This is a genomic window from Leeuwenhoekiella sp. NPDC079379 (assembly GCF_044542075.1).
GTDB lineage: Bacteria > Bacteroidota > Bacteroidia > Flavobacteriales > Flavobacteriaceae > Leeuwenhoekiella.
In genome coordinates this window covers 232807-348149 of record NZ_JBITTU010000002.1, presented here as the reverse complement: position 1 = coordinate 348149, position 115343 = coordinate 232807, and the positions used below count along the sequence as shown (strand labels likewise).

Here is a 115343-nt window from a genome sequence, read left to right as displayed (position 1 = left end):
CTCGGTACCGCCATTCATTTGAAACAATCCCGTTTTCATCAATACTGCAAGACTCCCCATAAGCCCTTGATCTTCGTCCCCATTATATCCCCTACTTGGCGATAAATCTGAAAAAACGTTATCTACCACTTTACGCGACCAATACTGAGAGAGTTGTGGAGCACCCAACTTATTAAATACAAATGCGGTTTGTATAGATGGTTGATTGCCATAATTTATAGGAATTCTACTGTATTCGGGATGCAGCTCTGCATCGTGAGAAGTTCCTGAGGTAAAGCCCATTTTTTCGGCTTGTTCAAATTGGGATTCGAGTTTTGCAATAGCTAATTTATCACCCCCAATAAGCTGAGCTAATTCTGGTAAATCGTGGGGTACGAACCAGGTTGCCTGTGCAGCATTGGCCTCAACAAAACCATTCTCATATTGATACGGATCAAAATCTTTATTAAAACTTCCGTCTATATTTCGTGCAGTCATCCAGCCGGTTTTTGTATCAAAAACGTTTTTATAATTTTTTGATCTACCTATAAAATAATCGTATTCATCTTGCTTATTTATCTTTTTGGCAAGTTGTGCTAATGTAAAATCCTGATATGCGTACTCTAAAGTCTGACTAGAACCGTCTTTGTGTATGCCATACTCACCTTCGGGTAATGGTAGTGGATACGGCACAAAACCATTTTTTAAATAATATTCTAGACCACCACCTTTATTAGTATAATGCTCATAACCAGCTTTGCTCATCGTACCGCCGGGCATATGATTTTTCTTAAGTGCTTTATAAATACTATCTAAATTGTCTGTGATGATACCTTTTTGAATCGCACTTACAATAAAAGGAGTTGACGATGCCCCGGTCATAACATAGGTGTAATTTCCTCCAGAAGGTCCCCGTGGAACATAGCCGCCATCTTTATAATATTGTAATAATGAAGAAGTAAACTCATACATTATCTCTGGGTAAACAAGTCCCCAAAGTGTATTTATCGTCCATTGCGCACCCCAAAAGGAATCTGAATTGTAATGATTAAACAAGGGTTTTCCTGCATCATCAAGGGGCAACTGTCCTATTCTAAACTCTGTTCCTGTATTATCTGGATAGTTTCCGTTAAAATCGCTTATAGTACGTCTTCCCTGAAGTGCGTGCCATAAATCTGTATAAAAACGTTTCTGTTGTTTTTCGCTTCCTCCTTCAATTTCTATTCTTCCCAGCATTGCATTCCACTCTGTTCTTGATTCTGAAACCACCTGATCAAAATCCCAGTGTGGCAATTCTTGCTGTATATTGTTTTCGGCATTTGCCAAAGAGGTATAGGAGATCCCTACCTTCATTAAAACTTCATCTGAAGCATGCTCTAATTTCACAAGGAAATTTCCTGTTTCTTCATCTTTAATTAGAGAAGTAACCGGGGTATTTAATTTTATTTTAAAATAAGTTGTAAGTGGTTTTGGTCTGCGTGTAGTAGGGGTCATTATAAAACTCCCAGAAAGTTCTTGATTAGTATCTAGTGTAAGTACACCAGATCTATTTTCGCAAGGTCCTAATAAAGTATTTAGATTGAATAGGATCGCACGCTCTTTATTTTTTGTAAACGTATAGTTATGAAAACCTACCCGCTTCGTACTAGTTAGCTGAACATTAATTTTGTAACGATCCAACTCTAGCTTGTGGTAACCGGGATGAATGGCTTCTTTATCGTGATCAAATTTTGAATAAAAATCTGTAAAAATTGTTTTTTTAGATATTGAATCTAAACTTATAGGCATTACCGAAAGACCTGCCATTTGCCACGCATGTATGTGACTAAAACTTTTTATAGTATCTGTTTTGTAACGGTAACCACTCCCCCACGCTCCATTAGTTTGGGTATCTGGACTAAGATTTACCATACCAAAAGGTCTGCTAGCTGAAGAAAAGAAAAACCATCGCGAATTTTCGGTATCTAATTGTGGGTATACCTTATCCACGAGTTCTTCTGAAGTTGTGACTTTGGGTTCTTCTGCTTTGCAAGCCAGTAATAGCGTTACTAATACGAGAAGTAATGCCTGGTGAAGTTTGAGTTTTTTCACGCTCATATTGATTAGGGCTGAAACGTCATTTTATAGCAATATAGCTTAAAAACGAACTATTTAAGATTGGTTATAAAAATAGAAGCAGGCAATTGCTTGCCTGCAATCTATTTAGATACACACAATTTTTGGCAAATTAATTTTATGATTAGTATCCTGGATTTTGAGTAATTAAACCACCTGTATTATCTATTTCTGATTGTGGGATAGGTCTTAACAAATGCTTTTCCTGAAGTGCTTTATTTAAAGCAGCGTGCGGATTATTTGCAAGTACGCGTTCAATAAGTTTGCCGGTACGTTTAAGATCCATCCAGCGATTTACCTCACCTACTAATTCACGAGCACGCTCGTCAAGTATAAGATCTACTGTAACATCTGAAGCAACAAGAGGTGTTGTAATACCTGCTCTAGAGCGTAAAGTATTGAGTCTGGTAGATGCATCTCCTGCGTTTCCTAATTGAAGATATGCTTCGGCAGCAAATAAATAGGCTTCACCAGAGCGCATAACAACCATATCACGCTCCCCTTGAGAAGGCTGATCTGGTTGCGTAAAGGGTATGCTAGGATCGTCAAACTTTTTAAACATTGGGTAATGAACCGGCGTTGTACCGTCATTTTTAAAATAGGTTCCGGGATTGATAACTGCATAATCTTTAGAATCAATCTCTTCCTGAGTCCATACTGTTTTAGGAAAAAATATTGCGGTATCACCAATAGCGATAGGTGCCTCATTTTCAGTAGCGAAAAGTACGCGTGCATATGTAGCTTGAGCTCGCTCATCTTCTTCAGAAAACAAACTGTAGAAAAATGGTGTAGGCATAGGTCCTAATCCTTTAACAGATCGAGATAAACCTTTGTAATCAAAAAATCTGAATTTATAAAGCATGTGTCTGGAGTTACCCCATCCGCGAGAAACTGAATTGCTTCCGAATAAAAAAGAGAAAACAACTTCAGAATTTCTCTGGTTTGTAATGCTCACTAAATCACTAAACGAAGGTACTAACTGGTGGTTACTGATTACTGTTTCTGCTAAAGCTGCAGCCTGAGTAAAATCTGCATCAGAACCAAAAGATTTATAGCCTTTAGTAAGTAATACTTTAGAAGTAAAATGTCTAACGGCGTCTTTAGTCAGACGCCCATAAGTACTTACCGTTTCAGGCACACCTGCCAGAGCATCTTGCAAATCTACAAGAATCTGTGCATATACATCTGCATCAGAACTGCGTGCATATTCAGTACTTGAAGTACTCACTTGATTAAGCACTAATGGTACGCCTCCGTAGTTTTCTACCAATCTAAAATAGGCGTATGCTCTAAAGAATTTAGCTTCTGCAATACCTCTTGTCTTAACATCATCTGGCACATTTTGAATAATATCTGCGTTATCTATTGCCAGGTTTGACGCTGCAATAATTCGGTATTGATTATCCCAATACACATCGATGGCATAGTTTAAAGAATTGAAGTTAACATAATCATTAAGATCGCTGGTTCCTGTTATAGGAGCATCACGAGTAACGATATCTGTACCTAAATCTTCTAACGCATAATATAGATTAGAAGTATAAAAGGTACTGGTCTCCCGAGAGCGCTCGTAAACTGAAGCGACTAGCTGATTAAAAGTTTCCGGATCATTGTTAGCGTTTTCAATACTTATAGATGTATTATTCTCTTCTTCTAAATAACTGTCACAACTAGAGCTAAGTGCTCCCAGTGCTAAGAACCCAACAATTAGTTTATAATTTATATAGTTCATTTTATAATATTTTAGATTATTTCGTAATTAAAAAGTAAGGTTAAGCCCGGTCATAAATGTACGGGTCATAAAAGCCGCACCGTACTGATCTCTACCTGCACTTTCTGGATCCCAACCATCATATTTTGTAAATACAAAAGGATTTTGAACCGTTGCATATACGCGTAGGTTTCTAATTTTAATCTTATCCAGTATGTTTGACGGCAATGTATAACCCAGTGTCATAAATCCTACTTTCACGTAAGACACATCCATGTAAAGAATAGCATCTCTAAATTGACCAGGGTTACCCGGCTGAAACCAATCATTTGTAGGATTTTCTGGGGTCCAGTAATCTGTTTTATATCCATTAAATAAACGAGAAGGCTCATTATCATATCCCCAGGCGTAGTTACTGTGAAAAACACTTTTATAGGTATTGCCCTGACTAAAGTTTAGCAAGAATGAAAAATCAAAATTCTGATAGTTCATCGTACTGGTGATACCTCCTGTCCATTTTGGAGTTACCTGCCCTATTACTTTACGATCTTCGCCTGGCGTGATTAGACCATCACCATTTACATCTGTAACACGCACCTGACCGGGACGCTGGTTAAATACTGCAGCTTCTTCAACCTCATCTAATTGCCAGATACCAGCATACTCGTAGTCATAAACTGCACCTATAGGCTCTCCTACTCTATGTATAAGATTTGTACCATTAACGTTAAAAATGATTTCATCTAAATCTCCGTATAATTTATCTAAGGTATTTTTATTAGAAGCGAAGTTGAAATTAGTCGTCCATCTAAAATTACCATTATCAATATTAGTAGTGTTTAAAGAAACTTCGATACCTTGATTTGTAGATTCTCCTACGTTATCATAAGTTCCCCCAAAACCGGTTACATTAGGTAATGGAGTGAAGAATATAATATTTGTGTTTTTTCTTCTATACAGATCTACAGAGCCAGAAATTCTATTGTTTAAAAAACCGAAGTCTACTCCCAGGTTTACTTCAGTGGTACGTTCCCACGTTAGATTTTCATTTGCGATACCTGTTAAAAATGCTGTAGAAACTGAAGAGTCTCCTAAATTAGTAGCGCCAGAACCTAATAGAGATTGTGAAGCAAGAGGTCCTAGGCCACCACCCTGACCGTTATTTCCAGTCTGACCGTAACTTAAACGTAATTTTGCGTTAGATAAAACTTCCTGATAAGCTAGGAAATCTTCATCAATAACTTGCCAGGCAAATGCCGCTGATGGAAAAAATGCCCATTTATTTTTATCTGAAAGTATTGAAGAACCATCGTATCTACCCGTCACAGTAAATAAATACTTATCTGCAAGCGTGTAATTTACTCTACCTGTATAAGATTCTAAAGTTTGTTTAGAAAAACCACTTCCTAAGTTTCTAATACTTAAACCCGCTCCTAAATTATAGAATGTAAAAGCATCTGTAGTAAAATTACGTACTTCATTATCGTAATTTTCTCTACGCTCCATAAAACGAGAAACAACACCTGTAAAGTTTAATGCGTGTACTCGTGTCTCTAAGCTATAGTTTAATATATTATCCCAGGAATACGAGAAATAATTTGAGTTTGAAGTCACCGCTCGTCTGTTTGCAGGATTACCACTTGTACTTTTAGTAAGCAAACCTCTATATTCTCCATAACGTTGGTATTTTAAATTAGGAGAAAATTTTGATGTTACTGTTAAGTTTTCTAGAGGTTCTACTTTTAATGCAATATCTCCTATATACTGTAAGAACTTTTGCTCACGTGTAATGTTCTGTAGATCAAATAATGGGTTGGTAATTTGAGTTTCTTTATCTATAGGAGTAAACCGAAGGCTACCATCTTCATTATATGGGCTACCTATAGGCTTCAGACGATATGCACTTCTAAATGCTTCAAGTGTACCTATATTTTGAGTAGCTGTGGTTATATAGTTACTTATATTGATATTTAACCAGTCTTTTAAATCACTGTTTAAACTTCCTCTAATATTATATCGTTTAAAATCTTCACCAGCAAAGTTACCTTTATCAAGCGTGTAAGCCAGACCTGCAGAATAGGTTGTCTTTTCGGTACCACCACTCAAACTTATGGTGTGATTTGTTTGAAAGCCTTTTTCTAAAAGTAAATCAACCCAATCTGTGCTAACCCCATCTGCAATATTTTGCAACTCTTGCTCATCTAGATAATCTGCTATACTAACATCACCACGTCGTGTATTTAAATCTCCATCTGTGCTATTAAACACCTGCCCTAAAGCAACGTCTCTCAATAATTCTACATAGCCAGGACCATCGTAAATATCTGGTAAATTATAAGCCTCCTTATAACCCACATAATTACTATAGTCTATTTTTAATTCACCGGTTTTACCACGTTTAGTTTCAATTAAAACTACACCATTACTACCACGAGATCCATAAACTGCAGTTGCAGAAGCGTCTTTTAAGATGTCCATTCTACTAATATCTGCCGGATTTAAGAAAGAAATATCATCAACGAAAATCCCATCAACAATAAATAAAGGATTTTGCCCGGGATTAAAACCACCATTTGAAGCAGTCTGGTTTGAATTAATCGTACTTGCACCCCGTATACGAATATTAAAACCGCCTCCACCAGGCTTATTATCTGTACGCTGAATAACAACACCCGGCGCCTGACCTTGTAAAGCAGAAATTGCATCTACTTTATTAGCCTGCTCAATATCTTTAGATCCTACTGAAACTACAGAACCTGTTAAATCTTTACGTTTTACAGTACCATAACCAATCACTACTACTTCATCGAGCTCTGCACTATTCTCTTCTAGCTTAACATTTATAGTGGTCTGTCCTGTATACGTGCGCTTTGCTGTGGTATAACCTACATACGTGAACACTAATACATCGTTTGCGTTAACTGTAATTGAATAATTTCCATCAAAATCGGTAACTGCACCATTTGATGTTCCCTCTACTATAATATTTACCCCGGGTACGGGCATATTATTAGCATCTGTGACTACACCTGATACACTTTTCTGTGCCCAGGAACTGGATACAAAGCAAAGTGTAAGGATTATTAATGAAAGTCTAAGTTTCTCCATTATTGATTGTTTGGTTAATAGTTAAATTCTTGTGAAAATATCACAGGATGAAATTACCGAGACAACCAGTTCATTAAATGGATAATTTATCCAAAAACATAGAGAAATCACCTAAAACGAAATCGATGTAAATTTGATTAAATTAGCTATACAAATATTATAAATTACTGATTATTAGTATTTTAACTTTTATATTAAACAAATTATCCTTACAAACGATGTAATTATCTATGTGTTAAGACTACTCTCCTAAAGGCATCTAGAATTAATAGCGTATTAATATGTGCTTAGTAAAGCATAACTTTAATCTTCAACCATTTAAAGATTTCATAAAAATATTTAGTATCTCAAACTCTAACCCATAACAAAGCATAATCACTAACGGGCAGTTCAACATTATAAAGGAGGTCAAAACTTTAAGAAAGTAATTTATGAGATTAGTTTGATAATGAAATTAGCTGAACATAGTGATTTAAATAACTCAATAACTAGAGGTTTTAAACTTAAAAAGGATTGATAATGAATATTGAGGTATACATATGGAATACTTATTATTACTTAAAACAATATACATCTATTAAAATTATAAATTGTCATATTCACACTTATTAGCTTAGATTTTAAGTTATATACAATAGATTAAAAAATACTTTGCAAATTTTTAAAATACTTGTAAAAATATTAAAAGTATTTTATACCTTTATTCCATAATATTTATTTACTAAATCAATTAATCAAATTCTTATGAAGAAAATCTACTCAAGTTTTCATCACCGATTTGTACTTATTGCTGTAATTCTCTTTTCCGGCGCTTTTCTACAGGCACAGACTAAAGTTACAGGAACTGTTACAGATGCTAACAATGCAGAACCTCTGCCCGGGGTTAATGTAATAGCCGGAACCGCAGGAGCTATTACAGATTTTGACGGAAAGTATGAAGTTACTGTCCCTGCCGGTACAACTCAACTTACTTTTTCTACATTGGGCTATGCTACGCAAACGATTTCGATAAACAGCAGAAGCGTAATAGACTTAGCCTTAGCTTCTAAGTCTGAAGACTTAGATGAGGTTATCGTAGTGGGATATGGTACTGTAAAGAAAAGTGATCTTACCGGCTCTGTATCTACTATAGACGGGGATGCTTTTAAAGAATTACCGGTAACTTCTGTAGATCAAGCCATACAGGCAAGAGCTCCGGGTGTACAGGTAACTCAAAGCTCTGGTGCACCAGGTGGGGGTGTATCTGTACGTATACGTGGATCTAACTCTATTAATAGTGGTAGTGAACCTTTATATGTAATAGACGGATTCCCAATTTACCCAGATAACAGTGCATATGGCGCAGGTGGTAATAGACAACCTACAAACGTAATGGCATCTATTAACCCTAATGATATTCAATCTATTGAAGTATTGAAGGATGCCTCTGCAACCTCTATTTACGGTTCTAGAGGATCTAATGGTGTAGTACTTATCACAACAAAACGTGGTAAAGCAGGTAAAACTAAAATTAGCTACGACGGGTCTTTTTCAACCCAGACAATTAGCAACTCTATAGATGTATTAAACGGTACTCAATTCGCGCAGTATATTAATATTTTAGAGCAAAGTGCCGGCGGTAACCCGGTTTATACTCAGGAACAAATAGATTCTTTTGGTGAAGGAACTAATTGGATTGATGAAGTAACGCGCACAGGTATTATTCAGAATCACCAATTAACATTTTCTGGAGGTAGTGAAAATAATAGATTTGCACTTACTGGTAACTACCACGATAACAATGGTATTATTAAAGAAACTAATTATAAACGTTACGGTATACGTATAAACGTTGACAACAAAGCACTTAATGATTTTATTGATGTTTCATCTAGCTGGACTTATAACCGTGCTATTTCAAATAACGCGCCTACAGATGGTGGTGGCCCAGGTGGTATTATAATTACAGCATTAGGCTTAGACCCTACAGTACCGGTACGCAATGAAGATGGTTCATATGCCCTAGCGTCATACGATGGTCGTTTTGCAATAAACCCTTTACAAGAATTAGACTTTGTGACAGATCGTGACATTACTAATCGTGTGTTAGGAACTACCAGTCTTACTTTTAATCTTAGCGATTCCTTTAAGTTTAAAACGAGTTTAGGAGCAGATATATTAAATGTATCCCGAACTACGTTTTATCCTTCTGGCAATTCACGTTTAGGTAGAGAAAATTCTGGTGAATTAACACTGGCAAATCGTGATGTAGGTAACATTTTAAATGAAAATATCTTTACCTATACTAAGAAATTTGGTGACAAACATAATATTGATGCTGTAGCAGGTTACACCTATCAGAAAGAAGTTAATAAGTATATGCAGGCTACTACCCGAGGGATTACTGCATCAAATGTTGATCAGGCAACTTTACAAGGTGGTCCAGATGTTTTAACTCCATTTTCAGGTAGAAGAGAGTGGTTATTAGAATCGCTTTTAGGTCGTGTAAACTATAACTACGATAGTAAATACTTATTTACTTTTACTTTTAGACGTGACGGTTCTTCTCGTTTTGGAAGCGAAAATAAATGGGCTAATTTCCCTTCTGTAGCATTAGGTTGGAATCTTGCAAATGAATCTTTTTACGAAGAATCTAGCATCGCTAACGTGATGAACAAGTTTAAACTTAGAGGTAGTTTAGGTCTTACCGGAAACTCAGAAATTCCTGTATATAACTCTCTTGCAAACCTTAGTGAGTTTAATTACGTATTTAATGGTGGTAACGCTCTTGGTCTTGCAGATGGAAGATTAGGAAATCCAGATTTAAAGTGGGAATCTACAACGATGAGAAACATAGGTCTTGATGCATCATTCTTTAATGATAAATTAAATTTAACACTTGATTACTTCAGCAACACTACCGAAGATTTATTACTGTTTGTATCTATACCAAGTAGTTTAGGTTTTGAATCTATCTTAAAAAATTCAGGCTCTTTAGAAAATAAAGGTTTTGAAATAGGTTTAGATGGTTATGTTATCAACAATGAAGATTTTAAGTGGAACATCGCAGGAAACATATCATTCCTTAGAAATAAACTTACCAGTCTTGGTGACAGCACTCCATTTTTCTCTCAAACTACAAGTGGTCACTTAGGTGTTGATGGTAGCTGGGTAGAAGCAGGAAATCCTATTGGTGTATGGAGAGGTTATGACTATATCGGTATTTTTCAGTCTGAAGAAGAAATCGCTAATAACGCTTCCAGATCTGGTGATAAGCCGGGTTATCCTAGATATCGCGACGCTAATGGAGATGGTGAGATTACACCAGATGATTATGCTATAATAGGTGATCCTAATCCAGATTTCACCTGGGGTCTTAACTCTACTTTAAATTACAAGAGCTTTGATTTAGGTATATTCTTTAGAGGTTCTCAAGGTTTTGATGTACGTAACTTACAAGCATCAGAATTAGGTGATGGTGTACAACGTATAAACCAGTTGAGCACAATCTTAACAGACTCCTGGACACCAACAAATACAGACGCATCTCGCCCTGTAATTGATGCTAGTAGAGATTTTGCAAACTCTTATAGAGATTCAGATTACTTTATTGAAGATGGTTCATTTATACGTTTACAAAACTTATCGTTAGGATACACATTGCCTAACTTTAATGAAAACATTAGCAAACTACGTTTTTATGTAAGTGGTCAAAACTTACTTACCATTACTGATTATAGCGGATTTGATCCTGAAGTAAACAATCGTGGTCAAAACAACCTAAACAGAGGTGATGATTACGATGCATACCCACGCTCAAGTACATTTACAATGGGTGTTAACTTAGAATTTTAATTTAAAATTGCTGAACTATGAAAAACAATTCAAAATTTAAACCTTTAAAATTACTCTACGCTTTTGTAGTGGTGACAGCTATGGTCAGCTGTACAGACCTTGAAGAAAATCCAGATTTTACAACTCAGGAAAACTTTTTTCAAACAGCAGATCAGCTTGAACTTGGTGTTAATGCTGTATATGACGGTATAGGTACCGGTAGAGATTGGGAAAATCACTACTACAATAGATTTGTATTTGAATGTCTAGTAGGATATCAAGTAGGCTATGAAAAAGGCCCACTAGCCTATCAAACTGGAAATGTAGATCCTGCAGATTTCTACATAGGTAGATACTGGAGAATTTCTTACGAAAACATCAATAGAGCAAACACGCTTATTGAAAAAGCAGACGAGCTTAAAGAAGCAGGTGTAGCTGATGTTGCAAAAATAGATCGTGTAAAAGCTGAGGCTTTGTTTTTACGAGCTTTTTACTATTACAATCTTGTACGTTACTTTGATGATATTCCTGTTAAAACATCAAGATCTATTGACGATAAAGATTTACCATCTAATGAAAATGGTAAGCGTTTAGCTTTAGATTTAATCCAATCAGACTTAATGATGGCTGCTGAAATTTTACCAGAATCCTATTCTGGTGGTAATGCAGGTCGTGCGACTAAGTGGGCAGCGATGGCTCTACTAGTAAAAGCTTATCTACAAGACGAGAAATGGGGTCCTGCTTACACAACCGCTCAGACTATTATTGATGAGTCTGGTATAAGTCTATTTACAGACTTCGCAGATAACTTTGCGGTTGCAACAGAAAACAGCGGAGAACGTATTTTTGAAGCACAAGTTTCTGCTAGTGCAAATCCTAATGAATATCAAAATTACCATGCACACTTTGTACCTAGAGATTTACCTAATGATTTAGGTGGTGTGGGCTGGCATTGGCTTAATAGCACACGAGCTTTTCGTGAGCGCTATGATGTAAATGATAAGCGTATAGCTGGTACTTTTATTAGTGAATATCCTTCAACAAGACCTGCTTCAAATGCAGCCGGTGAGCGCCCAGTTGTAAGATGGAGCAAAGATGCACCGTATAATCTAGGAGTAACTGGTGGTCTTGTTCCTGTAGATGCAGATCCTAATAATCCTGACGAATTAATTTTCTCTAGTGGTTTCTCTGCTAAATACACAGAAATAGGTCTAACTAACCCTTATGCAAATGAGAAAAATATCGTTTATTTAAGATTTGCAGATGTACTTTTAGGTCATTCTGAAGCAGCTAACGAAAGCGGTACAGGTGATTCTTATTATGGTATAAATTTAGTACGTGAGCGTGCAGGTCTTCCCTTGTTATCAGGTTTGGGACAAGCAGCGTTGAGAGATGCAATTGTAGATGAGCGTGTTCTTGAGTTTGCTATGGAAAATGAAACCTATCCTGAACTTAAGCGTAAAAGTACCTTTGGTGGTGCTCAGGATTACTTAGGAGATTATATTCAAAGTTTTATTGATCAATACAATGTTGATCGTACCTTAAAAGCTAAAGATTACGTTTTACCACTTCCGTTAAATGAAGTTTTAGGTAATCCTAACGTAACTCAAAATCCTCTATATCAGTAATTATTTTTTTTAATTGTTCTTTAAGAAAACCTGCCAGAAATGGCAGGTTTTTTAATGACCTATTTCTATCTTTAGTTTTCTCATCTAAATCAAATTAATGCATCGTTTTTCTTTTTACTTTAAATCAATACTGCTCATTTTTAGTGTTGCTGCGTGTACTTCACCTAAAACTAATGAAGCCATAACTGAAAGCAGCTTATTCAAATTACACACTTCAAAAGAAACAGGAGTTGACTTTACAAATACCATTGTAGAAAATACCGATTTTAATATGGTCGATTATTTTTATGTTTATAATGGTGGTGGCGTTTCGCTAGGTGATATTAATAATGACGGCTTGACAGATATTTATTTTACAGGCAATTTTGTAGATGATAAATTATATCTGAATTTAGGTGACTTCAAGTTTAAAGACATAACAGTTTCCGCAGGAATAAATAAATCGGGATGGTCTACCGGTGTAACCATGATAGATATTAACCACGATGGTTTACTTGATATATATGTAAGTAGATCTGGGAATTATATCCCAGAAAAACGTGCAAACCTACTCTATATAAATCAGGGAGATACCACTTTTAAAGAACAAGCTGCGACTTATGGTTTAGCCGATACCAGCTACTCTACTCAGGCTGCATTTTTAGATTTTGATCACGACGGGGATCTAGATATGTACTTACTCAATCACAGTAACGAGATACGCGATCCTAATAATGTAAAGGCATTAACAAAGGACGGTAGCGGTCTCGCAAATGACCGGTTCTATAAAAATATGGAGGCAGAAACCGGCAACATCAATTTTACAGATGTTACCCTCGAGGCAGGAATTCTCTACGATGGTATGGGTCTGGGAATAGGTACTGCAGATATAAATAATGACGGCTGGGATGATATTTTTATAACAAACGATTTTATAGCAAATGACTATCTATACATAAATAATCAAGACGGAACTTTCACAGAGCAAGCACATGTATTTCTGGGACATAACAGCCATTTTAGTATGGGTAATGACCTCGCAGATTTCAATAATGATGGCCTGGTTGATATTGTTACTGCAGATATGCTTCCTCCAGATAATATTCAGGAGAAAAAGATGTCTGGCCCATTGAATAACGACTTATTTCAATACACGCTTCAAGAGGGATATTTACCTCAATATATGCGTAACAATTTGCAAATAAATACCGGCGGTACTTCAGCAAACGAACAAAGTTTTTCTGAAGTAGGTCAACTTGTAGGTATAGATGCTACAAGTTGGAGCTGGTCTCCCCTATTTGCAGATTTTGACAATGACGGTCTCAAAGATTTATACATTACAAACGGGTATTTACGTGATATAACCGATCTTGATTTTATAAACTACACCAGCACCCTATCGGGCAATCCTACGCTAAAAACATTAGATTCCATTTTAAAAAATAAAGCCAAAGCGATGCCTGCACTTAGGTTGGCTAATTATATGTTTAAAAATAGAGATTCGCTTCATTTTGAAAACGTTTCTAACCCGTGGGGATTGAGCGAACCGTCGCTATCTAATGGTGCAGCTTACGCAGATCTTGATAATGATGGTGATCTTGATTTAGTTGTAAATAATATTAATGCGAAAGCTTTTATCTATGAAAACCAAACTAAAAACAGTAATTATCTGCGGGTTTCATTAACCGGCGATTCATTAAATACTTTTGCCTTCGGAAGCGAAATAGCTCTTTATCAAGATGGGAAAATTCAGAAAATTAAGCAAAGTGTTACCCGTGGCTATCAATCGTCTGTTGATCCCGTTTTGCATTTTGGCCTAACATCACAAAATATAGACAGCCTAATCATTTCCTGGCCTACCGGGAAGATGGGAATTATAAAAAACGTTAAAGCAAATCAATTACTGAAGCTTTCAGAAAATGATTTAGCCGAATATATTCTAAAAGCTAAAACGAAACCGAAGCAATTTATGGTTGAGGTAAGTAAAAAAAGTACCGTAGAGTATCTGCAGGAAGATCCTTTTTACAATGATTTTAACCGTCAGTTTTTGTTACCGCATAAACACTCATTTCAAGGACCTGGTATAGCTGTAGGAGATATTAATAATGATGGCTATGAAGACTTTTTTATAGGTGGTGCCTACAATCAAAGCGGTCAATTTTTTCTGGGATCTCAAAATGGAACATTTAATCAGACAGCTCTTTTGGCTAACGCAAAAGAAAAATTTGAAGAAGACACCGGAGTTTTGCTTTTTGATGCTGATAATGATGGTGATCTCGATTTGTATATCGCATCAGGAAGTAATGAATTTTATCCAGAATCAGAGTTTTATCAAGATCGTTTGTATATAAACGATGGGCGAGGTAATTTTAAATTGAACCCCTACGCATTACCACAAATTACTGCCAGCGGATCGTGTGTACGTGCAGCTGACTTTGATAAAGACGGTGATCTAGATTTGTTTATAGGTGGCAGACTTTCAGCTCTTAAATATCCATTACCGGGACAAAGTTATTTACTGGTAAATGAAAATGGTGTCTTTAAAGACAAAACAAAAAATCTAGCTCCTTCCCTATCTAAATTAGGAATGGTAACCGATGCTTTATGGAGTGATTACGACAATGATGGCGACACAGATCTGGTGGTTGTAGGTGAGTTTATGGCCATTCAATTTATAGAAAATGAAAATGGTGCTTTTCAGAATAATACAGCAAGCACGGGACTTAATAAAACATCTGGCTGGTGGAACTCAATTAATGCTGGTGATTTTGATAATGATGGCGATATTGATTACGTGGTAGGAAATCTAGGATTAAATACAAAATACCAGGTTTCTTCAGAAGAGCCCATGACCATTTATGCTTTAGATTATGATAATAATGGGAGCATTGATCCTATTATTGCAGCTTATAAAAATGGCGTACAGGTACTTGTTCACTCAAGAGATGATTTGATCAAGCAGATACCTGCTATGAAGAAAAAATTTCCCAATTATGCCAGTTATGCAAATGCAAGCTTAAACGACGTTCTTACCTCACAAGAAAAAAGCCGTGCTTACAGTGCGCGAGCCTTCATGTTTGCATCATCAATATTATTGAATAATGGAGATGGCACTTTTACAATAAACCCCTTACCTAAAGCTGCACAATTAGGCCCCATTTACAGCATACTGGTTGATGATCTAAATAACGACAATATCTTAGATCTAATCGTAAGTGGTAACGATTTTGGGACCAGCGTTGATGCAGGAGGATATGATGCCTTAAAGGGGCTTATATTAACTGGTGATGGTACGGGAGGCTTTCAGCCAATGGGCATTTATGAAGATGGTTTAAATTTAGAGGGACAGGTACGTGGTTCTGCGGTTCTTGCAGGAAATCAAAGTTCACGCTATGTATTTGGTCGAAATTCTGATTCACTTTTAACCTACGAACCTACAAATGCACAATCCTTTAAAACGTTGCAAATTGACGCGGCTGCTGCAAAAGGTCTAATTACGTATAAAAATGGAAAGAAGCGTGCTATAGAATTCTATTACGGCTCCTCCTATTTATCTCAATCTTCCAGATCACTTAAAATTGATACTACAATTGCTAAAGTTGAGGTAGAAAATTTTAAAGGAAAGAAGAGCGTCGTGTTTAAAAATTAAATCTGAAAGATTTAAAGTTTTAGTTCAAAATCTTATAAATAAAAAAAGCCTCAGTAAAACTGAGGCTTTGAAGAAGTGATCGCGACAGGATTCGAACCTGTGACCGTCTGCTTAGAAGGCAGATGCTCTATCCAACTGAGCTACGCGACCCTTTTTGCGGGTGCAAATATAATGCTTTAACTAAAAAGTTAAAGTATAAGTTGAAAAAAAATAAATATTATTTTAAAAATAAAAGCCAGATCACTATGTATCTGACTTTTAACTTCGTAATTAATGTAAAAATTTATGCTGCCATCGGCAAACCAGCGATTTCTGTAAATGCTTCTGCTTCTTCCATTGCATAGAAATCTCCTCCTGTTGATAATATGTTGTAATTAAACCAGATAACTAATAGTCGTAACGGAATTTCTAATGAGTCTTTTAATCCTAATTTAGAGTCATCAACGTGTACCCATCTGTTTAAAGCCTGCTCTTTAATAACCTGCATAACAGCATCTTTTCCACCCATATGTTTTTTTAATCTAATAAACATTTCTACATCAAATAACCACTTGCTTAAAAAGCTTGTTGCATAGATAACCGGTATTAATTCTTTTCTAAAAACTTTAGCTCCACATTGAGTATCTTCTATGGGAAGACCTAAAATTAAAAATACACACATTTTAATAATTTTAGAGAATAATGCTCGTAACGGGTCTTTTTGTATACCATCGCCATCATTGTCTTTTGCTCGTGAACCAAAAACCATTTTTAATGTAGTATTGCGTTTTAACGTATCATCTAATGCAATAAAGTCTTCAAAATCTGTAGAAAGATCTGCATCTATAAATCCTACATTAGCAATATCCTCTCTGTTATATAAATAACGGGCACCTGCTCTAACTGCAGCAGCTTTACCAGAATTACGTTTCATATCAATAACAGTTACTTTACTCTCATCTACTTTTTGTATACTCTTTAAAACTTTAAGAGTTTCATCTTTACTACCATCATTTACAAAACATAAATGGTAATTTTCAGATTTGTTGATAAAGCTTTTAAAAGCAGCTTTGTTGATTCGGTTTGCTTCGTTGTAACAAGGTATTATAATTGCAGTTTTCATAGTGTGTTGTTTTTACTAAATCGATTAATTACACTGCAAACATACCGTGGTTACGAGGGCTACTTTGTTGATTTTCGATAGCTAAACCTTCACTTTAGACGAAAACCGTTCATCGACAGACGAGCCATTCATCGAAAGTCTTATCTTAGCTTTGTAAGAAATAAGAAAACAGTTGCAATCCATATAAATGAAGAGTACTCCAAACAGATATTTAATTATAGCCTTGCTTATAGGGGTTGTATTTCATGGTTTTGGAATTTTTTTCACTTTAGAAGGAACCTACGATGCCTTAATACACCTCTTTTTTGCAGATCATTATGCCACACACTGGTTTGAACCGTGGAATTATAGCTGGTACACCGGCTTTACGGTTATGGGGTATCCGCCGCTGGTGCATCAGGCAATTGCAGTTTTATCGCTTGTAGGCGGACTAAAATTTGGAATGTTTACCGTGGCTTTAATCGGTATTATTCTATTTATAACTGGCGTTTATAGATTTGCTTTACTTATTACGGCAAATGCAAATGCTGCAGGCTATGCTGCAATTCTCGCTGTATTCTCATCTTCTTTTGTTGAAACACTGCATGTTTTTGGACAACTGCCTAGCATAATAGGGGTTTCTATACTTATGCACTGCCTTCCTGAAATCTATTTGTGGCTTATTACCGGTCGAAAAAAGTATTTTGTTACCTCCTTGTCCTTATTAGCTGTTACAGTCTGCTCGCATCATGTAACTCCTATTTTTGGAATGGTCTTTTTTATTTTCCCTCTAATAGGTATGGCTGTTATGGATCAAGCTAGATCGCAGGTATCTACAATGAAAGAGATTACATTTAAAGTGTTTTTAAAAGCATTCTTTAAATTGCTGAAGCGTATGATCGCATTCGGTTTTTCTGCGCTATTTCTTATAATTACATGCATTCTTCCCTATTGGGTAAATACTAAAAATAATCCGATCACCCAGGTCCCCATCCCGCACGGGTCTCGCGATAATTTTTTAGAAATAACCTCCAGCGGTCTTGTTTTCTTTTTAATTCCGTGGGGTATTTTGTTGCTTCTTATGCCCTACTTTTTTTACCGGTATTACAGCAAGCGTTATTTATTTTTCGGGCTTTCGCTTACGATGCTAACCATCTTAGGAACTGGTGGAACCACACCCATTCCAAAAATTATCTTAGGTGATAACGCGTTTAATATTTTAACCTTAGACCGTTTTACCTTATGGGGAAGCATTATGGTTTTACCACTTTTTGGAGAATTTGTTTATCGTTTTGCAGAAGGAGATTATAAAACTTTCTTGAGTACAAAACTAGGAGGTTTGTACCATCGTATTCTTGCCGGGTTTATGGCCGCAATATTCTTAGGAACTACCATTTTTACGATGACCCTAAGTAACTTTAGACCTTCTCAACCTAAACCTATTAAAATGCTACCCATAGTAAACTTCCTTAATCAGGATATGCATTACAAATGGCGCTTTTTACCCTTAGGCTTTGGCGATCAAATTGCCTGGCTTTCTGCTCAAACAGATGCAATGACCGTTGACGGTAATTACCACTCTGCTCGCAGATTGCCAGAATTAACTACACGAGCAATTGAACGTCTCGAAAATTCAAAATTTAGAGGTGTAGAAGGTATTGGTTCGCTTCAGCAGTTTTTAACTGTTCCTGAAAAATACAATCTCAAATATGTATTTTCAAACGATAAGTTTTACGATCCTATTCTATATTTCGCCGGCTGGCAGCGACTGGGACTATTAGAGAATGGTATAATGGTATGGGAAAAACTAGGCGTACCTCCTCTTGCCGAAATTTTACCTAAAGATGATATTCCGCTTTTTCTTATTTTAATGTGGGGAATCATTCCGCTACTTACGGTTTTAATTGCATTTGTTATAAATATCCAATCTATTTGGGTGCGTGCGCTTCGGTCTAAAAAACCTAAAAAACCACCCTATATGCAATGGGAGATTGATTTTTCCGCAACTGCGAAAACCTCTCAAAAACGCTCCCAATTATTATTTAATATTGCCCATTTTTACGGGTTAATCGTTGTTTGTTGCTTTGCCTTTGGGGTTTACACCTTTTATCTAAAGAATGCAGACCAGATTGCCCCTAAAAATGTTCTGGAAGCTTATTTTGACGCATTAGACTTTAAAGAGTTAGAACGGGCATATTCTTATTTTGATCCGCAAAGTGACAAATCGCTTGATCAATTTATGCTCGAGTTTGCCGTTACAGATGGCCTGTTAAACAGTTACGCAAAACTAGATGCGATTGCTATCAAACTAAATAAAGAAACCGATAGCAGCGCGCTGGCGACTGCTAAAGCAAAATGGATTACGCCATTAGAACTTATAAATACTAAAGAAGATTTTGAATTGATAAAACGAAAGGGAAAGTGGTATATAAAACCTAAAAAACCTGAATTAGATCTTCCGCCAGACCAGTTAATCACCGTAAATGAAACTGATTTTTATAACCACGGAAGACGCCGCATCACTTCTGAACAAACCTACCATGAGGATATATTGAAGCAACCAGTACTTGAGGTACTTTCCGCTAGATTATTAAAAGTAGAAAATGACTATATAATTGTAGGCGAAATTCAAAATGTAGATAATGTTCCTGCAGATGTCTCTGTAAAAGGAACGTTATATGATGAGCAAAATCAAGAATTAGCTACCTATAATGCTAAGTATGAGATGAAGCATAAACTAATGCCAAAAGAGATTACTTCATTTAAAATAGAATTTGAAGGTACGGCCTGGATTAATCAGGATGATCACGCCCCGCTTACTTTTAATCCAGATCAATTTACCCCGGTAGAACTTGCGGGAAAACCGGTAAACTTTGACCTTCATGTTTCGGCTAATGTTGCGAATACAGATCTTTATAAAAGACTAACTATTAACAGTCTTGAGATTAATGACACTACCCTTACCACTACGCTGTTTAATACCGGTACACAACAGGCAACAATACCACAACTGCTCTTGTCATATTATACTGCAGATAATCAATTGCAATGGGTATCCCATCATTTTTTACAAGAAGGTGTTCGTCAACAACGTAAACAAAATTTGACTCTTAAGTTAGATATTAAAGAAACCCAACTTATAAATGACTCCATGCAGGCTATTTTTGTAAACGGCCTACCTAACATAGAAATCGCACGTAAGGTGGTTCCTAACCGAAATCGAAAGCAGGAAGATGCTTCAAAAATTGAGTTACCTCAAGGTGGTTTTCTTAAAGTAGAAATCAATAGTTATCTTGGTAATCCGCGATGATGCAAAAATTCTTAACACATATATGGGTAGTTTGCTTCCTTTTTCTATTAGGGTTTACGATTAAACCTCAAGATACGGATGAGTCTTATCACATTACATTACTTACTATTCAAAATCAATTTGAAGTTGGTAAACTAATACAACTTCAGTTTAAAGGAAATGCCAGAAATCTGCACCTTATCGTTTCTACAGCACTCGCTACGGTGATTTTAGAGCCAGGCGCTACGGATAATGGGCAGATTAAATTTTCTATACCAAGCCCTTTAAACAAGTTGAGCGGTGTTGTAAACTGGGTTCTAGTTAAAAAATCGGAAAGAATTACTGATGGCTTTTTTACTATCACGACTAACCCAAAGGCAACAACTAAAATCGAATCCTATCTAGGACCTCAGCGTATTGCTGCCGGAGGCAATGATTTTGCTCAGCTTACACTACTGCCTACAGATCAATTTGATAACCCCTTACCAGATAATACTGTTGTTACCTTAACTACAGCTTTTGAAACTATAGAAAAGCAGGAAGATTTAGAGGTTAAAAACTTTATTAGCTGGAAGAATACCTATTCTACTAAAAAATCTGGTCGCATATTTACCGCAGCAAATAGCAACAGTATCACCTCAAAACTACAGACTATTTATGTAGATGCAAATCTGGCCACGCCTTTTAAGATTACCTATTCACGGTCAAACAAATATGCAGACAGTGACCAGATTACTACTTTTATATCAAGTGATATAAAGGATATCTACGGAAACAGTATTCCCGATGCTACGCAGGTAAATTTTATAGTAAAAACAAATAATGGCGAAGTATTACAAACTTCGGGTAATACTATTAACGGAAGTGCAAAAGCATCACTTTTACACCCATCAAAACCTCAAATCTGGGAAATTACTGCCTTTGTAACCGGGATCACTCAAAGCAATACACTAAGAGTGGAATATGAACCTGCATTGAAAGAAATTAAGACCAACTGGGATTCTAAAAATAACGTATTAAACGTTGGCCCTTTGAGGGGTCGCCTTAATCAAATACTTGCAGAAGGAACTTTAGTTAAAATACATATTTTAAAGCCAGATGGCAGCACACAAACTATAAGTAAGAAAACTGAATCAGGAAGCGTAAATTTTGAGTTCAAAAAAGACTTCTATAAAACAGGCATTTATAATTTTAAGCTTGAAGTTTTAGGAGTTACTCACACGTTAGAAGGTGTAGAACTGTGAAAAACCAAAATAAAAACATCTATAGAGCGCTGCTCATTTTAACCTTTATAGGGTTAAATCTTTTAATTGTTTCTGCGATTAGCCAGGTCATTACCTACTTAAATACAGGAGCAGATAAAAGTAAAATGCTCAACCTATCACTTAAGAGTGAAAGCGTATACAAGCCCCATTTATTATGGAGTGATACACTAAACCCTAGCAGACCTTTAGAAAAACCTACTCAGAAAAGAGTAGCACAAGATTATCTTAATGCGTGGTATGTACGGGAAGTAGCATTTAATAGCGGTGAGCAAAAAGGACTTGAAGATTACTATACAGAGAGTGCCAGAAAAAAAATTGACTCACTCATAACTGTAAATAATTCGGCAAATACGCGTATCGAAGCGACAACATTAAGTCACGACCTCAAATTAGAATTCTACAGCGCAGACGGCCAGTTAATCAGTTTTACAGACAACAATGTAGAGGAGGCAAAACGGGTTTTTAAGGGAGAAGAATTGCTTTTAGAAGAACAATCAAGCTCCACCTATCGCGTGGTCATGCTACTTGAAGATGGTTTTTGGCGCATCCGTCAATTTGTAAAAATCCCATCATTAAAAAAGGATTCTATCGTACAAAAAGGCATCGTTACTAAATTTAAAGACCTCCATCAGGGAGTCAATTACTATCCTAAAAGTAGTGCCTGGGACACCTTTGGAGAAGCCTTTAATCAAGACACACTAAGTACAGACTTTAAAAAGATTAGATCTCTAGGTTTTAATACGATTCGTGTATTTGTAGGATATAAAGATTTTGGGGAGGCCGATGTAAAAGCCGAGAAATTAGTAAAACTAAAAATTTTAATGGATGTTGCTCATAAACAAAAGCTTCAGGTCATTGTTACTTTGTTTGATTTTTACGGAGACTATTCCGTTATTGATTGGTCTAATACCTTTATGCATTCCAGACAAATCGTAAACGCTTTAAAAGGGCATCCGGCACTGGCTTGTTATGATGTCAAAAATGAACCCAATCTTGACTTTGATTCGAGAGGTGAAAAACTGGTGCGCTTCTGGTTAAAAAGTCATTTAGCACACATAAAACAACTTGACCCCAAAACTGCGGTAACTATTGGCTGGTCTAACTTACAATCTGCACAACTATTATTAGAGTCTGTAGATATTGTTTCCTTTCACTCCTATCAAAGTTTTGAAAGTTTTAAAACCGAATTTAAAGAATTAAAATCAAAAACCAGTAAACCTTTAGTACTGCAAGAGTTTGGTCTCTCTACCTATTCCGGAATTTGGAATCCGTTAGGCGCTAGTGAACAAAAGCAAGCCGACTACTATTCAGACTTTTTAGGTTTTGCTGCGCAAAATGAGTTGAACTATACGCTTTGGACATTGTATGATTTTAATGAAATTCCTACTGCGGTAGTGGGCAGATTGCCCTGGCGTAAAGCACAACAAAAACACTTTGGGCTTTATAAAGATAATGGTGAAGCTAAAAAAGCTGTGGAGGTTGTTAAACAATACACAAATGCTCGCTAAAATTTAGGAGGAAAAAAGAACTTTTATTTGAATCTTCAGCTTAAAAAATAGCTGAAAATCGTATATTTTTCAAAAAAGGAATATGAAATTATTCGATATAGAACCAGACGCAACTAAGAATCTACTGCCTCAAGATGGTACGGTAAATTACTTTGGAAAGCTTATAGATGAAAATGCTGCTAACGACTATTTAAATACACTTTTAGCTACAATTGAATGGCGTAATGACGAAGCTGTAATTTTTGGTAAAAAGATAGTTACAAAACGTAAAGTTGCCTGGTATGGTGATAAACCATTTGAGTACACCTACTCTAAAACAACCAAGTCTGCCTTACCCTGGACTACTGCATTACTAGAGTTAAAAGAAAAAACTGAACAAAGAACCGGAGAAACATTTAACTCGTGTTTATTAAATCTTTACCACGATGGTAACGAAGGAATGGGCTGGCATAGTGATGCAGAAAAAGACCTAAAAAAACATGGAGCTATTGCCTCTATAAGTCTTGGAGCTGCTCGCAAGTTTGCTTTTAAACACAAAGAAACTAAGGAGCGAATTGATGTTTTTCTGGAATCTGGCAGCCTGCTTATTATGAAAGATAATACGCAAGACCACTGGGTACACAGACTACCTCCTACTAAGCGAGTTGCTGAGCAACGAGTTAATCTTACATTTAGAACTGTTGAAAATCACTAGAATCAAAGAACTCCCAACGCTCTAGGGAAAGCGAAAGGAGTTCAACCAAATCAAATGGGGGCGAAAGACTAACGAACGATAATTAAATCGTTACTTGTTTTTTGTTCTTTATTGCTGATGATTTGTTTGAAAACTTCAATATATTTTTTTGCAATGGCATCCATAGGTAATGCTGTGGCAGCTTTATAGTTTGCCTGCCCCATTCTCGTTCTATAATTTTGATCAACAAGGACTTCGCTTAACGCTTTTGCAAGATCTTTAATGTTATTTGGTTCAAAAAAGCGAGCTTCATACCCTTCTTCGCGAGAAAGTATTCCTAGGTCTCCTAAATCTGGCATAACAACCGCTTTACCATAACTGCCAGCCTGATGCAATACACCGCTACTTCCTGTCGTAGAAGTATATGGGAAGACCACTACTGCACTCTCTTCAAAAAGTTTTGGCACATCTTCTTCGGCTACATATCCCGTAAATATTAATTGCTTTACGTGCGCATATCGCGCCTGTACACCATCTAAGTAGCCCTTTACATTAGGATTATCTGTACCTGCTACAACTATCTCTATATCAAGATCTACAATCTTGCGAAGATGTTCTACCGCTTCAATAAGCATTTCAACTTTCTTATACGTTCCAAATTTTCCGAAAGTCATTACCCGTAAAGGTCCAGCTGGAAGTTCATAACTAGGCTCTGCAGGTAATTCTAGAGTTCCGTGCGGTATAAGACCTACATTATTTGCCGTATATTTTTCTTGTAGAATGCTAACATATTTACTTATGGTAAGGGCAACAAAATCTGCCTTCAGAATCATTTTAGTGAGCTGGGTACCTATAAAATTATAAGCACGCTGCATAAACTTATTTGCAGTAAAACCAGCTTCATTTAGATCTACCTGCTCCATAATATTGTGTAACAATACCACGGTAGGTAATCCCATAAGCTTGCAAATGCCGGGCAAAGCCAAACCTAAAGCTGCTGGTATTTTCTTATCTCCAAATTTCATAAACTGAAGGTTAAATAGAACCGCGTCTGGCTTTGTCTCTTTTAACGCACGCACCACAGAAACAATATTTGAGTAGCTATTAAAACTCCAGCACGATTTTACAGTCACTTTACAACCGTCAACATCTAAATGCATATTAGCCGTTTCTGTAGATACATCTGTAAGAAGAATAAGTTCTGATACCTCTTGATTTGCTCTAAATGCTTTTACCAGGTAATAAGCGTATTCATTTAAAGTCACTTTACTTGGAGGGAATGCAGTTACGATTGCTAATTTCATTTGATTTGTTTTTTAATTCTGATACAAATTTGCAACTAAGCAGGAAAGTTTCAGACTAAAAAACGTTAGCAAGCAACGCTATGTAGACGAGTGGTATTTTTAAGCCGTCTAATGGAATTTACGTAGTATTTTATATCTAAATATTTGATTTAAAGGTAACCGAGAAGAAGTGAATAGTAAAATAGCTATAAAATGAAAAACCCGTGCTTGCGCAACGGGCCTTTCTCCCAACTTAAATTCTTAAAATCTATTACGATTTGGGGTAATCGCTGTAATTGTTTTTTTAAATCAAAACCACCTGATTTGGGATTCTGTGAGCGGTATTAATTTAAAATAAGGGGTTTGCTGTAATTGTAATAATCAATTATAATTTGGGTTAAGAATTTAAGACGGGTTCACTATGATTTGGGGATCACTGGCTAACTTAAATTTATACTGTTTTAATATGCGATTTTAAAGTTGATAGTTCTAAAGGTGAACGTGTATAAATAATTTCACCTCTAAAATTTACTTTCTTAAGATCGTGTAATCGTAGTACGGCATCAGGTAATTCTGACGCAATATTTTGAGAAACCTGTATGCTTTTTTCTGAAAAATCTACTTGAACACTAGAAGAAACTACTGCTTCTTGTACAAAATATGTTTCTATTAATTGTGATGTAATACCAGACTCAAATGTATTTGCAAAGCTAAAAGAGCACGCAAATAATAATAAACTAGCAGAAATAATTTTAGACATAAGTGGGTTTGTTTTGTATTACAGCGTAAATATAATACCGTTTATCCTTTACAGACAATTATATTCGATGAAATACACGTTAATTTTATTTTTTTAACATTTTCTTACAGAATTAGAGCTTGTTATCTCTTATTTCCTACAACGAACTGAATGCTAATGCGTTTTAGTTCTATTAAATAATAAGAAATAACCTATTTGAGCGCTTACAAGAAATATCATAGCTGCGTTTTGCGCGATCACTACCTCGAGTAAACTGTCGTGAAAAAATACTATAAAAGATATTTGAAAGATTCCTCCTACAAGACCTATAAATACTGGAATATATTTACCAAGTGAAAGAAAATAGTATGCAAACAGATTTGCGATTGCAAATAAACCAGTAGCTAATGCATAAGGGCCTAACAAGGATGCAACCTCTAAATAAGCTTCTCCAAATAGCAGACTTACAATAAGTTTAGGTGCTGCAAAACAGATAAGAATAATCGAAACCGCTAGTAACGTTATATAACCTACATACTTTAAAAGTATTGCTTTAGTGTCTTCACCCTTTTTATGCTTGTCTACCACAACCGGTAAAAGAACCATAACAAACATCCAGGCAACAAAGTAAACTACGCGTCCTATGAGTGCTAATGAAGCATATAAACCAGCTTCATAACTATCAAAATAATGTTTTACCATTAAGATATCACTATTGTTTATGAGAATTTGCGTGCCTTCATAGAAAGCCGTAATTAAGAAAAAACGTACTATTTCAGCTTTTAATTCTGTATCAAGTTTTGTAGTTTCTGCGTTAGATTGTTGTTGTTTGCTTTTAGGAAACTGAGCGATAAATAATGAAAGACCTACTCCTACTGCAACTCCAATGGCGGGATTATCTTTAAATATTAAAATACAAAGCAAGGTTAAAACCAGTCTGCTCCACATCTCAAATTGATATGTTTTTGCAAGTGACAACATATCTTGATTTCCTTGAAAGATACCGCGGTTTATACTCATTATAAAATATAGTGGTACCGCAACTCCAAATACGATAAACATCGCTTTAGATTCCGTTTGAAAAAGCAATTGTAGATTTTCAGCAAAAACAACAAATAAAGCTCCAAGAATAAGACCTACCCTTAACCCCCATTTATTTATGGTCTTTAAGAATGAGATTTTATCTTGATTTTCTAATAAAACCATATACCGTGCTGTACCTAATTGAAAGGTCATCGCAGCAAACGACAATACTAATAGTAGTGTTATTATAATTGCGGCATCTGCGAAGGCTGCAGGTCCTAATATCCTGCCCAGAACTAAATTATAAACGTAGTTTCCTGCGTTTACTATAAGGGCACTCAACATAAAAAGCTGCTGTGGGGTTATTTTCTTCTGGATAAATGGAATTGCGATCATTGCTATGGTTCGTTTTAAATAAGCTGCGGCTTATATAATATGATGCAAATATCGAAAAGGAGGCAATTTGAATTTGGTGAATTTCGGTAGATGGTACGTTGCTGTAGTTGAATGGTTGTTAAACTTCGTTATCACAACTGAACATAGAAAATATTTTAAAGAGACTAAAAACCAACTATTTAGCCAAATAAAGCGATGATTCTGATAAAATAAGAGCGCTGAATCCCGTAAAAACCGTGAGTGGTATATAAGTATAGGTGAATGGTTAAAGCCTATAGATTAAAATTAGCAACTATACCCCTAAATTGCATTATCCAAATCAAAGTTATGAAATCTACAATTGCACTTTTTATTCTTTTTCTTATTACCCTTACTGCAACAGCCCAAAATATGCAAGAAGGTTTTACCTATTTAGAAGAAGGAAAAAATGCTGAAGCTAAAGCTTTTTTTGCTGAAGTATTAAAAGATTACCCTGATAATAAGACCGCACAATTATGTTATGCACGAGCTTTAGGCTTAGGTAGTGATCCTGATGAAGCACTGGATCTTTTTGAAACAATGCTTGTTGACTTTCCTAATGATCTGGAAATAGAATTAAACTATGCCGAAGCTCTACTGTGGAATAAAAAATTTGATGAAGCTGCCCCTTACTATAAAAACTTAGTAGTAAACAACCCAAAAAACTTTGGAGCCTTACTTGGGTATGCAAATACACTTTCTAATTTAAAAAAATATGACCCGGCTTTAGAGTATATTAGGCGGGCACTTGAGGTGAGCCCCGGCAATCCTAACGCATTAGTTTCTCGCAAGTATATACGACTGGGAAAAGCAGGAGAACTAGTTAAACAAGGAGCTATTGAGCCCGCACTTATTATGCTAGATTCTAATCTGGTAGATTTTCCTAAAGATCGCGATACGCAGCTTAATCAGCTAAATATTTATTTGAAAGAAAAGAATTTTGAAGATGCTACTGCTATCTATACTGGTTTTACAGAATCTAAAAAAGATAGTATTACCGGTAAAATAGGAATCTCCCTAGTACAGCATCTTGCCGAAAATGAAAAATTGGCTTTGAGCACAGCTACCGAAGCATTTGAGATGGCTCAGGAATATAAAAATGATTCGCTGGTATTTATCCCTGCGGCAGAACGCTATACGCAAGCTTTAATATGGAATGCAAAATACAAGGAGGCTCAATCTAAAATTGAAGAATTTACAGCTCAATACCCTACTAATAACTCAATACTTGCTTTACAAGCAATGCTTGGTATGTACACAGGAGATTTTAAAAAATCTATTGCAAGCTACGAGAAAATATTAGTCCAAGACACTACTTCTTTTGATGGTAATCTGGGAATAGCGAACGCATACCGTGCTAACGATGAGCCTTTAAAATCCTATGAGTATGCAAATAAAACCATAGCTTTCTATGAAGGTCAGGCAGATGCGATGGGGCTTGTTAAAACCTTAGATCTCACCTATGCCCCTATACTGGGAGCACGTGCTTCAATCACTAAAGATAACGGAGAAAATACAGCATACAGTTATGGTTTTAACGCAGCATTACCGTTGTCAACATCATTTCAAACCGAAGCTAATTATGGCTACCGAATAACAAAAAATGGAATTAGCGGCCAGGAAGCTCAAGCCTACGAAATGGGACTTAAACTTAATTATCAATTTGCTCCAGGTTATGATTTGCAAACCAGCGCGGGTTTGATAAAGGCACTTACATTTGACCGTGATTATACAGACTGGCAAGCTGGAATTAGTCTTAAAACAAAACCCTTTAAACGCCAGAATCTAGAAATAGGCTACAAACGTGAATTACAAAATTTTAACGCTCAGTTAATTGAAGAAAAAATTGCATTAAATAACTATTTACTAAATTATAATTGGGGAATAACAACACGTCTGGGGTGGTACACTTCAATGATCTATACAGCACAATCTGACGAAAACAACCGTAAACTTCTATTTACTTCATTATATTATAACCTTACAAAAAAACCTGCCTTAAAAATGGGTTTTAACTACCAGTATTTAGGTTATAAAGAGCAAATTAATGAATTGTATTTTAGCCCATCTAAATACCAGGCTACAGAGATTTTTGCAGATTTGATGCTTCAGAAAATAAATAAATTTAATATTCACGCTATTGCTGCCGGTGGATATCAATTTGTAGAAGACCTAAAAGGAACGTCACTCTTTAGAGCAGAATTAAACATTACCTACGCGGCATCTTCTCAGTTGCAAATTTCGGCATATGGCAAGTACAGTAATATCGCTTCTGAGCTCGCAAGTGGTTTTGAATTTGGCGAAGTAGGTCTACTCGTTCGCTGGTTACCTTTTGACAAACCCATCTTTAAAAAATAAACTATCTGATATAGCCATTTAAAATGAATTAATATCTAGATTCTAAAAACCTGTTGTTTCCCTTAAAAGGAAACAACAGGTTTTTTATTTGAATTGAAGAAAAATATCAGAGACTAATGTTCAGATTCTCTTATTATAATTTAGCTAAAAGAAACGAAAATTTAGAGAATAGATTGCGTTAGGATAGGAGTGTAAAGCCCATAGTGAGGTACTAGAACGGACTTTAAGCTCCTAGCTCTACCTTATGTCAACGGCTAATCTAATGAACCTTAAGATGGCTACTTAAAGTAATATAAAGTATCCTATCTGTAATGTTTTGACTTTAGTTCGGTTTTTTAAGTAATCTCTATTAGCTTGATAATAAAAACTTAATTGTCAAATTCTTATATTTAAGCTAAAATAAAAATATGGGTTCGATCTGGATTATAATATTGGCTGTAGCTATTTTCTTAGTTGTCACTGCGCTTTATTGGAAAATTATGAGCACCTATAACATATATATTCTAGGAGCTAAAAATCACAAACAATGGGGATCTAGGCTCTATTTTTGGCAGGGTGCATTTTTCGTTAGTACTGCTGTGACATTTCTAATCCTTTACACTTTAAACTGGTTAACCATTATAACTGTTTGATTTTTAAGCATAAAAAAGCAGCGTCTCTCCAAACGCTGCTTTCAAAAAAACAAACCAACTAACTAAACTATCTAATCATTATCGCCAGCTTAATAAACGTTGTGATTTAAACTGATGACTTCTCTTTTAAATATCTGGAAACCAGAAGAAGTTCTGGTTTTAAAATTCCGGTAAGTATTATATTACTTACAGACTTTAAAAATTTACAGCGCTCAAAATGAGAAACATCCTTATAGTAGTATTTATAGGCTTTGACGCCTTGAGTACTCAATAAGAATGTAACAAGAGCTTGCGTTCTCATAATCTGGGATTTAATCCAAAATTAGAGAAGACTTAATGCTGATTTTTAAATATTCGATAGATGGTTTTTAAGTGTAGACCAGTGGTAGGTTTTACGCTTTAAAGTAAATTAAGGCGTTTCATAAGTATAGGTCTGTTAGAACGGCTTATAGGAATCACATCTTTAGCGATTAGAACACTATTATCTTCTATATCAATAATCTTGTGAAAATTTATTACAAACGACCTGTGAATTTTTAAGAACTTACTGTCTGGCAACTTTTCTTCAATTTTCTTGAGTGTAGAATGTACAGTGTAATTTTTTGTTTCTGTTTTAATAAGTATGTAATCACCTTTAGCTTCAATTATTAGAATACTATCAAAGTTGATCTTTATTAACCTACGGTCAATATTTACATACAAATCTGAACCCTCTTCAGTCTTAGGTTCTTTAGCAGTAGGCTGTACTTGATCTACAGTTGCTGCCACAGGACTCTGTACCTGTTTTGCTTTCTCAACTGCTTTTAAAAAACGAGGAAGTTCAACAGGTTTTACTAAATAATCTACAATACACTCATACTCAAAAGCCTCTATCGCGAAGTTTCGGTCTGAAGTAGTCAATATTATTTTTGGCGGATTTTTTAATGTTTGTATAAAATCAAAACCCGTAAAATCTGGCATATGAATGTCTAAAAATATTAAATCTACAGTATGTTGATTAAGATATTTTATTGCTGCAATAGCATTATCAAATTCTGAAACTATATTAAGATCTGCGGCTTTTGAGCAATGACTACTTACGATTGCTCGTGCTAATGCCTCATCATCTATTATAATACAATTCATAAATATGCTTTTAAAATTTTTCTATAAAATGGGTCATTGCCATTAAAACATTCTCAAATATAACAGCAGATTCAGGGTTTCCGGCTCGCAACTCATTCTCATAAATAACCGCCAGCTCATATCCTGAACTAAGATTCAATATACTTATTTTATGTTTCAGTTTATGTACATCTTCGGCAGATTTCAGATAATCCTTATTTTCTAGATGTGTTTTATAGCGTTTTATTTCCTGCGGAAGCTCTTCTTTTATAATCTCCAGTAATTGTTGTACAAGTTCATCGCTATCACCTGCAATTTGCTTTATTTTCTCTAAATCAGGCTTTTCTGTCATAATTTTTTAGGTAATGTAAAATAGAATGTTGTGCCAGTATTTAATTTAGATTCCAGCCAAATGGCTCCTTTGTAAAATTTTATAATCTTTAAAACTATAGATAGTCCTATACCCTTAGATTTAAAGTCATTTTCTAAAGTTTGAAACGGCTGAAATATTTTATCAAAATAATTAGCTTCTATACCCATACCATTATCTGCAATACTAAACTGAAAAAATGCATCTAGTTCTACAAAATCTACGGTAATAGTACCTAATTCTTTATCATTATACTTTATAGCATTCTGAATCAAATTCTGAAACAGCTGCTGAAAGCGGTATGAATTACCGGAAACCACGGGTAGTTTACTAGTGACATTAATTTTAAAATTATCTGGGATATTCATATTTGCGATTAAACGCGACAACATATCGTCTAAATCTACTTTATAAGATTCTCCCTGATTTTTATCTATACTTGAATATTCAAGAACACCTTCAATTAAACTATTCATATGTTCAACGTGCTCTAGAATTAAATTCAGATTAACCCCACAATTATCGTCATAGACACCTTTATAGTCTTCAATAATCCAGCTCGTAAGCGCATTAATACTATTTAAAGGTGATTTTAAATCGTGTGAAACTATGTGTGCATAATCATTAAGCTCCTTATTTTGTCTTTCTAGTTCTGCTAATAATTTATCGCGTTGCTCATTTGAAGATATAATCTCACGAGTTTGATTATCTATGATGCGAGCAAGTTCTAAACCGTCGTGAGCTGCATCTATTTTATCTGTACTGTTTGCAGGTGTATTGTTATTACCATATTGATGAAGTGTAGCTATAGTTTCAGTAAGACTTTTAATAATCTCCTGCTGCTGGCTCATCTCTTTTTTAAGACTGAGATTAGCTGCAGAAAGTTCGTCTGAACTTAAGGACATGGCGCGTTGTACCATTACCAACTGCTCCTCATAATTAGTATAAGAACTGTCTACAGCATTTAAAAATGAATCGAGTTCTGCGTCAACTTCTATACCCTTACTTGATAAGTGCTTGCGTATTTGCCTGTTTAAAAGTGTATTCATCTATTCACTTATTAAGGTTAAGGTCATCGTCTGGTTGTGCAATTCACATTGATTATTATCTGAGAACGGCGCCATCTCCCCATAGCTGTAGAAACCACTTACAACTGCCTGCTTTCCTATAACTTCAATAACTTCTTCTACCTCTTCTTCTACGCGTTGATGCATCACTAGTTTGCGACCTACACAACTAACAAGAATTGCCAATTGTGCACTAGATTTGCGGTTTTTAGTGGCTTCTTTTGCAGCCTCACAGGCACCATCAATTATACCATCTACGGTAGCCATCATTAGCTTAACCTTTGAACCTTCAGGAACATCACCAGCTAAAATCATTGTGTTTTCTGCTTCATCAATAGTTAAGATGGTACGTACTAATGGTCTTTCTTTTAATTGTGATTGTACACTTAAAGGATAAAATAAAGAAGATGTAGGTAGCTCTGCAGCTTTATCGCCTAAATATGATTTGTAAAGATCTAGCGCCGGCTTATGATCTAATTCATAAAGAACATTCCCTTTAGATTTAGTTATAATACGTTCTGGACCAAAGGGAAACCATCCCCCATAATTTGCGAAGCTTATTTCTAGGCTTTCTCCATAAAGTGCGATCCCTATAATTTCTCCTTCTGCAGCAGGCTTGTTATAGCCCGCAAGTGTTTTATTAAATCGTGCATCATCACCACAAAGCCCACCAGTTATAGCGACCTCATCTGGTAAAACACTTTCTATGCCTTTAATAAGCTCACTACCATTTACAAAACTTCCTTCAGAAATTACAAAAATATGTTTAAGATCTTTTTTAACAACATTTTGAAGTAAGGCCTTTCCCGCAACAACCGCATCTTTATTATGATTGAGTATGTTTTCTGAAAGTATTTTGAAAGAAGATTTCTCAAACTCTATAGCCGTATATGCCAGACCACCATCGTTTACTTGAGAACCCAATATTTCGCCAGCTGTAGAGCCAAAAATTAAATGCCCATCAGGAAACAAATCTCGCATTTTATTAAATATTGATTCATCTTCAAGCACATATCTGTTAGCAAAAACGAGTACCAGCGGGTACTTCAAATTTAGATCCCCGTTTAAGTGACTCCAATTACCGGCACTGTCAAGACTTCCTTGTTTAATTCTCATCGCTAACTTTTTTTAAGACTAAAGTAAAAAGTACTCCCAAGCTTTGGTGTACTCTCAACCCATATTCTACCATTATATAAGTTGACTATTTTCTTGACAATAGATAGACCTATTCCTGTTGATTCTTTATGATCTGTAAGAGATTGAAATATATTGAAAATCTTATCGTGATACTTCTCTTCAATACCAATACCATTATCTTTTACTGCAAATATGTAAAATTCTGAATCTTCCTGATACAGTATTTCAATGACCCCTTCTTCTTTATCACTATATCTAATTGCATTTCCTATTAAATTCTGAAAAACCTGCTGAAGTCTTGTTCTATCAACATTTATCGTAGGTAAATTTGCAGTTGTAACTATTTTAATATGCTCTGGTACAAAGATTAATTCTTGTATATCTCTAATAATAGCATTTACATCTGTATTCTCATCTTTAATGCTTTCAATCTGAATACTACTATAATTTAAAATTCCTGAAATTAGGTTTTCCATCTTTTCTAATGTACTTTCCAGGATATCAAAATTTTCTAAACTTTGAGCATCAAGAACAGCTGCATTGTCTTCTTTTATCCAACTTGCTAATGCATTAATACTGCGTAAAGGGCTCTTTAGATCATGTGATACTACGTGTGCATACTCTTCTAATTCCTGATTACTTTTCTCAAGCGTTTTTAAAAGTGCTTCTTTCTGTAGCTCCAGGTTTTTTAAATCGGTAATATCAAGATGTATACCTATACTACCTATGAGTTTACCATTAATATCAAAATTAGGAGCGCCACTTATTAACCAGTTACGGCGTTCTCCATTTTTAATGATAGCTTCAACTTCATAAGAATCAGAAATTCCATTAGAACGCACCGTATTTTTGTCTTTAATTATAGTAGCATTCTTGTCTCTTAGAAATAGATTTGCAGCCTTTTTTCCTAAAAGTTCTTCTTCGCTGTAACCACTAAGCTCGCAAAAACTTTGATTTACCATTAAAATCTGATCTTCAACATCAACCTCGAGTAAGCCCAAATTCATATTTGCGATAATGCTACTGTACTTTTCTTTTTGTTTTTGAAGATTGTCTTTATAACGTCTGTTAAGTGTTACATCTGTATAGCTCCAGAGGTGTCCTTTATATTTGTGATTAGAATAAACCGGAACAAAATCGCGTGAAAATATTCTTCCATCATTGAGAACCAGCTCGTCACCAGTAACTAATTGACGATCTTCTAAAATTTCAGATATGCGATTAATAAATTCTTCGGGATTTTTAAATAAATCTTTTGTTTGCTCTGCCGCATTTTGACAATCTAATCCTATCATAGCCTCAGGAGTCATAGGCACACTAAACATTTCACAAAACATAGGGTTTGTAAGTACTACCTTTCTGTTTTCATCTTCTAATAAAATCCCACTTTGCAACTTCAGAATTAGAGCAGATAGTCTGTTTTCAGATTCAATAAGTTTTTCTTGTGCTAAAAGTTCTTTAGTAACATCTTCTATGGTAACTACTTCCTGCCGTAATCTAAAATCATTGTGATCTTTTACGCTACTTACATTAATCTTTGTGGTTATAATCTCACCTAAGTTTGTAATATATTTGATCGTGGTTGTAAAAGACTCTAGATCACCTTTGTGTAACAATTCGCTCTTTTCTTCGTAATCAGATTGCTCTGCTGCAACAGTTATTGATTTGAGACTTTTTCCTAAAATATTTTCTTCGGTATAACCTAATATACGTGTAAAACTGGCATTGCAATGATCTATGAGACCATTTGTAGTTAATGCAATACCTAGCGGGGAGCTGTTTACAATAAACTCTAACTGACGCTTTTGTTCTTTTATTATTTGAGCTTTTTTCTCTTCTGAAGTGATATCTCTCACGATTCCCTGAGCAGCGACAATATTCCCATTTTCATCACAAATTACACTTGCGTTTATATGTACAAGGCAGTTTTTCTGTTCTTTAGTAACAATGGTGATTTTAAAATCTGTAATGTTACCGGTCTTGAGAAGTATTTTAAAACTTTCTGCAACTTTACTCGTTTCTGTAGGTGGAACCAAATTAGGTAAGAAAACGGTTTCAATAGTAGCATCATAACCCAGAAGTCTTACAGCTGCACTATTCATTTTTAGTACATAGCCTTCTAAGTCTATAACAACGTAGGCATCAACCAGACTTTCAAATAAGCCTTTTAGCTCAGAGTTTTTCTGATAAATAGAAGATTGTAAGCGTTCATTTGATTTTTTAAGTTCTTGAGAAATCAGATACAATTCAGATGATTTTGCTTCAAGAATACCTTCAGCCATTTTGCGAGCTGCACGCTCTCTGTCAATAATACGTTTATAAACCTCTAGATTTGATGTTTCCATTTTTTCTTTCGATAAAAAATCTTACGTGTGTGCCGTCTTCTTTGAGTTTCTCTAATCGAATATTAAAATCTATATTGAAAAAATTAAATGTTTCATGCATTAAACCCAAACCAAAACTATACATGGCACGACTAGATAGATAGTCTAAAGTTAGTGTATTTTCTGACTTTTCTAGGGTTTTAAAGGTAGGTAATTGCGCATCAGGGTAAATTTTGAGTACTTCAACGTGAATGTGATCTTCAATTGAAGCTAACATCTCTATAGGATCTGAATAGCTTTCTAAAAAACCGGGGTAACTGGATTTAATTACAGTAAAAAAATGCTGGGCATAGGTATACAGTAAATCGTCTACAGACAATTGCGTTCGACTACTCAACTCGGTGAGTAAACTAACCATCTCTCCAAATTTATAGGTGCCTACTGCCGTATATGCACCACCAGATTCTAAATTTGAAGCTACAATGATATCATCTACCATTTGTAAACCAAACTTTAATTCGACAAGTTCTAAGAACTCAGTAAATACAACACCTTTCATTATATATGTATAAGCTCGTTAATACTCCAATAGGCTAGTAAACTCTCGATCTTCTCAACATAATCATCGTATTTAAGTGGCTTTAAAACATAACCGGCAATACCTATCTCATAACATTCTTTAACATCGTTATGATTATTTGAAGTTGTAAGAATAACAGTTGGGATATATTTTAAATAAGAATCATCTTTTAAAATTCTTAAAAATTCAATACCATTTATTTTCGGCATATTTAAATCTAAAAGAATAAGATCTGGCAAATTGCTTTTATCTTGTAAAATTGTTAGGGCCTCTTCCCCATTTTTTGCTTCTACCAGATGATGCTTAAGATCACTTTTGCTCAAAACGCGCTTCAGCTTCATAACTTCTATACGATCATCTTCAATAAGAAGAATAGATAAAATACGTTTTTTCATTTGGCAGCGGTATATTAATATCCTGTTATCGAGTAAAGTTGCAAAAAAGTTAACCTTAGAACACCCGAAAAACGTTGACCGTATACTTAACTATAGACGAATAACCTTTAAGTGTAGTTGAATGGTTAATACTTGTATTTTTTAACCATTGCTAAAGTATTGAATTGCTCATTAATGCCCGGGTAAAATCTGCTATTTAATTGAGATTAGGTATTGAGCTTTTTAAAATATTCTCGTGCACGTACCATTACTTTAGGTGCTAAAATTAAAGTGGTTAGCATAGTAGGTATTGCCATTAGCGCAAAAAATGTATCAATTAGATTAATCATTAAACTCAAAGAAGTAGTCGCTCCTAGCAAAATACTCCCAATGTAAAAATAATTATAGATGTGTTTGTACTTCGTTCCAAATAAAAAGGAAAGACATTTTGTACCGTAATAAGAATAGGAAAATAATGAGCTTATACTAAAGACAGCTATGCAAATTAATAATACATATGCTCCAAAACCCGGCATAGCATCAGAAAATGCTTTTGCTGTAAGACTTACGCCATTTGCTTCACTTGTTTTCCAAACACCTGTAACAAGAATACTTAAGGCGGTAAGTGTACATACAATTATAGTATCTATAAAAGGACCCAACATTGCTACCAATCCTTCACGTATAGGTTCATTTGTTTTAGCTGCGCCGTGTGCCATAGGGGCCGTGCCTATACCAGCTTCATTAGAGAAAGCACCTCTGCGAATTCCTAAAACAATTAGCGCCCCTACAACGCCACCAAACATGGGATCTCCTGTGTAGTTATTAGCCGCAAAAGCATCTGTAAAAATGAGCTTAAAGTATATAGGTACTTCCGAAGCATTAATAAAGAGAATTGCAAGAACAGCAATAAAATAAAGACCTACCATAACCGGTACAATACGCGATGCTGTTTTGCTTATTCGGTTTAAACCTCCCAAAATTACCACTCCCGTAATTGCTGCAAGTATAAGACCTATAGTCAAATCTGTAGTAAAACTCTTTGTAATACCATTAGGTACGAGTAGAATATCGTTTATCGCCTGCGTAAGTTGGTTAACATTAAAAACCGGTAACGCGCCTACCAGACCCGCTATACTAAATAATACAGCAAGTGGTTTCCAGGCTTTGCCTAAACCTTCTACAATAAAGTACATAGGACCGCCTTGCACTTCTCCTGCATCGTCTTTACCTCTATATAAGATAGCCAGTGTGCAGGTAAAAAATTTGGTACTCATTCCTACTAATGCACTCACCCACATCCAGAAAACAGCCCCCGGACCTCCTATGGCTATGGCTACTGCTACACCGGCAATATTACCCATGCCTATGGTAGAAGAAAGTGCGGTCATTAGTGCCTGAAAATGGCTTATCTCACCAGGATCATCAGGATTATCATACTTACCACGCAAAACATTAATTGCGTGACCAAAATATTTGAAAGGAAGAAAACGCGAATATATAAGTAAATAGGTACCCCCACCTATTAACAAAATTAAGAGCGGAAGTCCCCATACAAATGATGCCGCTTCAGAAAAAAAATTGTTGAGTCTTTCCATATTTGATATAAAAAAACCGAAAAGAGAAAATAGCCTTTTCGGTTCATTAATTTTTTATTTATCTACTAAAAGAAATCAACTATTAAGATAACTTAAGACATTATCTTCTATACGTTTATCTATATTTGAGAGGTCTGCTTTTACAAATGGTTCTCCTGTAATATTCTCATACAACTCTATATAGCGTTCAGAAACTGTTTCTATATAAGCATCGCTCATCACGGGAAGCTTCTGTCCTTCTAATCCTTGAAAGCCATTGCTAATTAACCACTGGCGTACAAATTCTTTAGAAAGCTGTTTCTGCGCTTCTCCATTTTTTTGACGCTCTTCATAGCCTTCAGCGTAAAAATATCTTGAAGAATCAGGTGTATGTATTTCGTCAATTAAAACAATTTTACCATCTACAGTTTTACCGAATTCATATTTAGTATCTACTAATATAAGACCTCGATCAGCGGCAATTTTGGTACCGCGTTGAAATAATTTAGAGGTATAATCTTCTAGAACTGCATAATCATCTGCTGATACAATACCGCGTTTTATTATATCTTCTTTGGAGATATCTTCATCATGATCCCCCATTTCAGCTTTAGTTGCCGGTGTGATGATAGGAGTAGGAAATTTGTCGTTTTCCTTTAATCCTTCCGGTAGTGCAACACCGCAAAGCATGCGCTTTCCGGCTTTATATTCACGAGCAGCATGACCACTCATATAACCACGAATAACCATTTCAACTTTAAAAGGCTCGCATTTTTTGCCTACAGCCACATTAGGGTCTGGAGTTGCTTCTAACCAATTAGGAACGATATCCTGAGTATCGCGCATCATTTTTGTGGCGATTTGATTTAAAATTTGGCCTTTATACGGGATTCCCTTTGGCATAACTACATCAAAAGCGCTTAATCGATCTGTAGCGACCATTATTAATAAATCATTTTCAAGACTGTAAACTTCCCGTACTTTACCTTTATAGACGTGCGTCTGACCGGGAAAATTATAATTGGTATCGGTAATAGTTTTATTTGACATAAAGTATGAGTAGGCTAAGTTTTAATCTCTGTTTTCTATTGCTTTATATGCTGCTATAACCTCTTTTACAAGACGGTGACGTATTACATCTTTATCATCAAGGTAAATCATACCTACACCGTTAACATCCTTAAGTACGAGCAACGCTTCTTTTAAACCACTAATTACACGTCTTGGTAAGTCTATCTGGCCGGGATCACCGGTAATCATAAACTTTGCGTGTTTTCCCATACGTGTTAAAAACATCTTCATCTGGGCGTGGGTAGTGTTTTGCGCTTCATCTAAGATTACATATGCATTGTCAAGCGTACGACCCCTCATAAATGCCATGGGTGCAATTTGTATCACCCCTTTTTCAATAAAGCTCTCTAGTTTTTCGTGAGGTATCATATCACGAAGTGCATCATATAAAGGTTGCATATAAGGATCTAATTTTTCTTTTAAATCTCCTGGTAAGAAACCTAGATTTTCTCCCGCTTCTACAGCAGGACGTGTAAGAATAATACGCTTTACCTGCTTTTCTTTAAGTGCTTTAACTGCTAATGCAACAGCAGTATAAGTTTTACCTGTACCTGCTGGTCCTATCGCAAAAACCATATCGTTTTTACGTGTAAGGTCTACCATTTTACGCTGGTTAGCAGTTTGTGCTTTAATAAGTTTACCGCCTACACCGTGCACAAGAACCTCACCACTTGCCGGCGATGTCTCATAATCTGCCCTGCTGTCGCTGGTTAAAACCCGTTCAATGGAGTTTTCGTCAAGCTTATTGTATTTAGCAAAATGCTCAAGAAGCATTGTCATGCGTTTATCAAACTCTTCTAAAAGATCTTCATCACCGTAAGCCTTAATATTATTACCTCTTGCGACGATTTTTAATTTTGGAAAGTACCTTTTAAGCAGCTCAATATTTATATTATTTTCACCAAAAAAATCTCTTGGTGTAATCTCTGAAAGTTCAATGATAAGTTCGTTCAAAAGCGGAAGAATTTTATAAAGAAACTAGTTAATTATCTTTAGTTTTGTGTTTAACAAATGTAACTAAAATTAGTAACTCTAGCCTTTAAAAATATCAACAAAACCGCCTATGCCCATTATAACATTAACCACAGACTTCGGCTTAAAAGATCATTTTGCCGGTGCGGTTAAAGGCGCTATTTATACTGAAATGGCCGATGCCAAAATTGTTGATATCTCACATAACATATCACCTTTTCATATAACAGAAGCCGCATATATTATACAAAATGCCTATCGCAATTTTCCTGAAGGCACCATTCATATTATAGGTATAGACTCTGAGCAAACACCAGAGAACAAACATATCGCTGTAAAACTAGACGGCCATTTTTTTATATGTGCAAATAATGGGATTATGTCTATGATAACGCGCACTATTGTTCCTGAAGAACTGGTAGAAATTAATATACACGACCGTATTAAAACAAATTTCACAGAACTTGATGTTTTTGTACAAGTCGCTTGCCATATTGCTCGTGGCGGAACTTTAGGAGTTATAGGTAAGCCCATAAAAGAAATACGCGCTATTACAGGCTTAATGCCGGTTATAAATAATGAACAAAAGCAAATTATAGGTAATGTTATTTATGTAGATAACTACGGAAATGTAATCACAAATATCACACGCCGCTTATTTGACGAAGTTGGCAAAAGCAGAGCTTTTACAATTCAGGCACGCCGTGCCCATTTTAAAAAAATTTATGACAAGTATAGTGATGCCATAAATTTTGACATCGAAAAAACAAAGCGCGAAGAAGACGGTAAAAAAATTGCGCTCTTCAACTCCTCAGGTTATTTGGAGCTTGCGATTTATAAAAGCAACCCCAGCACGGTAGGCAGTGCCTCTACCCTTTTTGGTCTCGATTACAGAGATACCATAACCGTAATTTTTGAATAATTCTAGTTTTATATTATGATTGTACGCCTTGTTAAAATGGAATTTAAACCTGAAGAAATTGAAAATTTTAAAATTCTTTTTGAGGGTGTAAAAGAACACATACGCAGTTTTGAAGGCTGTAAATTCTTAGAGCTTTTAAATGGCACTGATAATAAAACTATATTTTTTACGCACAGTTATTGGGAAAGTGCTGAAGCACTTGAAACGTATCGAAAAAGTGAACTTTTTAAAACTACCTGGGCAAGGACCAAAGTTCTTTTTAACGCTAAACCAGAAGCCTGGAGCGTTGAAAAATTCGTAACTTTACAGTGATACTACTACGGTATTCAACAAAATCTATAAATTATATTAGCTAATTACAGGAATTATGCAATATATAGCTAATTTAAAAAAAATTAATTAATGAAAAATATAGCTGTAATAGGTGCCGGTACAATGGGTAATGGCATAGCTCACACTTTTGCTCAAAACGGATTTAAAGTTAACCTCATTGATATTTCTGAAGATTCTTTAAAAACAGGAATTCAAACCATAACAAAAAACCTAGACAGGCAGGTTTCTAAAGAACTTATTGATGAAGCTAAGAAAAATGAGACGCTTCTAAATATAGTGCCATTAACCCAGCTTGAAGAAGGGGTTAAAGATGCAGATTTAGTTGTTGAAGCAGCAAGCGAAAACCTAAATGTCAAACTTGATATTTTTAAGAAACTCGAAGAATTCTGTAAGCCATCTACAATTCTTGCAAGCAATACTTCTTCAATATCAATTACACAAATCGCCGCAGCAACCAAGCGTCCTTCTCAGGTTATAGGAATGCATTTTATGAACCCTGTGCCCGTTATGAAGTTAGTTGAGATTATTAGTGGCTACAGCACTTCTAAAGAAACTCTGAGTACTATTATAAAATTATCTGAACAGCTAGGTAAAAACCCTGTTGCGGTAAATGATTACCCCGGCTTTGTAGCAAACCGAATTTTGATGCCTATGCTTAATGAAGCTATAGAAACGCTTTATAATGATGTTGCAGGGGTTGCAGAAATCGATACCGTTATGAAACTAGGTATGGCACATCCTATGGGACCGTTACAATTAGCAGATTTTATTGGTCTTGACGTTTGTTTATCTATTCTTGAAGTGATGTATGACGGTTTTAAAAACCCTAAATATGCGCCTTGCCCCTTACTTGTTAATATGGTACGTGCAGGTAAATTAGGTATCAAATCTGGTGAAGGTTTTTATGACTACAGTGAAAGCAGAAAAGCAGAAAAGGTTTCAGCACAGTTTACATAATTTGAGCACTAACAGGTCTTAATAAGCATATTTTGAATTTACTACAGAAGCCTCATAAAATCTTTATGAGGCTTTTGCGATTTAAATGTATTTAAGATTAATTGTCAACTTTATTTTTATTTAAAAAATAAAGTTTCAATAAACTGAAGTACCTTACTTACTATAAATATCATTTTGAATTTATAAATGCCAACAATGCGCTCCCAGTGCAATTGCTTACCTTTACAAAAAATAATCATCTTTTTTTATGCCTTCAATTTCTGAAAATTTAAAGATTATAAAACAAACTTTACCAGAACACGTCACCCTGGTTGCCGTATCTAAGACAAAGCCAAATGAGGATTTACAGGAGGCTTATGATGCAGGACAACGCATTTTTGGAGAAAATAAAATTCAGGAAATGACCGATAAATGGGAGTCGCTTCCTAAAGATATTGACTGGCATATGATAGGTCACGTACAAACCAATAAGGTGAAATATATAGCACCGTATATAGGTCTTATACATAGCGTAGATCGATTGAAATTATTTAAAGAAATAAACAAGGAAGCTGAAAAAAATAATAGAACTATACGTGTTTTACTTCAAATTAAAATAGCAGAAGAAGATAGTAAATTTGGTATGAAACCCTCTGAAGCACAAGAACTATTGACGGGTGATAAACTAAAGACAAATTACCCTAATATTGATGTAGTAGGTCTTATGGGAATGGCATCTTTCGTTGATGATGAAGATCAACTTAACCGTGAATTTTCAGAATTAGAAAAAATCTACACGCAATTTAAAGAACAACATAACTTTACTACATTATCTATGGGAATGAGCGGAGATTATAAGTTAGCAATTAGCCACGGCAGTACGATGATACGTATAGGAAGTGCTATTTTTGGAGAACGTAATTATAATTAAAAATACTGGAATACCGTATTTTAAGATAGATGGCTATTTATGTATGCAATACTCGATTTAGAGACTACAGGAGGAAAATATAATGAAGAAGGGGTTACAGAGGTCGCTATCTATAAATTTGACGGTCATCAGGTTGTAGATCAATTTATAAGTCTTGTAAATCCTGAGCGTCCTATACAATCTTTTGTTGTAGGTCTTACCGGTATTAACAACGAGATGTTGCGTAATGCACCTAAGTTTTTTGAAGTTGCTAAACGCATTATCGAGATTACTCAAGACTGCATTCTAGTTGCCCACAATGCTCAATTTGATTATAGAATCTTACAGCTTGAATTTGATCGTCTGGGATATGATTATCAACGTAAAAGTTTATGTACTGTAGAATTGTCTCAAAGCTTACTTCCCGATCAAGAAAGTTATAGTTTAGGAAAGCTAGTTAGAAACCTGGGCATACCTATTACAGATCGGCACCGTGCTAGTGGTGATGCATTAGCCACGGTAAAACTGTTTAAACTACTTTTAGCAAAAGACAGTAAGAAAACAATAATTCAAGAAGCCATAAAGCTTAATCCAAAAAAGAAAATAGATACTAAACTACGGGATTTAATTGCAGAAACACCCAGCACAACCGGTGTTTATTATATGCATAATACAAATGGTAAAATCATTTTAATAGGCAAAAGCCGAAACATAAAAAAACGCGTTACGCAGCATTTTACAAATGATAATCGCAAATCAAAACAGATTCAGGAAGATGTACAGGCAATTAGTTATGAAGAAACTGGCAGCGAACTTATCGCTCTTTTAAAAGAAAACGAGGAGGTTAAAAAAAACAAACCGCTTCACAATCGCACGTATCGCAGGTTAAAATTTAAAGCCCAATTAGTAAGCTTTATAGATGATCAAGGTTATATAAATCTAAGTATTGAAAAAGCCGATGCACGCAAAGAGAGTATAGCAACATATGCCACTGCGCACGTTGCTAAGACAAATTTGGAGCGTATAATAGAAGAGTTTAATTTATGTGCAGCAAAAACAAATCTCAATACGCAAAAAGATAGATGCACAGATAAAAGCTGCAGCGGCGCCTGTTTTGAAGAAGAAAGACCCGAAGAATATAATATACGTGCAAATGAATTTATAAATTCGATAAGTTTTAAAAACCGTAGCGTTGCACTTATTGATCGCGGTAGAACTTCAGATGAGCGCAGTCTTATATTAATTGAAGATGGTAAGTTTATGGGTATAGGCTTCTATAATTTAAATTTTCAGCTAAATAACCCTGAAATTTTACATCGTATTATTACTCCCATGCACGACAATCTTGATGCTAAACACATTATACAAAGCTACTTGCGCGTTAAAAAAATAATAAAAACAATTGACTTAAATCAATTAGCAAACTAGATGAAAGCAATTAATAGTATTTTATATACCATTAGTTTAGCTGCCTCAATATTGTCTGCTCAGGAAGTGCAGAATACAGAAAAAATTAACTTACTAAAAAGTGAATCTATCACTGAAATATGTTGTGTTTTTGAGAAAAATTCGAACAGACCGTCCTTTATTTTTCTTAATTGCTAATGTCCAAAAATATAATATTACAGAAGCTGATTTTCATCAAATAAAACCAGATTAGATTAAAGCTACCTCAACTTTAGAAAATAAAAAGAAATCTCTAAATTCTATCTTGATAAACTCGATATAATTGAAACTACATATTAAAATTAATACCATTTTTGACACAAGCTGCTAAACATACCTGGAAATCAAAAATACACGAGGTCATCTACGAGGCAGACACGCCTGCAGGGAAAATATTTGATGTAATACTACTTATACTTATTTTATTAAGTGTAGTTCTCGTTATGCTAGAGAGCGTTGCAGATATGCAAATTAAATACGGTACCTATTTCTATATTGGTGAATGGATAATTACAGTCTTTTTTACAATAGAATATATCCTACGGGTAATTTCGATAAGAAAACCCTCTGCTTATGTTTTTAGTTTTTATGGTCTTATAGATTTTATATCAACTATACCTCTTTACCTATCATTCTTCTTTGTAGGTACAAACGCCTTACTTACTATACGTGCACTACGATTGTTACGAGTTTTTAGAATACTCAAAATAACCAGATACATAGGTGAAGGAAATAAATTAACCAAAGCTTTAAAAGACAGTCGTCCTAAAATTTTGGTTTTTCTATTTGCCGTTATGATTTTATCTGTAATCGCAGGCACCTTAATGTATATTGTTGAAGGTCCCGAACACGGTTTTAAGAGTATTCCTGTAAGTGTTTATTGGTGTATAGTCACATTAACCACTGTTGGTTTTGGCGATATAGCACCAGTCACAGCATTAGGACAGTTTATAGCGATGATCATAATGGTTTTAGGTTATGGAATAATAGCAGTACCTACCGGCATAGTAAGTGCAGAGATGGCTAAAAAAGATACTGTAGAACCTGACCAAAAAAGTTTACGCTTGAATACTCAGGTTTGTCACAACTGCGGAGCGCGAAAACATCAGGACGAAGCGCAATATTGCCACAAATGCGGAAGTAGTTTGCATTATGATTAAAACATTAATAGCTGTTGTAGGGCCCACCGCAATAGGCAAAACAGCCTTATCAATTCAACTGGCTCAATATTTTAATACTGAAATATTTTCGGCAGATTCAAGGCAATTTTTTAAAGAAATGACCATTGGTACTGCTGTACCTGATACCCATGAACTCGCAGCAGCTAAGCACCATTTTATTCAGCATATCTCAATACATGAAACTTACAATGTAGGTTTGTTTGAACAGGAATGTATTGAAAAATTAAATACTTTTTATGCATCACACAACGCTGCTATTTTAGTAGGTGGATCTGGCTTATATGTAGATGCTGTGCTAAATGGATTAGACCACTTTCCTGAGGTTGAACCGCAAATTCGACCTAAATTAATACAGCTTTTAAAAGATAAAGGTATTGAAGCTTTACAGGAAGAGCTTTTATTAAGTGACCCCAGGCACTATGCCTCAATAGATTTAAATAACAAGCAACGTCTTATTAGAGCTTTAGAAATTTGTAGAGGCACTTCTAAACCCTACTCTTCGTTTTTGGCAAAAAATACAGTAAGTAGAAGTTTTCAATCTTTAAAAATAGGATTGAATGCAGATCGTGAAATTATATATGATCGAATAAATCAGCGAGTAGATCTAATGATTGTAAATGGTCTTGTGGAAGAGGCTGAAAAGCTATATCCACTCAAACATCTAAATGCCTTGCAAACTGTAGGCTACAGAGAATTATTTAGCTTCTTTGATGGCAACTACGATCTAGCTACAGCCATTGAAGAAATTAAGAAAAATACCAGACGTTTTGCTAAAAGACAGTTAACATGGTATCGCAGAGATAAATCTGTGTTATGGTTTGATTACAAAACACCTCTCGAAGAAATTATTACTGTAATAAAAGATAAAACGCCTCTTCATTAAGAGGCGTTTTACAAATACCACTATTTTTTCTCTTCGTCACTTTTAACAACAAGGCGGAAACCTTCACCATGTATGTTAAGTATTTCTACAGTATCGTCACGCTTTAAATACTTACGTAATTTTGCGATGTAAACATCCATACTTCTAGAAGTAAAGTAGTTATCATCTCTCCAAATTTTTGTAAGTGCTAATTCACGAGGCATTAAATCATTCTCGTGTAAAGCTAAAAGACGTAGCAATTCATTCTCTTTTGGAGAAAGCTTTATTTGCTCATCTTCTTTATATGTAAGGAAACGTAATTTTGAATTTAAGAAGAAACCACCTATCTGGAATTCAAATTGTTTACTGTCTGCTACAGAATCTGTTGCCTTACGCATCATGATTGCCTTAATTTTCATTAAAAGCACTTCACTATCAAAAGGTTTATTTAAATAATCATCTGCGCCTACTTTATAGCCTTTAAGAACATCTTCTTTCATTGCTTTAGCAGTCAAGAAAATAATAGGCACATCTTCATTTTTTTCGCGTATTTCTTTTGCAAGAGTAAAACCATCTTTATATGGCATCATCACATCTAGGATACAAAGATCAAAGTCGTCTTTTTTGAACTTCTCAAATCCTTCCATTCCATTTTTTGCATGAGTTACATCGTAGTCATTCATTGAAAGATAGTCTTTCAATACAGTCCCAAAGTTGGGATCGTCCTCTACGAGTAAGATTTTCTTGTTTTCAGTTTCCATTGTTTAAGATATTAGTGGTAGTTTAATTATAAAGGTACTGCCTTTGCCTTTTTCGCTCTGTACCCAGATTTCACCTGCGTGATCTTCTACCATACGTTTTGCATATGCAAGACCCAGACCGTGCCCTTTTACATTATGTATATCGCCAGTGTGCTCGCGATAAAATTTATCAAATATTTTCTTTTGTACTTGTTTTGTCATCCCGTCACCCTGATCTTTAATTTTAATCAAAATGAAGTTCTTTAAATTTTCTGTATAAATATCTATTTTAGGTACATCTGTAGAATATTTTACAGCATTATCAAGAATATTCACCAGCACATTTGTAAAATGTGACTCATTAGCCAAAACAGAACTTTTTAAAGCGCCCAGATGGGTCTTTATATAACCCTGACGGTCTTCAACTATTAGCTCGATATGCATTATTGCATCTTCGATTAAATCGTGAAGCTTTAAACGTTCTTTTTTAATGTCAAGCTCGTTTTTCTCCAGTTTTGAGATACGTAATACATTTTCAACCTGAGCATGCATTCTTTTATTCTCTTCCCTAATCATACCCATATATCGGGTTAATGCTTCAGGATTTCCATTTATTTTTGGATTCTTAATCGCGTCAAGTGCAAGGTTTATTGTAGCTATTGGCGTTTTAAACTCGTGCGTCATGTTATTGATGAAATCGGTTTTGATTTCAGAAATTTGGCGCTGTTTCACTAATTGCTGAAGTGCGCTGCTATAGGCGATTACAATAATTAATGTAAATAAGATACTCAAACCGCCCATACCTATTACAGAAGATACTACATACTTTTTCTCTCCCGGAAAATTAGCAACTAACTGGTAATCACTATTTCCTTCATCATCTGCAAAAAGGGGAACACTAAAGTTCTGATCTGGTGATTGAATATCAAATTCTTCAGAACGCACATTAGTAACTAGATTGTTACTGTAGATGGCGTATTCAAAATTTGTCTCCATATCCCGTTCAGCAAGCTCCATAGTAAGTAGACGTTCTAATTCTTTAGTATCTACACGCTTGTGAATAGGTATTTTGCGAGTTATATACATAACCGCCTGCTCAATATTATAACGTTCAATATCACTCAAATCAGACATTCTGGTAAAAATCGTAGTACGGTCTACCTCTGCCTTATCTAAATCATTTTTATCTATAATCTCTGTGTACTGTCTTTGAAGATACTTTTTAAACTTAATGCTATCTACTTCGTAATCAAGAATAGGTGCACTTAGTTTATAATCCTGCTCTACTATACTATTTCTAAATACATAAGACTCGTTAGTGATAGAATCTTCTTCTTTATAAATTAGATCGTATAAACTAACATCGTCTGGAATTCCCAGACTGTCACGCATTTTTAAAACAGGATTATACCACGTGTTAACTTCCTTAATCTGTATGTCACGGGCCACAGTATTAAGCACTTGCTTCGCATTAAAACCAAATTGACCACGTTTTGCTTCTATGCTATTTGAAATCCAGTAACCCTGTACAAATATAATGCCTATGAGGGATAAGCTCATCAACACAACAAGTAGCACAAAGAGTTTTTTATTCATATGCCCAAATGTATGATTTTAACATTTAGGGGTTAATTGGTTTAACCAAATGTTAACAAGAATAACCTATGTATTTATAGGTGCTGCCAAGAGTTGAAGGTGTATTTCTGAAACCCTTTTTTTACTAATCTCGAGATCTATGTTCTCAATTACGAAATCTGCTAATGGAATTTTTTTAAAGTCATCCCACTGTTTATCTATTCTATTCTTAATTTCTTCTATACTCGTTTGATCTCTTTCTAAAATACGTTGAATACGTATATCTTCTGGAGCCGTAACTAAAATGACGAAATCACACAACGACTGTGTGCCATTTTCAAAAAGAATAGCCGCTTCTTTTAGAACATAAGGTGCTTCTTGTGCGTCACACCATTTTTCAAAATGCGCCCCTACTGCAGGGTGTACAATTTTATTAAGTTGCTCTAGTAATTTTGAATCTTTAAAAACCTTTGATGCTATATATTTACGGTCGAGCGTATTATTTATATAAGCTTTATCACCTAGAAGATTAATGATTTGACCTCTTAATGCGTCAGTATTCATTAGTGTTTTCGCTTCTTTGTCTGCATAATAAACCGGAACATAATAACGCTCATTAAAATAACGAGCTATGGTACTTTTACCACTTCCAATACCTCCGGTAATTCCTACGATTTTCATTTAACTAATAAATATTGAACTGTGCTTTCACTTATACGAACGTCTCTAACGAACGCCGGTATCTCTATAACCTGCGGAGTTAAGGAGGTAGAGAGACTATCTGCCTCATCAAAATCTACAACCACTTTAAAATCTGAAGATTTCACCCGATCGTAATTTGTAACATTCACATTAAAAATTACATTTATACGCTTTGGAAAAACTTTTGCAGAAACCTGGGGCGGTACATTTATTAACTGAAGCGGTACAGACACAGAACCTTCAGTAAATTTATCTACATATAAATTATAGCTGATTGCGTTAGGTAGTAATTCTACATTGGGTGTTTTTTTAAATAAATGCAAAGAAACACTGCCTTCTTTAGATGCTCTTACATCTTCAAAAACTTCAGCACTCGTAAACACCTTCGTTATTGTATCTACTTCAGACTCGGGTCCTCTCACCGTAATACTGTCTGGTTTAATTTCCATTCCCTGAAAACTACCATAACCCGGTGCATAGCTAATTTCAAATTTAGATACTACAGGTACACGTTTGTCGTAATTTCTATCTAAACTAAAAAAAACTGTATCCGGTTCAAATTCTGTTATTTCGCTACCGCTAAGACTTCCTTTTAAAGCATCACTTTCCGCGGTGAAAACATAGTAAGATTTATCACCTTTTTTTGGTAAGTCTGATAAGTCAATAGGAAAAGCCTGTGAAAAAAATCGGTATTTAAAATAATCATAACCACTTGCTGTACCAGTTACTTTAACTGATGTTGTCGAGCTTTTTTTGAGAATGTAATCTTCAGAAAGATTCTGAAACGTTAATGGTATTTTAACCGTAAAACTAAAATTACGATTCAATTTTATCATTATCGAAATAGCAGCAACCACTAGAAATATGGTCAAAAAAACCCGAAGGTTTGAATTTCTATTGTGCTTTTTTTTATCTGACATATGATTACTTATTAATACTAAAATTACTCAAAAAATAAGTGAGGATACTTTTTGCGAGGGTCCTTTTTAAGAAATCGAATATGATAAGTTGACTCTGCAAAAGCAAAACCATATCCCATAAACTGAACTAAAACAGCCCATACTGAAAGTAACCCCACCATAAGACTTTTGTTTTTTATCGTAGAATCTAAGGCTATAAAAACAAAATATATAGCAACAAGACAAATAGGAATATAAAAACGCGTTAGTGCGAGAATAAAAGCTACTAGTAATCCCAGCGTAAATAGACTGGGAAACCAGAAGGTAAATTTAGAACTTTGTGGATGCCAGGTTGTGAGAATAGGTCTTACCAAGCCAAATTTACGTACTTGATTGTAAAACTTAGCCCACGATATACGGCGTTTGTGATATACAAAAGCCTCGGGCATTAATTGAGATTTAAAACCAAGACCCCACAACCTTATAGTTAAATCAGGGTCTTCACCGGGATGTATTTTACCAAAACCACCCGAAGCCTCAAATGCTATTTTTGAAATACCCATATTGAAACTACGTGGTTCAAAACTGGAAGAAGCTTCTTTTCTACCTCTTATACCTCCAGTAGTTAGTAATGAAGTCATTACATAATTAATAGCTTTTTGAAGTGCTGTAAAACCTTCTTCAGCTGCATCTGGACCTCCAAAAAAGTCTGAAAACTTTTTAATTAGATTGTCTTCCACGCGCTTCAAATACCTTTCTGGTAATACGCAATCACTATCTAAAATAAGAAAGTAATTGCCTGTGGCACGTTGCATCGCGTAATTACGTGAATCACCAGGACCTGTATTCTCTTTTATAAAATAGGCTATGTTTAAATCTGAATATTCCTCAATAACATCTTCAGAGGTTTCTATAGAACCATCTTCAACTATAACAATCTCAAACGGTTTTGTGAAAGTTTGTGTTCGTAAACTCTGCAACAACTCCTGTACCTCCTGAGGTCTGTTGTAAACCGGTACTATTATTGAAAAACTTAAATTCATCAAACTAGGTGTTTATTCTAAAAAGGTATCATCAAAAACAGAGGATATAAAAAATGCCCGAAAGTTTTACTTCGGGCATTTTTTATATAATATTCAGAATTTACTTTTGCTCGTTGACAAAGGCTTCCATTACTTCATTACTCACACCCATATTGCTAAATCCACCATCGTGGAATAAGTTTTGAAGGGTAACTTTTTTAGTAAGATCAGAAAATAAAGTGATTGTATAATCTGCACATTCCTGAGCTGTAGCATTACCTAACGGACTCATTTTTTCTGCATATGCAATAAAACCGTCAAAACCTTTAACTCCCTGTCCTGCTGTCGTAGGAGTAGGTGATTGTGAAATTGTATTTACACGTACTTTCTTATCGCGACCAAAGAAATAACCAAAGCTACGTGCAATACTTTCTAAATATGCTTTGTTATCTGCCATATCGTTGTAGTCTGGGAAAACGCGTTGCGCGGCCATATAGGTCAATGCAACAATACTTCCCCATTCACTCATAGCATCTTGCTTATAAAGAACCTGCATAGTTTTGTGAAAAGACATCGCGCTTACATCTGTTCCTTTTTGAGTCCAATCATAATTCTGATCTGTATAATGACGACCTTTACGCACGTTTATAGACATTCCTATACTGTGTAGAACAAAATCAAGTTTCCCACCTAATTCTTCAACGGCTCCTGCCACTAATTTTTCAAGATCTTCAACAGATGTTGCATCTGCAGGTATAATTTTAGAACCTGTTTTTTCTGCTAATTTGTTAATGCTACCCATACGCATAGCGATAGGAGCATTTGTTAAAACAAAAGTTCCCCCTTCTTCGTGAACGCGCTCAGCTGTCTTCCAAGCAATTGAATTCTCATCAAGCGCTCCAAATATGATACCTCGTTTTCCTTTTAATAAATTATAGGACATAATCGTTGTTTAATTTAAGTGGTCAAATATACTATTTAATTAATTGAGTAGTTGTCTTGCGTGGTCAAAAGCAGCATCAGAAGATGCTTTTCCGCCCAGCATTTCTGCCAACTCTGCAATACGTTGATCCTGATCTAAAACCCTGATCCCCGTTGTTGTTTTATGTTGTTTATCTTCTTTAAATACTTTTAAATGATGCGCTCCCTGCCCTGCTATCTGTGGTAAATGGGTGATGCTTATAAGCTGCATGCGATTACCCATAGCTTTCATAATATGTCCCATTTTTAAAGCAACTTCACCACTTACACCGGTATCTATCTCGTCAAAAATTAATGTAGGTAAATGTGCATAATCACTAAGAACAGACTTTATAGCAAGCATAATACGTGATAATTCTCCTCCAGAAGCGGCTTTTTTAAGCTCTTGCGCCCGCATTCCTTTGTTTGCCGTAAATAGAAAATGAAGCTGATCTTTCCCATTGTCTAAAAATGACGGACTATTTGTTAGACTTACCTCAAAACGGGCATTAGGCATTCCCAAATTAAAAAGTATCGTTTGAAGCTTTTCTGTTAATGGCTTTATAGTTTTAGTACGTTTACTTGTAAGTTGTACCGCTAGTTTTTCTAACACTAATTGAGCCTGAGCAATTTCTCGTTTTAGTTTAGCAATATCTTGATCCAGGTTATTTAGAGACTGCACTTCATCATCAAGCGTATCTCTTATCTCAATAAGCCCTTCAACACTATCAACCTGATGTTTTTTCTGAAGATCAAAAAACAACTTCAACCTGCTTTCAAGTCGGGCTAATTCTGTAGGATCTCCTTCTGTATCTGCAGCAAGGTCATTTATACTTTCTGAAACGTCATCAAGTTCTATAGTCACTGCCTCAAGACGCTCACTTAATTCTTTAAGTTTAGGACTAAAACCAGACAACTTAGACAAACGTACTTTAGCAGAAAGCAACATCTCATTTACGCCAACCTCTTCCCTACTCAAAATTTGATAAGCCTCTGCAAGGCCATCCGTAATTTGCTCAACATTATTCAACGTATCGTGGGCTGATTCAATGATTTCCTGCTCCCCTGGTTTAAGATTTGCAGCAAGTAATTCTTCAAGTAAAAATGATTTATATTCTTCTTCTTTTTGAGCTTCCTCTTTCTGCTTAGTAAGCTTTTTTAACTGACCTTCCTTTTTTCTAAAACCAGAATAAAGCTCTGTATATGCACTCAAAGTTTCTCCATTTTCGGCAAATGCATCTAAAACTTGAAATTGAAAGTCAACATCTGTTACTTCTCTCGTCTGATGCTGACTGTGAATATCTACAAGACTCAAGCCCAAAGCAGATAATTGATTTAACGTGACTGGCGTATCATTTACAAATGCCCGGCTTTTACCACTCGCTAAAATTTCTCTGCGGATAATGGTTTGAGGCTCAAAGTCGAGGTCTTCGGCAGCAAAGAGAGTTTCTAAATTATAAGTAGTAATGTCAAAATGCGCTTCAATGACACATTTTTCATCAGGATTACCTATACTACTTATATCTGCTCGCTTACCTAAAATAAGACCCAGAGCTCCCAGAAGTATAGATTTACCGGCCCCCGTCTCACCGGTAATTACCGTAAACCCATCATTAAATTTGAGATTTACCTCTTCAATTAATGCGTAGTTTTTTATGTGTAGTGAATTGAGCAATTAAAGTATTATTTAGTTTTTTTTAACTGAAAATAGATAGGTAAATATAGGAGAGAAAATTACGACAATCAAAGAATTTAAGGTGTCTCTTATAATTTGATTTGTTGCCAGTAAGACGACTTAGTTGGAGCTACTTTATTTAAAACTGTCACAAGATTACTCACATTAACTTGCGGCCCACCAGAAAACATACTCGCAATCTCTTCTGCCTTCGTATCAAAGAAAACACGTGATAAAAAGTTGTTAGGTCTGTTTGCGTAAAGTTGATTAAAAAGCTGTAAGGTAACGGCTATAGATTGCTTCGCTTCTTTTGTATTATCTGCCATATAGTCAAGACCATTTTTATGATACGCATAAAGCGCATCTGAAAACTCTCTAAAATTAGGAGACAATAAATCTTGATTTAGTCTGTATCTTGATTGCGTGCCACTTTGAGCAGACCAGCCATCACTAACCTGTTGTTGTGCGGTATTTACAATACGCTTTGCCTCTTCAAAATAAGGCTCCCCACCACCTAACTCGTAAGTACTCGCGTCAAGACCTATAATGGTGTAGGCATAAAAAGAAAGCACTGAAATAAGGTTTGAATCAAAGTTGTTAGGATTATAGTTTAAAGGCTGAAACTCTGTATATCTAAAATTAAACTGCTTGTCATTAAAATTAAAAACCGGCGTATTATATGTTGAATTATAAACCGGTCTTGAGGATTGTATTTGAACCGAAGCTGAGAATGAGTCTGAATTTATATTAGAAACGATTATTACAAGACTACAATCTATACGCTCCTGCTGCTTTACATTAAGATCTGTCCACGTGGTGTTATTCATAAACTCGGTAAGCTCACTTTTTAAAGTTCTAAAAACCTGAAGATTGCTTTGCCCCGTTTGTTCTGCATTAATTGTAACCGAACAATTAAGCTCCTGTGCATGTAAACCAATGCCGCAAAAGAGAAAAATAACAATCAGTTTATACATGAATTTCTTTTAGAATTAAATTAAGTAAGTCTTCTGCAACCTCGGTTTTTGTCTTTAAATTCTGAGGCAAAACAGTACCATCCTGTTTTATGAAAGTTACTTTATTTGTTTCGGTTTTAAACCCTGCTCCGGTATCATTTAACGAATTCAAAACAATTAAGTTTAAATTTTTTCTTTGCAGTTTCCCTTTAGCATTATCAACTTCATTTTCGGTCTCTAATGCAAACCCAACCAGAAATTGATTTTTTTTAACCGAACCCATATATGCTAAAATATCTTGAGTAGGTTCCAGATTAATTACCAGCGCACTTTCTTTTTTCTTAATTTTTTGATCTGCAACACGTGAAGGTCTATAATCTGCCACTGCAGCTGCCGCAATAGCAATATCAACCTGATCAAATTTATTAGTCACAGCATCAAACATTTCACCTGCTGAAGTAACCCGAATAGTAGTAATCAACTTGCTTTTTGTTTGCAGGTGTGTGGGACCGGTAATCAAAAAAACTTCTGCACCTTGTCGTGCTGAAGCTTCTGCTATCTCAAAGCCCATTTTACCACTACTATGATTTCCAATAAATCGAACAGGATCTATAGCTTCATAAGTAGGACCGGCAGTAATAAGCAGTTTTTTTCCTTTTAAAGGTAATTTACTTAAGATATCATCTTCAATAAATCGCACGATATCTTCAGGCTCAGCCATTCTACCCTGTCCCTCCAATCCACTGGCAAGTTCACCACTAGTCGCAGGAATCATAATATTTCCGTAGCTTGTTAAGGCTTCAAAAGAGTGATGCGTACTGGGATGTTTGTACATGTCAAGATCCATTGCCGGGGCAAAATATACAGGACACTTAGCAGATAAATACGTAGCAAGTAAAAGATTGTCACTTGCTCCTGAAGTCATTTTAGAAAGGGTATTTGCTGTGGCCGGGGCTATAACAAAGAAATCGGCCCAAAGGCCGAGTTCTACGTGATTATTCCATACCGCATTCTCGTTGTCATCGCTGACAAACGTTGAATACACCTCATTTTTTGATAGCGTAGAAAGCGTTAAGGGTGTTACAAAATCTTTAGCCTCGGGAGTCATAATGACCCGTACCTCTGCCCCAGCTTTGATAAAACCTCTAACCAAAATAGCTGCTTTATAGGCAGCTATTCCGGCGGTTACACCAAGTAAAACCTTTTTTCCGCTTAATACAGACATGACTACTCTGTTGGTGCAGTCGTATCGCGGAAGTATATCTTATCATCTAACCATTCTTGAACCGCCATCGCATGAGCTTTAGGCAAACGCTCGTAGAATTTAGATACTTCTATTTGTTCTTTATTTTCAAATATCTCTTCTAAGCTATCGCTATAGGTAGCAAACTCATCAAGCTTTTCTAATAATTCTTTTTTAATCTCCGTGTTGATTTGAGTAGCACGTTTTGCTATAATCGAGATTGCTTCGTAAATATTTCCTGTAGGAGCGTCAATTTCACTTCTATTTAGAGTTATTGTATTTACTGGTGCTTCCATATTTTTAACGTCCATAATAATTTATTAATTTAATTAGGAATAATTTTCTAATATTTTATCAATATCCATTTTGATCTCATCTGCCTGAGCTCTGTATTCTCCTTCCGGAAAATAACGTATTAATGTCTCATACATTGCAATCGCTTCTTCTAAACGCGGTTTTACAAGAACATTTATACTATTTGAGCCATACTGGTATTGAGAATCTAACTTGTAAAAGAATGCCGCTTCACGAAATGGTGAACCGGGATAATCTGAAATAAAATCATCTAAAGATGAAATAGCGGTAGGATAGTCCATAATTTTATGCCAACCTTTTGCAATTTCGTAAGCCTTTTTCTGCATCTTAACACTTAAGTCTTTAATACGCTCGCCAGCCTCTTCAGCATATTCAGATTCTGGGTAGTTTGCAATAAATTGCTGTAACTGGTCAAGACCTTTTTGAGTTTCAGATTGATCTAATTGATAGTTAGGTGATAATTCAGCGTAACTTAAAGCTGCTTTGTATTGTGCCTCTTCTGCTTTTTCTGAATCTGGGTAAGCAGAAACAAAACGATCAAATTGATAACCTGCGAGATAGTAATCTGCTACTTGATAATGCGCATCTGCATACAAATACATAATACGCTCTGCCTGTGGCTTACCTCTGTAACTCGGAACTATTTGCTCCCAAAGTTTTAAAGATTTGCGATATTTACCAGAGTCATACAATGAGTCTGCCATGGCATATTTCTTACCCATATCTTCAGACTTCAATACCTGTTGATATTCACTACAAGAAGCCAGACTTACTGCTGCAACTGCTACTATAATTATTTTCTTACTTATACTTGAAAACATCGTGCAAAAATAGGTTTTTTCTATAGATTAAAAAACTTAAAGACCTGAGTCATTTAAGTATGTTGCAATATTGTTTTTCAAAGTATCGCTAGCAGCTACTAATGGTAGGCGCACCGTATCTAAACACAGGCTTTTGTGAGCCAATAATGCTTTTATTCCTGCAGGATTTCCTTCAGCAAAAATTAAATCTGTAGCTAGCATAAGGTCATAATGCGTTGCGTAAGCCTCCTTAAACTCTCCTGCCAGACCTTGATTTATCATTATTGAAAAGGGTTTGGGAAGACCCTGACCTAATACAGAAATAACGCCGTCACCTCCCGCACTTATTGTAGGAAGCGCAAGCATATCATCTCCAGAAATGACTAAAAAATTTTCTGGACGATCTTTTATGATTCGCATCATTTGTGTTATATCTCCTGCTGCTTCTTTAACGCCAATAATGTTAGAAAAATCGTTAGCAAGTTTTATAATGGTTTCCGGAAGAACATTACTGCCTGTACGTCCCGGTACATTATAAAGAATAATAGGAAGTTTTGTAGCTTCCGCAATTGCTTTATAATGTGCATAAATACCTGTCTGACTGGGTCTGTTATAATAAGGAGATACAGATAAGATTGCGGTAAACGCACTTAAATCTTTGGTTTGAAGCTCTTCAACAATTTGAGCTGTATTATTACCTCCTACACCTAAAACAAGTGGTAATCTACCTGCATTCACTGCTATTGACTTAGCTATAACTTCTTTCTTTTCAGCCTCTGTTAGCGTAGCATTTTCTGCGGTAGTACCCATAATTACGAGGTAATCTACCCCGCCAGAAATACAATGCTCAATTACACGACTTAGACCATCAAAGTCTACACTAAAATCTTTATTAAAAGGAGTAACCAGCGCTACTCCTGTTCCTTTTAATTCTTGCATGCTATTCTATGCGGTTTAATATTTTCAAATACTTAACTAACTCTTGTTCAAACAATTTAACATTAACTAAATCTGTTTTAATGATTAAATCATTTACAGTACTGTTTTTAACAGGTAATCCTGCCTTAAAATCGGCTTTAGACTGAGATGTAACAAACTCCAAAAATACATTTTCTCTGTGGTAATAACTTATTAAGATCTTAAAAGGTTTATCTATAAAAGCATTTAATTTTTCGTTTTTAATTGCTCCCAAGACTGTAAAATCTTTTTTAGAAAAAACTTCACTAACACTAAAATTACTTTGATTTTGATTCTCTAAATACACAAATAAAGAGATTTCTGAAGTTGCAGAAACACATTTTGCTAACGCTTCTAACTGTTTTTCATCCTGAAAATCTCGTGAATCAAACAAAACACCCACTCCTTCCCCAATTTTATTTTGAGAATTTTGGATGGGTTTTAGACTTTTTTGAAGTTTACTTTTAAGCGAATATTGTTTCCAACCGTCCAAAAACATTTACCTTTGTTTTGCGGCAAATGTAGACAATTATACCTCAATGCACACCGCTAATTTTTATACCAAATGATTAGATTATATTCTCTTGCGCTTTTAGGCTTTCTTCTAGTCGCCTGCAAGCAATCACAAGCTACGCTTACTAGTATTCAAGGAAAACAAATAAACATTACAGACAGTATCGCTTCAGATCTTTCGGTTATAGAGTATATAGCTCCTTATAAAAAGCGCATAGATGAAGAGATGAATGCAATACTCGCCTATGCTCCTGAAAGTCTTTCTAAGTCAGACGGACCATACAATACTGCTATAGGAAATATGATGGCAGACGCTGTTTTAGAATTTTGTGATCCTGTATTTTTTAAACGATCTGGCAAACACATTGACGGTGTTGTTTTAAATCACGGCGGTATTCGCTCTGTTTTACGTGCAGGCAATGTTACAATGGGCACAGCTTATGAAATTATGCCTTTTGAAAATAGTATAGTGGTTGTTGAAATATCAAGTGATGAGGCTCGTGCTATGTTTCAATATTTAAAATCTGGCAAAGCACATCCTATTGCTAATATGCAACTCATTCTTAATGCTAACGATGATATTGATTCTGCTTTGATAAATGGGAAACCTATAGAAAATGGCAAAACTTACTTTATAGCTACAAACGATTATTTACAACAAGGTGGTGACGGGATGGTTTTCTTTACTAATCCTAAAACTATTGAGATTTTAGATTATAAAATGAGAACTATATTAATTGATCATTTTAAAAAACAAGATACTATTGCACCAAAGCGTGACACCCGTTTCATTAAAAAATAAGTCCTATGGAAAGAAGAAAGTTTTTAATTCAGACAGGAGCTGCTACCGCTTTACTAAGTGCTACACCTGGCCTCAACCTTTTTGCTGGTACAAAAAAATCGCGCAAGATCACAATTTTACATACTAATGATGTGCACAGTCATATAGAACCTTTTCCTGCAGAAGATCCTTCTTTTGCAAATCAAGGTGGAGTAGCAAGACGTCTTACGCTTATTCAAAACATACGTAAAGAAAACCCAAATACGCTCGTTCTTGATGCCGGTGACATCTTTCAAGGGACGCCCTATTTTAACTTTTATGGCGGTGAGCTTGAGTTTAAACTTATGAGTATGATGGGTTATGACGCCGCTACTATAGGCAATCATGACTTTGACAACGGCGTAGGTGGTCTGGCTGCTCAAATGCCTAATGCTTCTTTTAAAATGATAAGCTCTAATTACGATTTTACAAATACGGTGATGGAAGGACTTACAAAACCGTATGAGATTTTTATTAAAGACGGAATAAAAATTGGTGTTTTTGGATTAGGTATACAACTACAAGGTTTAGTAACCGAAGCATTATCAAAAGAGACTAAATATTTAGATCCGCTTGAAATCACCCAGGATATGACGCGCATCTTAAAAGAAGAGCACAAATGCGACTTAATTATCTGTCTGTCTCATCTAGGATATGAATACAAATTTGATAAAATATCAGATCTATCGCTTGCTGCAAAAAGCAGAAATATAGACTTAATAATAGGTGGTCATACACACACGTTTCTTCCGAAGCCTGAAATTGTTACTAATCTAGATCAAAAAAATGTTTTAGTCAATCAGGTAGGTTGGGCCGGTATAAATGTAGGTAGGATTGACTTTGAGTTTGACGCTACCGGAAATAAATCAAGTACAGCTACTGTTATTCAAGTTTAAAAATTATATATAATCTTTCTCGTCATTTAGTGCATTATGCACATCTACAAAATAAGATGTTGCGGCCGTTTTATGAAAGCATATGGCGATGTTGAGTAATGATAAAATTATAGGTATACTCAAACTATAATAATAAATAAAACCTGTGATACACTCTATCAATAGTGCTGCAGCTATGATATAGGTTTTATAATTATGAGGACTTCTGTGCCTTAAAGGTATTAATGAGCAAATTGCGGTAAAAATAAATAATAAAATTCCGCCGATTAGAAAGAGCGGTTTATTAGGTACGCTCTCATAAAAAACCGCTAAAAGATGTATTATTAAATAGGCAGCAAACAGAACGCCGAGCACCGGCTCAAGCAACATTTCTTTAGTTATTTTTTGAGATCTTATTTTTAAAATAGGCGCAAAAAATAAAAACATTGCAAAAACTGCAATCATATAGAAATAAAGAACCTCATCAAAAAATAGATTAAGATCTAATAGAAAAAATATTTCGGCAATTAAGGAGGAAAGGTGAAACACTATTAGGATAATATTATGCTTCTTAGTGGAAGAATAGTAATAAGCATAAAAAAAAATAAAATAGACCGGCTTTAAATAAAATCCCCATTCGATTTTTAATTCTGAAACCAAAATATAGCACAAACAACTAACAATTGCCAAATACCAATATTTTATTGGCTTTAAAGAAAGGCTAATTGTTTTATTCACAGCTAAGGGAAATTGGTTATTATATTTAATAATTTATCTGTAAAATAACAAAAAATACAGATATCATATTAATAAAAAAATACCGAAGCTCATTTTATGAATGAATTTTCTTTCAGAAATAAGATTCCTTTGAGTTGAGAATGCCATCTAGTTTAATTAAATACCATACCATACTAAGTTTTAATAACATCATAGAAAGAAGACTTAAGATTAATACAGGCATATAACTCCATAAAAACGTATATATAAACATGGTAGGTGCCATAACTGCCATAGAGCCTCCCATTATATATAATAAAAAATTATCTGGGTGCCTGTTTCTTATAGGTATTATAGAGCAAAAGAAAATCCAGGATAAGAGCGCTACCAATGCCGGAAAGAAAATAATATTGTTTGGTAAATTATCAAAAACCAGTAACGTTAACTCCCAAAATGCATACAGAATCCCTAAAAGCCCTAAGATAGTTTTAAATAAAGCATCTCTATCTAACGTGAAACCTACTTTCTTGAAAACAGGCCATAAATGATAAATCATCGTAAATGTAGCTAATACATAACCGCCTAGCACTAATGAAAAATAGCGTTCAAAGTTAATTAAGAAAAAAGTCTCGTTAATTAACTCACAACTTAAATAGATTATAAAATATAAATTATGTCTATGTGAGTTGAAATAATAAAACGCGTAAATTAATATCGCACATAGGGGTCGTAAAATTATAGAATTATCAATTTCTAATGAAACCAATATTATTTCGGTAAAACCTAGAATTAAGAATAAGAATAATAAAATTTTTAATCTCATTTATGAGTTCTTAAAAATTGAGTGGTACTAAATAAAATATTGATGTATAACTACGCAAATTTCTTAGTTTAAGTTTTTAAGTTATTGAATATAAACCTATATCATAGCTAGAAATTCACTTTCAGTAATGATAGGCACATTCAATTTTTCCGCTTTTTCACGTTTACTTGGCCCCATATTCTCACCAGCCACCAGATAATTTGTTTTTGAAGAAATACTTCCCGAAGCTTTACCTCCGTTATCTTCAATCATTTTTTTGAGCTCGGTGCGTGAGACCTGTGTAAACACTCCAGAAATTACAAAAATACTTCCTTTCAACTTTTCGGTTTGATTCTCAAGTACTGCAGCATCAAGCTCTAATTGTATACCGTGATTTTTAAGTTTATCTATTAAAACTTTATTTTCTTCGGAAGCAAAAAACTCAACAACACTTTGCGCAATACGCTCCCCAATCTCATCTACGGCTATCAACTCGTCAAAAGTGGCCTGAGCTAAAACTTCGATGCTTTTAAATTGTTTGGCAAGTTTACGAGCAACAGTCTCGCCCACAAATCGAATTCCTAGCCCAAAAAGCACGCGCTCAAAAGGAATATTTTTAGAAGACTCAACGCCTTTTACTAAATTAACAGCAGATTTCTCTGCCATTCTATCTAAGGGTAAAATATCTTCCTTTCTTAAATCATAAAGGTCTGCATAGTTTTTTATTAGTCCATTATTTACAAGCAATGCTACCGTCTCGCCTCCAAGACCTTCTATATCCAAGGCTTTTCTAGAAATGTAATGTTGTATTCTTCCTATAATTTGAGGAGGGCAACCACTTGCGTTAGGGCAATAATGCTGTGCTTCACCAGGCTGTCTCACAAGGGTAGTATCACACTCAGGACAACTCGTAATATATTGCGTGGGAGTTGAGTCTGAACTTCGTTTTTCAAAATCTACACCTACAATTTTCGGTATTATTTCACCACCCTTTTCTACATAAACCGTGTCACCTTCCCGGATATCTAATTTTTCAATTTGATCTGCATTGTGTAGAGAAGCGCGTTTAACTATTGTTCCTGCAAGTTGTACTGCATTTAAATTTGCCACGGGTGTAATTGCACCGGTACGTCCTACCTGGTAAGTTATTTTTTCTAATACGGTTTCAGCTTGCTCGGTTTTAAATTTGTAGGCCATAGCCCATCGTGGTGCTTTTGCAGTAAAACCAAGTTCTTCCTGTTGCTGAAAATTATTTACTTTAATAACCACACCATCAGTCTCGTAGGGTAACTCGTGGCGATGTACATCCCAATAATCTAAAAATTTAAAAGTCTCATCTGTTGAAGCGGTGAGTTTTGCAACTTCAGGCACTTTAAAACCCCAGGAACGGGCTTTTTCTAAACTTTCAAATTGCGATTTTATATTTAAATTTTCACCTACAATACTATACAACAAACACTCTAAAGGTCTTTTGGCCACCTCTGCACTATCTTGCAATTTAAGACTCCCGGATGCCGTATTCCGCGGATTGCTATAAGGCTCTTCACCGGCTTCAACACGCTCTGCATTCATAGCAGCAAAACCAGCTAAAGGAAGTACAATCTCTCCCCGAATATCAAATTTTTCAGGAAAATCGCCTTTTAATTTTAAGGGTACTGTGCGTATGGTTTTAATATTATTTGTGACATCATCACCTTGTACCCCATCGCCACGGGTAACCGCACGTATTAATTCACCTTTCTCATAAGTCAAGCTTATAGAAGCACCATCGTATTTAAGTTCGCAGACATACTCAACCTCCCCATCTACCATCTTCTTTATACGCTTTTCCCAATCTTCTAAATCTTCAAGGGAATAACTATTATCTAAAGAATACATACGCGTTTCATGTTTAACGGTATTAAAATTCTTAGTGATTTGCCCACCTACCCGAAGCGATGGAGAATTTGCATCAAAATATTCTGGATGAGCCTGCTCTAAGGCTTGTAATTCTTTTAGTTTTTGATCAAATGTAAAATCATCTATTTCCGGCTTATCAAGCACATAATAATTATAATTATGCTGGCGCAATTCTTCGCGTAGTGTTTGTATTTTTTGCTGAGTATCCATTAAAACTAGATAGAAGTAGTGTAATTATTTTTAAACGAAAATTTTGATACGTATTAGGTATTTTCGGGCTTTAGCCATTTTGAAGTTAAATCAGGTACAAAGTGCTCCATCTTATTCAACAGACTATCAACATCTGTATCTTCTATGAGTAAAGCTCTGTTTTCAGCTTTAAGAAAACCTCTATTAACCATCTCGTCTAGCATAGCTATTAAATGATCGTAAAAGCCATTTGTATTTAAAATACCTATAGGTTTATGATGTAATCCTAACTGACTCCAGGTAATAATTTCAAAAAGCTCTTCAAACGTCCCAAAACCTCCAGGAAGTGTTATAAAACCATCACTCATTTCTTGCATTTTGAGCTTACGCTCGTGCATGTTTTCTGTAGTAACAAGCTCATCAAGACCTTCGTGTACAATTTCTTTTGTTTTTAAAAAACCAGGGATAATGCCTACAGCTTTTCCTTTATTACCAAGGCAGGCTATAGCTACCCTGCCCATTATGCCCATTTTAGAACCACCATAAATTAGCGTGATATCGCGCTCTGCCAATTTAGTGCCAAGCAATTCTGACTCTATTATGATTGCCGAATCTGTTCCTTCACTGCTTCCGCAAAAAACACAGATAGATTTTAAATTATTCATTAGCGTTTTGCTTTTATCATTCTAGATTTTCCTGCAAAATCATTTCGCAATTCTACAGTTTTAAAACCTGCTTCTTTTACAAGGTTTACCGTCTCATCCCCAAGATACTGATTGATTTCGAAATACAAAACTCCATCAACTTCTAAACTTTTATAAGCCAATTCACTTATTTTTTTATAAAATATAAGCGGGTTATCATCATCTACAAATAAAGCTAAATCCGGTTCATGACGCAGCACATTCTGATGCATTTCAGCTTTTTCGAAATTACGCACGTAAGGCGGATTTGATACAATTACAGTATACTTTAGAGGCAATTCTGCCATCTCTAATATGTTAGACTTAACAAATTGTACAGTAACCTTATTTAATTCGGCATTATGCTCAGCAAGTTGCAATGCTTTATCAGAAACATCAAGAGCTGTTATTTTTGCATCTGTATTTTTAGCCAAACTAACAGCTATGCACCCAGAGCCGGTTCCTATATCTAAAATTTTTAATTGAGAAGTATCATTGTCTTTTAAATCTAATAGAATCCATTCTACTAGTTCTTCTGTTTCGGGCCTGGGAATAAGTACATCTGGTGTAACTGTAAAGTTATAGCCGTAAAATTCTGTTTCACCTATAATATATTGCAGCGGTTCATTATTAAACAGACGTTCTCTAGCTGCTAAAAGATGCTCTAACTCTTTAATCTTAATGTTTTTGTCAGGATTTAAAACAAGGTCTACAGGCTGAATTCCCAGGTATTTCTGAATTAATATTTTAAAAAAAGCAGTGATTTCGCTCTGCGGAAAATTAGGCGTTAATCGCTTAAAAAACTGCGCTTTAAACTTTACTAATTTCATCTACAGATCTTTTAACATGTAAACCGGACAGGCACTATGTCCCGTATTGCCCAAAGGAGCATCTATATAATAAAAACCTGCTTTCACATACAATTTTTGAGCATCTTTCATATACGGCATAGTCTCCAAATAAACCTGTTTAAAACCTGCCTCTTTTGCAAAGTCAAGACACCTTTGCATCATTTGCAAACCAAAACCCTTTCCCCGTATTTCTGAAAGAAAATACATTTTTTGTAACTCACAAACAGGACCTTCATAATTGGCTAACGGTGCGATTCCTGCCCCGCCCAGAAGCCTATTTTGATCCTCAATGACAAAATATTCCTTATTTGCAGCATTATACGTCTCATACATACAATCTAGAGCTTCATCTGCATATGCAGTCCCTACCTTAGGAACTCCCATTTCAATTAAAACCGCTCGTATGGTTTTTGCTAAAGCTAAATTATCGTTGAGTTCTACAGGTCTTATAAGAGGCATTCGTATCTTAGTTTTAATTGGTATTTTTGAGCTTGTGAAGATACACGAAAAATACATGGTTCGCTGCGTGCAACTGGCTAAAAACGGACTGGGCACCACCTACCCTAACCCAATGGTAGGAAGTGTAATTGTGCATAACAATAAAATTATAGGTGAAGGCTGGCATAAGAAATCTGGTGAACCACATGCCGAGGTAAACGCTATTAATAGTGTGATAAATAAGGAACTTCTGGCAGAATCAACTATTTATGTAAGCTTAGAACCGTGCAGTCACTACGGGAAAACTCCTCCATGCAGCGATTTAATTATAGCTAAGGGAATTAAAAAAGTAATTATAGGCACCGTAGATCCTTTTAACGAAGTTTCCGGAAGAGGTATTAAAAAATTACTCGAGGCAGGTTGCGAAGTACAGGTGGGAGTCTTAGAAAATTTGTGCCAGGACCTAAACAAACGCTTTTTTACATTCCATAATAAGAAACGACCTTATATAATCTTGAAATGGGCAGAAAGCGCTGATGGTTTTATCGCTCCAGATAGCAGCAAAAGAGACAAAAAAAAACCTTTCTGGATTACTAACTCTGCAAGCAAACAGCTTGTACACAAATGGCGATCAGAAGAGCAGAGTATCCTTGTAGGATCTACCACTGCAAAGACAGACAACCCCAGTCTAACGACACGTGAATGGTATGGCAACTCTCCTACCCGTATTGTAATTGATAAAAACTTAAGCATTAATAAAGACAATTACTTGTATGACGCAAGCGTAACTACTTTAATTATAACTGAAGCTGAGTCAACCCATTCAAAAAATTTAAAATATTATGAGGCAGATTTTAATTCTGATTTACCTATGCAAATTTGCGATATCTTACATACTGAAGGTTTACAGTCTGTTATTATAGAGGGTGGTGCTCAAACATTACAGCATTTTATAGATGCTGGCTTATGGGATGAGGCCAGAGTATTTAAAGGAGCAGTATATTTTAAAAGCGGCATCAAGTCTCCCCTATTAAATACAGCTAAAGAAGCAGGAAGCACAGGATATACCGGTGACTTTTTAACCTATTATTTAAATAAAAATGATTAAAAATTTACTCTTTGACTTTGGTGATGTCTTCATAAACCTTGATAAAAAAGCACCGGAACAAGCCTTAGCCAAAATGGGTATTCGTGAGATTGACAGTGATATGGTTAACTGGCACAATAATTATGAGAAGGGTTTAATCACTACCGATGAGCTAACTAAAAACTACCTTAACAAATTTCCATCTCTAACAAAAATCTCTTTTACAAATGCGTGGAATAGTATAATTCTAGACTTTCCGCAGCAGCGATTAGACTGGATATTAAAACTTAAAGAAGAAAATCGTTACAGATTATTTCTGTTGAGCAATACAAATGATTTACACATTGAGCAAGTAATTAAAAATATGGGAGCATTTAGATACTCACAGTTTCAAAACTGTTTTGAACGCTTTTACTTGTCACAACAAATTAATCTGCGTAAACCCGATCTTGAGATTTACGACTATGTACTTACGAACGATAATTTGATTGCTGAAGAAACGCTGTTTGTAGACGACACTGTTTTAAATACCGCAGCAGCAGCTTCTATGAATATTAGAACCTGGCACCTTGAACCGGGTATTGAAGATGTAACGCAATTGTTTAAAATAAAACAGGAGCTCTTTTGATCTATTTATTGCTTAGCATACTTGCTTCAAGTATTATCTTTCTTGTATTTAAACTTTTTGACCGGTTTAAAATAAACACATTTCAGGCTATTGTAGTCAATTATTTCATTGCCTGCGTTTCTGGTCTTGTTGCTTATGGGCAGCCTATAAATTTAATAAACATTCCGCAATACGCCTGGTTTCCCGGCACTATCTTCTTAGGGTTTTTATTTATTGTTATTTTCAATTTTATGGCAATAACCACGCAACGCAGTGGACTCTCGGTAGTATCTGTTTCTACTAAAATGAGTGTTGTTATACCTATATGCTTTGGTCTCTTTTATTATCAGGAAGCTGCAGGATTTTTAAAACTTACAGGAATAGGTCTGGCTCTTATAGCAGTATATCTGGTTTCTCTTAAAAAAACAACGGCTAAATCTATATCAAAAAACGATTTATTGTTTCCTATTTTGGTTTTCGTTGGAAGCGGTATCATTGATACAACTATCAAGTTTTTAGAAGCAAGTTTTGTAGCAAAAGAAGATGTCCCCTTATTCTCTGCTGTAATATTTGCGACCGCCTTTACCTTAGGCATTCTAGTGTTTATTTTTCAGTTATATAATAGACAACAAAAACTTAAGTTTAAAAATATATTAGGAGGAATCGCGTTAGGTGTTCCCAATTACTTCTCGATTTATTTTCTGGTTCAAGCGCTCAGAAATCCTAATTTAGAAAGTTCGGTAGTATTTACACTAAACAATGTGGGTATATTGATGCTTGCGACACTTTTAGGAATTGTGTTCTTTAAAGAAAAACTTTCAACAAAAAACTGGATCGGGTTTGGCCTTGCTGTTTTTAGCATCATTCTAATAGCAATTGTTAAAGCCTAGTTATGAGTATGACTTCAGACATCTATAAAACAATTGCAAAAAAAAGTCCCGAAAGTTTATTTAAAGATCGCGGAAGCAAATTTATTGGTCAGGCACATCCCGTCAAAGAAGAAGCTGAAATTGAACGCATTTTAACTGAATTAAAAAATAAACACAGTAAAGCATCACACATATGTTATGCCTGGCAACTGGGTAAAAATTATGAGCACTATAGGGCAAATGATGATGGTGAACCCAATAATTCTGCAGGTTTACCTATTTACGGCCAGCTACAATCTTTTGAAGTTACCCAAATATTAGTTACCGTGATACGCTACTATGGCGGGACAAATCTTGGTGTAGGCGGTCTTATACAAGCCTATAAAACAGCGGCGCAATTAGCCTTAGAATCAGCAAATATTAAGACTAAAGTCATTACCGAGGCTTTACAAATAGACTTTGAGTATGCCTTACTTCATACTGTTATGCGCATAATTAAAGAAGAACAGATAAGCGTCACGTCACAAAAAATGGAATTGAGTTGCTCAATCACCTTAGCCATAAGAAAGAAAGATTTAAATAGCATAAAGAAACGTTTTGATGCTGTTTTTGGGTTAACTGTAATTACAGAAAACTTTTAATCTTTTAAAAGCTCTAAAATATAATTTGGACAGCGTGTAGGTCTTTTTGTTTTCATATCTACAAAGACCAGAGTGGTTTGTGCTTTTATAATCAATTTTTGATCTTGATTTGTTATTTCATAATCAAAAACGATGCTTGCACGCGGCATCTTTTTAAGACTGGTTTTTATCGTTAAAGTATCGTCAAAAAAGGCCGGACTCAGAAAAGAAAACTGCATATCATAAACAGGTAGCATAACGCCTCCTTTTTCCATTTCTTTGTAAGAAATTCCGATATCGTTTAACCACTCTATACGAGCAAGTTCTAAGTAAACAGGGTAGTTAGCGTGATGTACGACACCCATTTGATCGGTTTCTGCGTATCTTACCTTAACATTAGTTGAGCTTGTTTTCATAGACTTATTAACATATAAAAAAGACCACTTCTTAATATGCAGAGTATGCGATAAAAATTCTACAAAACCAATGTAATTTTCTTTTTTTATTACATATTTTGTTCACATATTTGCCCCGCACTGAAAGAAACGAAGATCTCTACATTTTCTCACTTTTCAAGTGATCTAAATTAGAAATAACTTAAAATTTAATCATTAGAATGAGTATGACTGCGCAAACAGTTTGGGATAATTGCCTCTTGTTTATTCAAGACAACATAACCCCGCAGGCTTACAAAACCTGGTTCGAACCTATTAAAGCGGTTAAACTTACAGATAATGCTTTAAGTATACAGGTACCGAGTAAATTTTTCTACGAGTGGCTAGAAGAACATTATGTTAAACTTCTTAAAGTGTCACTTACAAAAGAGCTGGGGGAAAGTGCTAAACTGGTTTATGTTATACGTATGGAAAACACCTACGGAAACAGACAGCCTTTTACCGAAAAAATACCCAGTACTAATAGACCTTCTACAATGAAGTCTCAAGAGGTTGATGCGCCTTTTAAAAACAAAAATCCAGAGCTTAAGAATCCGTTTATAATTCCTGGAATACGCAACCTACAAATAGAGTCTCAATTAAACCCAAATTACAATTTTGATAATTTTCTTGAAGGTGACTCTAACCGTCTAGCGCGATCTGCTGGTATGGCCGTTGCAAATAAACCGGGTGGTACCTCTTTTAACCCTTTATTAATATTTGGAGGAGTTGGTCTTGGTAAAACTCACTTAGCCCACGCTATAGGTATTCAAATTAAAGATAGATATCCAGAAAAAACGGTTCTCTATATTTCTGCGGAAAAATTTACGCAACAATACATTGAATCTGTAAAGAAGAATAATCGCAATGATTTTATTCACTTTTATCAGGTTATAGATGTTCTAATTGTTGATGATATTCAATTATTATCAGGGAAGGCAGGTACTCAGGATGTATTTTTCCACATATTTAATCACTTGCACCAGAATGGAAAACAGGTCGTTCTAACAAGTGATAAAGCTCCTGTAGATATGCAGGATATTGAGCAACGCTTACTTTCACGTTTTAAATGGGGGCTTTCTGCAGAATTGCAACAACCCGGTTTTGAAACACGTGTATCAATCATAAAAAACAAACTCTATCAGGATGGTGTAGAAATGCCTGAAGATATTGTAGAGTTTTTAGCAAACAACATCAAAACTAACATTAGAGAACTTGAGGGTGCTATTATTTCGTTAATTGCGCATTCTTCTTTTAATAGAAAAGAGATTAACCTTGATCTCGCTAAAAAGATTGTAGATAATTACGTGAAACACACTAAACGTGAGGTTTCTATAGAATACATTCAGAAGGTTGTAAGTGATTATTTTCAGATGGATGTAGATACACTTCAGTCTAAAACACGTAAAAGACATATTGTACAAGCACGCCAATTAGCTATGTTTTTTGCTAAAAAACTTACTAAGGCTTCTTTAGCCAGTATAGGTTCTCAAATAGGAAAACGCGATCACGCAACAGTGCTGCACGCTTGTAAAACGGTAGATAACCTTTCTGCAACAGACAAGCAGTTTAGAAAATACGTAGAAGATTTAAACAAAAAACTTACGATGTAAGTTTTTTGTTTAAAATCTGAAACGCTATTCCGTATTTTCAAGAATAAAATATACACTTTCATAAAAAATACGTGAGATGAAGACACGCATTCTAATGGTCTGTTTAGGTAATATTTGCAGATCTCCACTTGCCGAAGGTTTACTAAAATCTAAGCTAGACCCTAATAAATTTGAAGTTGACTCTGCCGGTACAGGTTCCTGGCATATAGGAAGCTTGCCAGACTCCAGAAGCATCTCTGTAGCACAAAAAAACGGTATAGATATTACAGATCAACGCGGTATGCAGTTCAAACCTGCATTTTTTGATGTATATGACCACATTTTTGTAATGGACACTTACAACTATGAGGATGTAATAGATCAAGCACGTACTGAAGAAGATAAAGCAAAAGTTAGTCTTATTTTAGATGAGCTTTTCCCAGGAGAGAAAGTTGATGTCCCAGATCCTTATAATGATAGTTTAAGAGGCTTTGATAATGTCTACGAAATGCTTGATGAAGCTATTACTAAACTAGCAGAACGTCTTAAGTAAACACTATAATCTACAGCTATGCATATTAATTCTCAATTAGGCAAACTCTACTTAATACCTACTACATTGGGTGATACCGCACCGCTAGAGGTTATGCCTGGTATGGTTCAGAGAATTGTATATGATCTTGATGAATTTATAGTTGAAAATGAAAAAACTGCTCGTAGATTTATAAAACAACTGTGCCGTGATAAATCGCAGCCCAGTCTTATTTTACACCCTTTAAATAAACATATAGATAATAGCGAGATTCCTGCATATCTAGATTCATGTTTATCAGGTAGATCTGTTGGCCTCATGTCTGAAGCAGGAGTACCGGGTATTGCAGATCCCGGTGCAGAAGTAGTACGCTTAGCACACGAAAAAGGGATACAGGTTGTTCCTTTAGTTGGCCCCTCCTCTATTTTGATGGCAATGATGAGCAGTGGTATGAATGGTCAAAACTTTGCATTTAATGGCTATTTACCAATAGATCAAAAAGAGAAGCGTCAAGAATTAAAACGTTTAGAAAATATATCTAGAGACCACGGGCAATCTCAACTTTTTATAGAAACGCCCTATAGAAACAATAAACTTATAGAAGAGCTCTGCAACACTTTAAATCCTGCCACCCGGCTTTGTATTGCTTGTGACATTACATTAGCTTCAGAATTTATTGTGACCAAGCCTATTTCTATTTGGAAAACTAAGCAACCCGATATACACAAGAGACCGGCATTATTTATAATTCAAGCATAAAAAAAACGACCCTAACAGGTCGTTTTTAATTTTTAATCATTTGTAAATTTAACTCTGCAAATTTACCTTAGAATTTTTATCAGCTTCAATAAAAGAGACATCGTAGCCTCCAAATTTTTTAAGGTAACTGTGAACAGAAGTTCCGAAAGCATCTCTAAAACCCTCTACTCCACCAGAGCGAAGATAGTTTTTAACACTACCAGGTCCTGCTAAATGCGCAGCAGCCAAAATACCCGATTCAGTAATAGTAATACCATTCATAGTTTTGCCTGTAAAACGCTTAATATCTTTCCGAAGCACCCATTTGTTTCGAGAGGCATTGGCAACAAAAGCTTTTTCTTGTAAAACAGGATTTTCTAAAAACTCTTCGGTATCAGAAATACCTAATAAAAGTAACGTACTTCTACCAAATTGATATTTTCCTAAATATCCAAACTGATTTATACGTTTGTAATCATTTTGTGACTCTTTAAACCCTAAGGCTTCTTTAAAACCGGTGAATGACTTACCGGTGGTCGCTAAACTTGAATTTTTTGTCTCATCAAAAATAGTAGAAGAATCTAACTCGTCTGCCTGAGGAACAGTATAAAAAAGTTCTAATCCATCAGTTGAGTTGTCGAGAGGCATTTCTGTATCTTTTATAGACATACTTAGTGCTACAAGACCAAATACAGAAGGGAGCGCTGCTAATTTTACTATGTTTCTTGTCATAAATAATTTTTCAGACCGGTAGTCAAACGCTACTAATATACCTGTCTATATTACTCGGCAAATATACAACTTGTAATTAAGTTACTGATAATGAATTGGTTAAGGTTTTTATAAATTTAAAGTTTTCGTGATTATTCGTTGCTTTCCCTTAATTTCAAATGATAATCTTGGTATTTTTAACAAATTAATGCTAATCTATTGCACAAACGTCAAACATTTAACGTTTTTCAATTATCTGTTAATTCCTTGATTATTAATCCAGTCTATATATTGCTTTCTATTTGCATTATGCTGAGCTATCGTTTTTGCAAACAAATGATAGCCAGGTTTAGAAACGTTCGCAACAAAGAAATAGTATTCGTGATTTTCAGGATTTAAAACTGCATTAATTGCAGAAAGGTCTGGCATAAATATAGGTCCCGGAGGTAAACCTGAATATTTATAAGTATTGTAAGGGGATACTGTTTCTAAATCTTTATATAAAACACGCTTAATTACTTGATCAAAATTCTTTGATTGTTTCTTTACTGCATAAATAACTGTAGGGTCTGCATCTAGCGTCCAGTTATTGTGCAAGCGGTTTAAATACACGCCTGCAACGCGAGGTCGCTCATCGTTCTTTGCAGTTTCTTTTTGAACTATTGAGGCTAATGTATATACCTCAACCGGAGTCAACCCTTGTTCTTCTGCTTTTTTAAGACGTTCTTCTGTCCAGAATCGTGTGTATTCTTTTAACATTCTATCGCGATACTCCTCGGCACTAGTATTCCAGTAAAACTCATATGTATTAGGTAAATACATACTTAAAGCCGTCTCCTCAGTAAACTTATTGTTTTCAAGAAATTGAGTTTCTGTAAATGATTCAATTAAAGAAGTGCTATCTGCCTCTAATTGCTGGGAAATACGGCCCGCTAAATTTTCTAATCGTTCTTGATTATTAAATGAAATTTTTATGGGGATGTTTCCGCTACGAATAGCGTTAACAATTTCATTATTATTACTTCCTCGCTTTATAATAAAATGCCCTGCCTTAATATTACCTATATATCCCTTACGCTGCGCCACTTCATCAAAAGAAACTTTGTCTTTTAAAAGAGGCTCTAATTCTGCTCTCACATCCTGATAAGTTGCATTTGTAGGAATATACACATGTGCTTCTTCATTATTAAAAGAAGTGTTTGGTGTTAAGAATTTCCCATAAATAGTATAGGCAAAGAAACCTGCGATTATAAGGCCTATTACTGCTGTTGCAGCTACAATACGTTTTATATACATTACTCTTTTATTAATTGATATAAATATTCATTTTCAAAATTACCGGCAATACGTATCCAGTCCTTTTTAAGACCTACTTCTTCAAATCCCTGGTTTTTAAATAAACTTATACTACCGGTATTAGTCTCTAAAATATTTGCATATAACTGATGCAACTCAAGTCTTTTAAAACTGTATTGAATTATTAATTGTAAAGCTTCTGCGCCAAAACCTTTTCTTCGCTCTTTGTCTTCAAAAATTAATATTCCGAGTCCTGCCCGATGGTGCTTAGGCTCATACTCAAACAAATCTATTAGCCCCAAGGGCTCATCAGTTTCATTTTTACAAATTACCAGGCGTAGTTGCTTGACTTCAAAAATATCGCGATGTGAATTTTTAAGATATTGTTTAAGTAAAAAACGGGAGAAGGGAGTTATTGTAGAAGTTAGCTCCCACATATTCTCATCATTTTCGATCTTAAAAATAAGATCGAGATCTTCTGGCTCTAGAGCCCTTAAATAAACAACACTTCCTTTTAATGTTAAACCGGCCATAACCCTTCAAAAACTTGTTGAGCAGGGCCTATTAAAAATATATCTGTATATCCCTCTGCTGTAGGTTTAAAATCTACCTGTAGCTCACCTCCTTCTACCTGCAATGGCACGCTCGTTGAAATGGTCTTACCTAGCTTGTGTATTGCAAGAGCTACTGCAGTAGCTCCTGTACCACAGCTTAATGTCTCATCCTCAACACCTCGCTCATAGGTGCGCATTCTAAAACCAGTTTCTGTCTGTTCAACAAAATTAATATTACTTCCTTCCCTACCATATAAATCGCTATAGCGTAATGCTGCTCCCTCTTTTTTTACATCATAAGATGCTATATCAGAAACCCAAGCTACATGATGTGGAGACCCTGTGTCTAAAAAAAAATGAGAATCAAATTTTTGAATAGCATCTACATCCTGCATTTTGAGATGTACTAATTCATCTTTAATAAATGCCTCGTGTACACCATCTACAGCTTCAAATGTGGTGGTTTTATCTATTACACCCATCGCTTTAGCAAATGCTACAAGACATCGCCCCCCATTACCACACATAGTACTGGGATTACCATCTGCATTATAATAAACCATTGTAAAATCTAGCGTGTCATGTTTTTCAAGCAGCATCAAACCGTCTGCACCTATGCCAAATTTTCGGTCACACATCTCCTTAACAAGTTTGGTATTGTTTTTGGAAAATACATTTTGACGATTGTCAATAATTACAAAATCGTTGCCAGTACCCTGGTATTTATAAAATGATAAAGCCATTACTTGTATTTTAATAAGCTCCGCAAAAATACACAAAGCAAGAATTCTAGAGCTTGTTAAAGACTAGTTAAATACTGCAACATCAAATACACACAATCGTACTTATAATGTTATATAAAAAAGAAAACTTATTATGAAAAAATTTGCAAGCTTACTGTTTGTGGCCATCTTAGGTGGTGGCATTACTTTAGGGGCATATAAACTCCTTGAAGACAATATTCAAAATGACGTTAATAGCGTTACAACTACTTCAAAATTTAGTCCTGTTACTTATAATGGGACACCGTTAACTAGTACTAACGCAGATTTTACAGAAGCTGCAGATCGTACCGTACATGCCGTCGTACATGTCAAAAATGTGCAAATATCTAGACAGCCTCGTAGTCTTCAGGATTTATTTTATGGTGGTGGCGAGATGAAAAAAGGGCTTGTAGGTGCCGGTAGTGGTGTCATTATATCTGCAGATGGCTATATCGTCACTAATAATCACGTGATTGATGGCGCCACAGAACTTGAGGTTTCTCTTAATGATAACCGTACTTATAAGGCTGAAGTTATAGGTGTAGATCCTAAAGCTGATATCGCCTTAATAAAAATAGATGCAGATGGTGAGTTGCCCTATCTTCCTTTTGGGAATTCTGACAATGTGCGCATAGGTGAATGGGCGCTTGCAGTAGGTAACCCTTTTAATTTGACAAGTACAGTAACTGCTGGTATTATTTCAGCAAAAGCTCGAGATTTTAATCAACAAGATGGTAATCCACAATCATTTTTACAGACTGATGCTGCAATTAATCCAGGTAACAGTGGAGGCGCTTTGGTTAATATAAACGGTGAATTAATTGGTATTAACACCGCTATTACCTCACAAACAGGAAGCTATGTAGGTTATGCTTTTGCTGTACCTTCAAATAATGCCCGTAAGATTGTTGAAGACATTTTGGAGTATGGTGATGTGCAACGCGGGATTCTTGGAATTAAACCTATAGGTATTAATGCAAATTTCGCAAACCAGTATGACCTTAAAACTTCTGAAGGAGTCTACGTAGGAGCTGTTGATCCTGATACCGGAGCTGCTGAGTCAGGGTTACAGGAAGGCGATATAATTATTAAAGTAGATAATACTAAAATTTCTAAAACTTCTGACCTGACCGGCTATTTAGGAGCAAAACGCCCTGATGATGTGGTCGAGGTTTCCTATACACGAGATGGTGAGCTTTTCACAACATCGGTAAAACTTACTAAATACGTAACCTATGTTATTCAAAAACCAGGGCTTGAAATTCGTGAAGCTTCCACAGAATTACTTAAAGAATATGGCGTTAAAAATGGGGTCGTAATTACGCAAGCTACTAATGAGCAATTAAAGCGCTATGATTTAAGCGGTATTGTTATTACCGCCATTGATGACAAAGTTGTTAAAACAATTGATGATGTGAAACGTGCAGTATCAAATAAGGCACCTAACGAGGCTATAAGTATTAGTTTTGTTAGTAAAGGTGGTGAGAGAAAACAAATTATATTTCAATAATAGCGTTAGTTGATTTCAGTTTTAAAAAAGCTCTTCTTAATAAGAAGAGCTTTTTTTTGATTCTTTCTTCTAAAAAACCATTGATTATACCTTATATATGATGAATATTTTAAAACTGAAAATATATCTTTTCTTTAAAATAAAATAGCTCCTATCCATATCCTTCTAAAATTTCATTTTTTAATTAGTTCATTTATTTTACTCAAATAGGTCTTTACACAGGTAATTGATTATTTTTGCGCTTTAAACATACTAAGAAGGAAAGCATCTCGTTTTCCCAGAAACAGAAAAACGATTAGCCAAAAATGAATACATTAAGACTTAGTCTAGTACTTGCATTAGTTGCATTCTCAGGTCTAACTGCTCAAGAAGTTGAAAACACTGAAGTTCAAGGACCTAAAATAAATACAATAAATCAACAATTTGAAGATTTGTACAATGATTCAAACAGTTGGGAAGACTATAAAAACATCAAAAAAGGTGATTTTATAAAATTGCAAAAAAATGCCGTAGATAGTATTTCAAATTTAAAAACTGAAATTGCAAGCCTTCAGGCAAACATAGATTCTCAAAAATCTGATGTTAGTCAATTAAATGATTCTTTAGTTGAGACAAAAAGTACATTAGCTTCCACTATAGAAGAAAAAGACTCTATTTTCTTCTTTGGTATTCCTATGAGTAAAGTAGGTTATATGACAATGATGTGGGCTATTGTAGGAGTACTTGCATTAGGTTTAATACTATTTATATATAAATATAAAGGAAGTAATGCGCATACTCAGGAAGCACGCAAGAAGTTAGACGAAACAGAATTAGAGTATGATGAGTATCGTAAAAAGGCATTAGAAAAAGAACAAAAGATGGGTAGAATGCTACAAGATGAACGCAACAAAGCATTAAAAAATACTAAAAACAACTAGTACTTCTTCAATCCTATTTATTTTTAATTTAAAAGTTTAGACCTACCGTAAATTATGCGCATAGATATTATTACCGTAGTACCAGATCTTTTAAAGAGTCCTTTTGAAGCTTCTATAATGCAACGCTCAATTGCAAAAGGCCTTGTAGAAGTTCATTTTCATAATTTACGTGATTATACAGACAGTTCCTATAAACAGATAGATGATTATCAATTTGGTGGTGGTGCCGGTATGGTTATGATGATAGAACCTATAGATAAATGCATAAGTACGTTAAAAGAGGCCCGCAATTATGATGAGATCATATATATGACTCCAGATGGTGAAACGCTAAATCAGGGTATTGCCAATCAAGTCTCACTGCTTAATAATGTAATTATACTTTGTGGTCATTATAAGGGCGTAGATCAGCGTGTACGAGATCAGTTTATAACCCGTGAAATTTCAATAGGCGATTATGTATTGAGTGGTGGTGAGCTAGGCGCTTTAATTCTTTGCGATGCAGTAATACGGTTAATACCCGGAGTATTGGGCAATGAGACTTCAGCCTTAACAGACTCTTTTCAAGATGATTTATTAGCTCCACCAGTTTATACGCGACCGGCCGAATATAAAGGATGGAAGGTTCCAGATATTTTAACCTCTGGGAATACCCCTAAAATAGAAGAATGGAGAGAAGAACAAGCTTATAAACATACTCTTGAGCGCAGACCAGACCTTTTGAAAGACTAATAGTTTTACTTTCAAAAAAATACACCTATAAGATTGTGAGATTTAAAATTAATCTTAAATTTGCAGCCTGTTAAGAATAACCTCTGGCGATATACGTGAATGTTGCTTTTATAAAATTTAAAAAATCTTAAAAATGGAAGATTTAATCAGTTTTGTACAAAACGAATTTGTAGAGAAAAAAGAATTCCCAGAATTTGGAGCTGGAGACACCATCACTGTGTATTATGAAATACGTGAAGGAGAAAAGAAACGTACACAGTTCTTTAGAGGAGTTGTTATTCAAGTACGTGGTACAGGTGTAACCCGTACTTTTACTATTAGAAAAATGTCTGGTACTGTAGGTGTTGAGCGTATATTCCCAATCAATTTACCTGCACTTCAAAAAATCGAAATCAATAAGCAAGGTAAAGTACGTAGATCTCGTATTTATTACTTTAGAGGTCTTACTGGTAAGAAAGCTAGAATTAAAGAAGTTAGAAAATAAACCTAACTCCTGTATATTTTTAAAAAATGCCTCTATTTATAGAGGCATTTTTAGTTTCTACAAAAATCAGAGAAATTAACAAAAGTTAAAAACTTTTGTTAATAATATGTTGATTATATAAACATTAAAAACTATATCGATTTCGAAATATTTTAGTATCTTAGTATAAGTTTAAAAGTTAGTAATACTTTTATTTATTCTGAAAAGTATTATTTGTTGCCCATACAGTTATGAAATACTTAAAACGTGTTCAGAATTTAAAAATCATAAATGTATAGGATCGGGATTTAAAGATTAATCCCTATGTATTGATTTACGGTGCAAGTACTAATATTCTTGCTAAAGAACTTAAAGGGTTCACCGGTAAAAAGTCAAGCCATTTGAAGCTCTATTAAGATTATTTAATCTTAATAGAGCTTTTTTATTAAAAACCACTCAATCAAGATTACAATCTTTATTCCCTATATCAGTGGCATTAAGAACAAATTAGGTGTTAAAATCTGCTATAAAATTCTATATTTGCAGACCGAAAAAATTATTAAAATCTATTTGAGATTTTTAACTATTATATAGAGGATTAATTCTTAATTAGTGATGTAATCCTAAAACCAAGATTTATAAAAAGAAAATTTCTATGTCAACCAAAACGTCTACAATAGCATACACAAAAACAGACGAAGCACCGGCTTTAGCTACACATTCTCTATTACCTATTATTAGAAAATTTGCCAAAGCTGCAAATATCGAATTAGAAGTTAAAGATATCTCTTTAGCTGCTAGACTATTAGCTACATTTCCTGATTATCTTAAAGATGACCAAAAAGTAGAAGACGCTCTAGCCATATTAGGAGAACTTGCTAAAAGTGCAGACGCTAACATAATTAAGCTTCCTAACATTAGCGCTTCTATACCACAGTTAACTGAGGTTATTAAAGAATTACAAGCAAAGGGATTTGCAGTACCTAGCTACCCGGAAGAAGCAAAAACTGAAGAGCAAAAGGCTTTAAGACAGCGTTTTGCGAAAGTCTTAGGTAGTGCAGTGAATCCTGTTTTACGAGAAGGTAATTCAGATAGACGTGCTCCTAAACCAGTTAAAGAATATGCTAAGAAAAACCCACATAGCATGGGTGCTTGGGGCAGCGACAGTAAATCGCATGTTGCTATAATGTCTGAGGGTGATTTTAAATCTAATGAAAAGTCACTTACTATAGAAGACGCTACAGAGGTTAATATCATACATACTGACGCAAGCGGAACAAAAACAAATTTAAAAGCAAATTTATCACTCAAGGCAGGCGAAGTTATTGATGCTACTGTAATGAGCAAAAGGTCACTTTTAGCTTTTTTAAGTGAACAAATAAATGACGCAAAGGCAAAAAATATTTTGCTTTCTATACATCTTAAAGCAACCATGATGAAGGTTTCAGACCCTATCATTTTTGGTCACGCTCTTCGTGTTTATTTCAAAGATGTTTTTGAAAAATACGGTGAAGATTTAAAATCTATAGGTGTAGATGCTAAAAATGGATTAGCTGTCTTATTAAATGACATTAAAAAATTACCTGCAGATAAGCAACAAGAAATAGAACAAGCAATTGCTGAAACACTTAAAAATCGTGCAGATCTTGCAATGGTTAATTCTGATAAAGGAATTACAAATCTTCACGTTCCTAGTGATATTATCATTGACGCCTCAATGCCTGCGATGATACGTAACAGTGGCCAAATGTGGAATGCGGCTGGTAAATCTCAGGATACAAAGGCGGTTATACCAGATAGCAGCTACGCAGGTATCTATCAGGAAACTATAGATTTTTGTAAAGAGAACGGTGCTTTTGATCCTAAAACTATGGGTACAGTACCTAACATAGGTTTGATGGCTCAAAAGGCAGAAGAATATGGTTCTCACGATAAAACTTTTGAAATCCCATTAGATGGAAATGTTCAGGTTATCAACGCCTCAGGTACTGTACTTTTAGAACATAATGTAGAAGCAGGAGATATCTGGAGAATGTGTCAAACTAAAGATGCACCTATTCAAGACTGGGTTAAATTAGCCGTGAACAGAGCCCGCGCAACAGGTACCCCTACTTTATTCTGGCTAGATGAGAATCGTGCACATGATGCAGAATTAATAACTAAGGTAAACCTGTACTTAAAAGATCACGATACAGAAGGTTTAGATATACAAATAATGTCTCCTGAGCTTGCTACACGCTTTACACTTAAAAGAATGAAAGCAGGCGAAGACACAATTTCTGTGACAGGAAATGTTTTACGTGACTATAATACAGACCTTTTCCCAATTCTTGAAGTAGGTACCAGTGCAAAAATGCTGTCTATCGTTCCTTTAATGAATGGTGGTGGGCTTTTTGAAACCGGTGCAGGTGGTTCTGCTCCTAAACACGTACAGCAGTTTGTTGAAGAAGGTCATCTACGCTGGGATTCTTTGGGAGAATTTCTTGCATTAGCTGTTTCGTTAGAACACGAGGCTGAAGCTAATGGAAATACAAAAGCATTAGTTTTAGCAGAAGCATTAGACGATGCTACCATTAAATTCTTAGACAATAACAGATCCCCTTCTCGTAACGTTAACGAGCTTGACAATCGCGGTAGCCACTTTTATTTAGCTCTTTACTGGGCGCAAGCTCTGGCAGCTCAAGATAAAGATACTGAGTTAAAGGTTCATTTTGCAGAAATTGCTAGTGAACTAGAAACTAATGAAGCTAAGATTCTTTCAGAATTATTAGAAGCACAAGGATCTCCTGTAGACTTAGGTGGCTATTATTTTCCTGATGAAGAAAAGTCAGAAAATGCAATGCGACCAAGTGCTACTTTAAATGCTATTATAAATTCATAATCGCACCTTATAAATTAATTTAACGGGTTTTGAAGCTACTTCAAAACCCGTATTTTATTGATCCCTTTTTATTTTTAATCATCATTTTACGCCTATTTCAATTAAAATACTCCTTCTCTCAAAAAACGTGTGATTTAATGCCCTAAGTCTCTTATTTTTGAAAAAAAAACTTGATCAAGAATTCTTTTATTTTATTCCTGTTATTAGGAGTAATTTCCGCCGGCTGGAGCCAAAAAAACCACACACTTAGTGGTATTATTTCTGCAGCTTCCTCAAATGAAACATTAATAGGTGTAAATGTTTTAGTACCTCAATTAAATGCAGGTGCTGTTACTAATGAATATGGCTTTTACTCGATCACCTTACCCGAAGGTGAGCACAACATTCAAATAAGTTTTATTGGTTTTAATTCAGTTTCAAATACAATTAATCTTACTGAAAATACAAAGTTAAACTTCAGCTTAGAAGAAGCTACTGAAACTTTAGATGAGATAATAATTGAAGAAAACATTGAAAAACTAAGCATTAGAAAGCCTCAAATGAGTGTAAATGCTCTAACCGCATCTACCATTAAACAAATTCCAGTTGTTTTTGGTGAGGCAGATGTAATAAAATCTATTCTACTATTACCAGGTGTCACTAGTGCTGGCGAGGGCGCAAGTGGTTTTAATGTGAGAGGTGGTGCTGTAGATCAAAATCTCATACTTTTAGACGAAGCTATAATCTTTAACTCCTCTCATTTGTTTGGTTTCTTTTCCGTATTCAATCCTGATGCGATTAAAGATTTAAAACTTTACAAAGGAGGTATTCCTGCTCGTTATGGTGGTAGAGTATCATCTGTACTTGATATTTACCAGAAAGAAGGAAACAGTAAAGAGTTTCACGCTAATGGCGGTATTGGCGCTATTGCTAGTAGATTACTGGTTGAAGGTCCTATCGTAAAAGACAAATCTGCTTTTCTAATAGGTGGTAGAGCCTCCTATGCTCATCTTTTTTTACCACTATTTGATTTAGACAATAAAGCTTATTTCTACGACTTAAATGCAAAACTGAATTACAAATTAAATGAAAACAACAATTTTTACCTATCGGGCTATTTTGGAAGAGACCTTTTTAGCGTCAATGAAAGTTTTGTAAATGTTTATGGTAATGCTACTATAAACCTAAGATGGAATCATATTTTCTCAGACAAGTTATTTTCTAATCTTTCACTTATTTACTCTGACTATTATTACGGTCTTGAGCTCGATTTTGTAGGCTTCCAATATGACTCGGGTATTCGTAATTTTAATTTAAAGTATGATTTTCAACATTATTTAAATAATGATTTAAAATTAAGCTACGGGATTAATAATATTTATTACCGCTTTAATCCGGCTACAATTGAGCCCAACAGACCAGACTCTGGCATAGTACCATCACAACTCACACATAAATTTGCTAATGAATTTGCGGCATATATTGAGGCAGAGCAAGATATTACCAGCAATTTAACCTTGCGATATGGATTACGATTAAGTCATTTTACAAGACTGGGACAGGATTCTTTTTCTAGATATGCAGATGACAATCCGCTTATTTACAATGATAACTTAAAAATTTATCAACCAGCAACTCCTTCAGAAATAGATATAAATACTGGCACTTTAGCCACATATACAAATTTAGAACCCCGGGCTTCATTATCGTACACTCTAAATAACTCGAGTTCTATAAAAGCGAGTTATAATAGAATGGCTCAGTATTTACATTTAATTTCAAACACAAACTCTCCAACTCCGCTTGATGTCTACGCTCCAAGTGGTCCTTACTTAAAGCCTCAGCTTCTTGATCAATATGCATTAGGTTATTTTAAAGAACTTGCAGATGGCGACTATTCTATAGAAAGTGAGGTGTTTTATAAAGATGTACAAAACAGGCTTGATTATAGAAATGGTGCCCAGCTCATCGCTAACGATGCTATTGAAGGCGAAGTACTTGTAGGTAAGGCCCGTGCCTATGGTTTAGAGTTTTTAGCTCGAAAGAATGAAGGTGATTTCACCGGTTGGTTAGCATACACATTGTCTCGCAGTGAGCAGCAAACTCCCGGTCGTTTACCCGGCGAATTAGGAATTAATGATGGAAACTGGTATGCTTCGGCTTACGATAAAACTCATGATATAAGTGCTTATTTAAATTATAAGGCGAGTAAAAAATGGAATTTCAATGCTAATTTTGTATTTCAAACCGGGCAACCTACAAATTATCCGGTAAGTCAATCTAGCTTTCAAGGCTTGATTACTTCAAATTATGGTATGCGTAATCAAGAACGGCTCCCTTCTTATAATAGATTAGATATCTCAGCAACCCTTACACCTTCTAAAAACATAGATCGAAGGGTAAAAGGAGAATGGGTATTTAGTATTTATAACGTGTATAACCGTATGAATGCTGCTTCAATTAATTTTAGACAAAATGAAGATACCGGAGTTAATGAAGCTGTCAAAACTTCAATCTTCGGAATCTTGCCTTCTGTAACTTATAATTTTAAATTCTAATGTGCACCTTCATAAAATACACAGCAATTGCAGTTTTCACAGTGCTTATAATCGGTTGCCAGGAGACTATAGATGTAGATTTACCAACAACGGAAGAGCGACTGGTGGTAGATGCGTTAATGCGTATTCCGCAATCCAACTCTAATTTTGTAAGAGCCTATTTGAGACTTACCTTAACTACCGGATTTTTTGAGGATACAATCCCCACAGTTAATGACGCCGTTATTAATTTAAGAAGCAACTCAGAAACCTTTAGACTCAACCTCGAAGGGAATGGCTTTTATAGTGCTATGGTTCCCCGAGATCAAATCACAAATGATGAGATGATACTTACAATTTTCTATAACGATGAGATTTATAGATCTACAGCGCGCTTTGTCGCTTCAGTACCTTTAGATTCGCTAACACAAGGAGATGGCAGTTTATTTACCGGCGATGAGACTGAAGTTGTCGTAACCTACACAGATACTCCTAATCAAGATAATTATTATCTTTTTGACCTTGATCAAGGGCAGTATTTAACTAGTGAAGATACTTTTTATAAAAATCAGCAGTTTTCTTTTTCTTATTTTTACGATGAAGTAAAACCGCAAGATACACTTGATATTGAGCTTATAGGCATTACTAAACCCTTTTTTGATTATATGAGTATTGTAATCAATCAATCTGGTTCTGCATCAGGAAATCCTTTTGCTGCACCACCTTCAGAAATAAGAGGGAATATAATTAATGATACAGACGAAACTCATTATCCTCTAGGTTATTTTGCTATTGGTGAAAGCTTCAGCGATCAGATAATTATAGAATAGCTTTTGATGTTTTCGACTTCAAACTAAAATTAAATCATAGCACTTTAAATGAGTTTCACTAAAGTTACAGAACAAGACTCTGAGTATACTAATTTAGAAAAAATGAGTATTTCTGAAGTATTAACCTCCATTAATACCGAAGATAAAACCGTACCTCTTGCCGTTGAAAAGGCTATGCCTCAAATTGAAAAATTAGTTAGCAAAGTAGTTGATCAACTTAAAGCAGGTGGGAGACTTTTTTATATGGGAGCAGGCACCAGCGGAAGATTAGGAGTTGTGGACGCCTCAGAATGCCCGCCTACATTTGGAGTTCCTCACGAGTTAGTTGTGGGATTAATTGCAGGAGGAGAAGCCGCTATTCGCAAAGCCGTTGAATTTGCCGAAGACAGTACTACCCAAGGTTGGTCAGATTTACAAAACCACGATATAACATCTAAAGATTTTGTTATAGGCATTGCAGCTTCAGGCACAACGCCTTATGTATTGCACGCATTAAAAGCGTGTAATGAACGTAATATACCCACAGGTAGTATAACGTGTAATGCAAAATGTCCTATTTCGTTAGAAGCAGAATACCCTATTGAAGTAATTGTAGGTCCAGAATTTGTTACCGGAAGTAGTAGAATGAAAGCTGGTACTGCTCAAAAACTAGTACTTAATATGATTTCTACGACCTCTATGATACAGTTAGGTAAAGTGAAGGGCAACAAAATGGTAGATATGCAATTGAGTAATGATAAGCTTGTAGATCGTGGTGTACGTATGATACAAGCTGAGCTAGACATAGACACCAATGAAGCCGCTCATTTATTAAAAAAATATGGCTCTGTACGTGCAGCAGTAACTAATTATATAAAGTAATGGGAACAGACAAAGAAGCTTTAGCAAAAGGAGTACAAACTATGGCAATGTCGCTGTTGTTCATGTTTTTAGGACCAGGCCTTATTTATCAGGCATTTAAAAATCAGGAGCACCCACTCTATATTCCTGTTTTGATTTTAGGTGGTGTAGCAGCTATACTTGCTATCTACTTTGGGTTTAAGGGTATAAACCGAATTATGGATTCTATGTTCGGTAAGAAATAAATAACCGTAGATTCATAAGAACTTTTAAGCTTTTAAAATTCAGATATACAACTTTCGAGCATTTTAAAATGAGGTAACGAGTTAGCTCATTATAGCTATAGACATTTAATTTTAAGAAAAAAACGCTCACTTTTAAACAATAAAAAAAGCCTTTGCTATTAGCAAAGGCTTTTTTATATATACTCTTGAAGTCGCTTATTTAGCGAATTTCTTGTATTTGTTCTTGAACTTATCAATACGACCTGCTGTATCTACTAACTTAGATTTACCGGTGTAGAATGGGTGTGATGATCTTGAAATCTCCAGTTTTACCAATGGGTAAACTTCACCTTCTACTTCTATCGTTTCTTTTGTATTGGCAGTAGATTTAGTTAAAAACACATCATCGTTAGACATGTCTTTAAATGCTACTACTCTAAAATTTTCTGGATGTATCTCTTTTTTCATCGTAAAATGCTTTAAAATCTGCTGAATTTTGAGGTGCAAATTTAGAAATAAAATATAATCTAACAAGGCTAAATGCAATTATATTTAACTTTTATTCAAAAAAGAAAATAAATGTAACATAATAGCCCTTATCTCTACTTATGTATTACTAAAAATATAGGTGTATTTATACCTAAAACGTACTTTTACAAACTAAATCTTAACTAAGATGAAAGAACAACCACAGACTACAGGAAAAGTTGCATTAACCTACGGTACTCTACTAGGAGTACTCTCTATTACACAAGCCGTAATACTCTATATCACGAATAGTTTATTAGACCAAAACTGGGTTACTGCAGTTGTAGGATTTGCCATTATGATTGGGATGATTGTATATGGTCAAATGGTTTTTAAAAAGGGTAATGGCGGTTATATGAACTTTAAAGAAGCACTTAAAGTAGGTGTAGGTATTGCTATTACCGGTGCTCTTATTGCTGCTTTGTATAACTTTATATTTCTAACGTTTATTGAGCCGGGATTTGTAGATCTTATTGTAGAAAAGCAACGTGAAGCGATGATTGAGCAATCTCCTAATATGACCGAAGCTCAAATCGAGCAAGGCTTAGCTATGGCTGGTCAATTTGCGCGACCTTGGGTACAATCTTCTTTTCAAATCGTTGGCGGAATCTTTTTTGGTTTTATCATATCACTTATAAGCGGTCTTATTCTTAAAACAGAAAACCCATATCAAGATTAATACAGTATGCAACTATCGGTAGTTATACCTCTTCTTAACGAAAAAGAATCTATACAAGAGCTTTATAACTGGCTTTTAAAAGTTATTACTTCAGAGCAATTAACGTATGAGCTTCTATTTATAGATGATGGTAGTACAGATGGTTCCTGGCAACTTATAGAGCATCTAGCAGAAAGTAATCCTAACATTAAAGGACTACGATTTAATAGAAACTATGGCAAAAGCCAGGCATTAAATGCCGGCTTTCTTGCTGTAGAGGGCGATGTGGTTATTACTATGGATGCCGATCTGCAAGATAGCCCAGACGAGATACCAGAACTTTACAGACTCGTTACCGAAGAAGGTTATGATCTGGTTTCAGGATGGAAAAAGAAACGATACGATTCAGTCTTATCAAAAAACCTTCCGTCTAAATTATTTAATGCAGCGGCTCGTAAAACCAGCGGACTCAAGTTACACGATTTTAATTGTGGCTTAAAAGCCTACCGAAATGAAGTTGTAAAAAACATAGACGTGTATGGTGATATGCATCGCTATATTCCCCTACTCGCCAAAAATGCAGGCTTCACTAATATCAGCGAAAAAACAGTACAACACCAAGCCCGTAAATATGGCCAGACAAAATTTGGTGCAGACCGGTTTATAAAAGGCTTTTTAGATTTACTAACTATTTGGTTTGTTACCCATTTTGCAAAGAGACCTATGCACTTGTTTGGGACACTAGGGGCAATTATGTTTATAATAGGTTTTGGTCTCGCAGCATATTTAGGTATAGACAAATTGTTTATAAATCCTACAGCACGTTTATTAACACAACGTCCTCAGTTTTATATTGCCCTAACCAGTATGATTATAGGAATGCAACTTTTTATAGCTGGTTTTCTTGGCGAACTCTTGCAGCGTACAAAACATGAGAGACCCCGGTATCTTATTAAAGATAAAAAGGGTTTTTAAGTAAAGTGTACGTTAACCGAAATGACTATTTTTGAATTTAAACTAATATAATTGCGCACTATGAATCCTGAAATTACTGCAAAAGCGGAGGCTTGGTTGTCTCCTACCTTTGATACAACCACACAAGAGGAAGTAAAAAAGTTACTTGCAAACAATACAGAAGATCTAAACGAGAGTTTCTATAAAAACCTGGAGTTTGGTACTGGTGGAATGCGCGGTATAATGGGCGTAGGCACAAACCGAATAAACAAATACACTTTAGGAAAAAACACTCAGGGATTATCTGATTATCTAAAAAAATCATTTCCGGGAGAGACCGTGAAAATTGCTATCGCTTACGATTGCCGTAACAACAGTAAAGAACTGGCTCAGGTTGTTGCAGATGTTTTTTCTGCAAATGATATAAAAGTATTTTTATTTAGTGATCTAAGACCTACACCAGAACTCAGTTTTGCTGTAAAGCACCTAGATTGCCATTGTGGTATCGTACTTACTGCAAGTCATAATCCACCAGAATATAATGGCTACAAAGTATACTGGCAAGATGGTGGTCAACTCGTACCACCACAAGATTCTGAAATAGTATCTCTTATAGAACAGCTTGACTATAGTGCTATAAATTTTGATGCTAAAAAAGAGCACATAACCTTTATAGATACTGAAGTTGATGCCGCATTCATAGAAGCTTCCTTAGAAAACGGAAGCTTTAAGGAACTAGCAAAACATCGCGATGATGTAACAATCGTTTTTACACCACTTCACGGAACATCAGTAACTGTAATTCCTGATGTTTTAAAACAAGCAGGTTACAAAAATGTACATATTGTTGAAGAGCAACGCAAACCAGATGGTAATTTCCCAACGGTAAAATCCCCCAATCCAGAAGAGCCTGAGGCTCTTAAAATGGCTATGGCTCTTGCTGAAGAAAAAAATGCAGATATTGTTATAGGTACAGATCCTGACTGTGATCGCCTGGGTATCGCTGTGCGTGATAACTCTGGTAAATTAGTGCTTCTAAATGGTAACCAGACTATGGTTGTTATGACAGATTTCTTACTGGATAATTATTTTGAAAACAATAAAGCAGATGGGACTGAATTTATAGGATCTACTATTGTGTCTACTCCTATGATGGAGGTTTTAGCGAAATCCTATGATGTAGAATGTAAATTAGGCCTTACCGGTTTTAAATGGATTGCTAAGATGATTAAAGATCATCCTAGTCAATATTTTATAGGTGGTGGTGAAGAGAGTTTTGGTTATATGGTAGGTGATTTTGTACGTGACAAAGATGCGGTAACCGCTACCCTACTCGCCTGCGAGATTGTAACTAAAGCAAAAAGCGAAGGTTCTTCATTTTATAAAAAATTACAAGACCTTTATGTAAAACATGGTTTTTTTAAAGAAGATCTAACCTCATTAGTGAAAAAAGGAATTTCTGGAGCTGAAGAGATTAAACAAACAATGATTAATTTGCGCGAAAACCCAATGACCTCTATTATAGGTGAACGTATTGTTCAAATAGATGACTACGCAAGTTCAAAATCATTAAAGGTAAATACAGGAAGCTCTAGTGATATAGAAATTCCAAAATCTAATGTTCTTATTTACCATACAGACAAAGGCTCTCGTATTGCCGCACGACCAAGCGGCACAGAACCTAAAATAAAGTTTTACATAAGTGTTAATGATACGGTAGATAGTCTTGCAGATCTTGATAGCACAGAGAAAAAACTTGATGAGAAAATAGCAGGTATTCGCAAAGAATTAGGTCTGTAATTAGAAATAACTCATTTAGTAATAATATCTATAAATCCACCAGTATTTTAAACACTGGTGGATTTATACTTAAGTAGAGTACTCTATTATAATTTTACAAGCGTTTAGGCTTTATGAATTACTTTAAACAAATATTACAGTTTGCAATCCCCTACAAAAAGTACGCGATTCTTAATATTGTATGTAATATTCTATACGCTGTTTTCAGCACATTATCTTTTCTGGCATTAATCCCGGTTATCGAGATTTTATTTGATAAGAGTAAACGTATTTCAGTATTGCCAGTATGGGAAGGATGGCAGAATGTTAAGCAATATTCTGTAGATTATTTTTATTATAATGTAAGCCAGCGCGTGGCAGAGGATGAACTTTCAGCACTTGTTTTTATCTGCATAATCGTTGTTATTCTATTTTTTCTTAAAAATATATTTGGGTACTTAGCTACCTATTTTATTACCTTTTTACGTAACGGGGTGATGCGTGATGTACGTGATGCGATTTATGATAAATTAATCGAATTGCCTATTTCTTATTTTTCAGAAAAACGAAAAGGTGATACCATTTCCCGAATTACAGCAGATGTTAACGAAGTAGAACGCTCCTTCCTATCTATATTAGAAATGGTAGTACGTGAGCCGTTAACTATCATTTTTACTATCATCGCGATGGTTCTTATGAGTGCCAAACTTACCTTATTTGTTTTTGTATTTTTACCTATTTCAGGATTTGTGATTTCAAGAATAGGAAAATCACTAAAAAAGCAATCAAGTCAGGCTCAGGAAGAAAACAGTACGTTTTTATCTATTGTAGAAGAGACCTTATCAAGTCTTAAAATAATTAAAGGATTTAATGGAGAAGAGCAGTTTAGAACTAAATTCAGATCCAGTACAAATCGATTGAATACCGTGTTAAACAGCTTACTTAACCGTCAAAACCTGGCATCTCCGGCAAGTGAATTCTTAGGGATTTTTGTGATTGTAATCATCTTGTGGTTTGGTGGTCAAATGGTACTTGTAGATGGTACACTCTCTGCAGCAACATTTATTGCCTTTCTAGGTTTATCGTATAATATTTTAACGCCGGCAAAACAAATTAGTAAAGCCTCATACAGTGTAAAAAAAGGAGATGCCGCTGCAGAACGTATTCTTTCGGTTTTAAATACGGAAACCACAATAAAAGACAAACCAGATGCTAAAGTTGCATCAACTTTCTCAGATTCGGTACGTATTGAAAATATCACTTTTAGTTATGAAGACGAGCAGGTGCTCACAAATTTTAGTGCGGTAATTCCTAAGGGCAAAACTGTTGCCCTAGTAGGACAAAGCGGAAGTGGTAAAAGTACCATAGCAAATCTGGTTACCCGTTTTTATGACGTTAATGAGGGTGCCATAAAACTTGATGGGATAGATTTAAAAGACCTTACAAAAAATTCAGTACGGGCACAAATGGGATTAGTTACCCAAGATTCGATTCTTTTTAACGATACGGTACGCAATAACATTTTACTAGGCAAGCCAGATGCTAATAACGATGAAGTAATAGAAGCGCTTAAAATTGCTAATGCGTGGGAGTTTGTATCAGACTTACCTTTGAAACTTGATACAAACATAGGAGACAGCGGAAACAAATTAAGTGGCGGTCAAAAGCAACGTCTTTCTATTGCGCGGGCAGTTTTAAAAAACCCGCCAATTATGATCTTAGATGAGGCTACTTCTGCACTAGATACAGAAAGTGAACGCCTGGTTCAAAAAGCTTTAGAAAATATGATGATGAATCGTACTTCTATTGTAATTGCACACCGCTTATCTACCATTCAAAATGCAGATCAAATTATTGTAATGCACAAAGGAAAAATTGTTGAGCAGGGCAAGCATCAAGAACTCTTAGGTTTAAATGGGACCTATAAGAAATTAGTAGATATGCAGTCTTTTGACTAACTAAAAGTTCTTCTTTATTTTAAAAATAGCCTCACAGTAGATAATATGTTGAGGCTATTTATTTTTACAGTTTTATAATAATCACTATCTGATTAATTAATATTTGCAAAAGAAACAAAAAAGATACTTGTGCAGTTAAGTATTAATCGTAATATTGCAATGAATTAATAATAAAATATTATGGGATTAGCTAAAACCGAAATGTTTACTGACCAGCAAAATGAAATAGCTCTTTTTGCAAAGGTATTTGGTCATCCTGCACGCGTTGCTATTCTACAGCACCTATTTAAAATTAATTCTTGTGTTTGCGGTGATTTGGTAAATGAAATTGGATTAGCCCAGCCTACCATTTCTCAACATCTTAAAGAACTCAAATACTTAGGCTTAATAAAAGGTAGTGTTGAAGGTACTAGCGTATGCTATTGTATTCACAAAGAAAATTGGACTGTAATGAAAACTGTAATGACACAATTTCTTGATCAAGATATCTCGCAAAATAAAGATTGCTGTTAAAAATTTATACTAATTAATCGCATTATTGCAATAAACAAATATATCTATGAAACTATCCGAAGTAAAATCAGTACTGAAAGATTTAAGAACTATAAGCTTTCAGTTACCAAATGGGGATTTAGTCCCAAACCATTTTCACGTTACAGAAGTTGGTAAAATAACAAAGCATTTTATTGATTGTGGAGGAACGGAGCGCAAAGAAGAAATTGTCAATTTTCAGCTTTGGGATGCAAACGATTACGATCATAGACTACATCCCGAAAAACTATTCAATATAATTGAACTATCTATAAAAGCGTTAGAAATAGAAGATCTAGAAATTGAAGTTGAATATCAATCAGATACTATTGGAAAATTTGGACTTGATTTTAATGGAGAATCTTTTCTATTAACTAATAAACAAACAGATTGTCTTGCAAAAGATAAGTGCGGTATTTCAACAGAAAAAACCAAGGTACAATTATCTCGTTTATCTGATGAACCGTGTTGTTCTCCAGAAGGAAACTGTTGCTAATTATTCTATTTAAAATTTAAAAAAATGTCTACAAAAAAATCAAACCTATTCTTAGAATTAGAGAATGTAATTAAGCAGTTAACACCAGAATCTATTTCAAAGGAGCGCAAGAAAGTATTACAACCACTCACAGAATATATAAAGTCTAAGGCTTCATTAAATAAAGAAATTAGAATCAATTTTATTTGTACTCATAACTCACGTAGAAGTCATTTATCTCAGGTTTGGGCACAAACAATGGCCACTTATTTTGAGGTTAAAAATGTGTTTTGTTATTCTGGTGGTACAGAAGCTACGGCCTTATTTCCTATGGTTGCAGAAACTTTAAGAAATAGTGGGTTTCAAGTCTACAAGATTGCAGGAGAACAAAACCCTGTTTACAGTATCAACTACTCACAGAACGCACATCCTATTATTGGTTTTTCAAAAAAATTAGATGATGATTTTAACCCAAAGTCAGAGTTTGCAGCTATTATGACCTGTTCACAAGCAGATGGCGGCTGTCCTTTTATTGCTGGTGCAGAAAAGCGTATTCCTATCACTTATGAAGATCCTAAAATTTTTGATAATACAACTCATCAAGCTGAAAAATACAATGAAAGAAGCTTGCAGATAGCAACTGAAATGTTCTACGTTTTTTCACAAATAAATTCTTAGAATGGCTTCAAAAAAATTAAGTTTTCTCGACAAAAATCTAACGCTTTGGATATTTGTTGCGATGGCATTAGGTGTAGGTCTTGGCTATTTTATACCTACCTTACCTAAAATCATCAATTCATTTAATAGCGGAACTACAAATATTCCCATTGCAATAGGTTTAATCTTAATGATGTACCCTCCTTTAGCAAAAGTTAACTATGCTTTACTACCCAAGGTTTTTAGAAACACAAAAATTCTTTCTGTTTCGCTTCTATTAAATTGGGTAATTGGCCCCGTTTTGATGTTTGTATTAGCCATTACATTTTTACGCGATTATCCTGAATATATGGTTGGGCTCATCTTAATAGGTCTGGCTCGCTGTATAGCAATGGTATTGGTTTGGAATGATCTCGCAGAAGGAAATAGTGAATATGGAGCAGGTTTAGTAGCTTTAAATAGTATTTTTCAAATATTCGCTTACAGCTTTTATGCTTGGATTTTTATAACTGTGCTTCCTCCCTATTTTGGGTTTGAAGGTGCTATTGTAGATATTTCTATAGGTACAATTGCAGAAAGCGTAGCTATTTATCTAGGTATTCCATTTGCAATGGGGATAATTAGCAGACTGTTTCTAGCCAAATTTAAAGGCGAAAATTGGTACACAAACAAATTTATTCCTGCAATATCACCCATAACACTAATTGCACTTTTATTTACGATTGTTGTCATGTTTTCTTTAAAGGGCGAATTAATTGTAGAAATCCCTACAGATGTTTTAATTATAGCTGTACCATTATTAATCTATTTTACACTTATGTTTATTATAGGCTTTTTTGTAACTAAAGCAACAGGCGCTAATTATGATAAAACCACATCTGTAGCATTTACAGCCGCCGGAAATAATTTTGAATTGGCAATCGCAGTTGCAATTGCTGTATTTGGACTCAATTCTGGTCAAGCTTTTGCAGGTGTAATTGGTCCATTAGTTGAAGTCCCTGCACTAATTCTATTAGTTAAGGTTTCCTTCTGGTTACGCAAAAAGTATTTCAAAATAACTAATTAGAAATTAAATAAATTTTAAAATTGATTCCGTTTTATCTAAATTATTTTTATTTGCGGCTTCTATATAATTTGAAATAATCATAAAAGCATTGCCTTTAAATCATAATAAAGACAAGACGCACACAAAGTCCAATGCTAAAAGTATCGGTTATTTAGGACGAGACAAATTCAAAACATAAAAAAACCCGATGCAATTGCATCGGGTTTTTGAGTATTAATAACCAGATAAAACTCTGGAGTTATTCAATATTAAGGTTCTGTATTACTTAACCTCTTCAAAATCTACATCTTCTACATCACTTGCAGAAGTATCAGGGCTGTCACCAGCTGGCTGACCTGCATCAGGACCTGGTTGTGCACCGCCTTCAGCCTGAGCTTTGTAAATCTCTTCAGAAGCAGACTTCCAGATCTCATTTAGGTTATCTAAAGCAGGAGTTACTTGCTCTAATTCACCAGTTGCGTGAGCTTTTTTCAAGTCTTCTAAAGCACCTTCAATTTTGGTTTTATTATCTGCAGATAATTTATCACCAGAATCTTTCAACAATTTCTCAGTTTGGAAAACCATCTGGTCTGCCTCATTAAGTTTATCTACTTTTTCTTTAGCTTTCTTATCAGACTCCGCATTTGCTTCAGCATCTGCCTTCATCTTTTTAATTTCCTCTTCAGTAAGACCAGAAGAAGCTTCGATACGAATATCTTGTTTCTTACCAGTTGCTTTATCTTCAGCACTTACTTTAATGATACCATTAGCATCAATATCAAAAATAACTTCGATTTGAGGAGTACCTCTTTGTGCTGGTGGAATACCATCTAAGTGAAAACGACCTATAGTCTTATTATCATTTGCCATTGGGCGCTCTCCTTGCAATACGTGGATCTCAACACTTGGTTGATTGTCTGCAGCAGTAGAGAATACCTGTGACTTCTTAGTAGGGATAGTTGTATTAGACTCAATTAATTTTGTCAAAACACCACCCATAGTTTCAATACCTAAAGAAAGTGGGGTTACATCTAATAAAAGAACATCCTTAACGTCACCAGTTAATACACCACCTTGTATAGCAGCACCTACAGCAACAACCTCATCAGGGTTTACACCTTTACTTGGTTTCTTTCCGAAGAACTTCTCAACAGCTTCCTGTACAGCAGGAATACGTGTAGAACCACCTACTAAAATAATCTCATCGATGTCACTCTTAGAAAGACCTGCAGCTTTAAGAGCAGTCTCACAAGGAGCAATAGTTCTTTTTACTAAATCGTCTATTAACTGCTCATACTTAGAACGTGTTAATGTGCGTACTAAATGCTTAGGTCCACTAGCAGTAGCCGTTACATATGGCAGGTTAATTTCTGTTTGGTTTGAAGAAGAAAGCTCAATTTTTGCTTTCTCAGCAGCTTCTTTTAAACGCTGAAGTGCCATTGGGTCTTTACGAAGATCCATATCTTCTTCAGACTTAAACTCTTCTGCTAACCAGTTGATGATTTTGCTATCAACATCATCACCACCTAAATGCGTATCACCATCTGTTGCAAGTACTTCAAATACACCGTCACCTAACTCTAAGATAGAAACGTCATGCGTACCACCACCAAAGTCAAATACAACGATCTTTTGATCTGTACTTTTCTTGTCAAGACCGTAAGCTAGTGCAGCAGCAGTAGGCTCGTTAATTATACGCTCTACTTTAAGACCAGCGATCTCACCAGCTTCTTTGGTAGCCTGGCGCTGAGAGTCATTAAAGTAAGCAGGCACTGTAATAACAGCTCCAGTCACTTCGTGACCTAAATAGTCTTCTGCAGTTTTCTTCATTTTTTGAAGAATCATTGCAGATAATTCTTGTGGAGTATAAAGACGACCGTCAATATCAACACGCGGAGTATCGTTATCACCTTTCTTTACGCCATAAGCAACATTTTCTAATTCTCTATTAGACTCAGAAAATTTGTTTCCCATAAAACGCTTAATAGAAGATATCGTTTTGGTTGGGTTAGTAACAGCTTGCCTTTTTGCAGGGTCACCTACTTTGATTTCACCGCCTTCAACAAATGCTATCACAGAAGGAGTTGTTCTTTTACCTTCTGCATTAGGTATAACAACAGGCTCGTTACCTTCCATCACGGCAACACAGGAGTTTGTTGTACCTAAATCAATTCCTATGATCTTACTCATTATATATAATTTTAAGTGTTATTAATTTTTTGTTCGGTCTGTTTAAGACAATCTTTATGCCACCAGAATAACACTGCCAACCTGTCATAAATTTCTTATAGCAAGACAGTAACTTTGCCAAAGCATGTGTTACTGTCGGCTATACATTGCAATCTGTCGCAAAAACGCGACAGGATTTTTACTGCTATCCCTCTTGCGAAATACAATACCTAATAAAACCGTAGCTTTATTAAAAATTATGTGCTGCTGTTGAGTCCTAAACAAAAAACCTTTTTTAAAAGCCTTCATATCCTTTTTAGCTGCTATCTGGTTTTGGCTTTGCTAAAAATTGCCATTGCAAAAATCTTTTCGGGAAACACGGCATCTAATTACGTGCAAAGTAATCTGCGCGAAATTCTGGTATCAGAACCGCTAAGCGCCAGTTTAAAAATATTAATTATAGCTCCCATATTTGAAGAGCTTATGTTTAGAACACTTATAAAACCCACCCACACAGAACTAATATTATTCTTTGTATCGTGGCCAGCTTTTATGGCGCTTTTTATAATTCCAGCAGAAGTACACTTCATTTTTAAATATGCAGTTTTGGCAATTTTTATAAGTTGCTTTACATATATAGGTGCACAACTTCTCGATCCTTATAAAGCAAGGCACCTGCGCGCCTGGCTTTACAAACACTATAAATGGATCTGGATTCTAAGTTCTATTGTTTTTGGTCTCATACACATTAATAACTATGTAGATGCTTTTATCATTAACCTGCCGCTTTTATTGCATATCACACCGCGTATTCTCTCTGGTTTTATTTTTGGCTATGTAAAGATTAAAAACAAACATCTGGGCTGGTCAATGGCGTTGCACAGTATTAATAATGCAATCCCGCTCTCGATTTTACTTTTAGCGCATTAGCTTCTATTTAAGTCCAGGTTGAATCTAAAGTAAGCAACTCGCTCCATTGTGTAGTGTATCGCGGGCTTCGGTCTTTTTTAATTAATTCCCATTGATTCTGACGGTTACCTACCAGACCCGAATTTACTGTTGATTTACCATACTTCTCATTCAGCTTATCTACCGTGCGCATTAATGCGGAGCGGCTTTCAGAATTTACAGATTCAAACATATTCATTTGTACAAATTCCTGAGGAATAAGCCCACTTAAATTCACACCCACTTTTTTATAACGATAACCCGGTTTGTAAATCGATTTTAGAGCTTTTGTAGCTTCACGAGTTAAAATAAACGTGTCGTTAGTAGCAGTTGATAGTGTGACGGTTATGCTATTAGAATATTGTGCATCACGATCACTATGATAATTAGTCTGCAAAAAAACCTGAATAAATTGAGCACAGGAGTTTTGTTTACGTAGTACCTCACTCACTTCACTAATGTAAAAAGCACAGGCTTCTTCAATCAATCCTAAATCTGTAAGTTTTGATCCAAATGACTTTGCGGTACCTATTGCTTTTTTAGCCTTTGGCATCATCTCAAGACTCAAACAGGATTCTCCGCGAAGTTCTCGCCAAATGCGCTCTCCTACTACAGTCATATGCTTACGCACCCAATCTAGTGGTACTTCATAAGCAAATTGGTATGCGGTAAAAACACCTCTATTGTTCAGCCTCTGGCAATGCTTCTTTCCTATTCCCCATACATCTTTTATAACCGCATCTTTAAGCGCTTGCCTGCACCGCTCTTCGGTATCTAATACACAAACGTGATTGTAGCCAACTATTTTTTTTGACATTCGGTTTGCTAATTTAGCAAGTACCTTTGTTGGCGCGACCCCAACTCCTACGGGTAAACCTGTATTTCTTAATATCGTATTTTTTATAAGATGACCGTGTGCATTTAAGTCTACAAACTTCATATTAGCGAGATCTATAAAAGACTCATCAATACTGTAAATTTCTACATTAGGTGAAAATTGCTTGAGTGTATTCATAACACGCTGAGACATTTCTCCATAGAGTGTGTAATTAGAAGAGAAGAATTCTACACGGTGATCTACCAGAAGTTTTTTTATTTTAAAAACCGGCTCAAACATAGGTATCTGGGTTAATGCCTTTGCTTCTTTATTTGCAGCGATAATACAACCATCATTGTTACTTAAAACCACAACCGGTTTTCCCCACAAATCGGGCCTGAATACTTGCTCACACGAAGCATAAAAACTGTTGCAGTCTACCAGTGCGATCATTATAACGCGTGAATTATATAGGTTATAACTCCCCACAAAACCACCTCGTTATCTGCTTCAGTCAATTTTGAAATACGCTCTACTTTAAAATCACCATCACGCACTACCACAGCAAGTTTGCCCACAGTCGCATTGATCGAACGGTCAATAATAAGTACATCCTGATCACGTATCGTATGCTCTACCCAACCATCACCTTTTACACGAATAAAAAAAGTAGCATCTCTGTTTTTAGTGAGAATTAAGTTAAGGTCAAGGGTACTTTCAAGATAATGTGTAGCCGGACTCGGGAAACCGGTTTGTTCAGAACTACCTGCTTTGTGGGTATGTTCGGGTCGTTTTATCTTCTGTATTTCTTCAAATTCCATAGCTGTAAAATTATGGAATATTTCCAATAAATAGGATATTATCCTGTTAAAACCATCGGCATATTGAAATTTTGAAGCTGTTTTAAAAATTATATATTTAGCCCAAAATAGAGTTATGCGTAAAATTGAGAGTATCAGTGTTTTTGACATGCTAAAAGTTGGAGTTGGTCCGTCAAGCTCGCATACTTTAGGTCCCTGGCGTGCTGCAGTACGATGGATTCAAAAATTGAAAGCCAATAATAAATTTGATAGTGTAACTCAAATTACTGTAGAATTATATGGCTCCTTAACGCTAACCGGAAAGGGCCATGCTACCGATATTGCGGTGCTTTTAGGCTTAGAGGGTTTAGACCCCACAACATTTCCTATTGCTGAAATCACAACAGTAATAGATCGTATTACCACTCAAGGTCAACTGCAATTTAACAGTGAACGTACAATTTCTTTTACTCCAAAAACAGATATAATATTTAATAGAAAATTTAAAGAATTTCACCCTAACGGTATCACATTTAGAGCTCAATTGGCTTCGGGTAAAAAAACTTCAGACACCTATTATTCTATAGGTGGTGGTTTTGTTGTTCAGGAAGAGCGTAAACGATCAAAAATTAAGCAACAACAATTAAAAGCTTTTCCCTTTCCTGTAGAATCAGGCTTAGAACTTCTCGCCTATTGTAACGCCGAAAATAAAAAAATATCAGAAATCGTTTGGGAAAATGAGAAATCACTAGCTTCTGAGGAAGTCATCAATCACGGTCTAAGTCAAATTTGGGAAGTAATGCTTGACTCAATGTACACAGGATGTCATACCGAAGGTATTTTACCGGGAGGTCTTAATGTACGACGAAGAGCTTTTGATACACACAAAACCCTTATAGGAGAAAGCAAATACACCAATGCACACGAGTGGATTGAGTGCATACGTGGCACAGAGGTAAAATTTAGACAAATCCTAAAATGGGTATCTTGTTTTGCACTAGCAGTAAATGAAGTGAATGCTTCATTAGGACGCGTGGTTACAGCTCCCACAAATGGAAGTGCCGGTGTGATTCCTGCAGTAATGATGTATTATCTGGTGATCGAAAATCACGATGCAAATTTTGAAGATGTCAAAAAGTTTATGCTGGTTGCTGCTGAAATAGGTAGTCTATTTAAAAAAGGCGCAACTATCTCTGCCGCGATGGGCGGTTGCCAGGCAGAAATAGGAGTCTCAAGCGCAATGGCTGCGGGAGCCCTTACTGAACTTATGGGAGGTTCTCCTGAGCAGGTACTAATGGCTAGCGAGATTGCAATGGAACATCATCTGGGCTTAACTTGTGATCCTATTGGCGGCTTAGTACAAATACCGTGTATAGAGCGCAATGCAATGGGCGCGATTAAAGCAATAAATGCGTGTGAGATGGCTCTGGATACCGATGCTAAAAATGCCAAAGTCCCGCTAGATAAGGTTATTGAAACAATGTGGCAAACGGCTAAAGACATGAACTCAAAGTACAAAGAGACCAGCGAAGGCGGTCTCGCCGTTAATGTTGCTTTAAGCGACTGCTAACGCAGTTCTAACCGCTTTAATAACTGCCGTGTTTCTTTAGATGCTGCGTAATCTGTTACAGATTTATTTGCAATGGTTTCTGCTTCGGGTAATGCACCATTACGAATTAATTTTGTTATAATAATTTCATTAGCAATACCTCCTTTAACAGCCCAATGCAAAGGGGTTTCTCCTATTTTATTTTTAGCATTGATATTTACTTTAGATTCAAACAGAATATCCAATAAATTTTCATCACCTGCATCATAGTGATAAGCGATAAAATGTAGCAATGTATTCCCTTCTTTATCTACAGTTTCGGCGTTTAATTGTTCTTTTAATAAAATGGGTATAGCCTCATTAAAGCGATCTTTTACAGCTCGTATTAAATAATCATCTGTAATATGAGCACCTCTGCGCAAAGCAAGAATTAGAGCTGCTTCATTTTTGAAGCGAAAAGAAGCCTCAAGAGCAATATCAGATTTATCAAGTTTGCCCATTAAATAATCTGCAGCTACATTTTTTCCACTTTCTATTGTCTTTAAAAGAAAAGACATTTCTAAAATATCAGGATTTGCTTGCTCTAGTAAATGCATTACTACACGTTCATTTTCCAAAGAAATTGCGAACTCAAGCACATCTTTTGTAATCTCTGCATCTTGCTCAATTGCCGTTGCAATCACCTCAGGATTTTGAAGTTTTATCAAATCAATTAAGACTGAATTTATATCGGCTTGTTTGGTTTCTAGTAAAATTGTTACCAGCTCTACATTATTTAGTCTTACGGCTTCTTGAATAAGACTAGCTTCTTGCGTGATGGCCCCGGCATCAACCAAATATTGAGTTAGCGGTATATTCTCTAAACTTACAGCCTCCAAAAGCGCTGTTTGCGGTTTTCCTCCTTTAGAAATCAATAATTCTAGAAGCTCTTGATTGTCATTTTTAACAGCTTGTATCATCTGAGAATCAGCATCAAGTACAAACCCTTTTTTATTGAAAGTATAGCGTGCAAATTCAAGTTCATTTAAAGCTACCGCAGTATTCAAACCCGTTTGAGCGTCTCCTTCGTACGTGTCTAATACATCTTTAAATAACTCAAAATCTTTTTCCCGCACAGCATATTCAAAAACGGAATCTGCACGTACCCCTTTAGTTAAACTTAACCGCACCGCATCTGTGTTTTTTGAGTTTAGGGCTTGTGACAGGGCAAATTCTGCAGATCCACCAGAATTTAAGGCCTTAGTTAAAATATCAAGATTATTGTTTGCAATGGCGGTACTTAAAACCTCATCAGTTATTTCTACGGCTCCCTGAGTTATAAAATAATCAAATAATTGCGTATTATCAGAAGCGGCTACAACCTCAAAAACCTCAGCCGAATTTTTTGATACTGCTTTTACTAGATCAAGAACTTCCTGATTTTCGGCATCAATAGCAAGTTTTAAAATTTCAGGGTTTGATACCGCACCGTAACCAATAAATTTTTCGGTTAACTCAATATCTACATTTTTAACAGCTAGTGCCAGCATATTTTCTTCAGCTATAAAGCCATCATAATCTAGTGACATCAGAGCCTTAATAACCTCATAATTTTGAATTTTTGCAGCAAAAGCAACATCATTATTTACCGAGGTTGCTCCTTCTCTCAACAAAGCATAAATGACTTCGGGTTGTTGATAGGCTACCGCTTTATAAATCATATTATTTTTAGGTTTAGCACCTCGTTCTAAAAGAGCTATCGCTTTTTCTTTTGTGAAATAATCAGGATCAAAAGCCAGGTCAAGATCCTCTGTGGTAGGTTTTACTCCAAAATCAAACACTTGATTCATTAAATAGGCATCGTCAAAATTTTGAATTAACGCCTTAACTACACCATTTGTACGCCGCGAAGCTCCTTCAAAATAAAGCTGCTCCAGATTCTGAATATCTCCACTTGCCGCTGCAGCTATAACTTCAGAATCTAATGAGTAATCGTAACCAGAGCCGAAAGACTGTAGGGCTTTTTTAGTTTTTACGAGTTCGAGACTATACGCCACTTTAAATACATCATTATCAATTGTCGTGATCGTCACCTCTTTATACACCGGTTTAACGAGTGCCTCTTTAAAATATGTGCGAGCGTCTGCTGTGCCAGATACAAATAGCGTGGTACGTTTCTCCCCCTTTACTAGTTTTTGAGTATCATCCCAAACGCTAACAAATGCATGTTTCAATTCTTCCGGAGAAATTATAAAATCAAGCATTTTATTTACATCTATTTCCTCATCTGTTAACAGGGTATTTAAATCTATACCATTATAATCTATGAGGGCGGTGGTTTTCATAGGTTCACCATGCTCATTAAAACTGCCAAAAAACAAATCGCCTACATAGCTTTTTTTGTCTTGCTCTTCTGTGCCTACGCTCTGTTTAATTAGCTTACCTATCTTTTGTGTAAACTGTAGTGAATATTTTTTATAGAATTCTGAAGTACGTTCTTCTGCCTGCCATAAAACCGATTTTTCTATTGCGGCATCAATCGCTTCCTGAAGCATAAAACGTTTATCCTGCAGGTCTTCTATATCAGGAAAATTCTTAGTTGATAGTAAATTTGTAAGCCCCACTAAATTGGCATCAATTACTACAGCATTAGCTGCAGTAACGGTTTGCTCCCAACGCTCATCCCAAGGTTCTGCAGGGTCGCCTCCTCTAGTGTAATATTGCGCAGGTGCGAGATGTATATAGACATCTATAATAGGTTGCTTCTGTTGTTGCTGAGCAATAGATTTTAAAACTGCTGTTCTAAATTCGATTTCAGAATAAGGCGATTCTATAAAATCTTGTCTGCGTATTGCATTTTTACTAATAAAATTACCTCCGTACGTTAGGCGTTCTGCGTAGTGGGTTCCAAATTTTGATATAAAACCTTGCGGAGTTAAATCTCTTCCCAGTCTAAAGACCGCATCTCTAAAATCTTCAGAAATTGGGGTTTCCGCTAGACGGCGCTCATAAAGGGGATACTGTCGTAAACAAAAAACGACTAAAAATTCGTCTGATTTATCTAGAGCATCATTAGCATTATAAACTGAAGAAAATCGTGAGGAATAGGCTCTTGCAGATGTATCTGCTTTTAATATATACTTTTCAAATTCATAAGCTGAATTAACAAACTCGTAGCTAAGTTGTGATTTCTGGGAGGTTTTCAATTTTGAAGCACCCTTTAAACTTTCAGTACTAAAAATCAAATTGATATTGCCAGAAACAACCGAATTTTTATCAAAATTCAACGGATCTACAAACCGAATATCAACAGAAAAACCGGGATTTAAGGTAGTTTTCTCAGCTGTTTCCTGCTGCGCAGATACACGTATAAGACCAAGAGTTATGATGAGATAAACAAACCTGAATTTAATCAAAACCTTAACTTTTTTATTTTAGTTAATAAAATTTAGATCAAGGGGATAATTACAGGAATAAGGGATTGAAAAGATAGGCAATTACTTGTAATCTACTAAATAAACTAGTTACAATCTTCTGTTTTTCGGGTATCTACGATATAAAAAATCTTCCACTGCCCTTCTAAATAAATAAGCTGAAAGTTATTTACACCGCAATGACTGCGCGTGTAGTCTACATAAAACTCGTATGGCGTCCACACGTTTGCCATTAAACCATCTGACGTTACTTTATAATCTAAAATGCGCTCCTGAAAAACTGTAGTATCTGGTATGGAAGCTATTGATTTTAAAAATTCATTAAAATTTGAAGTTGTTAAGTTTAGCGCTCCTGTTTTTCCCTTAGCTATAGACTGCATTCTAACCTTAGGGTGTACTAAATCTTTAAGAGCAACGGTATCCTGCTGATGAAAGGCATTAAAGAATGCAATAATCGTTTCTTCAGGTTTAGGCTGATCCTGAGCATTTAAGCAGCAGCTTACACAAAAGAAAGTAAAAAGAAACAGAGTTTTCATAAGCCTAAATAAGCATAGGTAGTTAATGCATTAGTAATTTACTACTTTTACGCGCACTAAAAACTGTTACGATGTCTGCAATTAAAAAAGAATATAAACGTATAACCGTAAAATCACTTACCGAGATGAAATCTCAAGGTGAAAAAATTGCAATGCTTACGGCGTACGATTACACTATGGGGACTATTGTTGATCGCGCTGGTATAGATGTGATACTCGTGGGGGATTCCGCATCTAATGTGATGGCAGGTCACGAGACTACATTGCCTATTACGTTAGACCAGATGATCTATCACGCGTCTTCTGTAGTACGCGCAATTAAACGTGCACTGGTTGTTGTAGACTTACCTTTTGGGAGTTATCAAAGTGACCCTAAAGAGGCGCTTCGCTCTGCTATACGTATTATGAAAGAGAGCGGCGGACACGCAGTTAAATTAGAAGGTGGTACCGAAATAAAAGAATCTGTAAAGCGTATTCTTCACGCAGGAATTCCGGTAATGGGACACTTGGGATTAACACCACAATCTATCTATAAGTTTGGGACCTATACCGTACGAGCTAAAGAAGAGGAAGAAGCTCAAAAGTTGAAAGAAGATGCATTACTTCTAGAGCGATTGGGATGTTTTGCCGTTGTTCTGGAGAAAGTACCTAACCAGCTTGCTCGTGAAGTTGCAGAGAGCCTTACCATACCAGTTATAGGTATAGGTGCAGGTAATGGGGTTGACGGTCAGGTTTTAGTAATGCACGATATGCTGGGAATGAGCCAGGAGTTTAGCCCACGATTTTTGAGAAGATATCTTGATATGCACACGCAAATGACGGGTGCTTTTGAGCAATATATTACCGATGTAAAGTCGCTAGACTTCCCTAACGACGACGAGCAGTATTAAAAACGCGGCGAGTAAACATCTAAAATATATAAATAGCCTTATCTATTGAATTCAGAATCTACGCATAGCACAAAAGATAATCTTCAGGTACTTTTTGAAGACAATCACATCATTGTAGTTAACAAACGTCCCGGTGATATCGTACAAGGTGATAAAACTGGTGATAAACCCTTAAGCGAAGTTGTAAAAAGTTATATCGCAGAAAAATATAACAAGCCTGGCGCGGTATATCTGGGAGTTGTGCATCGCCTGGACAGACCTACGAGCGGTATTGTCATATTTTCAAGAACCTCTAAAGCTTTGCCCCGATTAAATAAATTATTTGCAGAAAAGGAGGCTAAAAAAACCTATTGGGCTATAGTAAAAAATCTACCACCTAAACCCGAAGATACGCTAGTGCATTACCTAAAGCGTAATCCTAAACAAAATAAATCATATAGCAATATAAAAGAGGTCCCTGATAGTAAAAAGGGGATTTTAGACTACCGTATTATTCAAGAATTAAACAATTATTATCTTTTAGAAATAGATATGCATACCGGGCGGCACCATCAAATACGCTCTCAATTAGCAGCCATAGGCTGTCCTATAAAAGGAGACTTAAAATATGGTTTTGACCGAAGCAATTCTGACGGAAGTATTCACCTGCACTCTAGAAAATTAAGCCTCACGCACCCGGTGACTAAAGAAGAACTAACATTTATAGCACCGCCTCCGGCTGAAGATGCGATCTGGAAAGCATGTATTTAGTTAGAACTTAGAGGAAATTCTAGTTGCCCTAAAACTATTTAAAACCTTAGGTACTACTTTTTGTTTCGGGCAGTTCTTAAACTCTCAATTACTACCGCACTTAAGATCAAAAGCCCGCCAAAAATGGTTGTTAACTTAGGCACTTCTCCCAGAAGTAACACACCTAGCAAAATACCATACACCGGTTGCACACTGCTAATGATACTGGCCGTTGTTATTGAAAAATAACGAAATGTAAGTAAAAACAGGGTATGCCCAATAGCGGTAGTTAACAGTGCCAGTGCCAGAATAAAAAATAGATTATCCTGTAATGCTTCCGCAGAAGTTTGAAAACTAAGCGGAATAAGTATAATACCAACGATTACCACCTGATACCACATTAATAAACTTCCGTGGTATTTAGACACTTGTTTTTTCATTAAAATATTACGTAACGCATACGCTAAAGCAGACCCTATACCAAAAGCAACAGCCTGTGTGTATTCATTTTCAAAATCTAAATCGGGTATTAAAAAAGCGATTCCTGCCAAGACGAGAAGGCCCAGGAAAAAGTGGATTTTTTGAAAAGGTAAGCGTAGAATTAAGGGCTCTAAAATACTGGTTAAAGCCGGATAGGTAAAAATCGTAAGCATACCTATTGCAACGTTGCTTAGCTGTAAGGCTTTGAAATAAGCAACCCAGTGAATGCCCATTAAAATACCACCTAATAAAACCTGAACGCGATCTTCCTTATAAATTTTAAGCTCTATCTTTTTCCATCTTAAAAACAGAAATAAAAAACCCGCAGCCAATAATGCGCGCCAACCTATGGTAACTACAGGAGACATTGTCACTGCTCTGCCTAAAACACCACTGGTGCTTACTAAGAGCATTGCAAGATTGAGTTGTAATATGTTTTTAATAAACGTATTGGGTACTGTTGACAAACTACTAGATTTGGGCATTTGTTATTTGATGTTTGTAATGTATCAATTCATTTTCTTTACAAACATCTTTTTTCTTTTATAGCAATTCTTAGATTTCTTGTCTTCTGTCTAAAATCTTCCGTCTAAATGCTATCGATTTAAAACCTGAGCTTTTTCTTTAATGATTTCGGCTACAGGACGATTTTGAATTCTACTGTCTAACCAACTTAAAATATCAAGGTATAAAAAGGCGCGACGCTCATACGGGTCTTCTTCATAAACCTCGAGACGTTCTCTCAGTTTTTTGAATTCGTTTTTAATTTCGCCGGGAAATACTTCTCCCAGATTTCTTAAAAATTTAATCATTTCTTTCTGTACTTCGTGTAAATCATCCATCTTAATTAAAAACTTAAACGTGCTTTTTAATAAGGTTTCCAGATGATAATCCATACCGGCCTCATAGTGAGCCACCAAATTTAGAATTCGGGCAAAACACATCAAATCTTCTCGCATCTTTAGCGATTTATTGTTGATGATGCGTCCCAGATACTCAATACACTTTTTATTTTGGCCAGAGCCAAAATATAAACTTGCAATTTTATAATAGAACACCATAATATGATGCTCATCCATACGCTGGCGTGATTGTTTCAGGTATTTTTCAATAGTATTAATTAAGCCATCGTCTGTTGTAAAATCGCCCACCATAAACTTTAAGTTGAGCTTATGAGAATACACATATAAGAACTCCAAAATTTCTAAATTATCGCTACGCGGAAAATCTTCAGTCTCTAATCTATTTTCAAGACCATCAAGGACTTCCTTAAACTTAGTATGATGTTTTAAGTAAAATAAAGACTCCAATAAGTAATGGTTTCCTTTTAAAAAGAAAACCGGGTTTCTGCTTATCATTGAAGGGTTTTCTTCAAAAAGCTCGACAAATCGTGTCGCATATTTAAAACATGAAACAAAATCCTGAATAAGAAAACTGTACCACAAATAAGCTTTGTATAACCAAAGCTTCTCTCTAAAACCTAATGTGCTTAAATTATAATTAGGCATTGCATCATTAAAGTAAGTTGTGATTTCTCGTTTTTCATCATCACTGCGCACATATCCTGTTTTGAGCATAATACCGTATAGCTGCAATGATAAATTTGACAATTTACTGGTCATTAAATTTTGTACACTCAGATCTTCTGCCTCTTTTGCCAGTTCTTCTGCCCTGGTACTCATACTTCGCGTAATGTACTGGGTTTCTATAACTTTTTCTAATTCTACAATCTCGTATGCAACATTCTTCTCTTCATTGTCTATCGCCATATGCTTAGCTTTCTCTAGTAGTTTTAGCGATTGTTGATATAAGCCTTTTTGATACAGAACGGTTGCAAAGTCTAGCTGTTCGCGTATTTGTACACGTATATTTTGATGTGCAGGACTTAACCTTAGTGAAATAAGGATTTGCTTATATAAATGTGCTTTGAGGTTTGAAAGCTGCTGTTTCTTTACAATGTTATTCTTAAAAATTTCAGTTTCTTCATATGCGTTCATCTTATCGAGAAGATTAAATAATTGCAAATATTTAGAATCTGCATTTCCGTCAAGACGGCCTACATAAAGTTTAAATTGTCTCTTTTCAGACTTAGACAATGACTTTATAAGCACATAAAGAGAATCTTTTGAATCATTTGCTGTTGTAATGATTTTACGCATAATTACTTGATTTTCAATAATTTAAATAACCCAAAAATTACTTAAACATCGTAGGGTGTTCACCAAAGAGAATATCAAAAGTACCACCATTCTCTATATTCACAATTAAATTGAGAAAAAATCCACTTATGAGTGATAACAAAGTCCAAATTTTTGACACCACCTTGAGAGACGGGGAACAAGTTCCCGGATGCAAATTAGATACCAATCAGAAATTGATTATAGCTGAGCGTCTCGATCTTCTGGGGGTTGATGTTATTGAAGCCGGCTTTCCTATATCGAGTCCCGGAGATTTTATATCTGTTGAGGAAATCTCAAAACTGGTTAAGAACGCCACAGTTTGTGGTCTTACCCGTGCTGTTAAAAAAGATATTGAGGTTGCCGCTCAAGCGCTTAAATATGCTGTAAAACCACGTATACATACGGGTATAGGTACCAGTGATTCACACATTTTACATAAATTTAAATCCACTCGTGAAGAGATATTAAAGCGTGCTTATGAGGCTGTCGCGTATGCTAAAACTTTTGTTGAGGATGTTGAGTTTTATGCAGAAGATGCAGGCCGTACCGATAATGAATATTTAGCTCGTGTTTGCGAAGCTGCGATAAAAGCGGGTGCAACTGTTTTAAATATACCTGACACTACAGGATATTGTCTTCCTGAAGAGTACGGAGCAAAAATTAAATACCTTAAAGAAAATGTAAAAGGTATTGAAAAGGCAATACTTTCCTGTCACTGCCACAACGACCTTGGGCTTGCAACAGCAAACTCTATTGCTGGTGTAATTAATGGTGCACGACAAATAGAATGCACCATTAATGGTATAGGTGAGCGTGCAGGAAACACCTCTCTTGAAGAGGTTGTAATGATCTTGCGTCAACATCCTACTCTAGGTTTAGACACAGGCATTAATTCCCGTTTATTATACGATACCAGTAGAATGGTAAGTGAAAAAATGGGTATGCCGGTGCAACCAAATAAAGCTATTGTAGGATCTAACGCATTTGCTCACAGCAGCGGTATTCACCAGGATGGCGTTATTAAAAACCGGGAGACCTATGAGATTATGGATCCTGAAGAGGTAGGCGTTACCGAAAGTGCTATAGTACTTACCGCGCGCAGTGGTCGTGCTGCTTTAGCTTACCGTTCTAAAAAGGTGGGTTATGAATTAACTAAACTTCAGTTAGACGAAGTCTATGATGTCTTTCTTACCTTTGCAGACAAGAAAAAAGAAATCGTAGATGAAGATATTCATGAGATTATGAAAGTTGTGAAAATTGAAATTCCCGCGGAAGTTTAATTCACTATAAATAAATACATTAAATAAGGATTCTGCTTTTAGAATCCTTATTTTTTACAATTTACTCCCATAACAAAAATTCAATCCACGCAAATAAGCAATTGCTTGATTAAGAATAAATTATAAATAAATTAAGTTCTTATTGAACTAATTAAAATAACAATGGCAGGAAAAACATTATTTGACAAAGTTTGGGATGCACACGTAGTAGATACGGTGCCTAACGGACCGCAAGTACTTTATATAGACAAGCACCTTATTCACGAGGTTACCAGTCCGCAGGCATTTTCAGAATTAGAAGAGCGCGGCATACCTGTAGCACGACCAGACCAGATTGTTGCAACAGCAGATCACAATACTCCTACCGTAGATCAACATTTACCAGTGCGAGATTTGTTATCCCGTAACCAGTTGAAACAGCTCACAGACAATTGTGAGAAACACGGAATTACACTTTATGGTTTAGGGCACGAGTACAATGGTATTGTGCACGTAATGGCTCCAGAACTTGGAATTACCCAACCGGGTATGACGATGGTTTGTGGGGATAGCCATACCTCTACACACGGTGCATTTGGTACAATCGCATTTGGTATAGGAACCAGCCAGGTAGCTCAGGTTTTTGCCAGCCAGTGTTTATTATTAACAAAACCGAAAAGTTTACGGGTCAATGTAACCGGTAAATTAAAACCGAATGTTTTACCTAAAGATGTTATTTTATACGTTATTTCCCAACTAGGAACTAATGCGGGAACTGGTTATTTCTGTGAATATGCCGGAAACATTTTTGAAGAAATGTCTATGGAAGGTCGTATGACCGTTTGCAACATGAGTATTGAAATGGGCGCTCGTGGCGGAATGATCGCTCCAGACCAGACAACTTTTGATTATGTGCAAGGTCGCAAGTTTGCACCTCAAAGCGCAGAATGGGATAAAAAATTAGCCTACTGGAAAACTCTTCCTACAGATGCTGATGCTGTTTTTGACAAAGAATATTCTTTTGACGCAGCAGATATTGAGCCTATGGTAACTTATGGCACAAATCCCGGAATGGGAATCAAAGTAACCGGAAACATCCCAGATAAGGATGACGTGAATCTGGAAAAGGCTTTGGCATATATGAACTTCAAAAAGGGAGAAAGCCTAATTGATAAGCCTATTAACTATGTGTTTATAGGAAGCTGTACCAATTCTCGAATAGAAGATTTTCGCATCGCGGCAGATTTTGTAAAAGGCAAGCAAAAAGCGCCTAATGTAAACGCCTGGTTAGTTCCCGGCTCACAGCAAGTTGCAAAACAACTGGTAGAAGAAGGTCTCGACAAAGTATTTACAGAAGCTGGTTTTGCATTGAGACAACCGGGTTGCTCGGCATGTTTAGCGATGAATGACGATAAAATTCCAGAAGGAGAGTATTGCGTTTCTACTTCTAACCGAAATTTTGAAGGAAGACAGGGACAAGGTGCTCGTACCATTTTAGCGAGTCCGCTTATGGCAGCAGCTACTGCGGTCGCAGGAAAAATTACAGACATTACCAAACAATTAAATTAAGATGGAAAAGTTTATCAAGCTTACCGATACAGCAGTTCCTTTGCCTATAGAGAACATAGATACAGATCAGATTATACCTGCTCGCTTTTTAAAGTCTACAGACAAACAGGGCTTTGGAGATAATGTTTTCAGAGATTGGCGTTACGATCACGAAGGAAATAAAAACAAAGACTTTGTATTAAATGATCCTACCTATAGCGGTTCTATTCTCGTTGCAGGTGACAACTTTGGCTGTGGCTCTAGTAGAGAACACGCTGCCTGGGCAATTGCAGGATATGGTTTTAAAGTAGTTATAAGTAGTTTTTTTGCAGATATCTTTAGAGGTAACGCATTAAATAACGGAATTTTACCCATTCAGGTAACTCCAGAATATTTAAAAGAATTGCTTCAAACTATAAAAGACAAACCAGAAACCCAACTTACCATTAATCTGGAAGATCAGGTTTTAAGTTCGCCTGTAGGAGAATTAGAATTTGATATAGATCCTTACAAAAAAGTGTGTATGATTAATGGGTATGATGATATTGATTTTTTAATTAGTAAAAAAGATACTATAGAAACTTTTGAGCGTGAACAAACGTATTAATCTAGTTTATTCAATAAATTGTGCGTTAATTAAATTACAACACTTTTAAAAAATCAATCAATATTTAAATTAGCGATAAACCGCTGGTTACTATAACCTTAATTACCAATTAAAAGTAATACATTTATAATTAATACATTGATTTACAATAAATAACAGAACAATAAAATACTATTTTTGTTACTGTAAATAATTTAAAAAAATTCAAACCTCACTTGTTAATCATACTTGTGAGGTTTTGAAATAAAATATAAACTATGAAATTTAACATCGCAGTTTTAGCTGGAGACGGCATCGGACCAGAAGTAACAGAACAGGCAATCAAAGCATTAGATGCAATTGCAGATGTATATGATCACTCTTTTAATTATAAAAATGCATTAGTGGGCGCCTGCGCGATAGATGAAACTGGCAATCCATTACCCGATGAAACCATCGCAATTTGTAAAGAAAGTGATGCTGTTCTTTTCGGTGCTATAGGTCATCCTAAATACGACAATGATCCTACGGCTCAAGTACGACCAGAACAAGGCTTATTAAAACTTAGAAAATCGCTTGGTTTGTTTTGTAACATCAGACCCGTAAAAGCATTTGAGCGTTTAATTGATAATTCTCCGCTTAAAAGAGAAATTATTTCAGGTACAGATATTTCCATATATCGTGAATTAACAGGTGGTATTTACTTTGGTGATAAACATCTTAGTGATGACGGTCAGGTTGCTACAGATGGTTGTTCATATTCGGTAGAAGAGATTAGTAGGATTACACATCTTGCATTTAAGGAAGCTCAGAACCGCAGAAAAAAATTAACCCTTGTTGATAAAGCCAACGTTTTAGAAACATCTCGACTTTGGCGTAAAACGGTAACCGAGATTGCAAAAAACTATGCAGATGTTGAGTTAGATTTCTTATTTGTCGATAACGCGGCGATGCAAATGATTTTAAACCCAAGTCAGTTTGATGTAATTCTTACTGAAAATCTATTTGGAGATATCATTTCTGACGAAGCATCAGTAATAGGAGGTTCTATTGGTCTTTTAGCTTCTGCTTCAGTAGGAAGCACCGTAGGGAT

99 protein-coding genes and 1 tRNA gene (2 of these 100 only partly in view) are annotated in these 115343 nt (G+C 35.4%); 49 read left to right on the top strand and 51 right to left on the bottom strand.

Translation table 11 applies throughout. The features are described 5' to 3' along the window. From ACIGAM_RS04985 to ACIGAM_RS04975, 3 genes are all read right to left on the bottom strand, one after another. Nucleotides 1-2076, bottom strand: partial view of a GH92 family glycosyl hydrolase gene (locus tag ACIGAM_RS04985; RefSeq protein WP_396510356.1) — the 5' portion only. The gene continues 282 nt to the left of window position 1, outside the view; only the first 2076 of its 2358 coding nucleotides appear in the window; the start codon lies at nucleotides 2074-2076; the stop codon falls past the left edge of the window. Between the two features lie 142 nt (nucleotides 2077-2218). After that, entirely contained in the window at nucleotides 2219-3826 is a 1608-nt protein-coding gene (locus tag ACIGAM_RS04980) for a RagB/SusD family nutrient uptake outer membrane protein (RefSeq protein WP_396510355.1), read from the bottom strand. Nucleotides 3827-3853: 27 nt separating this feature from the next. After that, entirely contained in the window at nucleotides 3854-6913 is a 3060-nt protein-coding gene (locus ACIGAM_RS04975; RefSeq protein WP_396510354.1) for a SusC/RagA family TonB-linked outer membrane protein, read from the bottom strand. 744 nt (nucleotides 6914-7657) lie between these two features. Here ACIGAM_RS04975 and ACIGAM_RS04970 point away from each other — a divergent pair. The 3 genes from ACIGAM_RS04970 (at nucleotide 7658) to ACIGAM_RS04960 (ending at nucleotide 15982) form a co-directional block, all read left to right on the top strand. Further along, complete coding sequence (locus ACIGAM_RS04970; RefSeq protein ID WP_396510353.1) at nucleotides 7658-10747, top strand: SusC/RagA family TonB-linked outer membrane protein; 3090 nt, start codon at nucleotides 7658-7660, stop codon at nucleotides 10745-10747. Nucleotides 10748-10764: 17 nt separating this feature from the next. Then, on the top strand, nucleotides 10765-12354 hold the full coding sequence (locus ACIGAM_RS04965) for a RagB/SusD family nutrient uptake outer membrane protein (RefSeq protein ID WP_396510352.1): 1590 nt from the start codon (nucleotides 10765-10767) through the stop codon (nucleotides 12352-12354). A 97-nt stretch (nucleotides 12355-12451) separates the two neighbouring features. Continuing rightward, nucleotides 12452-15982: a VCBS repeat-containing protein gene (locus ACIGAM_RS04960; RefSeq protein WP_396510351.1), complete on the top strand. Its 3531-nt coding sequence runs from the start codon at nucleotides 12452-12454 to the stop codon at nucleotides 15980-15982. A gap of 76 nt (nucleotides 15983-16058) precedes the next feature. Here the strand turns inward: ACIGAM_RS04960 and ACIGAM_RS04955 are convergent. Both ACIGAM_RS04955 and ACIGAM_RS04950 read right to left on the bottom strand, forming a co-directional pair. Beyond that, nucleotides 16059-16132 (bottom strand) — tRNA-Arg (locus ACIGAM_RS04955). Between the two features lie 133 nt (nucleotides 16133-16265). Beyond that, nucleotides 16266-17084 carry a dolichyl-phosphate beta-glucosyltransferase gene (locus ACIGAM_RS04950; RefSeq protein WP_396510350.1) on the bottom strand — a complete coding sequence of 273 codons (819 nt, stop codon included), beginning with the start codon at nucleotides 17082-17084 and terminating at the stop codon, nucleotides 16266-16268. Between the two features lie 187 nt (nucleotides 17085-17271). On the opposite strand from ACIGAM_RS04950, the gene ACIGAM_RS04945 reads away from it, so the two are divergent. The 4 genes from ACIGAM_RS04945 to ACIGAM_RS04930 all read left to right on the top strand — a co-directional run bounded on the left by ACIGAM_RS04945 (nucleotide 17272) and on the right by ACIGAM_RS04930 (nucleotide 23819). Then, nucleotides 17272-20373 (top strand): hypothetical protein, encoded by a 3102-nt coding sequence (locus ACIGAM_RS04945; protein WP_396510349.1) that lies wholly within the window; start codon nucleotides 17272-17274, stop codon nucleotides 20371-20373. Then, nucleotides 20370-21596 carry a hypothetical protein gene (locus ACIGAM_RS04940; RefSeq protein ID WP_396510348.1) on the top strand — a complete coding sequence of 409 codons (1227 nt, stop codon included), beginning with the start codon at nucleotides 20370-20372 and terminating at the stop codon, nucleotides 21594-21596. The genes ACIGAM_RS04945 and ACIGAM_RS04940 overlap by 4 nt, the downstream gene beginning before the upstream one ends. Continuing rightward, nucleotides 21593-23125 carry a cellulase family glycosylhydrolase gene (locus ACIGAM_RS04935; protein WP_396510347.1) on the top strand — a complete coding sequence of 511 codons (1533 nt, stop codon included), beginning with the start codon at nucleotides 21593-21595 and terminating at the stop codon, nucleotides 23123-23125. Before ACIGAM_RS04940 ends, ACIGAM_RS04935 begins: the two co-directional genes overlap by 4 nt. 82 nt (nucleotides 23126-23207) lie before the next feature. Continuing rightward, nucleotides 23208-23819 carry an alpha-ketoglutarate-dependent dioxygenase AlkB family protein gene (locus ACIGAM_RS04930; RefSeq protein WP_396510346.1) on the top strand — a complete coding sequence of 204 codons (612 nt, stop codon included), beginning with the start codon at nucleotides 23208-23210 and terminating at the stop codon, nucleotides 23817-23819. A 68-nt stretch (nucleotides 23820-23887) separates the two neighbouring features. Here the strand turns inward: ACIGAM_RS04930 and ACIGAM_RS04925 are convergent, their stop codons facing one another. From ACIGAM_RS04925 to ACIGAM_RS04915, 3 genes are all read right to left on the bottom strand, one after another. Then, nucleotides 23888-25102 carry a glycosyltransferase gene (locus ACIGAM_RS04925; protein WP_396510345.1) on the bottom strand — a complete coding sequence of 405 codons (1215 nt, stop codon included), beginning with the start codon at nucleotides 25100-25102 and terminating at the stop codon, nucleotides 23888-23890. A 430-nt stretch (nucleotides 25103-25532) separates the two neighbouring features. Continuing rightward, nucleotides 25533-25841 (bottom strand): hypothetical protein, encoded by a 309-nt coding sequence (locus tag ACIGAM_RS04920; protein ID WP_396510344.1) that lies wholly within the window; start codon nucleotides 25839-25841, stop codon nucleotides 25533-25535. A gap of 153 nt (nucleotides 25842-25994) precedes the next feature. After that, complete coding sequence (locus tag ACIGAM_RS04915; RefSeq protein WP_396510343.1) at nucleotides 25995-27239, bottom strand: sugar isomerase; 1245 nt, start codon at nucleotides 27237-27239, stop codon at nucleotides 25995-25997. 327 nt (nucleotides 27240-27566) lie between these two features. On the opposite strand from ACIGAM_RS04915, the gene ACIGAM_RS04910 reads away from it, so the two are divergent. Continuing rightward, nucleotides 27567-29615 carry a tetratricopeptide repeat protein gene (locus ACIGAM_RS04910; protein WP_396510342.1) on the top strand — a complete coding sequence of 683 codons (2049 nt, stop codon included), beginning with the start codon at nucleotides 27567-27569 and terminating at the stop codon, nucleotides 29613-29615. Nucleotides 29616-30353: 738 nt separating this feature from the next. Here ACIGAM_RS04910 and ACIGAM_RS04905 read toward each other — a convergent pair. From ACIGAM_RS04905 to ACIGAM_RS04855, 11 genes are all read right to left on the bottom strand, one after another. Continuing rightward, complete coding sequence (locus ACIGAM_RS04905) at nucleotides 30354-30548, bottom strand: hypothetical protein (protein WP_396510341.1); 195 nt, start codon at nucleotides 30546-30548, stop codon at nucleotides 30354-30356. Nucleotides 30549-30646: 98 nt separating this feature from the next. Continuing rightward, complete coding sequence (locus ACIGAM_RS04900; protein WP_396510340.1) at nucleotides 30647-31372, bottom strand: LytR/AlgR family response regulator transcription factor; 726 nt, start codon at nucleotides 31370-31372, stop codon at nucleotides 30647-30649. Between the two features lie 10 nt (nucleotides 31373-31382). Continuing rightward, nucleotides 31383-31703 carry an Hpt domain-containing protein gene (locus tag ACIGAM_RS04895; RefSeq protein ID WP_396510339.1) on the bottom strand — a complete coding sequence of 107 codons (321 nt, stop codon included), beginning with the start codon at nucleotides 31701-31703 and terminating at the stop codon, nucleotides 31383-31385. Next, nucleotides 31700-32770 (bottom strand): ATP-binding protein, encoded by a 1071-nt coding sequence (locus tag ACIGAM_RS04890; RefSeq protein ID WP_396510338.1) that lies wholly within the window; start codon nucleotides 32768-32770, stop codon nucleotides 31700-31702. The genes ACIGAM_RS04895 and ACIGAM_RS04890 overlap by 4 nt, the downstream gene beginning before the upstream one ends. After that, a complete protein-coding gene (locus ACIGAM_RS04885; protein WP_396510337.1) occupies nucleotides 32771-33904 on the bottom strand; it encodes an FIST signal transduction protein in 1134 nt (377 codons plus the stop codon). A gap of 2 nt (nucleotides 33905-33906) precedes the next feature. After that, a complete protein-coding gene (locus tag ACIGAM_RS04880; protein WP_396510336.1) occupies nucleotides 33907-36270 on the bottom strand; it encodes a PAS domain S-box protein in 2364 nt (787 codons plus the stop codon). Then, nucleotides 36242-36808 carry a heme NO-binding domain-containing protein gene (locus tag ACIGAM_RS04875; protein WP_396510335.1) on the bottom strand — a complete coding sequence of 189 codons (567 nt, stop codon included), beginning with the start codon at nucleotides 36806-36808 and terminating at the stop codon, nucleotides 36242-36244. The genes ACIGAM_RS04880 and ACIGAM_RS04875 overlap by 29 nt, the downstream gene beginning before the upstream one ends. Continuing rightward, nucleotides 36808-37224: a response regulator gene (locus ACIGAM_RS04870; RefSeq protein ID WP_396510334.1), complete on the bottom strand. Its 417-nt coding sequence runs from the start codon at nucleotides 37222-37224 to the stop codon at nucleotides 36808-36810. Before ACIGAM_RS04870 ends, ACIGAM_RS04875 begins: the two co-directional genes overlap by 1 nt. Before the next feature lie 206 nt (nucleotides 37225-37430). Then, complete coding sequence (locus ACIGAM_RS04865; RefSeq protein WP_396510333.1) at nucleotides 37431-38801, bottom strand: alanine/glycine:cation symporter family protein; 1371 nt, start codon at nucleotides 38799-38801, stop codon at nucleotides 37431-37433. A 75-nt stretch (nucleotides 38802-38876) separates the two neighbouring features. Continuing rightward, nucleotides 38877-39830, bottom strand: coding sequence for a phosphoribosylaminoimidazolesuccinocarboxamide synthase (locus tag ACIGAM_RS04860; protein WP_396510332.1), 954 nt, complete (start codon nucleotides 39828-39830; stop codon nucleotides 38877-38879). Nucleotides 39831-39851: 21 nt separating this feature from the next. Beyond that, on the bottom strand, nucleotides 39852-40805 hold the full coding sequence (locus ACIGAM_RS04855; protein WP_396510331.1) for a PhoH family protein: 954 nt from the start codon (nucleotides 40803-40805) through the stop codon (nucleotides 39852-39854). Nucleotides 40806-40914: 109 nt separating this feature from the next. Between ACIGAM_RS04855 and ACIGAM_RS04850 the strand changes: the two genes are divergently transcribed. The 7 genes from ACIGAM_RS04850 to miaA all read left to right on the top strand — a co-directional run bounded on the left by ACIGAM_RS04850 (nucleotide 40915) and on the right by miaA (nucleotide 47434). Beyond that, nucleotides 40915-41745 (top strand): S-adenosyl-l-methionine hydroxide adenosyltransferase family protein, encoded by an 831-nt coding sequence (locus ACIGAM_RS04850; RefSeq protein ID WP_396510330.1) that lies wholly within the window; start codon nucleotides 40915-40917, stop codon nucleotides 41743-41745. Nucleotides 41746-41760: 15 nt separating this feature from the next. Beyond that, the gene (locus tag ACIGAM_RS04845) at nucleotides 41761-42057 is read left to right on the top strand and encodes a putative quinol monooxygenase (RefSeq protein ID WP_396510329.1); all 297 of its coding nucleotides are present in this window, start codon (nucleotides 41761-41763) and stop codon (nucleotides 42055-42057) included. Between the two features lie 90 nt (nucleotides 42058-42147). Then, nucleotides 42148-43035, top strand: a complete 888-nt coding sequence (locus ACIGAM_RS04840) for a 3-hydroxyacyl-CoA dehydrogenase family protein (protein WP_396510328.1) — start codon at nucleotides 42148-42150, stop codon at nucleotides 43033-43035. Nucleotides 43036-43282: 247 nt separating this feature from the next. Next, nucleotides 43283-43945, top strand: a complete 663-nt coding sequence (locus tag ACIGAM_RS04835) for a YggS family pyridoxal phosphate-dependent enzyme (RefSeq protein ID WP_396510327.1) — start codon at nucleotides 43283-43285, stop codon at nucleotides 43943-43945. A gap of 39 nt (nucleotides 43946-43984) precedes the next feature. Further along, on the top strand, nucleotides 43985-45352 hold the full coding sequence (locus ACIGAM_RS04830; RefSeq protein WP_396510326.1) for an exonuclease domain-containing protein: 1368 nt from the start codon (nucleotides 43985-43987) through the stop codon (nucleotides 45350-45352). Nucleotides 45353-45684: 332 nt separating this feature from the next. Next, on the top strand, nucleotides 45685-46530 hold the full coding sequence (locus ACIGAM_RS04825) for an ion transporter (protein ID WP_396510325.1): 846 nt from the start codon (nucleotides 45685-45687) through the stop codon (nucleotides 46528-46530). After that, on the top strand, nucleotides 46523-47434 hold the full coding sequence (miaA, locus tag ACIGAM_RS04820) for a tRNA (adenosine(37)-N6)-dimethylallyltransferase MiaA (RefSeq protein WP_396510324.1): 912 nt from the start codon (nucleotides 46523-46525) through the stop codon (nucleotides 47432-47434). Before ACIGAM_RS04825 ends, miaA begins: the two co-directional genes overlap by 8 nt. Nucleotides 47435-47454: 20 nt before the next feature. On the opposite strand, the gene ACIGAM_RS04815 is transcribed toward miaA, so the two are convergent. The 13 genes from ACIGAM_RS04815 to ACIGAM_RS04755 form a co-directional block, all read right to left on the bottom strand. Then, nucleotides 47455-48174, bottom strand: coding sequence for a response regulator transcription factor (locus ACIGAM_RS04815; protein ID WP_028375682.1), 720 nt, complete (start codon nucleotides 48172-48174; stop codon nucleotides 47455-47457). Between the two features lie 3 nt (nucleotides 48175-48177). After that, nucleotides 48178-49749: a sensor histidine kinase gene (locus ACIGAM_RS04810; RefSeq protein WP_396510323.1), complete on the bottom strand. Its 1572-nt coding sequence runs from the start codon at nucleotides 49747-49749 to the stop codon at nucleotides 48178-48180. Between the two features lie 66 nt (nucleotides 49750-49815). After that, nucleotides 49816-50409, bottom strand: coding sequence for a dephospho-CoA kinase (gene coaE / locus ACIGAM_RS04805; RefSeq protein ID WP_396510322.1), 594 nt, complete (start codon nucleotides 50407-50409; stop codon nucleotides 49816-49818). After that, entirely contained in the window at nucleotides 50406-51350 is a 945-nt protein-coding gene (locus ACIGAM_RS04800) for a CdaR family protein (protein ID WP_396510321.1), read from the bottom strand. The genes coaE and ACIGAM_RS04800 overlap by 4 nt, the downstream gene beginning before the upstream one ends. A gap of 23 nt (nucleotides 51351-51373) precedes the next feature. Beyond that, complete coding sequence (locus ACIGAM_RS04795) at nucleotides 51374-52372, bottom strand: glycosyltransferase (RefSeq protein WP_396510319.1); 999 nt, start codon at nucleotides 52370-52372, stop codon at nucleotides 51374-51376. 100 nt (nucleotides 52373-52472) lie between these two features. Continuing rightward, nucleotides 52473-53294 (bottom strand): enoyl-ACP reductase, encoded by an 822-nt coding sequence (locus ACIGAM_RS04790; RefSeq protein WP_396510318.1) that lies wholly within the window; start codon nucleotides 53292-53294, stop codon nucleotides 52473-52475. Nucleotides 53295-53333: 39 nt separating this feature from the next. Beyond that, entirely contained in the window at nucleotides 53334-54986 is a 1653-nt protein-coding gene (gene recN / locus ACIGAM_RS04785) for a DNA repair protein RecN (protein WP_396510317.1), read from the bottom strand. 89 nt (nucleotides 54987-55075) lie between these two features. Beyond that, nucleotides 55076-55960 (bottom strand): DUF4835 family protein, encoded by an 885-nt coding sequence (locus tag ACIGAM_RS04780; RefSeq protein ID WP_396510316.1) that lies wholly within the window; start codon nucleotides 55958-55960, stop codon nucleotides 55076-55078. Beyond that, the gene (gene coaBC / locus ACIGAM_RS04775) at nucleotides 55953-57164 is read right to left on the bottom strand and encodes a bifunctional phosphopantothenoylcysteine decarboxylase/phosphopantothenate--cysteine ligase CoaBC (protein WP_396510315.1); all 1212 of its coding nucleotides are present in this window, start codon (nucleotides 57162-57164) and stop codon (nucleotides 55953-55955) included. Before coaBC ends, ACIGAM_RS04780 begins: the two co-directional genes overlap by 8 nt. Before the next feature lie 2 nt (nucleotides 57165-57166). After that, on the bottom strand, nucleotides 57167-57493 hold the full coding sequence (locus tag ACIGAM_RS04770) for a DNA-directed RNA polymerase subunit omega (RefSeq protein ID WP_028375691.1): 327 nt from the start codon (nucleotides 57491-57493) through the stop codon (nucleotides 57167-57169). An 18-nt stretch (nucleotides 57494-57511) separates the two neighbouring features. Beyond that, the gene (locus ACIGAM_RS04765) at nucleotides 57512-58318 is read right to left on the bottom strand and encodes an outer membrane protein assembly factor BamD (protein ID WP_028375692.1); all 807 of its coding nucleotides are present in this window, start codon (nucleotides 58316-58318) and stop codon (nucleotides 57512-57514) included. Between the two features lie 36 nt (nucleotides 58319-58354). Next, nucleotides 58355-59236, bottom strand: coding sequence for a 4-hydroxy-tetrahydrodipicolinate synthase (dapA, locus tag ACIGAM_RS04760; protein ID WP_028375693.1), 882 nt, complete (start codon nucleotides 59234-59236; stop codon nucleotides 58355-58357). Nucleotide 59237: 1 nt separating this feature from the next. Then, nucleotides 59238-59753, bottom strand: a complete 516-nt coding sequence (locus ACIGAM_RS04755; protein WP_396510314.1) for a DUF6913 domain-containing protein — start codon at nucleotides 59751-59753, stop codon at nucleotides 59238-59240. A gap of 66 nt (nucleotides 59754-59819) precedes the next feature. On the opposite strand from ACIGAM_RS04755, the gene ACIGAM_RS04750 reads away from it, so the two are divergent. Together ACIGAM_RS04750 and ACIGAM_RS04745 are read left to right on the top strand one after the other, a co-directional pair. Continuing rightward, entirely contained in the window at nucleotides 59820-60569 is a 750-nt protein-coding gene (locus ACIGAM_RS04750; protein ID WP_028375694.1) for a 5'-nucleotidase C-terminal domain-containing protein, read from the top strand. A 5-nt stretch (nucleotides 60570-60574) separates the two neighbouring features. Further along, on the top strand, nucleotides 60575-61483 hold the full coding sequence (locus ACIGAM_RS04745) for a metallophosphatase (protein WP_396510313.1): 909 nt from the start codon (nucleotides 60575-60577) through the stop codon (nucleotides 61481-61483). A 3-nt stretch (nucleotides 61484-61486) separates the two neighbouring features. Here ACIGAM_RS04745 and ACIGAM_RS04740 read toward each other — a convergent pair whose 3' ends face one another. From ACIGAM_RS04740 to ACIGAM_RS04715, 6 genes are all read right to left on the bottom strand, one after another. After that, nucleotides 61487-62011 carry a hypothetical protein gene (locus tag ACIGAM_RS04740; RefSeq protein WP_396510312.1) on the bottom strand — a complete coding sequence of 175 codons (525 nt, stop codon included), beginning with the start codon at nucleotides 62009-62011 and terminating at the stop codon, nucleotides 61487-61489. Between the two features lie 301 nt (nucleotides 62012-62312). Continuing rightward, nucleotides 62313-63002 (bottom strand): hypothetical protein, encoded by a 690-nt coding sequence (locus ACIGAM_RS04735; RefSeq protein WP_396510311.1) that lies wholly within the window; start codon nucleotides 63000-63002, stop codon nucleotides 62313-62315. Nucleotides 63003-63098: 96 nt separating this feature from the next. Further along, entirely contained in the window at nucleotides 63099-65090 is a 1992-nt protein-coding gene (gene ligA, locus ACIGAM_RS04730) for an NAD-dependent DNA ligase LigA (protein ID WP_396510310.1), read from the bottom strand. Between the two features lie 53 nt (nucleotides 65091-65143). Further along, nucleotides 65144-65734 (bottom strand): TIGR00730 family Rossman fold protein, encoded by a 591-nt coding sequence (locus ACIGAM_RS04725; RefSeq protein WP_396510309.1) that lies wholly within the window; start codon nucleotides 65732-65734, stop codon nucleotides 65144-65146. Continuing rightward, nucleotides 65734-66582, bottom strand: coding sequence for a peptide chain release factor N(5)-glutamine methyltransferase (prmC, locus tag ACIGAM_RS04720; protein ID WP_396510308.1), 849 nt, complete (start codon nucleotides 66580-66582; stop codon nucleotides 65734-65736). Before prmC ends, ACIGAM_RS04725 begins: the two co-directional genes overlap by 1 nt. Then, nucleotides 66583-67062 (bottom strand): GNAT family N-acetyltransferase, encoded by a 480-nt coding sequence (locus ACIGAM_RS04715; protein ID WP_396510307.1) that lies wholly within the window; start codon nucleotides 67060-67062, stop codon nucleotides 66583-66585. 34 nt (nucleotides 67063-67096) lie between these two features. Between ACIGAM_RS04715 and ribD the strand changes: the two genes are divergently transcribed. The 4 genes from ribD to ACIGAM_RS04695 are packed head-to-tail and all read left to right on the top strand — an operon-like array spanning nucleotide 67097 to nucleotide 70245. Beyond that, a complete protein-coding gene (ribD, locus tag ACIGAM_RS04710) occupies nucleotides 67097-68149 on the top strand; it encodes a bifunctional diaminohydroxyphosphoribosylaminopyrimidine deaminase/5-amino-6-(5-phosphoribosylamino)uracil reductase RibD (RefSeq protein ID WP_396510306.1) in 1053 nt (350 codons plus the stop codon). Continuing rightward, nucleotides 68142-68756: an HAD hydrolase-like protein gene (locus ACIGAM_RS04705; RefSeq protein ID WP_396510305.1), complete on the top strand. Its 615-nt coding sequence runs from the start codon at nucleotides 68142-68144 to the stop codon at nucleotides 68754-68756. Before ribD ends, ACIGAM_RS04705 begins: the two co-directional genes overlap by 8 nt. Continuing rightward, nucleotides 68753-69625 carry an EamA/RhaT family transporter gene (locus ACIGAM_RS04700; RefSeq protein WP_396510304.1) on the top strand — a complete coding sequence of 291 codons (873 nt, stop codon included), beginning with the start codon at nucleotides 68753-68755 and terminating at the stop codon, nucleotides 69623-69625. The genes ACIGAM_RS04705 and ACIGAM_RS04700 overlap by 4 nt, the downstream gene beginning before the upstream one ends. 2 nt (nucleotides 69626-69627) lie before the next feature. Then, nucleotides 69628-70245 (top strand): IMPACT family protein, encoded by a 618-nt coding sequence (locus ACIGAM_RS04695; RefSeq protein WP_396510303.1) that lies wholly within the window; start codon nucleotides 69628-69630, stop codon nucleotides 70243-70245. Here ACIGAM_RS04695 and ACIGAM_RS04690 read toward each other — a convergent pair. Further along, a complete protein-coding gene (locus ACIGAM_RS04690) occupies nucleotides 70242-70640 on the bottom strand; it encodes an acyl-CoA thioesterase (protein ID WP_396510302.1) in 399 nt (132 codons plus the stop codon). The two genes, ACIGAM_RS04695 and ACIGAM_RS04690, sit on opposite strands and share 4 nt — an antisense overlap. A gap of 200 nt (nucleotides 70641-70840) precedes the next feature. Between ACIGAM_RS04690 and dnaA the strand changes: the two genes are divergently transcribed. The 3 genes from dnaA (at nucleotide 70841) to ACIGAM_RS04675 (ending at nucleotide 73541) form a co-directional block, all read left to right on the top strand. Further along, nucleotides 70841-72271 (top strand): chromosomal replication initiator protein DnaA, encoded by a 1431-nt coding sequence (gene dnaA / locus ACIGAM_RS04685; protein ID WP_028375707.1) that lies wholly within the window; start codon nucleotides 70841-70843, stop codon nucleotides 72269-72271. 76 nt (nucleotides 72272-72347) lie between these two features. Beyond that, nucleotides 72348-72803: a low molecular weight protein-tyrosine-phosphatase gene (locus ACIGAM_RS04680; protein ID WP_396510301.1), complete on the top strand. Its 456-nt coding sequence runs from the start codon at nucleotides 72348-72350 to the stop codon at nucleotides 72801-72803. Between the two features lie 18 nt (nucleotides 72804-72821). Beyond that, on the top strand, nucleotides 72822-73541 hold the full coding sequence (locus ACIGAM_RS04675; protein ID WP_396510300.1) for an SAM-dependent methyltransferase: 720 nt from the start codon (nucleotides 72822-72824) through the stop codon (nucleotides 73539-73541). A gap of 48 nt (nucleotides 73542-73589) precedes the next feature. Here the strand turns inward: ACIGAM_RS04675 and ACIGAM_RS04670 are convergent, their stop codons facing one another. The 4 genes from ACIGAM_RS04670 to dapF form a co-directional block, all read right to left on the bottom strand. Then, nucleotides 73590-74252, bottom strand: coding sequence for a peptidoglycan-binding protein LysM (locus tag ACIGAM_RS04670; RefSeq protein WP_396510299.1), 663 nt, complete (start codon nucleotides 74250-74252; stop codon nucleotides 73590-73592). Nucleotides 74253-74483: 231 nt separating this feature from the next. Continuing rightward, complete coding sequence (gene mltG, locus ACIGAM_RS04665; protein WP_396510298.1) at nucleotides 74484-75527, bottom strand: endolytic transglycosylase MltG; 1044 nt, start codon at nucleotides 75525-75527, stop codon at nucleotides 74484-74486. Next, complete coding sequence (locus ACIGAM_RS04660; protein ID WP_396510296.1) at nucleotides 75527-76060, bottom strand: GNAT family N-acetyltransferase; 534 nt, start codon at nucleotides 76058-76060, stop codon at nucleotides 75527-75529. Before ACIGAM_RS04660 ends, mltG begins: the two co-directional genes overlap by 1 nt. After that, on the bottom strand, nucleotides 76048-76824 hold the full coding sequence (gene dapF, locus ACIGAM_RS04655; RefSeq protein ID WP_396510295.1) for a diaminopimelate epimerase: 777 nt from the start codon (nucleotides 76822-76824) through the stop codon (nucleotides 76048-76050). Before dapF ends, ACIGAM_RS04660 begins: the two co-directional genes overlap by 13 nt. Before the next feature lie 133 nt (nucleotides 76825-76957). On the opposite strand from dapF, the gene ACIGAM_RS04650 reads away from it, so the two are divergent. The 9 genes from ACIGAM_RS04650 (at nucleotide 76958) to ACIGAM_RS04610 (ending at nucleotide 87782) form a co-directional block, all read left to right on the top strand. After that, nucleotides 76958-78355 carry a trypsin-like peptidase domain-containing protein gene (locus ACIGAM_RS04650; RefSeq protein WP_396510294.1) on the top strand — a complete coding sequence of 466 codons (1398 nt, stop codon included), beginning with the start codon at nucleotides 76958-76960 and terminating at the stop codon, nucleotides 78353-78355. Nucleotides 78356-78660: 305 nt separating this feature from the next. Beyond that, complete coding sequence (locus ACIGAM_RS04645) at nucleotides 78661-79275, top strand: hypothetical protein (protein WP_396510293.1); 615 nt, start codon at nucleotides 78661-78663, stop codon at nucleotides 79273-79275. A 54-nt stretch (nucleotides 79276-79329) separates the two neighbouring features. Continuing rightward, nucleotides 79330-80007 carry a tRNA (guanosine(37)-N1)-methyltransferase TrmD gene (gene trmD, locus ACIGAM_RS04640; protein WP_396510292.1) on the top strand — a complete coding sequence of 226 codons (678 nt, stop codon included), beginning with the start codon at nucleotides 79330-79332 and terminating at the stop codon, nucleotides 80005-80007. A gap of 133 nt (nucleotides 80008-80140) precedes the next feature. Beyond that, on the top strand, nucleotides 80141-80491 hold the full coding sequence (rplS, locus tag ACIGAM_RS04635) for a 50S ribosomal protein L19 (protein WP_028375717.1): 351 nt from the start codon (nucleotides 80141-80143) through the stop codon (nucleotides 80489-80491). A gap of 634 nt (nucleotides 80492-81125) precedes the next feature. Beyond that, the gene (locus tag ACIGAM_RS04630; protein ID WP_396510291.1) at nucleotides 81126-83351 is read left to right on the top strand and encodes an NADP-dependent isocitrate dehydrogenase; all 2226 of its coding nucleotides are present in this window, start codon (nucleotides 81126-81128) and stop codon (nucleotides 83349-83351) included. A gap of 170 nt (nucleotides 83352-83521) precedes the next feature. After that, on the top strand, nucleotides 83522-85888 hold the full coding sequence (locus tag ACIGAM_RS04625; RefSeq protein WP_396510290.1) for a carboxypeptidase-like regulatory domain-containing protein: 2367 nt from the start codon (nucleotides 83522-83524) through the stop codon (nucleotides 85886-85888). Beyond that, complete coding sequence (locus tag ACIGAM_RS04620) at nucleotides 85888-86697, top strand: DUF4249 family protein (RefSeq protein ID WP_396510289.1); 810 nt, start codon at nucleotides 85888-85890, stop codon at nucleotides 86695-86697. The genes ACIGAM_RS04625 and ACIGAM_RS04620 overlap by 1 nt, the downstream gene beginning before the upstream one ends. A 48-nt stretch (nucleotides 86698-86745) precedes the next feature. After that, nucleotides 86746-87558, top strand: a complete 813-nt coding sequence (murQ, locus tag ACIGAM_RS04615; RefSeq protein WP_396510288.1) for an N-acetylmuramic acid 6-phosphate etherase — start codon at nucleotides 86746-86748, stop codon at nucleotides 87556-87558. Then, nucleotides 87558-87782, top strand: coding sequence for a DUF6095 family protein (locus ACIGAM_RS04610; protein WP_396510287.1), 225 nt, complete (start codon nucleotides 87558-87560; stop codon nucleotides 87780-87782). Before murQ ends, ACIGAM_RS04610 begins: the two co-directional genes overlap by 1 nt. A gap of 195 nt (nucleotides 87783-87977) precedes the next feature. Here ACIGAM_RS04610 and ACIGAM_RS04605 read toward each other — a convergent pair whose 3' ends face one another. Next, complete coding sequence (locus ACIGAM_RS04605) at nucleotides 87978-88229, bottom strand: type B 50S ribosomal protein L31 (RefSeq protein WP_028375723.1); 252 nt, start codon at nucleotides 88227-88229, stop codon at nucleotides 87978-87980. 208 nt (nucleotides 88230-88437) lie between these two features. On the opposite strand from ACIGAM_RS04605, the gene ACIGAM_RS04600 reads away from it, so the two are divergent. The 8 genes from ACIGAM_RS04600 (at nucleotide 88438) to arsB (ending at nucleotide 96367) form a co-directional block, all read left to right on the top strand. Beyond that, nucleotides 88438-88968 (top strand): DUF4199 domain-containing protein, encoded by a 531-nt coding sequence (locus ACIGAM_RS04600; RefSeq protein WP_396510286.1) that lies wholly within the window; start codon nucleotides 88438-88440, stop codon nucleotides 88966-88968. Between the two features lie 6 nt (nucleotides 88969-88974). Then, entirely contained in the window at nucleotides 88975-89922 is a 948-nt protein-coding gene (locus tag ACIGAM_RS04595) for a glycosyltransferase family 2 protein (RefSeq protein ID WP_396510285.1), read from the top strand. 60 nt (nucleotides 89923-89982) lie between these two features. Continuing rightward, the gene (locus ACIGAM_RS04590; protein WP_396510284.1) at nucleotides 89983-91701 is read left to right on the top strand and encodes a phospho-sugar mutase; all 1719 of its coding nucleotides are present in this window, start codon (nucleotides 89983-89985) and stop codon (nucleotides 91699-91701) included. A 113-nt stretch (nucleotides 91702-91814) separates the two neighbouring features. Further along, nucleotides 91815-93638 (top strand): ABC transporter ATP-binding protein, encoded by a 1824-nt coding sequence (locus tag ACIGAM_RS04585; protein ID WP_396510283.1) that lies wholly within the window; start codon nucleotides 91815-91817, stop codon nucleotides 93636-93638. A gap of 180 nt (nucleotides 93639-93818) precedes the next feature. Then, entirely contained in the window at nucleotides 93819-94151 is a 333-nt protein-coding gene (locus ACIGAM_RS04580; RefSeq protein WP_396510282.1) for an ArsR/SmtB family transcription factor, read from the top strand. Between the two features lie 46 nt (nucleotides 94152-94197). Beyond that, nucleotides 94198-94665 (top strand): DUF6428 family protein, encoded by a 468-nt coding sequence (locus ACIGAM_RS04575; protein WP_396510281.1) that lies wholly within the window; start codon nucleotides 94198-94200, stop codon nucleotides 94663-94665. Nucleotides 94666-94689: 24 nt separating this feature from the next. Next, nucleotides 94690-95322, top strand: coding sequence for a low molecular weight phosphatase family protein (locus ACIGAM_RS04570; protein ID WP_396510280.1), 633 nt, complete (start codon nucleotides 94690-94692; stop codon nucleotides 95320-95322). Nucleotide 95323: 1 nt separating this feature from the next. Then, the gene (gene arsB / locus ACIGAM_RS04565; RefSeq protein ID WP_396510279.1) at nucleotides 95324-96367 is read left to right on the top strand and encodes an ACR3 family arsenite efflux transporter; all 1044 of its coding nucleotides are present in this window, start codon (nucleotides 95324-95326) and stop codon (nucleotides 96365-96367) included. A gap of 261 nt (nucleotides 96368-96628) precedes the next feature. Here arsB and dnaK read toward each other — a convergent pair whose 3' ends face one another. Continuing rightward, complete coding sequence (gene dnaK, locus ACIGAM_RS04560) at nucleotides 96629-98536, bottom strand: molecular chaperone DnaK (protein ID WP_396510278.1); 1908 nt, start codon at nucleotides 98534-98536, stop codon at nucleotides 96629-96631. Between the two features lie 249 nt (nucleotides 98537-98785). Here dnaK and ACIGAM_RS04555 point away from each other — a divergent pair, with 249 nt between their 5' ends. Next, nucleotides 98786-99445: a type II CAAX prenyl endopeptidase Rce1 family protein gene (locus ACIGAM_RS04555; RefSeq protein ID WP_396510277.1), complete on the top strand. Its 660-nt coding sequence runs from the start codon at nucleotides 98786-98788 to the stop codon at nucleotides 99443-99445. A 7-nt stretch (nucleotides 99446-99452) separates the two neighbouring features. Here ACIGAM_RS04555 and ACIGAM_RS04550 read toward each other — a convergent pair whose 3' ends face one another. Together ACIGAM_RS04550 and ACIGAM_RS04545 are read right to left on the bottom strand one after the other, a co-directional pair. Continuing rightward, nucleotides 99453-100733: a Y-family DNA polymerase gene (locus ACIGAM_RS04550; protein ID WP_396510276.1), complete on the bottom strand. Its 1281-nt coding sequence runs from the start codon at nucleotides 100731-100733 to the stop codon at nucleotides 99453-99455. Next, complete coding sequence (locus ACIGAM_RS04545) at nucleotides 100733-101101, bottom strand: S24 family peptidase (RefSeq protein ID WP_396510275.1); 369 nt, start codon at nucleotides 101099-101101, stop codon at nucleotides 100733-100735. Before ACIGAM_RS04545 ends, ACIGAM_RS04550 begins: the two co-directional genes overlap by 1 nt. 115 nt (nucleotides 101102-101216) lie before the next feature. On the opposite strand from ACIGAM_RS04545, the gene ACIGAM_RS04540 reads away from it, so the two are divergent. Beyond that, complete coding sequence (locus ACIGAM_RS04540; RefSeq protein ID WP_396510274.1) at nucleotides 101217-102650, top strand: L-serine ammonia-lyase; 1434 nt, start codon at nucleotides 101217-101219, stop codon at nucleotides 102648-102650. Here ACIGAM_RS04540 and ACIGAM_RS04535 read toward each other — a convergent pair. Beyond that, on the bottom strand, nucleotides 102647-106024 hold the full coding sequence (locus tag ACIGAM_RS04535; protein WP_396510273.1) for an ankyrin repeat domain-containing protein: 3378 nt from the start codon (nucleotides 106022-106024) through the stop codon (nucleotides 102647-102649). The genes ACIGAM_RS04540 and ACIGAM_RS04535 overlap by 4 nt on opposite strands. Before the next feature lie 104 nt (nucleotides 106025-106128). After that, entirely contained in the window at nucleotides 106129-106578 is a 450-nt protein-coding gene (locus ACIGAM_RS04530; protein WP_396510272.1) for a nuclear transport factor 2 family protein, read from the bottom strand. Nucleotides 106579-106649: 71 nt separating this feature from the next. On the opposite strand from ACIGAM_RS04530, the gene panB reads away from it, so the two are divergent. Together panB and ACIGAM_RS04520 are read left to right on the top strand one after the other, a co-directional pair. Further along, nucleotides 106650-107468: a 3-methyl-2-oxobutanoate hydroxymethyltransferase gene (gene panB / locus ACIGAM_RS04525; RefSeq protein WP_396510271.1), complete on the top strand. Its 819-nt coding sequence runs from the start codon at nucleotides 106650-106652 to the stop codon at nucleotides 107466-107468. A 45-nt stretch (nucleotides 107469-107513) separates the two neighbouring features. Next, a complete protein-coding gene (locus ACIGAM_RS04520; protein WP_396510270.1) occupies nucleotides 107514-108218 on the top strand; it encodes an RluA family pseudouridine synthase in 705 nt (234 codons plus the stop codon). 53 nt (nucleotides 108219-108271) lie between these two features. Here ACIGAM_RS04520 and ACIGAM_RS04515 read toward each other — a convergent pair whose 3' ends face one another. Further along, complete coding sequence (locus ACIGAM_RS04515) at nucleotides 108272-109162, bottom strand: DMT family transporter (protein ID WP_396510269.1); 891 nt, start codon at nucleotides 109160-109162, stop codon at nucleotides 108272-108274. Nucleotides 109163-109273: 111 nt separating this feature from the next. Next, on the bottom strand, nucleotides 109274-110836 hold the full coding sequence (locus ACIGAM_RS04510; protein WP_396510268.1) for a hypothetical protein: 1563 nt from the start codon (nucleotides 110834-110836) through the stop codon (nucleotides 109274-109276). Between the two features lie 128 nt (nucleotides 110837-110964). On the opposite strand from ACIGAM_RS04510, the gene ACIGAM_RS04505 reads away from it, so the two are divergent. The 4 genes from ACIGAM_RS04505 to leuB all read left to right on the top strand — a co-directional run. Next, nucleotides 110965-112137 carry a 2-isopropylmalate synthase gene (locus ACIGAM_RS04505; protein WP_081817335.1) on the top strand — a complete coding sequence of 391 codons (1173 nt, stop codon included), beginning with the start codon at nucleotides 110965-110967 and terminating at the stop codon, nucleotides 112135-112137. A 162-nt stretch (nucleotides 112138-112299) separates the two neighbouring features. Further along, nucleotides 112300-113685 carry a 3-isopropylmalate dehydratase large subunit gene (gene leuC, locus ACIGAM_RS04500; RefSeq protein ID WP_396510267.1) on the top strand — a complete coding sequence of 462 codons (1386 nt, stop codon included), beginning with the start codon at nucleotides 112300-112302 and terminating at the stop codon, nucleotides 113683-113685. Between the two features lies 1 nt (nucleotide 113686). Then, entirely contained in the window at nucleotides 113687-114271 is a 585-nt protein-coding gene (leuD, locus tag ACIGAM_RS04495; RefSeq protein ID WP_396510266.1) for a 3-isopropylmalate dehydratase small subunit, read from the top strand. Between the two features lie 257 nt (nucleotides 114272-114528). Beyond that, nucleotides 114529-115343, top strand: partial view of a 3-isopropylmalate dehydrogenase gene (leuB, locus tag ACIGAM_RS04490; RefSeq protein ID WP_396510265.1) — the 5' portion only. Its footprint extends 301 nt past the window's final position; only the first 815 of its 1116 coding nucleotides appear in the window; its start codon is at nucleotides 114529-114531; the stop codon falls past the right edge of the window.

What these genes read in the sequence shown, in the direction of transcription:
- ACIGAM_RS04980 (WP_396510355.1), bottom strand. Translation starts at nt 3,826, where the DNA reads ATGAACTATATAAATTATAAACTAATTGTTGGGTTCTTAGCACTGGGA.
- ACIGAM_RS04975 (WP_396510354.1), bottom strand. Translation starts at nt 6,913, where the DNA reads ATGGAGAAACTTAGACTTTCATTAATAATCCTTACACTTTGCTTTGTA.
- ACIGAM_RS04970 (WP_396510353.1), top strand. Translation starts at nt 7,658, where the DNA reads ATGAAGAAAATCTACTCAAGTTTTCATCACCGATTTGTACTTATTGCT.
- ACIGAM_RS04965 (WP_396510352.1), top strand. Translation starts at nt 10,765, where the DNA reads ATGAAAAACAATTCAAAATTTAAACCTTTAAAATTACTCTACGCTTTT.
- ACIGAM_RS04960 (WP_396510351.1), top strand. Translation starts at nt 12,452, where the DNA reads ATGCATCGTTTTTCTTTTTACTTTAAATCAATACTGCTCATTTTTAGT.
- ACIGAM_RS04950 (WP_396510350.1), bottom strand. Translation starts at nt 17,084, where the DNA reads ATGAAAACTGCAATTATAATACCTTGTTACAACGAAGCAAACCGAATC.
- ACIGAM_RS04945 (WP_396510349.1), top strand. Translation starts at nt 17,272, where the DNA reads ATGAAGAGTACTCCAAACAGATATTTAATTATAGCCTTGCTTATAGGG.
- ACIGAM_RS04940 (WP_396510348.1), top strand. Translation starts at nt 20,370, where the DNA reads ATGATGCAAAAATTCTTAACACATATATGGGTAGTTTGCTTCCTTTTT.
- ACIGAM_RS04930 (WP_396510346.1), top strand. Translation starts at nt 23,208, where the DNA reads ATGAAATTATTCGATATAGAACCAGACGCAACTAAGAATCTACTGCCT.
- ACIGAM_RS04925 (WP_396510345.1), bottom strand. Translation starts at nt 25,102, where the DNA reads ATGAAATTAGCAATCGTAACTGCATTCCCTCCAAGTAAAGTGACTTTA.
- ACIGAM_RS04920 (WP_396510344.1), bottom strand. Translation starts at nt 25,841, where the DNA reads ATGTCTAAAATTATTTCTGCTAGTTTATTATTATTTGCGTGCTCTTTT.
- ACIGAM_RS04915 (WP_396510343.1), bottom strand. Translation starts at nt 27,239, where the DNA reads ATGATCGCAATTCCATTTATCCAGAAGAAAATAACCCCACAGCAGCTT.
- ACIGAM_RS04910 (WP_396510342.1), top strand. Translation starts at nt 27,567, where the DNA reads ATGAAATCTACAATTGCACTTTTTATTCTTTTTCTTATTACCCTTACT.
- ACIGAM_RS04905 (WP_396510341.1), bottom strand. Translation starts at nt 30,548, where the DNA reads ATGAGAACGCAAGCTCTTGTTACATTCTTATTGAGTACTCAAGGCGTC.
- ACIGAM_RS04900 (WP_396510340.1), bottom strand. Translation starts at nt 31,372, where the DNA reads ATGAATTGTATTATAATAGATGATGAGGCATTAGCACGAGCAATCGTA.
- ACIGAM_RS04895 (WP_396510339.1), bottom strand. Translation starts at nt 31,703, where the DNA reads ATGACAGAAAAGCCTGATTTAGAGAAAATAAAGCAAATTGCAGGTGAT.
- ACIGAM_RS04890 (WP_396510338.1), bottom strand. Translation starts at nt 32,770, where the DNA reads ATGAATACACTTTTAAACAGGCAAATACGCAAGCACTTATCAAGTAAG.
- ACIGAM_RS04885 (WP_396510337.1), bottom strand. Translation starts at nt 33,904, where the DNA reads ATGAGAATTAAACAAGGAAGTCTTGACAGTGCCGGTAATTGGAGTCAC.
- ACIGAM_RS04880 (WP_396510336.1), bottom strand. Translation starts at nt 36,270, where the DNA reads ATGGAAACATCAAATCTAGAGGTTTATAAACGTATTATTGACAGAGAG.
- ACIGAM_RS04875 (WP_396510335.1), bottom strand. Translation starts at nt 36,808, where the DNA reads ATGAAAGGTGTTGTATTTACTGAGTTCTTAGAACTTGTCGAATTAAAG.
- ACIGAM_RS04870 (WP_396510334.1), bottom strand. Translation starts at nt 37,224, where the DNA reads ATGAAAAAACGTATTTTATCTATTCTTCTTATTGAAGATGATCGTATA.
- ACIGAM_RS04865 (WP_396510333.1), bottom strand. Translation starts at nt 38,801, where the DNA reads ATGGAAAGACTCAACAATTTTTTTTCTGAAGCGGCATCATTTGTATGG.
- ACIGAM_RS04860 (WP_396510332.1), bottom strand. Translation starts at nt 39,830, where the DNA reads ATGTCAAATAAAACTATTACCGATACCAATTATAATTTTCCCGGTCAG.
- ACIGAM_RS04850 (WP_396510330.1), top strand. Translation starts at nt 40,915, where the DNA reads ATGCCCATTATAACATTAACCACAGACTTCGGCTTAAAAGATCATTTT.
- ACIGAM_RS04845 (WP_396510329.1), top strand. Translation starts at nt 41,761, where the DNA reads ATGATTGTACGCCTTGTTAAAATGGAATTTAAACCTGAAGAAATTGAA.
- ACIGAM_RS04840 (WP_396510328.1), top strand. Translation starts at nt 42,148, where the DNA reads ATGAAAAATATAGCTGTAATAGGTGCCGGTACAATGGGTAATGGCATA.
- ACIGAM_RS04835 (WP_396510327.1), top strand. Translation starts at nt 43,283, where the DNA reads ATGCCTTCAATTTCTGAAAATTTAAAGATTATAAAACAAACTTTACCA.
- ACIGAM_RS04830 (WP_396510326.1), top strand. Translation starts at nt 43,985, where the DNA reads ATGTATGCAATACTCGATTTAGAGACTACAGGAGGAAAATATAATGAA.
- miaA (WP_396510324.1), top strand. Translation starts at nt 46,523, where the DNA reads ATGATTAAAACATTAATAGCTGTTGTAGGGCCCACCGCAATAGGCAAA.
- ACIGAM_RS04815 (WP_028375682.1), bottom strand. Translation starts at nt 48,174, where the DNA reads ATGGAAACTGAAAACAAGAAAATCTTACTCGTAGAGGACGATCCCAAC.
- ACIGAM_RS04810 (WP_396510323.1), bottom strand. Translation starts at nt 49,749, where the DNA reads ATGAATAAAAAACTCTTTGTGCTACTTGTTGTGTTGATGAGCTTATCC.
- coaE (WP_396510322.1), bottom strand. Translation starts at nt 50,409, where the DNA reads ATGAAAATCGTAGGAATTACCGGAGGTATTGGAAGTGGTAAAAGTACC.
- ACIGAM_RS04800 (WP_396510321.1), bottom strand. Translation starts at nt 51,350, where the DNA reads ATGTCAGATAAAAAAAAGCACAATAGAAATTCAAACCTTCGGGTTTTT.
- ACIGAM_RS04795 (WP_396510319.1), bottom strand. Translation starts at nt 52,372, where the DNA reads ATGAATTTAAGTTTTTCAATAATAGTACCGGTTTACAACAGACCTCAG.
- ACIGAM_RS04790 (WP_396510318.1), bottom strand. Translation starts at nt 53,294, where the DNA reads ATGTCCTATAATTTATTAAAAGGAAAACGAGGTATCATATTTGGAGCG.
- ACIGAM_RS04780 (WP_396510316.1), bottom strand. Translation starts at nt 55,960, where the DNA reads ATGTATAAACTGATTGTTATTTTTCTCTTTTGCGGCATTGGTTTACAT.
- coaBC (WP_396510315.1), bottom strand. Translation starts at nt 57,164, where the DNA reads ATGTCTGTATTAAGCGGAAAAAAGGTTTTACTTGGTGTAACCGCCGGA.
- ACIGAM_RS04770 (WP_028375691.1), bottom strand. Translation starts at nt 57,493, where the DNA reads ATGGACGTTAAAAATATGGAAGCACCAGTAAATACAATAACTCTAAAT.
- ACIGAM_RS04765 (WP_028375692.1), bottom strand. Translation starts at nt 58,318, where the DNA reads ATGTTTTCAAGTATAAGTAAGAAAATAATTATAGTAGCAGTTGCAGCA.
- dapA (WP_028375693.1), bottom strand. Translation starts at nt 59,236, where the DNA reads ATGCAAGAATTAAAAGGAACAGGAGTAGCGCTGGTTACTCCTTTTAAT.
- ACIGAM_RS04755 (WP_396510314.1), bottom strand. Translation starts at nt 59,753, where the DNA reads ATGTTTTTGGACGGTTGGAAACAATATTCGCTTAAAAGTAAACTTCAA.
- ACIGAM_RS04750 (WP_028375694.1), top strand. Translation starts at nt 59,820, where the DNA reads ATGATTAGATTATATTCTCTTGCGCTTTTAGGCTTTCTTCTAGTCGCC.
- ACIGAM_RS04745 (WP_396510313.1), top strand. Translation starts at nt 60,575, where the DNA reads ATGGAAAGAAGAAAGTTTTTAATTCAGACAGGAGCTGCTACCGCTTTA.
- ACIGAM_RS04735 (WP_396510311.1), bottom strand. Translation starts at nt 63,002, where the DNA reads ATGAGATTAAAAATTTTATTATTCTTATTCTTAATTCTAGGTTTTACC.
- ligA (WP_396510310.1), bottom strand. Translation starts at nt 65,090, where the DNA reads ATGGATACTCAGCAAAAAATACAAACACTACGCGAAGAATTGCGCCAG.
- ACIGAM_RS04725 (WP_396510309.1), bottom strand. Translation starts at nt 65,734, where the DNA reads ATGAATAATTTAAAATCTATCTGTGTTTTTTGCGGAAGCAGTGAAGGA.
- prmC (WP_396510308.1), bottom strand. Translation starts at nt 66,582, where the DNA reads ATGAAATTAGTAAAGTTTAAAGCGCAGTTTTTTAAGCGATTAACGCCT.
- ACIGAM_RS04715 (WP_396510307.1), bottom strand. Translation starts at nt 67,062, where the DNA reads ATGCCTCTTATAAGACCTGTAGAACTCAACGATAATTTAGCTTTAGCA.
- ACIGAM_RS04705 (WP_396510305.1), top strand. Translation starts at nt 68,142, where the DNA reads ATGATTAAAAATTTACTCTTTGACTTTGGTGATGTCTTCATAAACCTT.
- ACIGAM_RS04695 (WP_396510303.1), top strand. Translation starts at nt 69,628, where the DNA reads ATGAGTATGACTTCAGACATCTATAAAACAATTGCAAAAAAAAGTCCC.
- ACIGAM_RS04690 (WP_396510302.1), bottom strand. Translation starts at nt 70,640, where the DNA reads ATGAAAACAAGCTCAACTAATGTTAAGGTAAGATACGCAGAAACCGAT.
- dnaA (WP_028375707.1), top strand. Translation starts at nt 70,841, where the DNA reads ATGAGTATGACTGCGCAAACAGTTTGGGATAATTGCCTCTTGTTTATT.
- ACIGAM_RS04680 (WP_396510301.1), top strand. Translation starts at nt 72,348, where the DNA reads ATGAAGACACGCATTCTAATGGTCTGTTTAGGTAATATTTGCAGATCT.
- ACIGAM_RS04675 (WP_396510300.1), top strand. Translation starts at nt 72,822, where the DNA reads ATGCATATTAATTCTCAATTAGGCAAACTCTACTTAATACCTACTACA.
- ACIGAM_RS04670 (WP_396510299.1), bottom strand. Translation starts at nt 74,252, where the DNA reads ATGACAAGAAACATAGTAAAATTAGCAGCGCTCCCTTCTGTATTTGGT.
- mltG (WP_396510298.1), bottom strand. Translation starts at nt 75,527, where the DNA reads ATGTATATAAAACGTATTGTAGCTGCAACAGCAGTAATAGGCCTTATA.
- ACIGAM_RS04660 (WP_396510296.1), bottom strand. Translation starts at nt 76,060, where the DNA reads ATGGCCGGTTTAACATTAAAAGGAAGTGTTGTTTATTTAAGGGCTCTA.
- dapF (WP_396510295.1), bottom strand. Translation starts at nt 76,824, where the DNA reads ATGGCTTTATCATTTTATAAATACCAGGGTACTGGCAACGATTTTGTA.
- ACIGAM_RS04650 (WP_396510294.1), top strand. Translation starts at nt 76,958, where the DNA reads ATGAAAAAATTTGCAAGCTTACTGTTTGTGGCCATCTTAGGTGGTGGC.
- ACIGAM_RS04645 (WP_396510293.1), top strand. Translation starts at nt 78,661, where the DNA reads ATGAATACATTAAGACTTAGTCTAGTACTTGCATTAGTTGCATTCTCA.
- trmD (WP_396510292.1), top strand. Translation starts at nt 79,330, where the DNA reads ATGCGCATAGATATTATTACCGTAGTACCAGATCTTTTAAAGAGTCCT.
- rplS (WP_028375717.1), top strand. Translation starts at nt 80,141, where the DNA reads ATGGAAGATTTAATCAGTTTTGTACAAAACGAATTTGTAGAGAAAAAA.
- ACIGAM_RS04630 (WP_396510291.1), top strand. Translation starts at nt 81,126, where the DNA reads ATGTCAACCAAAACGTCTACAATAGCATACACAAAAACAGACGAAGCA.
- ACIGAM_RS04620 (WP_396510289.1), top strand. Translation starts at nt 85,888, where the DNA reads ATGTGCACCTTCATAAAATACACAGCAATTGCAGTTTTCACAGTGCTT.
- murQ (WP_396510288.1), top strand. Translation starts at nt 86,746, where the DNA reads ATGAGTTTCACTAAAGTTACAGAACAAGACTCTGAGTATACTAATTTA.
- ACIGAM_RS04610 (WP_396510287.1), top strand. Translation starts at nt 87,558, where the DNA reads ATGGGAACAGACAAAGAAGCTTTAGCAAAAGGAGTACAAACTATGGCA.
- ACIGAM_RS04605 (WP_028375723.1), bottom strand. Translation starts at nt 88,229, where the DNA reads ATGAAAAAAGAGATACATCCAGAAAATTTTAGAGTAGTAGCATTTAAA.
- ACIGAM_RS04600 (WP_396510286.1), top strand. Translation starts at nt 88,438, where the DNA reads ATGAAAGAACAACCACAGACTACAGGAAAAGTTGCATTAACCTACGGT.
- ACIGAM_RS04595 (WP_396510285.1), top strand. Translation starts at nt 88,975, where the DNA reads ATGCAACTATCGGTAGTTATACCTCTTCTTAACGAAAAAGAATCTATA.
- ACIGAM_RS04590 (WP_396510284.1), top strand. Translation starts at nt 89,983, where the DNA reads ATGAATCCTGAAATTACTGCAAAAGCGGAGGCTTGGTTGTCTCCTACC.
- ACIGAM_RS04585 (WP_396510283.1), top strand. Translation starts at nt 91,815, where the DNA reads ATGAATTACTTTAAACAAATATTACAGTTTGCAATCCCCTACAAAAAG.
- ACIGAM_RS04580 (WP_396510282.1), top strand. Translation starts at nt 93,819, where the DNA reads ATGGGATTAGCTAAAACCGAAATGTTTACTGACCAGCAAAATGAAATA.
- ACIGAM_RS04575 (WP_396510281.1), top strand. Translation starts at nt 94,198, where the DNA reads ATGAAACTATCCGAAGTAAAATCAGTACTGAAAGATTTAAGAACTATA.
- ACIGAM_RS04570 (WP_396510280.1), top strand. Translation starts at nt 94,690, where the DNA reads ATGTCTACAAAAAAATCAAACCTATTCTTAGAATTAGAGAATGTAATT.
- arsB (WP_396510279.1), top strand. Translation starts at nt 95,324, where the DNA reads ATGGCTTCAAAAAAATTAAGTTTTCTCGACAAAAATCTAACGCTTTGG.
- dnaK (WP_396510278.1), bottom strand. Translation starts at nt 98,536, where the DNA reads ATGAGTAAGATCATAGGAATTGATTTAGGTACAACAAACTCCTGTGTT.
- ACIGAM_RS04550 (WP_396510276.1), bottom strand. Translation starts at nt 100,733, where the DNA reads ATGATCGCACTGGTAGACTGCAACAGTTTTTATGCTTCGTGTGAGCAA.
- ACIGAM_RS04545 (WP_396510275.1), bottom strand. Translation starts at nt 101,101, where the DNA reads ATGGAATTTGAAGAAATACAGAAGATAAAACGACCCGAACATACCCAC.
- ACIGAM_RS04540 (WP_396510274.1), top strand. Translation starts at nt 101,217, where the DNA reads ATGCGTAAAATTGAGAGTATCAGTGTTTTTGACATGCTAAAAGTTGGA.
- ACIGAM_RS04530 (WP_396510272.1), bottom strand. Translation starts at nt 106,578, where the DNA reads ATGAAAACTCTGTTTCTTTTTACTTTCTTTTGTGTAAGCTGCTGCTTA.
- panB (WP_396510271.1), top strand. Translation starts at nt 106,650, where the DNA reads ATGTCTGCAATTAAAAAAGAATATAAACGTATAACCGTAAAATCACTT.
- ACIGAM_RS04515 (WP_396510269.1), bottom strand. Translation starts at nt 109,162, where the DNA reads ATGCCCAAATCTAGTAGTTTGTCAACAGTACCCAATACGTTTATTAAA.
- ACIGAM_RS04510 (WP_396510268.1), bottom strand. Translation starts at nt 110,836, where the DNA reads ATGCGTAAAATCATTACAACAGCAAATGATTCAAAAGATTCTCTTTAT.
- ACIGAM_RS04505 (WP_081817335.1), top strand. Translation starts at nt 110,965, where the DNA reads ATGAGTGATAACAAAGTCCAAATTTTTGACACCACCTTGAGAGACGGG.
- leuC (WP_396510267.1), top strand. Translation starts at nt 112,300, where the DNA reads ATGGCAGGAAAAACATTATTTGACAAAGTTTGGGATGCACACGTAGTA.
- leuD (WP_396510266.1), top strand. Translation starts at nt 113,687, where the DNA reads ATGGAAAAGTTTATCAAGCTTACCGATACAGCAGTTCCTTTGCCTATA.